Raw genomic sequence first — 111638 nt, 5'->3', positions numbered from 1 at the left:
AGTAAAGCATGCTGACACCCTCGATCGGCGTCTGCTGCACGCCGTCGACCGAAACGGGCTCGGGAAGTCCCGCCGCTTCCAGGATGGTGGGAGCAATGTCGATCACGTGGTGGAACTGGTCGCGAACCTCGCCCTTGCCCTTGATTCCGCCCGGCCAGTGCACGATCGTGCCATTGCGCGTGCCGCCCCAGTGCGAGGCAACCTGCTTCGTCCATTGATAGGGCGTGTTCATCGCGTGCGCCCAGCCAACGGCATAGTGGTTGTAGGATTCGGGCCCGCCCAGCTTGTCGAGCCGCTCCTTGAGGAATTCGGGCGTCTCGAGCGCGGCCATCCCGTTGAAGTTGATCATCTCGTTATAGGTGCCGTTGAGCGTCCCCTCCGCCGACGCGCCATTGTCGCCGATGATGTAGTAGATCAGCGTGTCGTCGAGGATGTTCATTTTCTCGAGGCTATCGATCAGCCGCCCGACATGGTGGTCGGCATATTCAAGGAAGCCCGCATAGACCTCCATCTGCCGGCGAAGCACGGGCTTCAGGTCCTCGGGCATGTCGTCCCACGCCGGAATCTGCGCGTGGCGCGGCGTCAGTTCGGCATCCGACGGAATCACGCCAAGCTTCTTCTGCCGGGCAAAGATTTCCTCGCGGGCCTTGTCCCAACCGGCGTCGAACTTGCCCTTATACTGGTCGGCCCATTCCTTGGGCACGTGGTGCGGGGCATGCGCCGCGCCGGGCGCGAAATAGACGAAGAAGGGCTTGTCGGAGGCAAGCGCCTTTTGCTGACCGATCCAGTCGATCGCCTTGTCGGTCATGTCCTCCATGAAGTGATAGCCCTCTTCGGGGGTTTTCTCGACCTCAATGGGGGTCGTTCCCTCGTAGAGCGAGGGATACCATTGGTGCGCCTCGCCGCCGATGAAGCCGTAGAAATATTCGAATCCCCCGCCACCTGTCGGCCATTGGTCGAAGGGGCCGACGGGACTTGTCTGCCAGACGGGCACTTCATGGCACTTGCCGAACTGGGCGGTCGAATAGCCGTTGAGCTTGAGTGTCTTCGCGAGCGGCGCCGCGCTATTGCGCAGCACCGAGCAATAGCCGGGCGCACCGGTGGCAATCTCGGTGATGCCGCCCATGCCGACCGAATGATGGTTGCGGCCTGTCAGCAGCGCCTGACGCGTGGGAGAGCATAAAGCAGTGGTGTGAAAGCGGCGATACTTCAGGCCCTTCCTGGCGAGCCGCTCGGCCGTGGGTGTCTCGCAAGGCCCTCCAAAGGCGCTCGATGCGCCGAACCCTACATCGTCGAGCAGGATGACCAGCACATTGGGCGCACCTTTTGGCGGACGAAGCTCTTCGATGGGCGGGTATTTCGTGTCGGGGTCCTTGGCGTCATAGGTGACGAGGCCCGTGCGGGGCCTGGCAGGAATCGGAAGGACGGTGCGCGGTGCGGACGTGTCGGCCATGACGCTCTCCTCGCTGGCGGCAAAAGACGCATGAACTGAACAGGCTGGATGTCTCGCTGCGACGATACGCTGCGTCAGCGGCGGCACGGATGCTGACGCAATTCTGCGCAACGCGCTATTGGGGCAAACCCCTAGACGCGGTATCGAAAAGGCCGGGGTCGGTAAGGGAGGCGCAAGCGGTCAGAACCGCAGCATTATCCGTCGTGCGAGAGCGGGCGACATGCTGTGCACCAGCTTGAGCATTTTGGTCTGCCCGATGCAGACTTCCTCCTGCCCACGCCCGATCGCGGTGACGATCGCGCGTGCGCAATCCTCCGCGCTCATCTTGTTGCCGCCGCGGCCCGCGGTCATCGCGGTGTCGACGAGCGGCGGCAGCGCCTCGATCACCGTTACGCTGCTGCCGCGCATCTGGTAACGCAGCGCCTGGGTGAAGCTGCGCAGCCCCGCCTTGGTCGCGCAATAAAAGGGCCCGTTGCCGCGCGGGGCGATCGCAAGCCCCGATGTCACGTTGACGATCGTGGCAGCAGGTCGCGCGCGCAGCCGGTCGAGCAGCAGCAGGATCAGGTGGACCGGCGCATGGAGGTTGAGGAAGAAGGTATGGTCGATCGAGTCGAGATCGACGTTCGCCCCGATCTCCGACACTTCGGACGCGCCGGCGTTGTTGACCAGTATGTCGAGGGGGCGGTTACCCAGCGCCTCCACGAGCGCCCTGCACCCTTCCGCCGACGACAGGTCGACCCGGATCGCTTCGAGCCCTTCCTCGCGCGCGGCGGCCAGTCGGGTCTCATTGCGCCCGCAGATGATCACGCTGGCGCCCTTTGCCTTGAGCAGCCGGGCGGTCCATAATCCGATACCGTCGGTGCCGCCCGTCACCAGCGCGGTCTTGTCAGCTATCTGCACTGTCGTCCCCCTCCGGCCATTGTTCGCGCGGTATTTGCGCCCTAATTGCAGCATATGTCCACGCCGTCCGCGCCCGATCGTTTCAACGAGGAAAAAGCCACCTATGCGCTGAAGGGCGCCGACCGGCCCGATCTCGAGGCAGGCGTGGCGGCCATCCGTAACGTGCTCAAGACGCTGCCGATCCGCCCCGGCGTCTATCGGATGCACGATGCGCGCGGCGACGTGCTCTATGTCGGCAAGGCGCGCTCGCTGAAGAACCGCGTGACCAACTATACGCAGGTCAATCGTCTGCCGAAGCGGTTGCAGCGGATGATAACGCAGACGCGGTCGATGACGATCGTGACCACCAACAACGAGGCCGAGGCGCTGCTGCTCGAGGCGCAGCTCATCAAGCGTTACCGGCCCGCATACAATGTGCTGCTGCGCGACGACAAGAGCTTCCCCTTCATCCTGCTCCGCCTCGATCACGCCTTTCCGCGTATCCAGAAGCATCGCGGCGCGCGCAAGTTCAAGGGCGAGTATTTTGGCCCCTTCGCGAGCGCAGGGGAGGTGGGGCGGACGCTCAACGCGTTGCAGAAACTGTTCCTGCTGCGATCATGCACGGACAGCTTCTTCAACAATCGCGACCGGCCCTGCCTGCTCTACCAGATCAAGCGCTGCTCGGCGCCGTGCGTGGGACGGATCGACGAGGCCGCCTATGCTGAGCTTGTCGGCGACGCCAAGGACTTCCTCACGGGCAAGTCGACGCGCGTCCAGGCCAAGCTTGGCAAAGCTATGGAGAAGGCGAGCGAGAATCTCGATTTCGAGATGGCGGCGGTCTATCGCGACCGGCTGAAGGCGCTGACCTTCATCCAGGGGAGCCAGGCGGTGAACGCCGAAGGCATTGGCGATGCGGACATTTTTGCGCTTGCGTGCAAGTCGGGGGTGATGTGCATCCAGGCTTTCTTCATTCGCGGCGGGCAGAATTGGGGGCATCGCAGCTTCTTCCCTGCGCATACCAATGATGTGCCCGAGGAGGAGGTGCTCGCGAGCTTCCTGATGCAGTTCTATGAGGAAGTGCCGCCACCCAAGACGATTCTCGTCGATCGCGCATTGTCCGAGGCCGATCTGCTCGCCGAAGCGCTCACCGGGCGCGCCGGGAGCAAGGTGACATTGTCGGTCCCGCAGCGCGGCGATCGCGTTCGTCTCGTCAAACAGGCAAGCCGCAATGCGCAGGAAGCGCTTGAACGGCATCAGGCCGAGAGCACGACACAGGCGAAGATCTTCCGCGAAATGGCCGAGCTGTTCGAGCTCGAAGGGCCGCCCGACCGGATCGAGATCTACGACAACAGCCATATCCAGGGCACCAACGCAGTGGGCGCGATGGTCGTGGCGGGGCCGGAGGGTTTCCGCAAGGGCGCCTATCGCAAGTTCAACATCAGGCGCGCCGAGACCGTGCCCGGCGACGATTTCGCGATGATGCGCGAGGTGATGGAACGCCGCTTCGGTCGCGCGCAGCGCGAGGATCCCGATCGTGAGGGCAAGGAATGGCCCGACCTGATGCTGATCGACGGCGGCAAGGGGCAAGTGAGCGCGGTGAAGGCGGTGCTCGACGAACTGGGGATCGAGGACGTGCCGTTTGTCGGCGTGTCCAAAGGTCCCGATCGCAATGCGGGCCGCGAGACTTTCCATTTTCCCGACGGGCGCGAATTCACCTTGCCCGTCAACGCGCCGGTGATGTTCCACCTCCAGCGGCTGCGCGACGAGGCGCACCGCTTCGCGATCGGCGCGCATCGGCAGAAACGCGCCAAGGCGATCGGGGTCAGCAGCCTCGACGAGGTCCCGGGCATCGGCCCTGCGCGAAAAAAGGCGTTGCTGATGCATTTCGGCACCGCGCGCGCGGTGAAGAACGCTGCGCTCGAGGATCTGCAACGGGCTCCCGGCGTGTCCCGGGCGATGGCGCAGAGCATTTACGACTATTTTCACGGCGGATAAGCGCGCTCCATCGTCACCCTGAACTTGTTTCAGGGTCCATGAACATTGAAGGACAAGATTCTGCACCGTCCGTGTTCATGGATGCTGAACCAAGTTCAGCATGACGGCATCTGTGGGCGGCAATTATCAAATCCTTCAATATGATCGCCTAGAGCCGCATCATGCAGACGCGCGTCCTCCTGACGGTTGATACCGAGCTTGCGTGGCGGCACCACGCCGCCGGCCTGCCGGTGGAAGACATTTATGCGCGCTCGATCGAACCCGCGGGGGTTGGGCTCGGCTATCAGCTTCAGCGGTTGCGTGAGCACGGCCTCAAGGCCTGTTTCTTCGTCGATCCGATGCCGGCGACGGTGTTCGGGCTCGATGTGGTCAAGCGCATCGTCGCGCCGATCCTCGAGGCGGGGCAGGAAATCCAGCTTCACCTGCATCCGAATTGGGCGGGGGCGGAGGTGGGCGATCGCGGCGCTGCGCACGCGAAGTTCGAGCTGATCGATTATGAGGAGGAAGCGCAGCGCGTGCTGATCGCCGAGGCCCGCGAGCTGCTGGTCAAGGCGGGCGCGCCCACGCCGATCGCCTTTCGCGCCGGGAGCTATTCGGCCAATGACACGACGCTGAAAACGCTCGCGGAGCTGGGCTTTCGCTATGACAGCAGTCATAACGGCTCGGAAAATCCGTGGCCCAGCGCCATCAGCCTGACGCGGCGGCAGATCGCGCCCGTCACATATCGCGGCGTGGTGGAATTGCCTGTTACGCTGATCGAGGATCGGGTCGGAAGGTTGCGCCATTGCCAGATCTGTGCGCTCTCGCTCGCCGAAGTGACAGCGGCGATCGATCACGCCATTGTCAGCGGGCATGCCATATTGACGCTGGTCAGCCACAGCTTCGAGCTCGCGACGCGCGACGGACTGCGCGAGAATCACCTGGTTCGTCGCCGCTTCGACCGGATCTGCGAAGTGCTCGCCGCACGCGCGGATCGCGCGCCCACCGCCTTCTTCACCGAACTCGACGGGCTGGACGTCCATGCGGACGCATTGCCGGCCCCGCCGAAGCTGCTCCGCACCGCGGCGCGGATGGGTGAGCAGCTCCTTTCCAACATCGTCTACGAACGTCGGCTGTGACGATCGCATCGCCGCTGCCGCTGCGCTTCACGATAGGGGCACGCACGCTGTTTGCGGTGCGTCGCCGACTGGTGCGCGTGGGCTACAATCTCGACGATGTGCTGCGCGCGGAAGCGCTGCGCCTTCCGCCGCTGGACGGCGACGGCTATCTGGTGACCTCGCTTCCTGAACGCCATCTTGCCGCCACCGCTGTCGCGCTGCCGGGATCGGCGATGATGGTGCGCCAGCGCTATAGCCGGCGTTATGCCGACCTTGCGGGAGGTTTTGACGCCTATTTCGCGGCGATGTCGTCCAACGCGCGCTCGGCGCTCAAGCGCAAGGCGAAAAAGCTCGACGGGGCGGCGACGATCGCGGTGCGCAGCTATCGGAGCGCCGACGAGATCGCGGTGTTCCACGCGCTTGCGCTGCCGCTGTCGCGCAAGACCTATCAGGACCGCCTGCTCGGCGCGGGTCTTCCCGCCGATCCGGCGGAGATGCTTCGCCTTGCTGCTGCCGACCGCGCGCGCGCATGGCTGCTCTTCGCGGACGGTGCGCCGATCGCCTATCTCTACACGCCGGCCGAAGGCGATACGCTGATCTACGCCTTTCTTGGCTATGATCCGGATTGGGCGGAATACTCGCCGGGCGTGGTGCTGCAGGTCGAGGCGATGAAGACGGTCTTCGCCGAAGCGCGCTTCCGTCGCTTCGATTTCACCGAGGGTGACGGCCAGCACAAGCGCCAGTTCGCGACGGGTGCGGTCGACTGCGTCGATGTTCTGCTGTTGCGGCCCGGCCTCGCCAATCGTGCGCTCGTAGCGGGACTCAAGGCATTCGATAACGCCGTGACGCTGGCGAAGCGCGTCGTTCCTTCGAATTTTGCGCGCAAGCTTAAACGTTAACCGTCATGCCAGCGAAGGCTGGCATCTCCCTTCTTTTCGAATCCGGTGTACAGCCAGTGAGATTCCAGCTTGCGCTGGAATGACGGGAGTGGGCATGCACATCGAGGCCGAGGCCACCATCTGTTCGGTACGCGCACATGGCGAGCATGGCGCGATCGTGCGCGCGATGACCGGGGAGCATGGGCTGCTCTCGGGCTATGTGCGTGGCGGGCACTCGCGGCGGCTGCGGCCGGTGCTGATTCCGGCAAACGTCGTGATGGCCGAGTTCCGTGCGCGCACCGAGGAGCAGCTCGCCGGGTTGACCGTCGAACTCGTCCACAGCCGCGCGCCGCTGATGGGCGAACCGCTTGCCGCCGCAGCGCTCGACTGGGCGACCGCGCTCACCGCGGCAACCTTGCCCGAGGCGCAGCCCTATCCGCATCTTCATGCTGCGCTCGATGGCGTGCTCGGCGCGATCGAGGCCGCGCCCGCGGCGCGCGGCTGGGCGGTGGCGCTGGTGCGCTACGAACTTTTGCTGCTCGCCGAGATGGGTTTCGGGCTCGATCTCGAACGCTGCGCGGTCACCGACGCGACCGATGAACTCATCTGGGTGAGCCCCAAAAGCGGACGCGCGGTGAGCGCGGTTGCAGGGCAGGACTATGCCGACAAGCTGCTCCGGTTCCCGCGCTTCCTGAGCGAGGGTGGCGAGGCCGACTGGGCGGATATCTTCGACGGGCTCAGGCTCACGGGGCATTTTCTGTCGCGCGATGTCCTGATCGATCGTCGCGCCGATGTGGCGGCTGCACGCGAGCGCCTCGTCGAAAGGCTGAAAAGGGCGGTTGCGTGAGGCGTGAGAGCCGGGCATGTGCACCCACGTCAACAACCCCCCGTTTGCCCTGAGTTTGTCGAAGGGCAGTCCTTCCTTCGTCGGCGTGGTTTTAGCCAAGGACAGGGCTTCGACAGGCTCAGCCCGAACGGTATTTACAGTTCGAGGGATGAAACCCAATGCTCGTTGCCTTGCTGCCCGGAGACGGAATCGGTCCTGAAATTATCGCGGCGACCATGCGCGTGCTCGAGGCGGCGGGCGTGTCGGGGCTCACATTCGAGCAGGCGCCCGTGGGCGGTGCCGCGTACAAGGCGAAGGGGCATCCGCTGCCGCCCGAAACGCTCGACCTCGCGAAGCGCGCCGATGCGATCCTGTTCGGCGCCGTGGGCGATCCCAATTGCGATGCGCTCGATCGCCATCTGCGCCCCGAACAGGCGATCCTCGGGCTGCGCAAGGAACTTGAACTCTTTGCCAATCTCCGCCCTGCCAAGCTGTTTCCCGAGCTTGCTGATGCCTCGGCGCTGCGCCCTGAAGTGGCGACCGCAATCGACCTCGTCATCGTCCGCGAGACCAATGGCGACGTCTATTTTGGCGAAAAGGGCCATCGCAAGACCGCCGATGGCCTGCGCGAGGGCTATGACGTGATGTCGTACAACGAGGCCGAGGTCGCACGCATCGCGCGCGTCGGCTTCGAGACCGCGCGCGCGCGTCGCGGCAAACTCTGTTCGGTCGACAAGGCGAATGTGCTCGAAACCTCGCAACTCTGGCGCGACGTCGTGATCGAGGTCTCGGCCGACTATCCCGATATCGAACTCAGCCACATGTATGTCGACAATGCCGCGATGCAGCTCGTGCGCAACCCCGGCCAGTTCGACGTTATCGTGACGGGCAATCTGTTCGGCGACATCCTGTCCGATCAGGCCTCGATGTGCGCGGGTTCGATCGGCATGCTGCCCTCGGCCACGCTCAACAGCGCCAACAAGGGCCTGTTCGAGCCGATCCACGGCAGCGCGCCCGACATCGCCGGGCAGGACAAGGCCAATCCGCTCGCAACGGTCCTGTCGGCGGCGATGATGCTGCGCTATTCGCTGGGCAAGCCCGACGATGCCGATCGCATCGAGGCGGCGGTGGCCAAAGCTCTGGCGAACGGCGCGCGCAGCGCCGATCTCGGCGGCGCGATGGGCACCGTAGCGATGGGCGACGCCGTGATCGCAGCCTTGTAGGAACCCAGATGCCCTATTCGCTTCAGGCGCTCGAAGACGCCGCCGCGCTCGTCCATGCGGTGATGCCGCCGACCCCGCAATATGCGTGGCCGCTGCTTGGCCAGCGCACCGGTTGCGATGTCTGGGTGAAGCACGAGAACCACACGCCCACCGGCGCCTTTAAGGCGCGCGGTGCGATCACCTTCATGGACTGGTTGCGGCGCACGCATCCCGAAGTGACAGGCATCATCACCGCCACGCGCGGCAATCACGGACAGGCACAGGCCTTCGCCGCCAGGCGCGCCGGCCTGACCGCGACGATCCTCGTGCCCCGCGGCAATTCGATCGAGAAGAATGCCGCGATGCGCGCATTCGGTGCCGAGCTGATCGAGCATGGCGAGGATTTCGACGAGGCGCGCGAGGAAGCGCAGCGTCGCGCCGCCGACGGCAAGCTGTTCATGGTGCCGCCCTTTCACGACGCGCTTGCGCTGGGCGTCGCGAGCTATGCGCTCGAACTCTTCCGCGCCGCGCCGCCGCTCGACACGGTCTATGTGCCGATCGGCTGTGGGTCGGGCATCTGCGGCACGATCGCGGCGCGCAACGCGCTGGGGCTCGACACCAAGGTCGTGGGCGTCGTTTCAACCGGGGCACAGGCAGCCAAGCTTTCCTTCGATGCGGGCGAACCGATCGAAACCAATGGCGCGCGCAGTTTCGCCGATGGCGTCGCGGTGCGCGTGCCCGTGCAGGCAGCGTTCGATATCTATTCAAAAGGCGCCGACCGGATCGTCGCCGTCTCGGACGACGCGATTGCGGAGGCGACGCGGGCCTATTGGCAGGACACGCACAACCTTGCCGAAGGTGCGGGTGCGATTGCGCTCGCCGCGCTCATTCAGGAGGCCGATCGAATGCGCGGGAAGTCCGTCGGCGTGATCCTGTCCGGCGGCAATATCGACATGCGGCACGTCGCCACCATCATGGGCGGCGGCACGCCATTGACCTGAAGCTATACGAAACCGAAAAGAACCCAGACATGAAGAAAAAAACCGGCCAGGATCGCTCGATCACCCAGAACTGGCGTCCCGCGACACAGGCGATCCGTGGCGGCACCGCGCGCTCCGAATATGGCGAGACCTCGGAAGCGATCTTCCTGACTTCGGGCTATGCCTATGACTGCGCTGGCGACGCCGCGGCGCGCTTCGCGGGCGAACAGCAGGGCATGACCTATAGCCGCCTGCAGAACCCCACGGTCGAGATGCTCGAGCAGCGGATTGCGTTGCTTGAAGGCGCGGAGGCGGCGCGCTGTCAGGCGTCGGGCATGGCAGCGATGACCGCGGCGTTGCTCTGCCAGCTTTCGCAAGGCGACCACGTCGTCGCGGGCCGCGCGGCGTTCGGATCGTGCCGCTGGCTTACCGACACGCTGATGCCGCGTTTCGGGATCACCACGACGATCATCGACGCGCGCGCCACCGATGCGTGGAAGGACGCGATCCGGCCCAACACCAAAGTCTTCTTCTTCGAGACACCTGCAAACCCAACGATGGATATCGTCGATCTGAAGGGTGTCTGCGGCATCGCGAAGGACGCGGGGATCACCAGCGTAGTCGACAACGCCTTCGCCACCCCCGCGCTTCAGCGTCCGATGGATTTCGGCGCCGATGTCGTCGCCTATTCGGCGACCAAGATGATGGACGGGCAGGGGCGTGTGCTGGCGGGCGCGGTGTGCGGCAGCGAGGATTTCATCAACAACACATTGCTGCCCTTCACGCGCAACACCGGGCCGACGCTGAGCGCATTCAACGCCTGGGTGGTGCTCAAGGGGCTGGAGACGCTTGATCTGCGTATCCGCCGTCAGAGCGAGAATGCGCTGAAGGTGGCGCGCTATCTTGAGCAACGCGTTCCGCGCGTCCTGCATCCGGGACTCGAGAGCCATCCCCAGCACAATCTCGCGATGTCCCAGATGGAGGCAGCCGGCCCGATCTTCTCGATCTATCTCGACGGCGGGCGCAAGCAGGCGCATGCTCTGCTCGACGCGCTGGAGCTCGTCGACATATCGAACAATATCGGAGACAGCCGCTCGCTGATGACGCACCCTGCTTCCACCACCCATGCCGGCCTCTCGGAAGAGGTGCGACTTGATATGGGCGTCACCGAGGGAATGCTGCGCCTGAATGTCGGCCTTGAAGATCCGCAGGATCTGCTCGAGGACTTCGATCAGGCGCTTCGTGCGGCGGGTCTCTAGGGCACTGCCATGAAAGGACTGTTTTCCTATGCCGAGACGACGCGCGCAATCAACGTGCGCGTCTCGGTCAGCTATCTGGCTGAACAGTCCGAACCCGATCGCGGCCGCTGGTTCTGGGCCTATCATATCCGCATCGAGAATGACGGGCCCATGGCGGTGCAGCTCATCAATCGCCATTGGGTGATCACCGACGGGCGCGGTGCGCGCCATTCGGTCGAGGGCGAAGGCGTGGTCGGCGAGCAGCCGATGATCGCGCCGGGTGAGTCCTACGATTATGTCTCGGGCTGTCCTCTCTCCACGCCCACGGGGCAGATGCAGGGCAGCTATCACATGGTCGGCGAGGATGGCTCGGCGTTCGACGTGAAGATCCCGCGCTTTTCACTTATCGCACCGGTGAACGCGCAATGAGTTCGCAGAGGGATCGTCATTCCCGCGAAAGCGGGAATCCATGAACTCGGCGTTGTCCGGAAAAACTGTGTTCCTGGATTCCCGCTTTCGCGGGAATGACGTTAAAGGGCTGGCATGAAGCGTACGCATCTTCCCCTGAACGGCCTGCGCGTGCTCGACGCCGCTGCCCGGCATCTGAGCTTTACGCGTGCGGCCGACGAGCTCGCGGTGACGCCCGCGGCTGTCGGTCAGCAGATTCGCGCGCTCGAGGACACGCTGGGTGTCGTGCTGTTCCGGCGCACTGCGAAGGGGCTGGAGCTGACCCCGGAGGGCGAGGCAGGGCTCGACGCGCTGCGCGCGGGCTTCCTTCAGTTCGAGGAATCGGTACGCGCGATGCAGGCGGGGCAATCGTCCAAGTCGCTGACAATCGCTGCGCCGCGCGACTTCACCGCCAAATGGCTGGCGAGGCGGCTGGCGGATTATGGCCGGACCGACGCGGAACTGCGCTTCGCGTTGATTTCCAGCGAAGGCGATCTGGATTTCACCGAAGCCAATCTCGATCTTGCCATCCGGCTTGCCGAAGGACCGGGCGAGAATGAGGGGGTCAAGCTTGCCGATGGCGCCTTCGTCACCATCGTCGCACCCGACGGCGCTGCGGACACACGTATTTCCTGGCCGGGCTGTCCTGCGGACGAAGACAGCGTCTCGCTCAGCGTCGCCGACGCGGGGCTCGCGATCGATGCCGCCGCCAGCGGTTTCGGCCGCACCTGTGTCCCGCACCTGCTCGCCGAATCCGACATTGCCGCGGGCCGGGTCAAAGTGCTGGAAGATACGCGCCCGTCACCGCTCGCCTATTGGCTGATCGCGCCGCTGCCGCAATGGCGGCAGAAAAAGGTCAAGGCGCTGGTCGAATCGCTGACGCGCTGATGCTGCCGACATTGCAGACCGAAAGGCTCGTCCTCAGGCCGCTGGTCGAGGACGACGCCGGGGCGATGTACCTGGCGTTCCGCGATGCGGAACTGATGCAGTGGTGGTCGAGCGGGCCGCATGTCGATGAAACGCAAACGCGCACCTATCTGAACGGAACGATATTGTGGTCGGATCGCAAGGTTTGGGCGATCACCGAAGATGGCGGCGAGGCGCTCGGCTATGTTGCGCTCGGCGCGCGGCGCGAGGGCGTGAAGGAACTCGGCTATCTGCTGCGTCGCAGTCATTGGGGACGTGGCTATGCGCGCGAAGCGGTCGCCGCGATCATCGACCATGGTTTCAACGCGATGAAGCTGCGTCGCATCTTCGCCGATGTAGATCCCGATAACCTGCCCTCGGTGGAGTTGCTCAAGCGGCTGGGCTTTCGCCAGGAGGGCCATTTGCGCGCCGAATGGGAAACGCATATCGGCGTTCGCGACAGCCTGATCTTCGGCCTGCTTGCGGAAGAATGGCGATGAGCGCGCAGGGTGATCGCAAGCTCCACGCGATCGTCGGCCGCGCGCGGCGGCTGGGCTTCGTGCTCGCCGTCGCCGGTGCCGCGCTTGCAATTGCGGGCAAGCGCATGCCCGATACGCCTGCGCTCAAATGGATCGCGCTGATCGTAATCGTGCTGGCGGTGACGCTGCTTCTCGCCGCGATCACGCACCGGATGGTGTTCCAGAAGCTCGATCTGCTCGCCGACGAGGCCGCTGAACCAAAACGTCATGCTGACGAAGGTCAGCATCCATAAACACGGTCGCGGCAAATCCTGCGCCGGCGGTGTTCATGGACCCTGAAACAAGTTCAGGGTGACGATCTGGGACTAACGCTCAGCGCAGCGTTTCGAGATAGTCGATGATCACCTTGCGCTTGGCGGGATCCTTCTGGCCCGGATAGACCATCTTTGTGCCCGGCACGACCTTGGCCGGCATTTCGAGATAGGCGTCGAGCTTGGCGCGATCCCAGTTGAACCCCGCTTCCTTCATCCCGGGCGAATAGGCGAAGCCGGCTGCATGCGTTCCCGCTTTCGTTCCCATTATGCCGAACAGATTGGGCCCCAATCTGTGGGGATCGCCTTTCTTGTCGGTGTGGCAAACGGTGCAGGGCTGGAACTCGGCGGGACGCGCACTCGCAATCACGGCGGCGGGTGTCGCCATGTCAGGCGCGGTCTCGTCAGCCTTCTCGGATTTGCCGCAGGCGGCGAGCAGCGCGAACGCGCCAAGGAGGACAATGCCCTTTGTCATGCGTCAATCACCTCCCCGTCCACGCGCGCCGCATTTTCCTGGATGAACTGGAAACGGTGCTCGGGGTTCTTGCCCATCAGCCGGTCGACCAGATCGCGTACCACCATGCGCTCTTCATATTCCTGCGGCAGCACGATGCGGATCATGCTGCGCGTCTTCGGGTCCATCGTCGTCTCGCGGAGCTGCCCGGGGTTCATCTCTCCCAGCCCCTTGAAGCGCCCGACCTCGACCTTCTTGCCCTTGAACTCGGTCTTTTCCAGCTCGGCGCGGTGCGCATCGTCGCGCGCATAGGCGCTCTTGCTGCCCGAAACGAGGCGGTAGAGCGGGGGCTGCGCCAGATAGAGGTGCCCGCGCCGCACGAGCTCGGGCATTTCCTGGAAGAAGAAGGTCATCAGCAAGGTCGCGATATGTGCGCCATCGACGTCGGCGTCGGTCATGATCACGACGCGTTCGTAGCGCAGATTATCCGGGATGCACTTGTCGCGCGTGCCGCAGCCGATTGCCTGGATCAGGTCGGCGATCTCCTGATTGGCGAGGATCTTGGCGCTGTTGGCCGAAGCGACGTTCAGGATCTTGCCGCGGATCGGCAGGATCGCCTGCGTCTTGCGGTCGCGCGCCTGCTTGGCGCTGCCGCCAGCGCTGTCGCCCTCGACGATGAAGATCTCGGTGCCCGCGGGATCGTCGGCCGAGCAATCGGTGAGTTTGCCGGGCAGGCGCAGCTTGCGGCCCGAAGTCGCGGTCTTGCGCTTGACTTCACGCTCGGCCTTGCGGCGCAGGCGCTCGTCCATCCGGTCGAGCACGAAACCGAGCAGCGCCTTGCCGCGGTCCATATGGTCGGCAAGGAAATGGTCGAAATGGTCCTTGACCGCATTCTCGACGAGGCGCGCGGCCTCGGGACTGGTCAGCCGATCCTTGGTCTGGCTCTGAAACTGCGGATCGCGGATGAAGACCGAGAGCATCAGCTCCGATCCGGTCATGATGTCCTCGGCCGCGATGTCCTTGGCCTTTTTCTGGCCGACGAGATCACCAAAGGCGCGGATTCCCTTGACCAGCGCGGTGCGAAGCCCCGCCTCGTGCGTGCCGCCATCGGGGGTCGGGATGGTATTGCAGTAATAGCTGTAGCTGCCCTCGGACCAGAGCGGCCAGCCGACCGCCCACTCGACCGAGCCCTGCCCGTCGGGAAATTCCTGGCGCCCGACGAAGAATTCTGACGTGGCACATTCGCGCGTGCCGACCTGTTCTTTCAGATGATCGGCAAGTCCGCCGGGGAACTGGAAGACGGCTTCCACGGGCGTGTCGTCCGAAATGAGTTCGGGCGCGCATCTCCAGCGTATCTCGACGCCCGCGAACAGATAGGCCTTTGAGCGCGCGAGCTTGTAGAGCCGCTGCGGCTTGAAGTGCATCTCGCCGAAGATCTCGGTGTCAGGAATGAAGCTGACCGTGGTGCCGCGCCGGTTCTGCGTCGGGCCGAGCCGCTCGAGCCCGGTCATCGCAGCGCCGCGCGAGAAGGTCTGGCGGAACACTTCCTTGTTGCGCGCGACCTCGACCATGGTCTCGGACGACAGCGCGTTGACCACGCTCACGCCCACGCCGTGCAGACCGCCCGAGGTGGCATAGGCTTTCCCTGCGAACTTTCCGCCCGAGTGCAGCGTGGTCATGATGACCTCGAGCGCGGACTTGGTCGGAAATTTAGGGTGCGGGTCGACGGGAATGCCGCGGCCATTGTCGGTGATCGTCAGCCGGTTGCCCGGCTCAAGCGTCACCTCGATCCGGCTGGCATGGCCCGCAACCGCCTCGTCCATCGCATTGTCGAGCACCTCGGCGGCAAGGTGATGGAAGGCGCGCTCGTCGGTGCCGCCGATATACATGCCCGGCCGGCGGCGCACGGGTTCGAGGCCTTCGAGAACCTCGATGGCAGAAGCGTCGTAAGTGCCGGAAGTCTGGGGTGCGGAAGCGAACAGGTCGTCGGACATGGCACAGCTATAGGGGCGGGGGAGTCGCGGTGGCAAGCGCCGTGATGCGGCGCTCCTCGCTCAGCCAACCGGAACGCGTGCGCCCCCTGTGATTTCAGATTTGACGCATGCAGGATAGAATGCTGACCATGATGCCGCTCGTCCTGAGGAGCCGTTGAGCCTGTCGAAACGGCGTCTCGAAGGACCTGTTTGATGCGGTCCTTCGAGACGGAACTTCGCCAAGCTCAGTTCCTCCTCAGGATGAGCGGTTATGGTTCAGGTTCGCGTCTCAGCGAACGCGCGGTCCGCCAAAGGGCATCGGCGGCGGCGGACGGCGATCGCGGCGCGGCAGTTGCGCCTGATAGGCATGGCCGCAATGCGCGACGCAATAGGGGAAGCCCGGGTTCACCGGGTCGCCACAGAAATGGAAATCGGGCTCGCCGGGATGGCCCAGCGGCCATTTGCAGATGCGGTCATTGAGATCGAGCAGCGTCGTCTTTCCTGCGATATCGGCGCTCGGCTTTGCGGGAACCAGACGGCGCGGCGGTGCGGGCGGGATTGGCGCCTGCTGGTCGCCCGGACCCTGGCGCAGGAAGCCGCCGGGGCCGATCGAGCGCAGCACGGGCTCCGAGGGATCGCGCGGCGCGAGCGGGGCGGTTCCCGCCGGGGCGGGGGCAGGTTTGGGCGCGGCCTGCGGTGCGGGCGCGGCGGGCTTGGGCGTGTGCTGCACCGGCGCGGGTGCGGGTTCGGCGCGCCTGGGCGGGGGCGCCGCCTTTTTGGGCGCGGGGGCCTTGCCCTCCTTATCCTTCACGGGGGAGGGGCGCGACTGCAGGCCAAGGCGATGCGCCTTGCCGATCACGGCGTTGCGGCTGACACCGCCGAGTTCATCGGCGATCTGGCTTGCGGTCATGCCTTTTTCCCACATCGTTTTGAGCTGATCGATGCGTTCGTCGGTCCAGGCCATTTATGCTCCCTTGACTTCAATCTCGTGACGCAAACTCATTGCTTGCGGCCCAAGCCGACAGCCGATAGGCGATCGGATGATGAACAGCCAGCCTGAATCAGCGATCCGCAGCGAACCGGGCGTGCCGGTGATCCGCAATGTCAACTGGGGCGGGCTTCGTGCCCTCTATATCAAGGAGGTCCGCCGTTTCTTCAAGGTGCAGCTCCAGACAATCTGGGCGCCGTCGATAACCACCCTGCTTTTCCTTGTGATTTTTACGGTGGCGCTGGGCGGCAGCGGCCGAACGGTGCTCGGCGTGCCCTTTGCGGACTTCATTGCGCCCGGCCTGATCGTCATGGGAATGATGCAGAACGCGTTCGCCAATTCGAGCTTTTCGCTGCTCGTCGGCAAGATCCAGGGCACGATCGTCGACTATCTGATGCCGCCACTCTCGACCGCGGAGCTGCTCGCCGCGCTCGCGGGCGGCGCGGTGACGCGCGCGATTCTTGTCGGTTGCGCGGTCTGGCTGGCGATGGCGCTGTGGCCGGGCGTTCACGTCACGCCCAAACACCCCTGGGCGATCATCTGGTTCGGGCTGATGGGATCGCTGTTCCTGAGCTTTCTCGGCGTGCTGACCTCGATCTGGGCGGAGAAGTTCGATCACGCCGCAGCGGTCTCCAATTTCGTCGTCGCGCCGCTCTCGCTGCTCTCGGGCACCTTCTATTCGGTCGACAAGCTCGCGCCGTTCTTCCAGACGATCAGCCACGCCAACCCGTTCTTCTACATCATCTCGGGCTTCCGCTACGGATTCCTGAGCGAGGCGGACTCGCCGATCCTGTTCGGCGCGCTGCTGTTGCTCGCGCTTAACGTGGCGCTCGGAAGCGTCTGTTACGTGCTGCTGCGCAAGGGCTGGAAGATCCGGAACTAAGGCCGGCTCAGAATGGCGTCTTGATCGTGAACAGGACGCGGTTGCTCTTCACGCCGCCGGGAAACTCAACGGACTCTACCGAAACCTTCCCCGTTACGTCGCCCAACAGTCCGGTCTCCGCAACGAGGGGTTTCTCGTCGAACCCCGACGGAAGCGATGGAAGCCGCTGTCCGTCCTTCGGGCTGCGTTGGGCGCACACGACGATCTTCGCCTCGTCTCGGGTGCCGCAATCATCGGGACGGCTGCTCAAGCGCGTATCGGTGTCCTGCTGCACCATGTCCCGGAGGTCGAAATCCTGCACAGTAACCGGCCCCACGGCCGTTGCCGGCGCCTGAACTAGCAACATATATGCCCACGACATGCAGCGCTCCATGGCTGGCCGTTCATTTCGATCGATCAACAATGAGGCTGTGTTAGGGCAGCATTTTCATCGGCTTGCCACAATGTCGGCAGGGGAAGGCATAAAAAAAGCGCCCGGACCGCTTGGGAGCCCGGGCGCGAGGAGAGCCTCTTCGCAAACTCAGGATTTGGTGCGCGCGGCCTTGTTGCAGTCGGCGAGCTGCGTTTCGTCGAGCACGGTGCTGCCGACGGTGATTGCTTCGACCGCGCCGATGCGCTTGGCAAGATCGCGGCAGGCGCGTTCGACCGCTACGCGGCGGTCATCGCCGGGGCCGCTGCACGCGCTGCCGGCGCAGGTCCAGAAATTCTGGCCCACGATCACCTTGTCGGGAAGTTGGGTGCCATGGTTGATCGTCGCCGTGCCGGGCGCCGAGGCTGCCATCGCCGCGGCTGGCGCGGCAAGCAGGATAAGCGATGCTACCAGTTTCATTGAAAACTCCAGTTCCTGGGGAAGAACGAGTTTCTATTTAAAACTGGAGACGTGGACGATACAGCGTTATACCGCCAATAATCATGTTCGATCGTCCAGAAAGGCCCCCGCATGGATCCGATTGATGACATCTTCTCCGCGATGCGCGTCCACCGCGCGATCCATGCGCGGATCGAGGCGACTTCGCCGTGGGGCGTCAATTTCGTGGCGGGCAAGGCCGCGCGCTTCGGCCTTGTCGTCGAAGGGCAGTGCTGGCTGGAGGTCGAGGGCAGGCCCGATCCGATCCCGCTCAGCGCGGGCGATTGCTACGTCATCCTGCGCGGCACGCGCTATTCACTCCGCGATCACCCGTCGTCAGACGTGTGGAACTGCTATCACGCGCTCAAGGACTATGACGAGAACCATGTCGTCCGCATGGGCGGCGGCGGGGCGGCGGCAACCGTCGTCACGGGCTGGTTCCTCTACGACGCGATCGGTGCGCGGCCGCTGGTCGAGCTGATGCCCCCGCTCATTCAGACGCGCATGGACGCGCAGCGTTCGCAGATCCTTCAGGCCACGCTGCAATTGCTCGCGCTCGAGACGCAGCAGGCTGGTCTGGGTTCGTCGATCATGATCAGCCGGCTGGCCGATATCCTGTTCATCCAGGCGATCCGCGCGCACGCCGTGAAAGCGGGAAGCGCCGCGGGAGGCTGGCTGGGCGCGCTGTGCGACCGTCGGCTCGGCCCCGTCTTCCGCGAAATTCATGCCGAACTCGCAAAGGACTGGACGGTCGATTCACTGGCCGCAGTGGCGGGCATGTCGCGCTCGGCGTTCGCCGCCTATTTCAAGGAGTCGGTGGGTACAGCGCCGCTCGAATATCTGACGCACTGGCGGATGTTCCGCGCGGGCAACCTGCTGCGCAAGGGCGAGCAGTCTACCGCCGAGATCGCCTATGCCGTCGGCTATGAATCGGAGTCCGCCTTTTCCAAGGCGTTCAAGCGCGTGACGGGGGTCGCGCCGGGCATGTGGCGGCGCACCGCGGGCGAGGTCGTGCAGGCAAGGCTGGTGATCGATCCGCGCGCCGATGGACGTCCGGCGGTGGCGGCTTGAAGTACCCCGGCGAAAGCCGGGGTCCAGAAGTCACGCGCAACGCGGTCTGTCACGCTGGACCCCGGCTTTCGCCGGGGCACAGGCAAGCGACGCCAGCAATTGACCCGAAAAGCCCCCTCCCTGTATAGGGCAATCCGTCAGGCGACCTTGGGGGTCGCCTTTTTGCGTTTCTAAACCCGCAGAAGAAGGAGTCCTTGCGATGACCATCACGCCCCTCATGCCCGTCTACCCGCGGTGTGGCGTGCGTCCGGTCCGAGGCGAGGGCTGCTATCTCTACGGCGAACGCGGCGAGCAATATCTGGACTTTGCAGCGGGCATCGCCGTGAACGCGCTTGGCCATGGCCACCCGCACCTGACCAAGGCGATCCAGCAGCAGGCGGCGACGCTGATGCATGTCTCCAACCTCTACGGCAGCCCGCAGGGCGAGGCGCTGGCGCAGCGCATCGTCGACAACAGCTTCGCCGATACCGTCTTCTTCACCAATTCGGGCGTCGAGGCGATCGAGTGCGCGATCAAGACCGCGCGCCGCTATCACTATGTGGGCGGCAACCCCAAGCGGCACAAGCTGATCACCTTCAAGAACGCCTTTCACGGCCGTTCGATCGGGGCGATCAGCGCCACCGACCAGCCCAAGATGCGCGACGGCTTCGAGCCGCTGTTGCCTGGCTTCGACTATGTGAAGTTCAACGACCTCGAGGGCGCGCTCGCCGCGATCGACGACGAGACCGCTGGCTTCCTGGTCGAGACGGTGCAGGGCGAGGGCGGGATGACCGCGGGCACGCCCGAGTTCATCCGGGGCCTGCGCAAGGCGTGCGACGAGCACGGCCTGCTCCTCATTCTCGACGAGATTCAGTGCGGATACGGCCGCACGGGTAAGATGTGGGCCTATGAGCATTATGGCATCACGCCCGACATCCTGACCGCGGCCAAGGGTATCGGCGGCGGCTTCCCGCTCGGCGCGTGCCTGGCGACCGAGGAAGCGGCCAAGGGCATGGTGATCGGCACCCACGGCTCGACCTATGGCGGCAATCCGCTGGGCATGGCGGCGGGACAGGCGATCCTCGACGTGATGCTCGAGCCGGGCTTCCTTGAGCATGTCGTCAAGATGGGCGATCGGCTGCGCCAGGCGTTCGAGCAGTTGATCCCCAACCATGATCATCTGTTCGAGGAGATTCGCGGCAAGGGGCTGATGCTCGGCATCAAGATGAAGGAGCCGGCGGTGTCGCGCGACTTCGTGGCGCATCTGCGCGACAATCATGGGTTGCTGACCGTTGCTGCGGGCGAGAATGTGTTCCGCGTGCTGCCGCCGCTGGTGATCGGGGAAGAGCATATTGCCGAGTGCATCGAGCGGCTGAGCGAGGGTGCGCGGACCTATGGCGCTTCGGTCGAATGACCCTGACGCTTCAAACTCCGCTCGCCCTGAGCTTGTCGAAGGGTTCTCTTTCTTCTTTCCGGGCCAAAGGAAAGGAAAGGGCTTCGACAGGCTCAGCCCAAACGGTTTGTGAAGGGCTGAGCCAATGACGCGCCATTTCCTCGACCTGACCGATGCGGGCGGCGATGCGATCGCCGCGATGCTGAACGATGCGCTCGAACGCAAGGCCGCGCGCAAGGGGCGTCCCAAGGGGGCGGTTGATGCCGACGCGCCGCTCGCGGGGCACACGCTGGCGATGATCTTCGAGAAAAACTCGACGCGCACGCGCGTCTCGTTCGACGTGGCGATCCGCCAGCTTGGCGGCACCTCGATCGTGATGGATGCGGGGAGCATGCAACTCGGGCGCGGCGAGACCGTAGCCGATACCGCGCGCGTGCTCTCGCGCTATGCCGATGCGATCATGATCCGCACCGACGATCATGCGAAGATCCGCGAAATGGCGGACTACGCCAGCGTGCCCGTCATCAACGGGCTGACCGACGCGTCGCATCCCTGCCAGATCATGGCCGATCTCCTGACGGTGATCGAACATGGCAAGGCGCTGCCGGGATCGAAATGGGCGTGGCTGGGTGATGGCAACAACGTCCTCCATTCGATCGTCGAGGCGGCAGGACTGATGCATTTCAACGTGAACATCGGCTGTCCCGAGGGCTATGACCCCAACGATCACTATGTCGAGGCAGCGCGCGCGCGCGGTGCGGACATTCGCATCACGCGCGATGCGGTGGAAGCGGTGAAGGACGCCGATGTCGTCGTCACCGACACCTGGATCTCGATGGGGCAGGCACACGCCGAGGCAAAGCTCGCAGCGATGATGCCCTATCAGGTCACGAGCGAGTTGATGGCGAATGCGAAGCGCGATGCGCTGTTCCTCCACTGCCTCCCCGCGCATCGCGGCGAGGAAGTGGTCGATGCGGTGATCGACGGGCCGCGCTCGGTGATCTGGGACGAGGCGGAGAACCGTCTCCACGCCCAGAAATCGGTGCTGCTCTGGGCGCTGGGGAAGTTGTGATGTGCACGAAGTACCCCGGCGAAAGCCGGGGTCCAGGAGTCGCGCGCACGATGTGTAACATTATGGACCCCGGCTTTCGCCGGGGTACGCTGAGGCCATGACTGAATTGGTGCAGGAACTCGACCGCCAGCTTGGTTTTACCATTCCCGGCCGCCATGCACGCGGGCGGCTGGTCCGGCTGGGGCCCGTGCTCGATCAGGTGCTCGCCGCGCACGGCTATCCGCCCGCGATCGAGAAGGTGCTGGCTGAAGCGCTGGCGCTGACCGCGCTGCTTGGTTCGACGCTCAAGGGCGAAGAGGGGCAGATGACGCTCCAGGCGCAGACCGAAAGCGGCGTCATCGATTTGCTCGTCTGCGATTATCGTGCGGGCGAGGTGCGCGGATACGTCAAGTTCGACGCCGGGCGGCTCGCCGAAGTGCCCGCGGACCCCACGCTCTTCGCGCTGTTCGGCAAGGGCTATCTGGCGATCACCTTCGATCAGGCGGTGTCGGGCGAACGCTATCAGGGGATCGTGCCGCTGGAGGGCGCTTCGCTCGCCGAGGCGGCCGAAAGCTATTTCTGTCAGTCCGAGCAGATCCCGAGCATCATCCGCCTTGCGACAGCGCAGGGCGGCGCGGAAGGCTGCCGCGCGGGGGGCATGTTGCTCCAGCATCTGCCCGAGGGTGAGGCGGGACGCGAACGCCTCCACACGCGGCTCGATCATCCCGAATGGGAGCATGTCCGCATGCTCGGCGAAACGATCAGCGCCGGGGAACTCACCGATCCCGCGCTGCCGCTCGAAACCATTGTGTGGCGGCTGTTCAACGAAGAGGACGAAGTGCGCCTGCTCGGCGGGCAGGCGCTGACCAGGGGCTGTCGCTGCGACGTCGCGCATATCGGCTCGGTGATCCGGAAATTCCCTGAGGACGAGCGCGTGGCGATGGCGGACGACGACGGCGTCATCCGCGTCGATTGCGCCTTTTGCGCCCGCAGCTTCCCGATTCCGCTCATCGAGGCCGGCGAATAATCGCTTGCCTGCGCCTTGCCGTTAATTAAGCCGACATTATCTAACCGTAACAACCACCCGCCGCGGCATTCTGGGGATCGCCGTCGCGACGGGCCGACTTCGGTCGGCATAGAGGAAAGTCGGAATGAAGCGCGCGTCCCTGTCCCGTTACTCCGTATTGGCCGTCGGTGCGTTGACCGCGGCCGCCGCGCCCGCTGCCTGGCAGCCCGCGCGCGCGCCGGGCCTGCCGGCACTGGCCGGGATCGAGAAGGGGATGTGGGAGTTGCGCGAGCGAGGATCGAGCGCGGCGCCGCGCCGGATCTGCATCGCCGACCCTTCCACGCTGATCCAGATCCGCCACGGCGCCAGTGCCTGTTCGCGCTTCGTGATCGACAGCAAGCCCGATCGCGCGACGGTCCATTATACTTGCCCGGGCGCGGGGCATGGCCGCACCACGATCCGGGTCGAGACCAGCCGGCTGATCCACATCGATTCGCAGGGGATCGCCGACAATTCCCCCTTCAACTTCACCTATGAAGGCCGCCGCGTGGGCAATTGCGGCTGAGGGAAGCCGTCGTTAACGCGTCGTTTACCATAGGTTGGTAATGTGGCCATCGTGTCGGGTTCGACACGCTTTCCTCCCTAGCAAGGCTGCAAAGCCTGAACTGGGCCGCTCCTCTTCAGGGTGCGGCCCATTTGTTTTAGAGCCTGGCCGGTTGAAGTGGAAGCGCTGCGCGCTTCCACTGAAAGCGTGAATCAGGCTCTAATCCTATGGTTGAGACCTTGATTCACGTTTCAGGCTGATTCAGCCTGAAACGATCAAGGTCCATGGGCCTTGCCAGCGTGGCGCACAAGGCGTAGCGCGCCGCGCATCATGGATAGCAATGCAATGAATGGTGGCGGCAGGCGCGCAGTGGTGCTGCTTTCGGGCGGGCTGGACTCGATGGTCTGCGCCGGGCTCGCGAAGGAAGCCGGCTTCAGCGTGCTCGCGCTTACCATCGATTATAACCAGCGCCACCGCGTCGAGCTCGACGCCGCGGCACGCATCGCCCGAGAGATAGGGGCTGAGCGCCATATCGTTCTGCCGCTCGACCTGCGCGGTTTCGGCGGATCCGCGCTGACCGACGACATCGACGTGCCCAAGACCGGTGTCGAGGAAGGCGCGATCCCGGTTACCTACGTCCCCGCGCGCAACACGATCTTCCTGTCGGTCGCGCTTGGCTGGGCCGAGGCAGCGGGCGCACGCGACATCTATGTCGGGGTCAATGCGCTCGACTATTCGGGCTATCCGGATTGTCGCCCCGAGTTCATCGAGGGTTTCGAGCGGCTCGCGGAGCTTGCCACCAAGGCCGGTGTCGAAGGACAACCTTTCAGGATCCACGCGCCATTACAGCATCTGGGCAAGGCCGAGATCGCCCGCGAGGCCGCCCGCTTGGGGCTGGACAGCGGCATGAGCTGGTCGTGCTACGATCCCACGCCGGAAGGAAGACCCTGCGGAGCGTGCGACAGTTGCCGGCTGCGTGCGCAGGGATTCGCCGACGCTGGACTGGTCGACACGGGCGCGCAATGACCTACGCCGTCAAGGAGATGTTCCTCACGCTCCAAGGTGAGGGGCAGCGCGCCGGACGCCGCGCCGTATTCCTGCGCTTTGCCGGCTGCAATCTCTGGACGGGCCGCGAGCAGGACCGCGAAAAGGCGATCTGCCAGTTTTGCGACACCGATTTCGTTGGCACCGAAGGCACTGGCGGGGGCAAGTTCGCCGATGGGGCGGCGCTGGCACGCGCCGTCGCGGCGCTCTGGGGCGAGAACCGCGATCTGGCCTATATCGTCTGCACGGGCGGCGAGCCGCTGCTCCAGCTCGATGCGCCGCTGATCGACGCGCTCCATGCCGAGGGTTTCGAGGTTGCGCTGGAGACCAACGGCACGATCGCCGCGCCCGAGGGGATCGACTGGATTTGCGTCAGTCCCAAGGCGGGCAGCGAGATCGTCCAGCGCTCGGGCGACGAACTGAAACTCGTCTGGCCGCAGCCGGGCAGCGATGTCGAGGCGATGGAGGGATGGGACTTCCGCCACTTCCTCATCCAGCCGATGGACGATGTGCGCGGCGAAGACAATGTCCGCGCGGCGATCGATTTCGCGATGGCGCGCCCCAAATGGCGACTGTCGCTGCAGACGCACAAGCTGCTGGGGTTAAGGTAGGCGCCACCCCCTCGTGTCATTCCCGCGAAAGCGGGAATCCAGAGGACACTAAAAACCACGCTGCGCTTGCCGGGCTCCGCTTGGATTCCCGCTTTCGCGGGAATGACAGGGAGGGCGGGTTAGCCTGCCCGGCAGCTCTTCTTGAGCGTGTTCTTCCTGTCCCAGCACGCATTGTCCAGCCGCGGCGGCTGTTCGCGATAGTCATACACCAGAAATCTCGGGAACTGCTGCTCGCCCGCTGCCTTCAGGCTGTTGCGGAATTCCATCATCCGCTCGGAGGCCAGCTCGCCGAGCCCGTTTTTGGGCGCGAACATCGCTGCGCTGCCGATGCGGCTGGCGGTCAGGCAAAAGCCGAGCTGGCCGTGTACCGTCGAGAAGCCGAGATAGGTTCGCGTGCCATATTGGTCGAGCGCGGTCAGCGCCGCCTTGGCGTTCTTGTGGTGGCGTTTGAAATAGCCGTGCAGCGTATCATACGCCTTGGCGAGCTCGGTCGAATGATCCGACAGGATATAGTTATACTGGTTGAGCGTCAGCAGCGTCGGCGCGAACTGACATTGCAGCGCTGCCACGTTGAGTCCCGCGCGCATGCCCCACACCATCGCTGCGCGCAGCTCTTCCGGCCGCGCTCCCGGCAGCGGCAACATCACGCCCGGCTCGGCTCCGGTTACGCGCGCGCCCGTAAAATTTGGTGATTTCAGGAAGATCTGCGCCGACGCGGGCGCCGCCATTGCCATACCGAATGCCGCCACGGCTACCGCCGCGGCCTTGATCCCCGCCATCATCTTTTCCCGCCTTGAAGTCTCAACCCCGAACATGGACACATGCCTAGGTTCTTTGGGAGTCCGGCTCAAGGGCGAAGTCTGTATTCGTCTGTTGCCGGGCACGCCCGGGCTGTTTTTCGACGCACAGGCCGGAACCAGTCATGAAAAAGGCCACCCGGATCACCGGACGGCCGCTTTGCGTCGATGTGGTGGGGGCTCACGCAGCCCCCACCCGGATTAGTTCGCGTTGGACGCGTTGGTCGCATTCGCCGAGGCATTGGTTGCGTCTGCCGCATTGGCAGCGTTCGCCGCATTGACGTCGGCGGCCATATTGGCATCGGCGCCCATCGCGGCGTCGGTGTTGGTCATCATGTCGCTGGTCGTGCCGTTCATCATCGAATCTTCGGCATTCATCTCAACGACATTGGCGGTGTCATTGGTTGCCGGCTCGGTCTTGCCGCACGCGGAAACCAGAAGCGCCGCCCCGGCGATCATCGAACCGGTCATCAGCTTGGCGAGGATGTCACGCATTTTCGAACTCCCTATTTGACCCTTGATCTGGTGGCCTGTGGCCTTCTGCCCAAATCGACCGGGAGCCTAAACAGAAAGTTGATATGCCTCAACCGCTTCTTTGCGGGCAGTCAACCGATGCGAGGAAGGCCGAAAAGCTCTGTTTCAGTGCGTCGTCGACCGCCTGCATTCCAGGGTTTCGGCCCAGCGCCGCCAGGCTCGTGACCGGGTATTCCGCAAGCCCGCAGGGCACGATGCCGCCAAAATGAGCCAAATCGGGATCGACGTTCAGGGAGAAGCCATGCAGCGTCACCCAGCGACGTACGCGCACGCCGATCGCGCCGATCTTGGCCTCGCGGCCATTGTCGTTGGTCCAGATGCCGATCCGCCCCGGTGCGCGCCAGGCCTCGACGCCCAGTTCGGCCAGCGCCGCGATCACCCAGCCCTCGACCGCGCTGACGAAGCAGCGCACGTCGCGTCCGTGGTTGGCGAGGTTGAGCTGGATATAGCCAACGCGCTGCCCCGGACCGTGATAGGTGTAACGACCACCACGCCCCGCCGGATAGACGGGAAAACGCGGATCGAGCAGCTCGGCGGGGTCAGCGCTCGTGCCCGCGGTGTAGAGCGGGGGATGTTCGAGCAGCCAGATCCGCTCGCCCGCTTCGCCCGCGAAGATCGCATTGGCGCGCGCCTCCATGTCGGCGAGGGCCTCGGGATAGGGGACGCGCCCGGCACTTTGCTGCCATTCGATAGCGGATGGATCGGTCATTTCCCGGCTAATTGGCGTCGACTCGGGCCACTGACAAGGGCGGATTGTGCAGCGCCGCGGCTTTGCGCATAAGCGGCCCCGTGCAACAGGAAGGAATCTGATGAAAAACCTCTCGATCTCGGCGGCGTGGAACGAAGCCGCGACCTTCGTGAAGCGCGAGGGGTCGCTGCTCTTTCCGGTTGCCTTTGCGCTGATCGCGCTGCCGAGCATCCTGTTTCAGGCGACCGCGCCCGTGCCCGTACCCGGGCAGCAGCCCGAACCCGGCCTCTGGCCGCTCTTCTTCCTGCCGATGCTGCTCGTAACGCTACTCGGCACGTTGACGCTCACGATCATGGCGCTGCACCCCGGCACCGTGGTCAAGGATGCGATCGCCGCCGCCGCGCGGCGCGTGCTGCCCGTTTTCGGTGGAGTCTTCGTGTTCGGGCTCGTCGTGGCGCTGATTGCTACCCCGATTGCGGTCGCATCGGCCGGCGAGAAGATCGGCGTTGGTGCCGGATTGACCGCGCTGCTGCTGCTCGCCACGCTGCCCGTGCTGCTCTTCGTCTGCGTGCGGCTAATGCTCGTCAATCCGGTGGGCGCGAATGAGGCCGTCGGGCCGATCGCAATGCTCAAGCGGAGCTGGGCGCTGACCGCGGGCCATTTCTGGAAGCTGCTGGGCTTCCTCATCGTCGTCGCGATCGTCGCGATCATCATCGCCGTTGCGGTCAATGCGATCGGGGGCATCTTCGTCCTGCTCGTTGCGGGGACGCCCGATCCGGGCAGCCTGCCCGCGGTGCTGCTGCTCGTGCTCAGCGGCCTGCTCAACGCGGTCGTATCGGTCTTTGTCAGTGCGGCGATAGCGCGGATTTACGCGCAACTGGCTTGAGGGTCCCGTTCGGGCGAAACATGTTTCGTCACCCTGAACTTGTTTCAGGGTCCATGAACACGGACGGTGCAAGACCTGACGACGCGGTGTTCAGGGATGCTGAAACAAGTTCAGCATGACGACTTCCGAACTCGCCACATAGTATTCGGTTTGTGCGGTGCTACGGCCCACATTAACCTTCGATCAGCGGCACATGCGGCGCGGCCTGGCGTGGCAGCCAGCCGTGGAGGCGCGGATCGTCGAAGGTTTCGACCGAGCGTGCGAAGGGCGTGAAGCCCTGACGCCGGTAGAAGCCAAGCGCGCCGGGAGAATCGAGCGTGCAGGTGTGGACCCAGAGCCGCTTGATGCCCTTTCGCCAGCCGAGCGCCATCGCCTGCGCCATCAGCCAGCGCCCATGGCCCTGACCTGACAGTTCAGGGACCAGGCCGAAAAAGCCCAGCTCGCACTGGCCCTCTTCACGGAAATCGAGTTCGAGGATGCCGACCTCGATCCCCTGTGCGTCGACCACCGCATAGATCTCGTCGCGCTCGTCATGGATGATCTCGATCAGGCGATCATCGTCCATGATCAGGCGCGAAAACCATAGCCAGGGTTCGCCGACGCGGCGGAACAGCACGCGATATTTCTCGGGCGATGGCGCCCTCCAGCGTTCGAGGCGCAGCGGGGAGGCGGGCAGGGGCCTGCGCGCGGGAGATTCCAGCATCTCGAGCGAGGTGACGATCGCCGCCACCTGCCCCTTGGGGACCGCGCTCAGCCCCATGTCGCCTCCGGAGGGAGGCTCATCAGAATCGCATCGATATTGCCGCCGGTCTTGAGCCCGAACAGCGTGCCGCGGTCATAGACCAGATTGAACTCGGCGTAGCGCCCGCGCCATTCGAGCTGGCGCGCCTTGTCTTCCACGGTCCAGGCCATGCCCATGCGCCGCCGCACGATCTCGGGGAAGATATCGAGGAACGCATCGCCCACATCGCGCGTGAACGCGAAATTGGCGTCGAAATCGCCTTCGAGGTGATCGTAGAAGATTCCGCCGACGCCGCGGTGCACCTTGCGGTGCGGGATATAGAAATAGTCGTCGGCCCATTGCTTGAAGCGCGGATAATGCTCGGGATCGTGCGCGTCGCACGCCGCCTTCAGCCGCGCGTGGAAATCGCGCGTGTCGTCTTCATAGGGGATGGGCGGGTTGAGGTCGGCGCCGCCGCCGAACCAGCGTTTGGTGGTCGTCAGGAAGCGCGTGTTCATGTGGACCGCAGGCACGTGCGGGTTCGCCATGTGCGCGACCAGGCTGATGCCTGTCGCGCAGAAGCCGGGATCCTCTGCTGCGCCATGGATCGTCTTGGCGAAGTCGCCCTCGAGGCTGCCGCCGACGGTCGAGACGTTGACGCCGACCTTTTCGAAAACGCGCCCCTTCATCACGCCGCGAACGCCGCCACCGCCATGTTCGCCGCTCGGATCGGTGCGATCCCACGCGATATAGTCGAACGACGCGTCGCTTCCCGCTTCGCGCTCGATGCTCTCGAACTCGGCGCAGATGCGCGTCCGCAGGGATTCGAACCAGTCGCGCGCGGCCTGTTGTTCGGAATCGAGCTCGATCATTCGGGTAAGCCTTTCGTTTGCCTGAGCGCCTCGGCGAGCGCGATGCCAGCCGACATGCCGACATTCAAGGAGCGGAAGCCCACGCGCAGCGGAATGCGAATGCGCAGATCGGCGCGTTCGTGGACATGCTCGGGCACGCCGGCGCCTTCGGACCCCAGCAGGATGATATCGTCGGGGCGGAAGCTTGTATCATAGAGCGAAACGCTGCCCCTGGTGGTCATCAGCGCAAGTCGCCCCGTCCGGCCAGATTCGAAGGCATCCCAGTCGGCATGGCGCGCAATTTCCGCCTCGGCGGCATAATCCATTCCCGCGCGCGCGAGTCGCTTGTCCGAAAAGGCGAAGCCGCATGGCTCGATGATGTCGACGGGCACGCCGAAACACGCCGAAAGGCGCAGGATCGCGCCCACGTTTCCGGCGATCTCGGGCTGGTAGAGCGCTATCCGCATGGCGCTCGCCTTAAGCAGCGCCGCGCGTCGTCACAAGCCGGTCAAATTGGCTGTTGGCTTTTTGATGATTCCTTGGCTATCAGGCGCGCGGAACCGCCGGGAGACCCGTATATGGGCACGAGGGTGGTCGTGCAGGGGTCTGGTTATTTGCTCAACAGCAAGGAGCTGCTGGCCTCGGCAATTCGATTCGAAGCGCAAGGGCAGGTGAATGGCTACGCTTGAAACAACCGGACCGGCCGAGGCCGCCCCCTCCGAGGAGGGCGTCAGGCGCCGGGACTTCATCAATATCGCGGCGGTGAGTTTCGCCGGCGTTGGCGCGGCCGCTGTGGCCCTGCCGCTCATCAACCAGATGAACCCGTCGGCTGACGTGCTGGCGCTGGCCTCAATCGAGGTCGACGTCTCGCAGATCCAGCCGGGTCAGGCGATCAAGACGATCTTCCGCAAACAGCCGCTGTTCGTGCGTCACTTGACCCCCCAGGAGATCAAGGAGGCTGACGCCGTGCCGCTCGACTCCTTGCGCGATCCGCAGACACTCGAAGAGCGGACCAAGGCGGGCAAGACCCAGTGGCTCATCACCATGGGCGTCTGCACCCACCTGGGTTGCGTGCCGCTTGGTGCGGCCGAGGGCGAGGTGAAGGGCGAGTTCGGCGGATATTTCTGCCCCTGTCACGGCTCGCACTACGACACCGCCGCGCGCATCCGCAAAGGCCCGGCCCCGACCAATCTCGAGGTGCCGGAGTATAATTTCACGTCAGACACCGTCGTTCAGGTCGGTTGAGGTAGAAAACCATGAGCTTTCCCTGGGCTGAGCAATATGCGCCGAAGCATCCCTTCATGCGCTATATGGACGAAAAGCTGCCTTTGCCGCGGCTCGTCTACAACGCGATCGGCGCCGGCTATCCGGTTCCGCGCAACCTGAATTATTTCTGGAACTTCGGCGTCCTCGCGGGCGCTGCATTGGCGATCCAGCTCATCACCGGCATCGTGCTTGCCATGCACTATGCCGCCAATGGCGCGGTTGCGTTCGACTCGGTCGAGCACATCATGCGCGACGTCAATTCGGGCTGGATGCTGCGCTATGCGCACGCCAACGGCGCATCGATGTTCTTCATCGTCGTCTATCTGCACATCTTCCGTGGCCTTTATTACGGATCCTACAAGGCCCCGCGCGAGATGGTGTGGCTGCTCGGCCTCGTCATCTTCCTGCTGATGATGGCCACTGCCTTCATGGGCTATGTCCTTCCCTGGGGTCAGATGAGCTTCTGGGGCGCGAAGGTGATCACCGGCCTGTTCGGCGCGATCCCGCTGGTCGGCGAGCCGATCCAGACCTGGCTGCTGGGTGGTTTTGCGCCGGATAACGCCGCGCTCAACCGCTTCTTTTCGCTCCACTATCTGCTGCCCTTCGTCATCCTGGGCGTGGTCATCCTCCACATCTGGGCGCTCCACATCCCGGGTTCGAGCAACCCGACGGGCGTCGACGTGAAGGGACCGCAGGACACCGTGCCGTTCCACCCGTACTATACGGCGAAGGACGGTTTCGGGCTGGGCGTGTTCCTGATCATCTTCGCGGCGCTGCTCTTCTTCGCGCCGAACCTGCTGGGTCACCCGGACAACTATATCCCGGCCAACCCGCTCTCGACGCCCGCGCATATCGTTCCCGAATGGTATTTCTGGCCGTTCTACGCGATCCTGCGCGCCTTCACGGTGGATTTCATCCTCCCCGCGAAGCTCTGGGGCGTGGTCGCGATGTTCGCGTCGATCCTGCTGCTGTTCTTCCTGCCCTGGCTCGACAAGTCGCCCGTGCGTTCGGGCAGCTACCGGCCGACCTTCAGGAAGTTCTTCTGGCTGCTCATGATCGACGTTGCGATCCTCGGCTATTGCGGCGGCGCGCCGGCTGAAGAGCCCTTCGTGATGATCTCGCAGATCGCCGCGGCGTACTATTTCGCGCACTTCCTGATCATCATCCCGATCATCTCGCGCATCGAGCGGCCGCTTCCGCTGCCGAATTCCATCACCGAAGCGGTGCTTTCGAAGTCCGGCAAGACGACGGGCGAAGCCGCCCTCGCGCCGGCCGAATAAGGGGTAACAAGAAAATGGTCCGTCCTATCGGATTTCTCGTCGGCCTCGGCTTCGTCGGGGTTCTGCTCTGGTCGCTCCTGTGGGGTGCGGTGGCTTATGTGAAAGAGCCGCCCGTCCCCACCGCGGAGCATGAGTTCCACGAACACCCCAAGAAGGTCGACTTCTCCTTCAACGGCCCGCTCGGCAAGTTCGACCGGGGGCAGCTCCAGCGCGGCTTCCAGGTCTACAAGGAAGTCTGCGCGGCGTGCCACTCGCTCCGCCTCGTCACCTTCCGTGACCTGCAGGGCATCGGCTACACCGAAGGCCAGACCAAGACGCTCGCCAGCGAATGGGCGGTCGAGACGCCGACGATCAATGAGGAAACGGGCGAGCCCGCGACCCGCAAGTCGATCCCGGCCGATCGCATTCCAGCGCCCTTCGCCAACGAGATCGCTGCGCGTGCGGGCAATGCCGGCGCGCTGCCGCCCGACCTGTCGCTCATCGCCAAGGCGCGGCATGACGGCTCGAACTATGTCTACTCGCTGCTGACGGGCTATCAGAACCAGCCTGCGGAACTGCTCAAGCAGTTCCCGGACTCCAAGACCGGCGCCGGCCTGCACTACAATCCGTACTTCGCGAACCTGAACCTCGCGATGGCGCCGCCGCTCACGAGCGAAGGCCAGGTGAGCTATTCGGACGGCACCAAGCCGACGGTCGACCAGATGTCGAAGGACGTCGCGGCGTTCCTCACCTGGACCGCGGAGCCCAAGCTGGAGAACCGCCACAGCACGGGTCTTGCAGTCCTGGCATTCCTGCTGATCTTCACGGTGCTGACCTACATGGCGTATCAGAATATCTGGCGCGACAAGAAGCACTGAGGAAAACGATGAGCGCCTTCAGCGGCAATGACGATCTGAAGGCGCTCATTCGGACCATCCCCGACTTTCCGAAGCCGGGGATCCAGTTCCGGGATATCACAAGCCTGCTCCTCGACGGGGCAGGCTTTTCCGTTTGTGTGGACCGGCTGACGGCGCTCGCGGCGCCGCTTCGGCCCGATCTGATCGCGGCGGTCGAGGCGCGCGGCTTCATCTTCGGCGCGGCGATAGCCAAGTCGCTCGGCGTCGGCGTCCTTCCCATCCGCAAGCCCGGCAAGCTGCCGGGGGCACGCGTCGGCGTCGACTATGCGCTCGAATACGGCACCGACCGGCTCGAGATGCACGCGCACGACCTCCAGCCCGCGACGCGCGTGCTGATCGTCGACGATCTGATCGCGACGGGCGGCACGGTGATGGCCACGGTCGAACTCATCCGCAATCACGGCGGCGTGGTCGCAGGCGCAGTGTTCGCGGTCGATCTGCCCGATCTCGGCGGTGCTGCGCGACTGCGCGACGCCGGCGTCGAGACGCTCAGCCTGATGGCCTTCGAGGGCGACTGAGAACTTGAGCTATCTGCATCGCCGTTCGGGCTGAGCTTGTCGAAGCCCTCTTCTTCTTTTCGCGCGCGGCTTCAGAAGGAAAGGGCCCTTCGGCCGTCCGCCTGCGGCGGCCGCTCAGGACAGGCTTCGACAAGCTCAGCCCGAACGGCGTAGGTGCCGAAGGTGAATTTTAGTGCTCGGTTCACATCTTGTTCAAGGCGCCTGGCCGACCATCTTCGCCATGACAGGGGATGTCTGGAGAGTTCCCATGTACGTGCCACGGATACGCACGATCCTGCTTGCACTCATCGCCTCGGCCGGGCTTGCCGGCTGCGCCTATGACGACGGCTATGGCTATGGCGGCGTCTCGGTCGGCTATGGCGCGGGCTATTACGACCCCTGGTATTATGACGACTACTACCCGCGCCGGTATGGCTGGTATGACGGCTTCTACTACCCCGGCACTGGCTATTATGTGTTCGACCGCAAGGGTCATCGCCATCGCTGGTCCGACGGGCATCGCCGTTATTGGGAAGGGCGCCGGCACGCATGGCGCGATAATGACCGCGGGCCGCGCGACGGCCGGCGCGGTCCTCGCCGCGATCTGCAGGCTCAGGACTTCGCGGACCCCGGCAGCCTTGTCGGCCGTCCCGGCTGGCAGGGCCAGGATCGGCGCGGCTTCCGCGGCGGTCGAAGCGATGCGAGGCGTGACCTTCGCGCCGACGACCTGGCCAATCCGGGCCGAAGCGCGAACCGCCAGCGCAGCGATGCAGCGCGTCCGCAGCAGCGTATGGAGCGCGGCGAGGGCCGGGGCGTGTCAGCGCGTGCGCGTTCGGGCGAGAGGAGCAGCACCGGCCGCGGCGGCAGCCCGCGCCAGCGGGATTGAGGGACGTGCGGTGTCAGCGCGGCATATGGTTGGGCAGCGAAGCCCGCTCCGGGGTGGTTAGCGGACGTTCAAGCCTTTCTTCTCCCCTCCCTGGAAGGGAGGGGTTGGGGGTGGGTGCCGCCGAGGCACTCGGCGGCCTTGTTGAGGATCGCCTCGACAACGCCCTCGAGGTTCTCAAGTACCTCGCCATTCCAGAAGCGCAGGACGACCCAACCATGCTGCTCCAGAAAGGCGGTCCGGTCGGCATCATAACCGGCCGCCTCGACATGCTGGCTGCCATCGAGCTCGATCGCCAGCTTCGCTGTCCGGCATGCGATATCAACGATATAAGGCCCAATCACCAACTGACGTGTAAATCGGGGGCGATAGCATGACAGGCGGTGCCACAGCAGCCGCTCCGCAAGCGTCTGGCCGTTGCGCAGCGCACGGGCATTGGCGGTCATATGGGCCGGGATACGATGCATCCAAGCAGAATAGCGAGGCGCGCTAAGCGCGCCTACCCACCCCCAGCCCCTCCCTTTCAGGGAGGGGAGCAGCCACGTTTGCAACTGATCGAAAACCGACACCCACCTTCAGGCTTCGCGGCCTAGTCGCCACCCTCGGGGCCGCGCGTCGCGATCAGCGCGGTGTTGACATAGCTCATCACCGGCTCGTCATTCTGGTTGAACGCTGTCAGGCGTGACTTGAACGAACCCATATGCGGTTTGCTGCGCGAGCGCTTCTTCTCGAGCAGCTCGGTTTCCACGCTCAGCACGTCGCCGGGATAGACGGGCTTCAGCCAGCGCAGTTCGTCGATGCCGATGCCGCCGAGGCCCGCCTGTTTGTGCTTTTCCAGGTTCTCGACAATCATCGCCATCACCATCGCGCAGGTGTGCCAGCCGCTCGCCGCGATCCGTCCGAAATAGGTTTTGGCCGCCGCCTCGTCGGAGAGGTGGAAGGGCTGCGGATCGAACTTCTCCGCAAACGCGATCACGTCGTCGCGCGTGACCTCATAGCGACCGAAGCGATTCTTCGCGCCGATTTCCAGATCCTCGAAATACTGCATTACTCTCTCCGGGACGGTTGATTCCCGGCCGACTGAACATGACGATTACGGAAACGTCAATTGCGTCGTGATACAAGCACCGCCTCGAACGCCGTCGCCGATCCGTCGCCAGGGCTGGGCGTTACCCCGATCAGGCGCGCGAGCAGCGGCTGGATATCGACATTGTCGAAGGTCGGCACCGATGCGCCCGTGCGGAAGGCCGGGCCATTCGCGACGAACAGCGCCGCCATGTCGGCGGCTTCATGGTCATAGCCGTGATTGCCGCCGACAAAACTGCCCGAAACCGCGCGCTCGGTGATCTGCCAGCCCGTTTCGGCAAGACAGAGATAGGCGGGCACACGCGCGTTGCGGCCATAATGGAAGCGCGCGGGAATCTCGGCCTTGCGCCAGCATTGCATGTGGGGATGGGGCGCAAGCAGTTTCGCTTCCAGCGCGGCTTCATGACCCGGCATCGCGGCCAGCGCGGCATAGGGGCCAGCCTCGACGACGCGATAGTCGCCCGCCGTCAAAAGCGTGTCCAGCGCGATGGTGCGTGTCGACGATGTCTCCGCCATGCCATGATCGGATACGAAGACGAGATTGGCGGGCTGGCCAAGCTCGGCAAGCGTGGTGACGAGGGCGCCGATGTGGCGGTCGACTTCGGCCACGGCTTCGAGCGTCCGTGGATCACTGGGGCCGTAGGTGTGACCCGCGGTGTCCACCGTGTCGAAATAGAGCGTAACCAGACGTGGGCGAATGTCCGCTGGCCTACGCAGCCAATCCGCCACCGCGTTGACGCGCTGGGTGTTGCTGATCTCCTGATTGAACTGCTGCCAGTCGGAAGGGCGCGTGCCGCCGCTGATCGTGTGCGGCCATTTGGGCGCGCGCTCCCCGCCGATCGCGACATTGGAGCCGGGCCAGAACATCGTCGCGGTACGCACGCCCGCCTTTTCGGCGTCGACCCAGATCGGCGTTGCCTCGTTCCACCAGAAAGGATCGTCGCTCGCCATGGTGAAGACCTCACCGGGGCGGCGGGGGTCTTCCATCTTGTTGGCGACGATGCCGTTGCCGTCGGGGCGCTTGCCGGTGACGAGCGTATAATGGTTGGGGAAGGTCTTGGAGGGGAAGGCGGGGCGCATCGCCCCGCGCACGCCCTCGGCCGCCAGCCGCGACAATACCGGCGTCATGCCGCGGTCGAGATAATCGGGGCGAAAGCCGTCGATTGAAATGAGAATCGTGACTGGCGCGCGCGCCTGCTGTTGCGCCTGCGCGATATTGGCGGGCGGTGTCTGCGCGCAGGCGGCGAGAGCGGTGAGTGCGAGGGCGGCGACGAAGCTGCGGAAAAGCGGCACGATTATCTCCATTGGGCCATCGGCCCATGGCGTCGCTTTGCTACGAATTGATGACGGGGTCTAGGCTGCACTCCCCTCCCTGGAAGGGAGGGGCTGGGGGTGGGTGGCGAGCGAAGCGAGCGTTCTTTGGAGGACAAACCCGCCGCTCACGCGGCGGCACCCACCCCTGACCCCTCCCTTCCAGGGAGGGGAAGAGCAACTACACGTTGAAGCGGAACAGCATCACGTCGCCGTCCTGGACGACATAGTCCTTGCCTTCCTGGCGCAGTTTGCCCGCGTCGCGCGCGCCAGCCTCGCCCTTGCAGGCGATATAGTCGGCGAACGCGGTCGTCTCGGCGCGGATGAAGCCGCGTTCGAAGTCGCTGTGGATCTCGCCCGCGGCCTGCGGCGCCTTCGAGCCCTTTTCGACGGTCCAGGCACGCGCCTCCTTGGGGCCGACTGTGAAGAAGGTGATCAGGTGGAGCAGCTCGTAGCCCGCGCGGATCACGCGCGTGAGGCCGGTTTCCGAAAGGCCAAGGTCGGACAGGAACTCGGCGCGGTCCGCAGGCTCCATCGTCGCGATCTCGGCCTCGATCGCGGCGGAGACGACCACCGCCTGCGCGCCTTCGGCCCTGGCCTTCTCGAACACCCTGGCGGAGAAAGCATTGCCGTTGGCGGCGCTTTCTTCTTCGACATTGCAGACATAGAGGATGGGCTTCGAGGTCAGGAGCTGCGCCTGATCGAAGACGCGGCGCTCTTCCTCGTCCTTGGGCTGGGTCAGCCGCGCAGGCTTTCCTTCGCGCAGCAGCTCGAGCGCCTGGCCGAGGACGCTGGCCGCGATCTTCGCTTCCTTGTCGCCCTGCTGGCCCTTCTTCACATAGTTGGGCACGCGCTTCTCGAGGCTTTCCAGATCGGCGAGCATCAGCTCGGTCTCGACGGTCTCGGCGTCGGCGATCGGATCGACCTTGTTGTCGACATGCTGGATGTCGTCATTCTCGAAACAGCGCAGCACATGGACGATAGCGTCCACCTCGCGGATATTGCCGAGGAACTGGTTGCCCAACCCTTCGCCCTTCGACGCGCCGCGCACCAGCCCGGCGATGTCGACAAAGCCAAGCTGCGTCTCGATGATCTTGGCCGAGTCCGCGATGCTCGCGAGTTGCTGGAGCCGGTCATCGGGCACCGCGACGTTCCCGACATTGGGCTCGATCGTGCAGAACGGATAGTTCGCCGCCTGCGCCGCCGCGGTCTGGGTCAGCGCGTTGAAAAGCGTCGACTTGCCGACATTTGGAAGACCGACGATGCCGCAGCGAAAACCCATTGATATTCCTCACTCATTGTCATTCCCGCGAAAGCGGGAATCCAGACGATTTTTGAGACCCGCCCGGGCACCTTATAAATTCCCGCTTTCGCGGGAATGACACGGGTGGGTCAATCGGTAGTTTGCAGTCTCAGCGCCACATCGCTCATGAAGCGGGGATCGTTACCGTTGGCCAGCCAGTCGGCCTCGGCTGCGATAGCGCCCAGCATGTCGGACAGCGGATCGATCTCGCTCTTGGCATAGTTGCCGAGCACGTGCCCCGTGACGCGGTCCTTGTGCCCCGGATGTCCTATCCCGATCCGCACGCGGCGGAAATTATTGCCGATATGCGCCTCGGTCGAGCGCAGGCCGTTATGCCCCGCTGTGCCGCCGCCGATCTTCACCTTCACCTTGAAAGGCGCGAGGTCGAGTTCGTCGTGAAACGCGGTCACTTGGCTTGGTTCGAGCTTGTAGAAGCGCATCGCCTCGCCGACGGCGCGGCCGCTTTCGTTCATGAAGGTGGCGGGCTTGAGCAGCAGGATCTTGTCGCCGCCGATGCGGCCTTCCTGCGTCCAGCCCTGGAAGCCCTTCTTTACGGGCGAAAAATCATGCACGGCGGCGATGGCGTCGACGGCCATGAAGCCGACATTGTGCCGGTGCATCGCGTAAAGCGCGCCCGGATTGCCGAGGCCGACCCAGATCTGCATGGTCAGATGCGCAGAATGGACCCCCACCGCGCTCGGGCTGAGCTTGTCGAAGCCCAGCCACACCCTTCGACAAGCTCAGGGTGAGCGCAGCGGGGAGAGTCCAGCCTTATTCCGCGTCGCTCTTCTGAGCGGAAGGAACCTCGTCAGCCGCGGTGGCTTCCTCGGCCTCTTCCGACTTCAGTGCCGACGGCGCGACGATGGTCGCGATCGTGAGATCGCTGTCCGCGCCAGCGGCTTCGCTGCCCTTGGGCAGCTTGATGTCGCCGAGGTGGATCGAGCTGCCGACGTCGAGGCCGGCGAGCGAGATCGCGATCTGGTCGGGGATCTCTGCGGCATCGCAGACGAGGCTGAGGTCGTGCGCGACGATGTTGAGCACGCCACCGCGCTTGATGCCGGGGGCCTGTTCCTCATCGACGAACACCACGGGCACCGAGACGGTGACCTGGGCGTGCTCGCTGATGCGCAGGAAATCGACGTGCAGCGGGCGATCGCTGACGGGATGGAACTGGACGTCCTTGGGGAGCGTGCGGACCTTCTTGCCGCCGAGCTCGATCATGACGACCGAATTCATGAAGTGGCCGGTCAGAAGCTGCTTCATCAGCCCCTTTTCCTCGATATGGATCGAGGTCGGTTCTTCGTTGTTCCCATAGATGACGGCAGGTACGCGGCCCTCGCGGCGGTGGGCACGGGAGGCTCCCTTGCCAGCCCGATCGCGCGCCTCGGCCGACAGCGTAAGCTGATCGCTCATGTGCATGTCTCCAAATTGCTAGGTTTCGTCTTTCCGCCACGCCTCCAGGGATGACCATGACGGAAGCGTGGCCCTATAGGGGCGGAAGGACGGCAAAGCAAGCACCGAGTACCCCGGCGAAGGCCGGGGTCCAGGAGCCGCGCGCATCGAACCCCTCACACTGGACCCCGGCCTTCGCCGGGGTGCTCGTATCACTGGACGCGCGTCACCTTCACGCCGTCCTTCGCAAGCATCTCCTGCACCGAATCCTTGCCCGCCAGATGCCCCGCACCCACCGCGACGAAGACAGTGCCCGGCGTGTCGAGCCGCTTCTTCACCCACTCGGTCCAGTTGGCGTTGCGCTGCCTGAGCAGCACCTCGCCGAGTTCGGGCGAAAAGCGCAGTTCTTCGTCAAAGGTGGTCGCGATCTTGCCGGTATCTCCGGTCGACCAGGCGGCCATCATCTTGGTGAATTCGACCTCCGCGTCGACGGTGCTGTCGATCACGCTGACAAGGAATTTGCGCTGCACGGCCTCGGGAAGCGTGTCGAAATAGCCGAGCTGCTGTTCGGTGGTCTCGAGCCCGCCGATCGGTTTTCCGGCGCCTTCGAAGCTCGCCGAAAGCTGGCGCTCCACGCCGTCGGCTGCGGTGATATTGGCCTGACGCAGCGTCAGCGCCGCTAGCGTCGTCGCGGCCGACCAGGTCTCCATCGCGTCGAGACGGTCCATCGGGATCTTCGATGTCTCGATCAGTTTGGTGAGCCCGGCGCGCTTGTCTTCGGGGACGCGTTCCAGCAGCGGCGGCAGCCCCGGCGAAAGCCCCAGCCGCTTCACGATCTCCGCGGTCTTCTTCGGATCCTTATCGAGCACCACCTCGAGAACGAGCTGGTCGGCCTTGCCCAGCGCCTTGTCGAATGTCTTGGTTCGCCATTTGTAATTGGGCGGCAGCATATGGATGGTGCCGAACAGATAGACGGTGGTGTCGGCGTCCGCGACCTTCCACAGCCCCGGCTTTACGGGCGCGTTGGCCTCGCCCGATGAGGCGCAGGCGGCGAGGAGGGCGGAGAAGGCGATCGAAAGGCGGCGTAGCATGGCAGCCCTTATTCCCGGTTGAAGATGAACGGGCAACAACGGATCAATAGGTCACCCGGACGCTCGCGACCTTGAGCGCGTCGAGCTTGTCCTGCACGCTGCCCTTGCCCGCCAGATGCCCCGCGCCGACCGCGACGAACACCGTGCCCGGCGTGTCGAGCCGCGCCTTGATCCACTCCGCCCAGCGCGCGTTGCGCTGGTCGAGCAGGATCGCGGCGAGTTCGGGGGTCTTTTCCATGCCCTCGTTCATCTGCTCCGCCAGCGCATCGGGATCGCCCTTTGCCCAGCTCGCGATCATCATTTCCAGCTTCGGCTGATATTCAGGCAGTTCGTCGATCACCGCGGCCAGATAGCGTAGCTGCAGCGGCTCAGGCATCGCGTCGAAATAGCCGAGCTGCTGCTCGGCGGTTTCGAGCCCCTCGATCCTCTTGCCGGCCTGTTTCGCCGCCGTGCTGAGTATCTTCTCCGCGCCGCTTTCAGATTTGTAGCCGAGCTTCTGCAACGGCAGCACCGAGAGAGTGACGGTGGCGAACCAGGGTTCGAACGGATCGAAAGCTTGCCCCGGAAGTCCCGCGTCGGTCATCGCCTTCTCGTAGCGGGCGCGCAGGCCCTCATCGAGCTTCGAGCTCAGCGTCTTGCCCGACGGGTCGATCGCCTTGCTCATCACGAGCTGCTGCATCGCTGCGGGTTCGGGTTCGATCATCTCGATGACGAGCTCGTCCGACGCATCGAATGCCGATTTCACGCCCTCGTCGAACCAGCTCAGGCCGGGTTTCAGCACATGGACGGTGCCGAACAGATAGATCGTCGTGTCCGCATCCTTCACCACCCAAAGCGCAGGATCTGCGTCCGTCTCCGGAGCCTGCGCGTGGAGCGGCGCAATTCCGGACAACAGGCAGGAGAGGGCGGCGGCGATCTTCTTCATGCGGTCTCGCTTTCAAACGACTGGATTTCTGTGCCTGCTTCGCGGGTAGAGCCTTTCCCCGCAAGGCGGAATCGCCTTGCGGGATAAGAAAGGCTCTCGATTCTATCTTGAGCACTTCCCGATCGAAAAACCGGTTCCCACTTTTTCGGGAAGTGCTCTTGGGCGGCAAAGGTCAAAGGGAGAATGGCGCGTCGCTTGACCGTTTCGCGCGCTTCCGCCAAAGGGCGCGCGGGTAATTTTTTGCATCTGCGAAGGCTCCAAATTGACCGATTCGAAGCCCGCCACGGCCAAGGGAATGAGTTTCCAGCGGCTGATTCTGACGCTCCATGACTATTGGAGCGATCAGGGCTGCGTGATCCTGCAACCCTATGACATGGAAATGGGTGCCGGGACCTTTCACCCCGCGACGACGCTGCGCGCGCTGGGCCCCGATCCGTGGAACGCCGCCTTCGTCCAGCCCAGCCGCCGCCCGACCGACGGCCGCTATGGCGAGAACCCCAACCGCCTCCAGCATTATTATCAGTATCAGGTGGTGCTGAAGCCGAGCCCGCCCAATCTGCAGGAGCTCTATCTGGGCTCGCTCGCGGCGATCGGCATCGATTTTACAAAGCACGATATCCGCTTCGTCGAGGACGACTGGGAAAGCCCGACCCTGGGCGCCTGGGGGCTTGGCTGGGAAGTCTGGTGCGACGGCATGGAGGTGACGCAGTTCACCTATTTCCAGCAGATGGGCGGCTTCGACTGCAAGCCCGTCGCGGGCGAACTCACCTACGGGCTCGAACGCCTCGCCATGTATATTCAGGGCGTCGACAGCGTGTACGACCTCGCGTTCAATGATCCCAAGGGCGACTTTCCTGCCGTCACCTATGGCAACATCTATCACGAGAACGAGGTGCAGATGAGCACCTGGAACTTCGAGGTCGCCGATACCGAGCGGCTGTTCGACGCGTTCAAAAAGGCGACCGCCGAGTGCGAACTCTGCCTCGAAAACAAGCTGCCGATCCCCGCCTATGAACAGGCGATCAAGGCGAGCCATGTCTTCAACCTGCTCCAGGCGCGCGGCGTGATCTCGGTCGCCGAGCGCCAGGCCTATATCGGCCGCGTCCGTGACCTCGCCAAAGGAAGCTGCGCGGCGTGGATGGAAAAGAACGGGTGGGCGGCATGATGAAGTTCTTGCCAAACCCACCGTGTCATTCCCGCGAAAGCGGGAATCCAGCGCGGACCACACGCCTCCTCAATGTCGCCAGCATCGTCTGGATTCCCGCTTTCGCGGGAATGACACTGGGGGAGATGAGCCATGACTGACTTCCTCCTCGAACTTCGTTCCGAAGAAATTCCCGCGCGGATGCAGGAAAAGGCGTCCGCTGACCTTGCGCGTCTTTTCGTCGAAGAGATCGCCAAATCGGGCCTCAAGGCCGGGAGCATCGAAACCTTTGCCACTCCCCGCCGCCTCGCGCTGATCGCGCGCGACCTGCCGCTTCAGACCGAAGCGGTGAGCGAGGAACGCAAGGGCCCGCGCGCTAACGCGCCCGAACAGGCGCTTAGCGGTTTCCTGCGCTCGACCGGCCTCACGCGCGAACAGCTTGTCGAACGCGACGGCGTGCTCTTCGCGGTGATCGAAAAGCCCGGCCGCGCGACCGCCGAGGTGATTGGCGAAGCAATCCCCGCGATCATCCGCGCCTTTCCCTGGCCCAAGTCGATGCGCTGGGGTGCGACTTCGTCCTCGACCGAGAGCCTGCGCTGGGTCCGCCCGCTGCAGGGCATCATCGCGCTCCTGGGCGACGATGTCGTGCCCTGTTCGATCGACGATATCCAGAGCGGTGCCGAAACCGTCGGCCACCGCTTCCATCATCCCGGCTGCATCACGATCGGTAATGCCGGCGACTATGCCGCCAAGCTGCGCGCCTGCCACGTCATCGTTGATCCCGCCGAACGGCGGAAGATGATCGCTGAGGGCGCCCACACCGCTGCGGCCGCCGCCGGGCTGACGCTGGTGGAAGACCCCGGCCTTGTCGCCGAGAATGCCGGGCTCACCGAATGGCCCGTGCCGCTGCTCGGCTCCTTCGACCCGGCGTTTCTTGAGGTCCCGCGCGAGGTGATCCAGCTCACCATGCGCACCAACCAGAAATATTTCTCGGTCAATGATGCTGCCGGCAATCTCGCGCCCAACTTCGTCTGCACCGCGAACATCACGGCGAGCGACGGCGGCGCGCAGATCGTGGACGGCAACCACAAGGTTCTCGCCGCGCGCCTCTCGGACGCCAAATTCTTCTGGGAGCATGACCTCAAGATCCCGCTCGAGGAACAGGCGAAGAAGCTCGACCAGATCGTCTTCCACGAAAAGCTCGGCACCGTCGCCGACAAGGTCGATCGCGTCGCCAAGCTCGCGCGCTGGCTGGTGGAAGAGGGGATCGTCGGGGGTTCAAATCCCACCAGCGCTACCACCCCCCATCGTCATCCCCGCGAAAGCGGGGATCCCGCTTGTTCTTCGGTATCGCAAGGCAGCGGGATTCCCGCTTTCGCGGGAATGACGCGGGAAGAATTGGCGCAGATGGCCGAACAGGCCGCGCGCCTCGCCAAGGCCGATCTCGTCACCGGCATGGTCGGCGAGTTCCCCGAGCTTCAGGGCGTGATGGGCGGCTATTACGCCCGCGCGCAGGGCTATCCTGACGCCGTCGCCGACGCGATCCGCGACCACTACAAGCCGGTCGGGCAGGGTGACGATGTGCCGACTGCGCCGGTGACGGTGGCGGTGTCGCTGGCGGATAAGTTGGATAGTCTCTTCGGCTTTTTCGTGATCAATGAAACGCCGTCTGGCTCAAGAGACCCTTTTGCGCTTCGCCGCGCAGCGTTAGCAGTCTCGAGACTAACGCTAAACAATAATCTTCGTTTCAAGTTGAACGCCGCACTCAGTAAACTTCACGCAATCTACGGTGAAATGATCGTCAGCGCGTCACAACATTATAGGCTGCCAGTAGAAGGCAATGCTGTTTTCCTGAGAGAGCTTAATCGGGTTGCGGAATATGCTCAGGCAAAAGGGCTTAATCTTGTTCTGAAGGAGTTGGGTGCACTTTCTCCGGAACCAAGGAAACCGTTTAGATTTATTGAGCTGGAACGGTCCTTGTTGGAGAACGCTGCCAATGTTCAACGAAGTGCGGTCGATTTCTTCGCCGACCGCCTCAAGGTCCAGCAGCGCGAAGCGGGCGTTCGTCACGACCTGATCGACGCGGTCTTCGCGCTGGGTGGCGAGGACGATCTCGTCCGCCTGCTCGCGCGGGTGAAGGCGTTGCAGGCCTTCGTCCAGACGGAGGATGGCGACCATCTTCTCACTGGCTATCGCCGCGCCGCCAATATCCTGAAGAAGGAAGGCTTCGAAGGGGCGGGGGAACAGGTTTCGCTGTCCTACACGCCCGAAAAGGAAGAGGCTGACCTGCTCACAGCGCTCGACGCGGCCGAGCCCAAGGCCGAAGCCGCGGTTGCCGCGGAGAACTTCGAAGGGGCGATGGCGGCGCTCGCGTCCTTGCGCGCACCCATCGACGCATTCTTTGACAAGGTGACCGTGAATGACAGTGATCCGGCAAAGCGCTCGGCTCGCCTCGCGACGCTGGCGCGCGTGCGCGACGCTGTGCATCGGGTCGCCGACTTCTCGCGGATCGAGGGCTGAGCCCCCGAATCAAACATGCGTTTTGTGAGAAGTTTGCGAAGTTAAGTGAAGCTAAGCCCTTGGGCGAAACAGGGACGGACGATTGATGACGAAATATGTGTATCGTTTCGGTGGTGGTGTTTCGGACGGCGGCAAGGGCGACAAGAACCTGCTCGGCGGCAAGGGCGCGAACCTCGACGGCATGGCCTCGATCGGCCTGCCGGTGCCTCCTGGCTTCACGATCACGACCGAGATGTGCACCCGCTATTATGACGATGGCGAGGTCTTTCCCGACAGCGTTCGCGCCGAAGTCGCAAACGGCATCGCGCATATCGAGGGCGTGACCGGCAAGAAATTCGGCGACGCGTCCGACCCCTTGCTTGTCTCTGTTCGGAGCGGCGCGCGCGTCTCAATGCCCGGCATGATGGACACCGTCCTCAACCTCGGTCTCAACGACGAGACAGTAAAGGGGCTGGCCGAGGTTTCGGGCGATCCGCGCTTCGCATGGGACAGCTATCGCCGCTTCATCCAGATGTACTCGGACGTCGTGCTCGAGCTCGACCATGGGTCGTTCGAGGAAGCGCTCGAAATCGCGAAGGAAGACAAGGGGTTCAACCTCGACACCGAAATGGGCGCTGAAGACTGGCAGGCGCTGGTCGCGACCTATAAGGGCCTTGTCGAGGAACAATGGGGCAAGCCCTTCCCGCAGGATGTGAACGACCAGCTCTGGGGCGCTACGGCTGCGGTATTCGGCTCATGGCAGGCCGAGCGCGCGAAGGTCTATCGCCGGCTCAACCACATTCCCGGCAACTGGGGCACCGCGGTCAATATCCAGGCGATGGTGTTCGGCAATATGGGCGACACCTCGGCGACGGGCGTGGCCTTCACCCGCGATCCCGCGACGGGCGAGCGCGCTTACTATGGCGAGTTCCTGATCAACGCGCAGGGTGAGGACGTTGTCGCGGGCATCCGCACGCCGCAGTACCTGACCAAACAGGCGCGCGAGCGCGCAGGGGCAAAGCCCGCCTCGATGGAAGAGGCGATGCCCGAGACCTTTGCCGAGCTCGCGCGCGTCTTCGATCTGCTCGAGACGCATTACCGCGACATGCAGGACATCGAGTTCACCGTCGAACGCGGCAAGCTCTGGATGCTCCAGACGCGCTCGGGCAAGCGCACCGCGAAGGCCGCGCTCAAGATCGCGGTCGACATGGCCAATGAAGGGCTGATCACCGAGGAGGAAGCCGTCGCGCGCGTCGATCCTGCCGCGCTCGATCAACTCCTCCACCCGACGCTCGATCCCAAGGCGCCGCGCGATGTGCTGGCGAAGGGGCTTCCCGCCTCGCCGGGCGCGGCCTCGGGCAAGGCGGTTTTCGACAGCGACACCGCGGAGAAATGGGCCGAGCTGGGCGAGGACGTGATCCTGATCCGCACCGAAACCAGCCCCGAGGACATTCACGGCATGCACGCCGCCAAGGGCATCCTCACCGCACGCGGCGGCATGACCAGCCACGCGGCGGTGGTCGCGCGCGGCATGGGCCGCCCCTGCGTCTCGGGCGTCGGTACGCTCTCGATTGATGCGAAGGCGAAACTGATGCGTGTCGGCCAGCGTGAGGTGAAGGAAGGCGACATCGTCACGATCGACGGCGCTAGCGGAGAGGTCATGTTCGGCGCGGTTGCGACCGTCCAGCCCGAGCTCGCGGGCGATTTCGGCGCGCTGATGGTCTGGGCGGACAAGGTGCGTCGCCTCAAGGTCCGCGCCAACGCCGAGACCCCGCTCGACTGCCGCGTCGCGCGCGATTTCGGCGCCGAGGGCGTCGGGCTTTGCCGCACCGAGCACATGTTCTTCGACGCGGCGCGGATCACCGCGGTGCGCCAGATGATCCTCGCCGACACCGAAAAAGGCCGTCGCGCCGCGCTCGAAAAGCTGCTCCCCGAGCAGCGCGCCGATTTCACCGAAATCTTCGAGGTGATGGCGGGTCTGCCTGTTACGATCCGCCTGCTCGATCCGCCGCTCCACGAGTTCCTGCCGCATGAGGAAGCCGAGTTCGCCGAAGTGGCGGCGGCGGCCGACGTCAGCGTGGACACGCTCAAGCGACGTGCCGCCGAGCTGCACGAATTCAACCCGATGCTCGGTCATCGTGGTTGCCGCCTCGGCGTCACCTATCCCGAGATATACGAGATGCAGGCGCGCGCGATCTTCGAGGCGGCGTGCGACGTCGCAGCGAAATCAGGCGAGGCGCCGATCCCCGAGGTCATGGTCCCGCTCGTCGCGACGAAGCGCGAGCTCGAACTGATGAAGGACGTCATCGACCAGGCCGCGCAGGCTGTCTTCGCCGAGAAGGGACGGACGATCGACTATCTCGTCGGCACGATGATCGAGCTGCCGCGCGCGGCCTTGAAGGCGGGCGAGATCGCCGAGGTCGGCCAGTTCTTCAGCTTCGGCACCAACGACCTCACGCAGACCACGCTCGGCGTCAGCCGCGACGACGCAGGCCGGTTCCTCACCACCTATGTCGACAAGGGCATCTTCCCGCGCGATCCGTTCGTCAGCCTCGATATCGAGGGCGTCGGCGAGCTGATCTGGCTGGCGGCCGAACGGGGCAGGGCGACGCGCCCCGACGTCAAGCTCGGCATCTGCGGCGAACATGGTGGTGATCCCGCCTCGATCGAATTCTGTGAAGCGACAGGCCTCGATTATGTTTCGGCCTCGCCCTATCGCGTGCCGATCGCCCGCCTCGCCGCCGCGCAGGCCGCGCTCAAGGCGCGGTGATCTACTACAACGCCGCTCGTCCTGAGTAGGGACCGAGCCTGGCGAGGGCCCGTATCGAAGGACCTGTGACCGACCCTTCGATACGGTGAACAAGCCCACCAAGCCCCCGGCTTGGCTGAGGATTGCCGGGGGCAATCCTCACTTGTTCACTTCGCCAAGCTCAACGGCTACTCAGGGCGAGCGGCGTTGTCCGTTCGTCAGATCCCGCCGTCGATGAAGCTGTCGGTGATCGAGCAGGCCGCGGGGCCAAGGATCACGATGAACAGCACGGGCAGAATGAACAGGATCAGCGGCACCGTCATGATCGCGGGCAGCCGCGCGGCCTTTTCCTCGGCGCGCATCATGCGTTCGTTGCGGAATTCGGCCGACAGCACGCGCAGCGCCGAGGCGAGTGGCGTGCCGTATTTCTCGGTCTGGATCATGGTGGTGACGACGCCGCGCACCGCATCGAGAGCGACGCGCTGCGCCAGGTTCTCGAAGGCCATGCGCCGTTCGGTCAGAAAGCCCAGCTCAATCGCGGTAAGCGCGAATTCGTCACCGAGTTCAGGATAGCCACGGCCCAGCTCGCGCGCGACGCGGTGGAAGGCGGCGTCAACGGTCAGGCCCGCCTCGGCGCAGATGACGAGCAGGTCAAGCGCGTCGGGAAGCCCCTTGCGGATTGCATCGCTGCGCTTGTTGATCTTGTTCTGCACGAAAAGATCGGGCGCCTTGTAGCTGCCGATCAGCGAACCCGCGGCGAGCCCGAGCTGCTTGAGCGGCCCCGAGTCGGCGAACCAGCCGAGCAGGTAGATGCCCACCACCATCGTCCCGCCGAAGACGATCGGCAGGATCAGGCGACTGAAGATGACGACGACCGCGACGTCCTTCGAGCGGATGCCCGCTTGCGCCAGCTTGATCTGTGCGGCCTTGACCTGGCCGTCCTGGAGGACCTTCAACGACTTGAGGAAGGAACGGATGCGGTCGGTCGTCTCGCTTTGGTGGACCAGCTTCGCGCGGCGCTTGGAGGTCGAGGCGACGATGCCCGCCTTCAACTGTTCGCGGCGCTCGTTGAGCGACTTGACGCGCTTGGCCATCGGATCGCGAACGGTCGTCGCCGCGTAGATCGCCACGAGGATCGCGAATGTGGCGACCGCGGCGAGCAGTGTGGCTGCCCAGATGACGTCGACCCCCATGATGGTCGGTGCGGCTGTTTCGGTCATGTCCCTGTCGCCTTCAGATTTCGAAGCTGACCATCTTGGCCATCATGAATGCCCCGATGCTCATCCAGATGAGGCCGCCGCCGCCCGCGATCATCAGTCGCTGATCGACGAAGAAGTTGCCCATATACTCAGGGTTCACGAAATAGATCAGGGTGAACACGATGAAGGGCAGCGAGCCGACGATATAGGCCGACGCCTTGGATTCGGACGACATCGCCTTGATCTTGAGCTTCATCTGCGCACGCTTGCGCAGCACATCGGCAAGGTTGGAAAGCGTTTCCGCGAGGTTGCCGCCCGTCTCGCGCTGGATGGCGAGCGTGATGCAGAAGAACTGGAATTCGGGCGTACCCAACCGGTCGGCGGAGTCCTGAAGCGCCTGATCCATGGTGCGGCCAATCTTGATCTTGTCGCTTACTATGCCGAACTCCTCGCCCACGGGGCCAGGGACCTCATTGGCGACGACACCCAGCGTTTCCGAGATAGGCAGGCCGGCGCGCAGACCGCGCACGAGCAACTCGATTGCATCGGGGAAACGTACGGTGAATTGATTCACACGGCGCTTGATCAGCGAACTGACGACTGCGTGCGGGATGGCAAGGCCAACTGCGACTCCGACCAGAAGCGCAAGCAGCAGCGGCCAGCCCATAGTCAGCCCGATCGCTGCCACCGCGATCGCAATCCCTCCCGAAACTGCACCATATTGCCCCAGCGACCAGTTCTTGCCCGTCCGTCCGATGCGCTGCTTGAGCAACGCGGGATTGGGCATGAACTGCGCCGCGAAACCGTCCATGCGAGACTCGCGGTTGGAGATGACGCGGCGCATCTGCGCCTCGATCGTCGCGCTGGCGTTTGCGGCGTGGCGATCCTTGACCGCTGAAAGGCGGCGCGATTGGATCTTGGCCAGCGAAGGTCCCGAAAAAGCGGCGAACAGCAGAACGAGCACGCCAGCGAGTCCGGCTGCAACGGTTAGAATGGGCATCATCGCAGTCATTCCCCCTGCCAATCCAAGCCGGGGGGCGTGCGCAGCCTTGACGGTTGCGCATCGCCCGCCATGGTCAGGCCTTTGCCGCCTTTTTGGGCATCAGCCCTTTCAGGTCGCCCAGTTTGCCGAGCAAGGACTTGCCCTTGGCGGCCTCGGCCTCGTCCCCGCCGTCTTCGACACAGCTCAGCAGGCGGTTCGAGAGATCGAGCAGGCTGGTGCTGAGTTTCGAGCCCTTGCCGGCTTCCGCAATGGGCTTGCCCAGCTTGGCGGCCTGCGCCGCGACCTTCTGGTCGAGCGGGATCACCAGATCGACCTTGCGTTCAATCGATGTCTCGAAGTCCTTGCGGCTAACCTCTGACGCACCGCTCGCCGGGACGCGGTTGGCAACCACCATCACGCGCGCCTGCGGAGCATTGCTCTTGAGCCACGACAGGATGCGGATCACGTCCCGAGCGGCGGCCAGTGTCAGCTCGGTCACCACCACGGCCGCATGCGCTTCGTGAAGCAGGTGCGGATGCTGGACGAGCATCGAGCGTGGCAGGTCGATCACGGTGCACTCGAACGCCGAGCGCATTTCCTCCTGAAGCTGGAAGAACGCCGATCCGTCGGTGAGCATGGCCTGATTGAGCGGTGCTTCGGCCGACAAAATCGAAAGCTTTTCGTTCGCCTTGACCATCGCGCGCTCGATAAAGAGCCCGTCGATACGGCTCGGATTCTCGATTGCGTCCGTCAGGCCGCGGCCGGGTTCCAGATCGAGAGCCAGCGCGCCGGTGCCGAAATGGACGTCGAGATCTAGCATTGCGGTCGACCGCCCCGATTTCTCGCCGAACAGCCAGGCGAGCGAGGTAGCGATCGTCGAGCTACCGACGCCGCCGCGTGCGCCGATGACCGCGGTCATCAGATGCGGCCGCTCGGCCGCCGGGTCGAGATGCTTGGGGGCGTTGAAAACCGCCTGCGCCTGCGCAAATGCGTCACGGAGCTGGTCCGGGCTGAACGGCTTCAGCAGATAATCCTGGATGCCGCTCGCGACCAGGTCGCGGTACAGCCGGACATCGTTCACCTGGCCCGCCGCGATCACGACGGTGCCCGGTTCGCACACCTCTGCAAGCGCGTTGATGTCATTGAGCGGATCGCCCGATTCTGACAGGTCGACGAACAGGATGCTTGGGCTGGCCGAAACCGAGAGCGACTGGACGGCATTGCGAAGCCCACCCTTATTGACCTTCTCGGGCGACCAGCCGAGCTCGACGGCCACCGCTCGGATGACCTCAACCGCCGCATCATCACATACATAGGCGTTGAAGGGTTCGCGCAGCGCCGCGCCGCGGCCGGGAGTCCATGGTGCGTTCATGTTACTGCGCTCCCTTCGACGATTCTTGTTTGACTTCAGTGACCCCGGTGAGCACGCGATCGCGGAAGGCCTTGACGGCCTTGGTTGCGGTGTGCGCGTCAGAGCCGCCCTGGCCATTGCGGCCATGGAGGAGATCTTCGGGGTCAGCGATCATCGCCGCGAGGTTCTTGGCCGACGCGCAGCCGAAGTTCGACATGGTCGATGCTTCGTATTCAGGCTGCGACGGACGGCTCCAATCGGGGCACTCGGGGACCGAGGCCGTCATGCGACTGACGACGACCCGGATGCTGCCCGGTGCTACCTGTCCCGAAGTGACCGGCGCGCCTTCCTCCAGCAGCATGCCGGAACGCGCCGCGACAGCAGCAACCGTTTCGCGCGCGCCGCTGCTGGCCAATCCCGAAGGATCGTCGATCGAAACGCGATCCCCATAACCCAGTTCGAGCGTATCGAACCAGGTTGAAAGGCGTTGTGTCTCGCCCGCAGCCAGACCCCGTTCGCCTCCCGTCTGCAGATCGACCGTGTAATCGGTACGCTGCACTACGGGTTGGTGAACGCTCTCCATTCCCGGATTGAAGGTTCCGCCACCACAGCCGCCCAGTGCAAGGGCGAGCGCGATACCGGCAGTTCCAGATAGTGTTTTCACGATCTTGCTCATCGGTCGACTCCCGATCAATCGAAGCTGAAACCCGGCGCAGCGCCGGCGTCGTTCTTGCCTGGCGCAACGGCAACTTGTTCCGGTGCCGGCGCAATGGGCGCCGGTCCACGACCCCCCGACGCCGGCAGTGCGGCGCTCGGATCATAGGGCGTCACGCCCGGTTGTACGGTCCGCGGCGCACCACTGCGGGGAACCGGACGACGCTCGCCCGATTGACCCTTGAAGGTCTGCCCCATAAGAAACGTCTCGGCATCGTTGGTGCCGCGATAACCGTCAGTCGGCAGTGCAATCTGGTTCGCCGAAACGGGCTTCACCAGATAGGGCGTTACCACGATCATCAGCTCGGATTCCGCGCGCTTGAACCGCTTGGAGCGAAACAGAGCGCCGAGCACCGGCAGATCGCCGAGGAACGGCGCCTTGTCGACCGAGTTGTTGTGATTGCTGCTGAGCAATCCGCCAATCATGAAGCTCTGGCCAGAACCAAGCTCGACCGTCGTTTCCGCGCGGCGGGTCGAGAAGCCGGGAATGGTAAAGCCGTTGAGCTTGACCGAACCCGCGTCGGTGAGTTGCGAGACCTCGGGACGCACGCGCATCGAGATGCGACCGTCCGCAAGCACAATCGGCGTGAAGGCAAGGCTGACGCCATATTGCTTGAACTCGATCGAGACTGAACCAAGCCCTTCGCTGACCGGGATCGGAATTTCGCCGCCAGCCAGAAAACTTGCCGTCTCGCCCGACAACGCAGTCAGGTTCGGGTTCGCGAGCGTGCTGACGAGACCGTCGGTTTCGGCAAGATCGAGCGCGGCCTGAATGTCCATGCCGAGAAAGCGATCGACAATGCCAATCATGCTCCCGACGCCCGTTCCCTTGACGGTGACGCCGCCGGTGTCCGGATCGATCGTAATCGCGTCGGCGCGGCCTTGCGAGAAAAAGAAGTTGCCATCGGTGGCCAAAAGATTGACGCCGATCGACTTGCTGAAATCGCGGCTCACCTCGACAATGCGCACCTGAAGATTTACCTGCAGCGGCGTCGCGGTGCGCAGGCGGCTGACCACCTGCGTGTTCGCGCCGACAAACGCCTGCGCAAGACGTTCGGCTTCGGCGATATCGTCGGGATTGGCCACCGTGCCGGTGAGCAGAACCAGTCCGTTCATCGGCGTCGCCTGAATCTCCGCATCGGGCAGAGCCAGCCCCAGCATCGAATCGACGGTGCCGAAGTTGTTCCCGACGCGGACATTCGCCGCATAGACCACCTTGCCGCCGCGCGACGTGGCGTAGACTGTCGTCTCGCCGGCGCCTTTGGCAAAGATATAGAGCTGTGTTGGCGAACGCACCTGGACGTCGGCGATCGCGTCATTGGCGACGAACAGATCCGACATCGGCGAGGAGAGGTTCACCAGCGTGCCCCGGCCCGTCGAAAGATTGACCGTGGTCGAAGGCTGCGAGGCCCCGCCCGGCGCCGCACCCAGCGAACCCGGCGCGATGGCGATTCCCATCGTCAGAGCCGCAGCGAGTGCGCATTCGAGAGAATGTTTCCTGGTCTTGGTCATGAAAGCCATGTCACTTACCCCCCACCGAAACTTCGGTGACATTGTTGCCGCGGGCAACGCGAACCACGGGCCCGGCGAAGGTTCCGCCGCCCGCAACACTCACTGACCCCCCCGCATTGCCGCTCTTCTGCATCGGCACGGAGCGGCGCTGGAAGCGCGAGACATCGGCGCCGGTGACGAAGGTGGTCGCGGAGTCGTTGGGACGCGACGCGACGGCGATGAGCATCTGCTTGTCGGCCTTCGGATCGCTGCCTTCGGGCACCTTGACCTCGCCGGCCGCAATGGCACGCTCCAGATCGGCCGCATTGTCGGCGATCGAGCGCAGCGACAGCGAGAGCTGGCCGATCGTCTGCGCGACCGCGATCTTCTCTGCGATACGCGGTGTCGTCTCGAGCGTTACCGTCGAGAAAGTCGTGACCTCGGTCTTGCCTTCCTCGTTGGTGGGCACGGTACGCTGGTCGGTTGCAAGAACGCGCAGGTTGCTGATGATCGTCTCCGATGCCTTGAGCTCGGGACCTTCGCCGCCGACGCTCTGCGTCAGCACCAGGTCGATCCGGTCTCCCGGGAAGACAAATCCGGCGACACCGCTCTGCGCCGAGACCGAGACGGTCACCGCGCGCATGCCCGGGCCGAGCGCCGCGGCGAGGAAGCCGCGATCGCCAGGCTTGACAAGTGCGCCCTGCGTGATCGGCTGACCGGCGGTGATGGCATAGCGCACCACCGTGCCCGCCATGTTCCCCATCTCGGCTTCACCCTCGATGTAGTAGGCGCTCTGGACGAGATCCTTGGGCCAGGGCTGGAAGCGAAAGCTGTCGGGCTCGATGATCGTGCCGACGGGCAGCGCGCGTGTCGCTACCAGCACCTTCGGACCGGTCGGTTCGGGCGCGACTGCCGCCGCCGCCTGTGGAGCGGATGCGCCGCTGAACATGTTCTTGGCCATGATGGCGGTCACCGCTGCGATTACGAGCGCGCCAACCAGCAATGCGATCTTTTTGACATCCATGACGACAATCGCCTCCTGAGCCGGGCCCCCCATCGGCCCGCCATGTTTGATCAAGCAAAATGGTTAAGATAAGGTTGGGTCATTACCCAAAGTCCGCCGGCAGCTATCGCGACGCCATAGGGAACCTCGATATTTGTCTGTGATTTGCGTATCTTATGGTGGACGAGCATGGCTGCGGTAAGCACCCCTCCGGCGATCGCCATGATGAACAACATGGTGAAAAGTTCGCCAAGCGGCAGCCACAGCGCGAGCGCGCCAAGCATTTTCACGTCGCCCCCGCCCATGGCCCCCAGCGCGAACATCATGGCGAATGCCGCAAAGACCGCGAGGCCGATGGCGAGCTGGATTGCCATATCGGGCCAGAGCGCATAGCCGTTCGCCCACCAGAACAGGGGAGCGAGCAGCGCGATGGCAGCGTTCAGCCAATTGTCGATCTGTCGACGTTTGACGTCGGTGAACGCCGCAAGCAGCATCAGGCCGCCAACCGCAACCACCAGAATGTGTGCGAAAAATCCCCCCGTCATAGGATGCAGGCTAGACGCTATGCCTTACGAAACCGTAACCAAGACGTATGGAAACCATTATCTTTAACCGTCGCGAGATCCCGGCCGGGGCGGTCAATCGCAGCGATGTCGCAGTGGACGGATGGCCGCTCAGGGTCTTCGAATGGCCCCCGGAATCGGGAATGCGCCGTGGCACGCTGTTGTTTCAAGGCGGTCGCGGGGACATTTTCGAGAAATATCTGGAAGCCTTCGATCACTGGCATCGCCGTGGCTGGCACATATCCAGCTTCGATTGGCGCGGACAGGGCGGGTCGGGGCGGTTTGCGGCCGATCCCAGGGTCGGCCATGTCGAGGACTTCGCGGTCTGGGTGGACGAACTGGCCGGGCGCTTCGCTGCGCTCAGGGACACGACGCCCGGACCGCATGTTGTTGTCGCCCACTCGATGGGCGGGCACCTTGTGTTGCGCGCGCTGATCGAGCGCCGCATCGCTCCCGATGCGGTCGTTCTGGTCGCGCCGATGCTGGGGCTACGGAGCCAGCCTTTCTCTCAGCGTGTCGCCGCCCGAATAGCACGCTTTATGACCAGGATCGGTCGGCCCGAGCGCGCCGCATGGAAGCACAATGAGCGCCCATCCTTGCCCGGCGCGTCGCGGCAGAAGTTTCTGACCCATAGCCTGGAGCGCTATGACGACGAGCTTTGGTGGAAAACGCAGAAACCTGAACTGGCGCTGGGGCCGCCAAGCTGGCAATGGCTCGCCGCCGCCTATCGCTCGACGCTCGACAGCTTCGCGCCGGGGCGGCTGGAGAGCGTCCACGTGCCGATCCTGTTGATTTGTGCCGATGCCGACCGGCTGGTCGATCCCGAGTCGACCCGCGTGGCGGCTCGACGTCTGCCTGATGCGCGCCTCCTCCGATTCGGTGTGGAATCGGCGCATGAAATCCTGCGCGAGGCCGATCCGGTAAGGCTGCATGCGCTCGCGGAGATCGACCGCTTCTTCGATGAAAGGGCTACGGCCGGGTGAAGCACTACGATGTGGCTATCATTGGCGCGGGCATGGCCGGCGCCAGCCTTGCCGCGGAGATCGCGCGGCATGCGAGCGTTGTCGTCCTCGAGGCGGAGGACCGGCCCGGCTATCACGCGACGGGGCGCTCGGCAGCTTTCTGGAGCGAAACCTATGGCGGCGTGGGGGTTCAGCCGCTGACCTCGGCCTCCGGGCCGATACTTGCCGAGGGTGGTTTTTTGTCCCCCTTGGGTTCGCTGCATATCGGGCGCGCCGCCGACAGGCCGACAATCGACGCGTTTCTCGCCGAGTTCGAGAATAGCAACATCACGCTCGCCGAGGTCGATCCGGCGGCGCAGGTGCCCGGGTTGCGCAGCGAGTGGACGCTGGGCGTCAGCGAGCCGAGCTGCAGCTATATTGATGTGGCCGGGCTGCACGCGGCCTGTTTGGGCGCCGCGCGTCGCGCCGGTGTTGAGGTGCTGTGCAAAGCGGCGCTGGTCAATGCGACGCGCGATGCCGCCGGCTGGCTGCTCGACACCGCGGCTGGCCCGGTGCGCGCCGGGATCGTCGTCAACGCTGCCGGCGCCTGGGCCGACCGCATCGCGAAAATGGCGGGTGTGCGACCGCTCGGCATCGCCGCCTATCGCCGTACCATGACGCAGATCCGCACCGAACCGCTTGCGCCCGAAGGGCTGCCGCTCGTCGCTGACATCGGTGGAAAATTCTACTTCAAGCCCGAACCCGGCGGGCGGTTGTGGCTCAGTCCGCATGACGAGAGTCCGACCGAACCGTGCGATGCCGCGGCGGAAGAGATCGACGTCGCGCTGGCCATCGAACGCTTCGAGGGTGTCGTTGACTGGCGCGTCGCCGCGGTCGAGCACAAATGGGCTGGCTTGAGGAGCTTTGCGCCCGATCGCCTGCCCGTCTACGGCTTCGACCCGCGCGAGCCCGGCTTCTTCTGGTGCGTCGGACAGGGCGGTTTCGGCATACAAACGGCGCCGGCGGGTGCAATGTTGGGAGCAGCGCTATTGCTTGGCCATACGCCCGATGCGGCCGTGCGGAGCATTGATGCCATGATCTACGCGCCCGGGCGTTTCGACGCGTGACCTTGCGTTACAGTCGTATGCTGGCGTGCAGCCCGATCTCTCGTTAGCTTCGCGATCGCCTGTCAACGCACGGAGGATCCGATGGCACACAAATTCGTGATCGAGAAGAACAAGGCTGGCGAGTTCGTTGCGAAGTTCAAGTATAACAGCGAGATCATCTGGTGGACCGAGGGTTATTCCAGCAAGGCCTCGGCGCAGAACGCCATCGATTCCATCCTGAAGAATGGCTCAGCAGCCGAACTCGAAGACAATAGCTGACGACACGTCGCGCCGCCTGCGGATCAGCGTCCGCGGGCGGCCTCCGCTGCCGCGCTGGCGAGCCGGTCGGCGCGCTCATTGTCCGGGTCGCCGGCATGACCCTTCACCCATTTCCACTCGATCCTGTGCGGGCGAACGGCTTCAAGCAGTTCCTGCCACAATTCGGCATTCTTGACGGGCTGCCGTGACGCTGTGCGCCAGCCATTCTTCAGCCAGCCATGGATCCATTTGGTGATGCCGTCCTTCACATAGACGCTGTCGGTCGACAACGTCACGCGACACGGGCGTTTCAGGGCCTGAAGCGCGCGGATCGCCGCCATCAGCTCCATGCGGTTGTTGGTGGTCAGGGGCTCTCCGCCCGAAAGCTCCTTCTCGCGCCCGCCCATGCGCAGCACGGCCCCCCAGCCGCCGGGACCGGGATTGCCCTTGCATGCGCCGTCGGTCGCAATCTCGACATGCGAAACCTCGCTCATGCGAACAGGTCGCCCCGATCGTAAAGCTGCAGACGGCGCCAATAGGCGAGCGGATCCTTGCGCGTCACCAGCGCGTCTGCCGGCGTGTTGAGCCAGTCCCATGCGCGCGATAGCAGGAAGCGGATGCATGCGCCCTTCGCAAGCTTGGTCAGCTCGGCCCGCTCGGCGGGGGTGAGGCCGAACGCCTGCTCATAGCCACGGATCAGGGCGTTCCCCACCTCCCGCTCAAAATGGCTGCCGGTTGTGTCGAAGGCCCAGGCGGTGTGCATGATCGCGAGATCGAACGCGCGAACGTCGGTGCAGGCGAAATAAAAGTCGATCAGCCCGGTCACCGAATCACCGCGCATCAGCACATTGTCCGGAAACAGGTCGGCGTGGATCACGCCATGCGGCAGAAGATCGCCGGCCCAGCCCGAACGAACCGCGTCAAGCTGGAAGCCGACATCGTCATACAGGCCCGGTGAGATTGCATCGAGATCCCGGCCGCAGCGCTCGAACAACGGCTGCCAGGTATCGATCCCCATGGAATTGGGACGTGTGGGCGTGAAATCTGCGAGCACAGCGTGCATCCGGCCCATCGCCTCGCCCGCCGCATGCGCCTGCGCCGGCGTGGGATGCGTTACCGAGACACCGGGCAGAAACTCGATCAGGCAGGCGGGGCGGCCTTCGAGGCTATGGATCGCGCGACCCTCGCGATCCGGCAGCGCACGTGGCACCGGCAGGCCGCGCGCGGCCAGATGGTCGAGCACCGCGAGAAAGAAAGGGAGGTCGTCCGCCGAGACGCGCTTTTCATACAGCGTCAGGATGAAGCGGCCGGTGGTCGTATCGACGAGATAGTTGCTGTTCTCCACGCCCTCGGCGATGCCTTTGGCGGAAACGAGCTCTCCTGCGTCGAATCGCGTCAGGAAAGCGGCGAGTGCCTCGGCAGAGACCTGTGTATAGACCGCCATCTGTATCGGTCAGGCGGCTTCGAGGTCGCGGGGGAGTTTGAACGCGATGTCCTCGACCGCGGTCGTCACCTCGCGCTCGGTGACATCATAGACTTCCGCGATGCGGTCCACGACCTCACGGACCAGCAATTCGGGGGCTGAGGCGCCCGCGGTGATGCCAAGAGAGGCGACGCCTTCGAGCCAGGCGAAATCGACATCGTCGGCACGTTGGATCAGTTGCGCCCGCGCACCGCTGCGCTCGGCGACCTCGACCAGGCGGAGCGAGTTCGAGGAATTGGGCGCGCCGATCACGAGCACTGCCTGGCAAGAGGCGGCGATCGCCTTGACCGCGGCCTGACGATTTGACGTGGCGTAGCAGATGTCCTCGCCACGCGGCGCCTGCATCGACGGGAAGCGCGCCTTAAGCGTCGTGACGATCTCGGCGGTGTCGTCGACCGAAAGCGTCGTCTGCGTCAGGAAGGCGAGCGCTTCGCTGTCGGCGGGTTCGATCGCGCGTGCGTCGGCGACCGTCTCGATCAGCGTCATCGAGCCTTCGGGCACCTGGCCGAACGTGCCGATCACCTCGGGGTGCCCCTTGTGGCCGACAAACAGGATGTGGCGCCCGGCCGCGACAAGGCGTTCGGCCTGTCTGTGCACCTTGGAAACCAGCGGGCAGGTCGCATCAAGATAGTTGAGACCCCGCTCGGCGGCCTTGGCCGGCACCACCTTGGGCACGCCATGCGCCGAAAAGACGACGGGCACATCGTCCGGCACGTCGTTGAGCTCCTCGACGAAGATCGCGCCTTTGGCTTTGAGCGTGTCGACAACGAACTTGTTGTGTACAATTTCGTGCCGGACATAGACGGGCGCGCCATATTTCTCGATCGCGAGTTCGACGATGCGGATCGCACGGTCGACGCCAGCGCAAAAGCCGCGTGGTGCTGCGATCAGCAGCTCGATGCAGGGGCGAGGCACGGCATTTTCGGTCATGTCGCGGACGCCTCTACGCCATTGTGTGCGCCCGCGAAAGTCGCTTCCTCTTGTCCACTTCGCTCTTGGCTGGCAAACGTGCGCTCCGTCATCGTTTCAAGGATCCGTCTGTGCCCAGTCTGAAGCCGCTATTTGTCTGCACTGCTCTGCTCGCGCTTTCGGCCTGCGCCGGACAGGAAAACCAGATCATGGAAGGCGGCATTGCCGCTGTTCGCTCGGCCTGCCCGGGCGTCGGCGTGCCTGCGCATACCGGTGATATCACGCTCTTCAATCCCACGACCAGCCGCGACGCCAGCGCAATCGACGTCGTCGCCGCGATCACCAATGTGCGCACAACTTGCGACGATACGGGTGCCGAGATCGTCGCCAATGCGACCTTCGATGTCGTTGCAACGCGCAGCAATGCCAGCGGCGCGCGTGAAGTCGTGCTGCCCTATTTCTCGACCGTCGTGCGCGGCGGTCGCGCTGTCGTCTCCAAGCGGGTAGGCCGCGTTGCGGTGCGTTTCGAGGATGGCCAGACGCGCGCGCAGACCAGCAGTTCGGCGAGCGCTTCGGTCAACCGGGCCGCAGCGACGCTGCCCGACGATATCGAGCAGCGCATTACGCGCCGGCGCAAGGCCGGCGATGCGGACGCGGCGATCGATCCGATGTCGATCCCCGAAGTCCGTGACGCCGTGGCGCGCGCCAGCTTCGAACTGCTCGTCGGCTTTCAGCTCACCAACGAGCAGCTCCAGTATAATGCCACGCGCTAAGCCGGGTACGATAAGCGCGATTGACTCGAATCGCTCGTCGGCCCAAGGCGATTAGGCGTCATCGGCGGGAAACCGCTGGGGATCGCGCGGGAGAGCGTCCTGTATCCGTGAGACGGAGACAGGGCCGCCGAAGGAGCAACCGCCCCGGAATCTCTCAGGTCAAAGGACCGCGCGAGCCCGTGACACTCTGGAAAGCGTTCTGGCGAAGGCCAGGACCACCGAAGGGGTAAGCCCGGTCCTTCGCAGGATCGCGCGAAAGCTCTCAGGTACCGTGACAGAGGGGGCAATGAAGAGGCGCCACGAATCCGTGGCCACGCTTCATTGACCCTGACCGACGTTACGGAGTGCAAGATGACCGAAGCCACCGAAGAGACGATCACCCCGCTGCCGCTCGATGGCTGGCATCGTGCGCAGGGTGCGCGGATGGTGTCCTTCGCGGGCTATGCGATGCCGATCCAGTACGAAGGCATCATGGCCGAGCATCTGTGGACGCGCGAAAATGCCGGGCTGTTCGATGTCAGCCATATGGGCCAGCTCAGCTTCACCGGCGAAGGCGCCGACAAGGCACTGGAAACGCTGCTTCCCGGCGAAATCCAGGCGCTGGGCGTGGATCGGATGCGCTATTCGTTGCTGCTGGACGAGACCGGGGGAATCCACGACGATCTCATGGTCACTCGTCGCGCCAACGACATCTACATGGTCGTCAACGGTGCCACGAAGTTCGACGATATCGGCTATATGCGCGAGCATCTGCCCGACGAGATCTCCATGAACCACATGGAAGATCAGGCGCTGCTGGCGCTGCAGGGCCCCAAGGCCGTCACCGCGCTGTCGCGGCTCGTGCCCGGCGTCGAGGCGCTCTATTTCATGCAGGCCGGCGCCTTCGAATGGGACGGGGCAACGCTCTGGGTCAGCCGTTCGGGCTATACCGGCGAGGACGGTTTCGAGATTTCGGTGCCCGCCGACAAGGTCGAGGCGCTGGCGCAGGCGCTGGTCGATCAGGACGAGGTCAAGCCGATCGGGCTTGGCGCGCGCGATTCGCTGCGGCTCGAGGCGGGGCTGCCGCTCTACGGCCATGACCTGAGCCTCGAGACCGACCCGGTTTCGGCCGACCTGACCTTCGCGATGCAGAAGCGGCGGCGCGAGGAGGGCGGCTTCATGGGCGCCGACGCGATCCTCAGGAAGCTTGCCGACGGTCCCGCGACCAAACGCGTCGGCCTGGCGATCGAGGGCCGTCTGCCCGCGCGCGAAGGCGCGGAAATTTACGCCGGCGATACGCTGATCGGCGCCGTCACCTCGGGCGGATTCGCGCCCAGCGTCGGTGAGCCGATCGCGATGGGCTATGTCGATGCCGCCTACAGCGCGCCCGGCACGCGCCTGCAGATCGAAGTCCGGGGCAAGCGGATCGACGCCGTCGTCGCGCCCATGCCCTTCGTCCCCCACCGCTATCATCGCAAAGGAGCTGCGAAATGAGCCGTTATTTCACCGAGGATCACGAATGGGTCGACGTCGAGGGTGAGGTCGCGACCGTCGGCATCACCGATTACGCGCAGGAGCAGCTTGGCGACATCGTGTTCGTCGAGGTTCCCGAAGAGGGCAAGGAAGTCTCCAAGGGCGATGACGCCGCGGTGGTCGAGTCGGTGAAGGCGGCGTCCGATGTCTACGCGCCCGTCTCGGGCACCGTGATCGAGGGCAATGCCGCGCTTGAGGGCGATCCCGCGCTGGTGAACAGCTCGCCCGAGGAAGACGGCTGGTTCTTCAAGCTGACGCTGTCGGATGCTTCCGAACTCGACGAACTGATGGACGAGGCGGCCTACAAGGCGTTCGTCGCCAAGCTGTAAGCCACACGCGCTGGAGGCCGGGCCATGGTCAACATGACGAGCAAATGGGACGCCGCGGACTATGCGAAGAATGCGGCGTTTGTGCCCGCACTTGGCATGCCCGCCGTCGAACTGCTCGATCCGCGGCCCGGTGAGCGCATCCTTGACCTCGGCTGCGGCGACGGCGCGCTGACCGAGGCACTGGTGCGCGCGGGCGCAGAGGTTGTCGGGGTCGATGCCTCGCCGGAAATGATCGCGGCCGCGAAAGCCCGCGGGATCGACGCGCATGTGAAGGACGGGCAGCAGCTCGATTTTGACGGCGTGTTCGATGCCGCGTTCAGCAATGCAGCGCTGCACTGGATGCTCGATCCGCCCGCCGTCGCTGCGGGCGTGTTCCGCGCGCTGAAGCCCGGCGCGCGTTTCGTCGGGGAGCAGGGCGGCCACGGCAATATCGCGCAACTTCGTGCGGGATTGCGTGCTGAACTCATGGATCGTGGCTATCCGGTGCCCGCCGAAGATCCACAATGGTATCCGACGCCCGAGGCGTTCACGCGCGTCTATAGCGCGGCCGGCTTCACCGATATCGAGGCATGGCTGATCCAGCGCCCGACCCCTTTGCCCGCAGGCGCTGCCGCCTGGTTCCGGACCTTCCGCGCGGGCTTCCTCGATGCCGCCGAGGTGCCCGAAGAGGCGCATGAAGAGGTCGCCGTCGCGGCCGAGGCGCGCGTCGCGCCTGCCTTGCGCCAACCCGACGGCAACTGGGTTGCCGATTATGTTCGATTGCGATTCACGATGAGAAAGCCCCTTTGATGCGCTATTTGCCCCTTACCCCGGAGGATCGCGGCGCGATGCTCGCCAGGATCGGCGCCAAGTCGATCGACGACCTCTTTGTCGATGTGCCCACAGCGGCGCAGCTTGAAGGCCCGATCGCGGGGCTGCCCAATCATGCGAGCGAACTGGCGGTCGACCGGCATCTGTCGGCGCTGGCGGCGAAGAATACCGCGGCGAGCCAGATCCCGTTCTTCCTGGGCTGCGGCGCGTACAAGCATCATGTGCCCGCCTCGGTCGACCATCTGATCCAGCGCGGCGAGTTCCTGACCTCGTACACGCCCTATCAGCCAGAGATCGCGCAGGGCACGCTGCAGATGCTCTTCGAGTTCCAGACGCAGGTGGCGCGCCTCTATGGCTGCGACGTGGCGAACGCCTCGATGTATGACGGCTCGACCGCGTGCTGGGAGGCGATCGTGATGGCGCGCCGCGTCACCAAGCGCGGCAAGGCGATCCTTTCGGGCGGGCTTCACCCGCATTATGTCTCGGTCGCGCAGACGATGGCGAAGTTCACGGGCGATATTCTTGACAGTGCCGTACCCGAACTGAACGCCGAAACCGATGCCGCGCGCCTGCTCGCCGCGATCGACAAGGATACGTCGTGCGTCGTCGTGCAATATCCCGACATTCTTGGCCGCATCACCGATCTCGCGCCGATCGCCGCCAAGGCGCACGAAAATGGTGCGCTGCTCGTTGCGGTCGTCACCGAGCCGGTCGCGCTCGGCGCGCTTAAGTCGCCCGGAGAGATGGGTGCGGATATCGTCGTTGGCGAGGGCCAGTCGATCGGCGTCGGCCTCCAGTTCGGGGGCCCCTATGTCGGCCTGTTCGCCTGCCAGGAGCGCTTCGTGCGGCAGATGCCCGGCCGACTCTGCGGCGAGACCGTGGACGCGGAAGGCAAACGCGGCTTCGTGCTGACGCTTTCGACGCGCGAGCAGCATATCCGCCGCGAAAAGGCGACGTCGAATATCTGCACCAATTCCGGGCTCTGTGCGTTGGCCTTTTCGATTCACATGACGCTGTTGGGGGAGAAAGGGCTGCGCGATCTGGCGACGCTCAATCACGCGCTCGCGGTCAAGGCGGCCGAGCGGCTGGCAAAGGTGCCGGGCGTGGAACTGGTCAATGACGGCTTCTTCAACGAATTCACGCTGAAGCTTTCGAAGGAAGCGCGCCCCGTGGTCCGCGCGCTCGACAGCAAGGTGCTGGCCGGCGTCTCGCTTGGCCGGCTCTATCCGGGCGTCAAGGCGCTCGAGAATGGTCTGGTCGTCGCGGTCACCGAGACCACCACGGCGGAGGACGTCGAAACCCTTGCATCCGCGCTCGAGGAGGTGCTGGCATGAGCATGAACCGCGAAGGCCGCCCGACGCGCCCCGAAACCACGACACAAGCCGCCAACGGCACCTTTACCGGCAACCGCGCGCTGATGCTGGAAGAAGCGCTGATCTTCGAGATCGGCGACACGCACACAACGGGCGTCGACCTTGAAAAGGCGCCCGCCGTCGCGAGCCGCCTCGGCGGGCTTGAGCGCAATCGTTCGATCGGGCTTGCGGGCCTTTCCGAGCCTGAAACGGTGCGCCACTACACACGCCTCAGCCGCCAGAACTATGCGATCGACCTCGGCCTCTTCCCGCTTGGGTCGTGCACGATGAAGCACAATCCGCGTCTCAACGAAAAGCTGGCGCGACTGCCGGGCTTTGCAGACATCCACCCGCTCCAGCCGATCGACACGGTGCAGGGCGGGCTCCAACTCATCCACGAGCTGGCGCACTGGCTGTGCACGCTCACCGGCATGCCCGCGGTGGCGATGAGCCCCAAGGCGGGCGCGCATGGCGAGCTTTGCGGCCTGCTCGCAATCCGCTCGGCATTGGAAGCCCGCGGCGACGCACGGCAGGTGATCCTCGTTCCCGAAAGCGCGCACGGCACCAACCCCGCGACTGCGGCTTTCTGCGGCTACAAGGTGGAGGATATCCCCGCGACCAAAGACGGCCGCGTCGATCTGGAAGCATTGAAGGCGCGGCTCGGACCCGATGTCGCGGCAGTGATGATCACCAACCCCAATACCTGTGGCCTGTTCGAGCGCGACATGAAGGCGATTTCCGACGCGGTGCACGCAGCGGGCGGCCTCGTCTATTGCGACGGCGCCAACTTCAACGCGATCGTCGGCCGCGTCCGTCCGGGCGATCTCGGCATCGACGCGATGCACATCAACCTGCACAAGACCTTTTCCACCCCGCATGGCGGCGGCGGACCGGGCGCGGGGCCGGTGGTGTTCTCCGAAGCGCTCGCGCCCTTCGCGCCGCTGCCCTTCGTCGAGAAGAATGGCGAGGGCTATCGCCTGATCGAGGAGGAAACCGCCGAGGAGCATCACGCGCAGAGCTTTGGCCGGATGACCGCCTTCAACGGCCAGATGGGCATGTTCACGCGCGCGCTGAGCTACATCCTCAGCCACGGCGCCGACGGTCTGCGTCAGGTCGCTGAGGACGCGGTGCTCAACGCAAACTATGTGCTTCGCAGCCTCGAGGACGTCCTGGACGCACCCTTCGGCCATAGCGGGCCGTGCATGCACGAGGCGCTGTTCTCGGACGAGGGCTTTGCAGATGGCTTCACCACGCTCGACGTGGCCAAGGGGCTGATCGACGAGGGCTATCATCCGATGACGATGTATTTCCCGCTGGTCGTTCACGGGTCGATGCTCGTCGAACCGACCGAAACCGAAAGCAAGGCAGCGCTTGATCAGTTCATCGGCGCGCTGCGCTCGGTGGCGGAACGTGCCAAGGCAGGTGACGAGGCGCTGAAGGGCGCACCGCACTTCGCGCCGCGCCGCCGCCTCGACGAAACGCTTGCTGCGCGCAAGCCCGTACTTGTCTGGAAGGACACAGAGGTCGCTCAGGCCGCGGAATGATCGCGCATACCCCCAACACCGCTCATCCTGAGCTTGTCGAAGGATTTTTCTGCTTCCTTTTCGAAGGGAAGGGAAGGGCAGGGCTTCGACGGGCTCAGCCCGAACGGGTGTTGGGTAGCGCGGGCAGGCCGGAAGCATGAACCAGATCCCGCCCTATCTGCCGCGCGATCTCGAAGGCGACACCAAGCGCCACGCGCCGGCGACGCTGCGCAACCGCGACTTCATCGTCGAAGTGTTGCGCGGGGTTTTGCCGGAACGTGGCGTGGTGCTGGAGGTGGCGAGCGGCACGGGCGAGCATGTCGCGCATTTCGCGCGGCTGTTTCCCAGCCTCGATTGGCAACCGAGCGACCCCGACGCTGACGGGCGGCGTTCGATTGCTGCATGGGTGGAGGAAAGCGGGCTCACCAATGTCCGCGCCGCTCGATCTGGATGCGTCAGCCGCCGACTGGCCGATCGACGTGGTCGACGCGATCCTGTGCATCAACATGGTTCATATCAGCCCTTGGGTCGCAACAGAGGGACTGATGAGCGGTGCGTCAAGGCGCCTGGCGCCGGGCGCACCGCTTTACCTTTATGGCCCCTATCTGAGGGGCGATGCGCCGACCGCGGAAAGCAATGAGGCGTTCGATCTGTCGCTCAAGGCCCGCAATCCCGATTGGGGACTGCGAAAGGTAGAGGACATGATCACGCTCGGCGCCGGGCACGGCCTGGCGTTCGAACGATTGGTCGAGATGCCTGCCAACAACCTGTCGCTGATTTTCCGCCGGATCAGTTGATCGCTTCTTCGCCTGCCTGACCCACCGATTCGATGTCGCGGCCGAGGCCCTTGACGGTTGCGCACGCGCTCAGCGTCGCGACGGACAGGGCAAGAATGGCGATGGCGACGGACTTCTTCATGCAGCGTACCTCAGGACGGATTGTTCTTCCGCCCGCATAGCTTATTCGCACCCGTCGTCGAGCATGAAATGCGCCTTTTGCGGCATGAAGCATTGGTCGCGCGATCGTTATCCTTGGTCGAAAATTCCACGGTTCCGCGTGGCGCGCGCTTAGTCAGGCTCATTGGGCGCCACGCGCCGCCAATCATGAGACTGACCAGATGAAGACCAGAATCACTGCGCCCCTGTTGCTCACCGGGCTGGCGCTGTCCGCCGCTATGTCGACGGCGCATTCCGCCGAGGCCGAAGGTCGCCCCTATCGGCAGGCCGACGCCGAGGCGCTGCTCGCCGCCGATCGCGCCTTTGCCGAAGTTGCGCGTGCAAAAGACGCATCGGCCGCGCTCGCGGACTTATTCGCCGCCAATGTCATCTTTACGACGGAGGACGGCAAGCTCTTCCGCGGCAAGGAAGCGGCCATTGCCGCAATCGCCGCCGATCTCGTGGGTGCGAAAATCCACTGGCAGCCCGTTCGCGGTGGAATATCCGCCGATGGCCAACACGGCTTTTCCTATGGCTTCATGGCGGCGATCGGCCCGGACGGTGCGACAAAGCCGCTTAAATATCTCGCCTACTGGATCCGGCACCCCGAAGGATGGCGTGTTGCAGGCTTCAAATACGCGCGCCGCCCGCAGGGGAACACGCCGACGGCCACGATGAAGCCGCTCCTGCCGAAGCACGCCGCGACCTTCGATCCCGAGGGCGAAAACCGTCATGCCGAAAGCCTGGCCGCGGCGGAGAAAGGCTTTTCGGATGAAGCGCAGATAATTGGTCTGTCGGCGGCGTTCGCCAGGCATGGCGGCCCTGAATCGATGAACATGGGGCGCACGGCGAGCTTCACCATCGGCTCGCAGAATATCGGTCGCGAACTCTTCGGCGCGCCGCAAGCGGGTAGTCCGATCGAATGGTCGTCGGACGGCGTGCTCGTCGCGTCGAGCGGCGATCTCGGCGTGAGTTGGGGTGCAATTCGCGTGAAGAACGCGACGCCGCCACAATCATTCGCGTTTTTCACGATCTGGCGCCGCGACAGCGCGGATGACCCCTGGAGGTATATCGCCGAATAAAGCGACGCTTGCATTTCGGCGTTGCCGGCCGGAAAGCGGCACGATGAAATCCGCTCCCGATATCGCCGCACTCGAAAATCTCGATACCCGTCTGCGCTGGCTCTCCGCCTGGACGATCCACAACGCCAATCATCTTCGCGAGAGCCGCGATGGCCTAAAGGTCGGCGGACATCAGGCGAGCTGCGCCTCGATCACCGCGATCATGGCGGCGCTGTATTTCCACGCGCTCGGCCCCAACGACAAGGTTGCGGTCAAGCCGCATGCTGGCCCGGTGCTGCACGCGATCCACTATCTGCTCGGCAACCAGTCGCGCGAACAGCTTCAGGCGTTTCGGGCACTCGGCGGTGCCCAGAGCTATCCTAGCCGGACCAAGGACAGGATACCGGTCGATTTCTCGACGGGCTCAGTCGGGCTCGGTGTCGCTATCACCGCCTTTGCCAGTCTGGTGCAGGACTATCTGATCGCGCATGGAGGCATGGCCGAGGCGGATGCGGGGCGGATGATCGCGCTGATGGGCGATGCCGAGCTCGACGAGGGCAATATCTATGAATGCCTGATCGAAGCGTACAAGCATCAGGTCCGCAATTGCTGGTGGATCGTCGACTATAATCGCCAGTCGCTCGACGCGACCACCGCGGACCGGATGTTCCGCCGCTTCGACGACATCTTCGAAACGTGCGGCTGGCGCGTGATGACCTTGAAGCACGGGCGGCTGCAGCGCGCGGCGTTCAAGGAGCCGGGGGGCGAGGCGCTCAGGAACTGGATCGACACCACGCCCAATGCCGAGTTTGCGGCACTTACCTATCAGGGCGGGGCGGCGTGGCGCGAGCGGCTGCTCAAGGACATTCCCGAGGCAGCAGAACTGATCGGCAAGCGCGACGATGAAGCGCTTGCGCGGCTGATGACCAATCTGGGCGGGCATTGCATTGAATCACTGGTCGAAGCTTTCGACGCCTGCCAGGACGATGTGCCCACGATCTTTATCGCCTATACCGTAAAGGGTTACGGCCTGCCCTTCGCAGGCCATAAGGACAATCACTCGGGATTGATGAACCCCGCCCAGATCGAAGGCTTGCGCGACCAGCTCGGTATCGCGGCAGGGGCCGAGTGGGAGCCTTGGGCGGGGCTTGGCGACAACGCCGCAAGTTCTGCGCGCGCGCTGGCAGAGGCGTCGCCGCTCGCTCGCGACAAGCGCGCCAGCGCGCCGGCAATCGACGTGCCGCCAATCCTTGCCCCTGTGGGCGTCGAACAATCGACGCAGGCGGCGTTCGGCAAGATCCTGCTTGATCTGGCCAAGGGCGGCTCCGAATTTGCGCGGCGCATCGTCACCACATCGCCCGACGTCACCGTCTCGACCAATCTCGGCGCGTGGGTGAACCAGCGCGGGCTGTTCCGCCGTCAGGACATGGAGGACGTGTTCCAGAAGGCACGTATCCCCTCGGCGCAGAAATGGGGCGGGAGCGCTGCTGGCCAGCATATCGAGCTGGGCATCGCCGAGAATAACCTGTTCCTGATGCTCGCGGCGCTGGGGCTTGCGGGCGACGTGTTCGGCGAGCGGCTGATCCCTGTCGGCACGGTCTATGATCCCTTCATCGCGCGTGGGCTCGATGCGCTGAACTATGCCTGTTACCAGGATGCGCGCTTCATGCTGGTGGCGACGCCGTCGGGCGTGACGCTGGGTCCCGAGGGCGGGGCGCATCAGTCGATCAACCCGCCGCTGATCGCTATGGGACAGCCGGGGCTCCGCCATTACGAACCCGCATTCGTCGACGAACTGGCGGTGCTGATCGAGGAGGGCTTTCGCCTGATGCAGGCGCCCCACGGTGAAAGTGTCTATCTGCGCCTCACCACGCGAAGCATGACGCAGGTCGAACGCACCGACAATGGCTGGAAGGCCGACGCGATCCGCGGCGGCTATTGGTTGCGCAGGCCGGGTGCGGGCGCCGAAGCCGCGATCGTCTATTGCGGCGCGGTGGCGCCCGAGGCGCTGGCGGCGTGGGAGGCGATGGCCGAAGAGATGCCCGGCCTTGGGCTGCTCGCGATCACCTCGCCCGATCTGCTTCACCGTGAATGGTCAGGGGCCGAAGCGGCGCGTTGGCAGGGCGGTGCGCGCACCCCGTCGCATATCGAGACGCTGTTGTCGGCGCTTCCAGCCGAAGCCGGGCTGGTCACGATGCTCGACGGTTCGCCTGCTGCACTGTCCTGGCTTGGCGGCGTGCGCGGCCAGCGCGTCGTGCCGCTGGGCACTGACCGCTTCGGCCAGACGGGCGATCTGCCCGACCTTTACCGCGCTTACCGGCTCGATGCCGAGGCGGTGACCGAGGCGATGGCAGCGCTGCTGGCCTGAACCACGACACCCCGGCGCAGATTATGCGCCGGGGTGCTGCCAGTGCTCGGTGATCAGGCGAACAGGAAGTCCGAGCCGGAAAAGTTCGCCGCGCTCAGATTGCCGAGCGGATCCGCGATCTCGATGGTGAGCGACAGCCCCGCCGAGGTGACGCCGTGAAGGACGACGCCGCCATCTGCCGCATTTGTCGCGAATACCGTACCATCGGCGCCACCCGCCGCGTAACGGGTTATGCCGAGCTTCTCGAGCACAACCTTGTCGACGCCGTCCTGGAAATCCTCGATTCTGTCGACGCTGCCGTCCAGTGCGCCGGCACCCTTGAACACGAACCAGTCGGTTTCGGTGCCGCCCCACAGGCGATCGGCGCCAGCCTCTCCGATCAGCTTGTCGAAGCCGCTGCCGCCATTGATCTGATCCTTGCCATCGCCACCGTAGAACAGGTCGTCATGGTCGCCGCCGAACAGTCGGTCGTCGCCAGCCTCTCCGCTGATCGTGTCGTTGCCGGTGCCTCCGTCGACATAATCATTGCCGCCACCTGCCTCGATCTTGTCCTTGCCGGCGCCGCCGTACATCTGGTCAACGCCGATCTCGGCATCGAGAACGTCGTCGCCATCGCCGCCATCGAGCAGGTTGTTGCCGTCGCCGCCGTCAACAAGATCGTTGCCGATGCCGCCATAGACCCGGTCATCGCCCGACTGGCCCTTCAGCTTGTCATTGCCGCCTTCGCCATAGATCGTGTCGTGGCCGGCGCCGCCGCTGACCGCCATGGTGGTCATCTTGCCGGTGCCGGGATTGATCTCGTTGAGAAAGCCGTCGTCGCCGTCACCCGCATAGATGATGTCGTCGCCATCGCCGCCGTCGAGATAGTCGCGTCCCGCGCCGCCCTTGAGCGTATCGTTGCCGATGTCGCCCAGCATCATGTCGTGCCCGTCGCCACCATCGAGCGTGTCGTTGCCATCCTTGCCCTCGAAGATGTCGTTGCCGAGCCCGCCGATCATGCGGTCGTGCCCCGGCCCGCCGTCGAAGCTGTCATTGCCGTCGCCGCCATCCAGCAGATCGTCGCCGCCGCCACCCTTCAGGAAATCGTTGCCGCCCTCGCCATAAATCGAGTCCATGCCGTCGCCGCCCTCGATATAGTCATTGCCAAGTCCGGCGTAGATAAAGTCGTCTCCGGCGTTTCCGAAAATGCTGTCAATCAGAGAAGTTCCCCTGAGTGTGTCGCCATTAATGGTTCCACGAATAGTAGCCATTGTTAACCTCTTGAAATTATAGAGTATAAGCGGCGTCTATGGGCGCAGTTATTCTGCTGCCCATGTGGCGTACCCGGACGGGCATTTGCTGACGGCGGCAGAAATACATGGATGCACTGCGGCTCACAGGGCCGTGCGGCAAGCAGGACGGAATTTGCGTCCGGCGGCGCGGGCTGACGCCGGGTTCAGTCGGCGGCCGCTGTCGCCAGGTCGGTATTGTGCCGGCTGAGTCTGTGTTCGCGCCAGACGATATAGAGTCCGCTGACAACGATGATCGGGGCGCCTATCCAGGTCGCCGTGGTCGGCAGCGCGCTGAAGAGCAGCCAGCCATAGAGCGTCGCCCAGATCAGGCTTGAATAATCCATCGGCACCACGAGCGAGACGGGGCCCCAGCGCAGCGCGCCGCTCAACGCCATCTGGCCAAAACCACCAGCAATGCCGATGCCGGCGAGCAGCAGCCACTCCGCCAGATCGTGCGGCTGCGCGAAGAAAAAATAGACGATGCCGGCCGGGGGGACGGACAGGAACGAGAACCAGAAGACCGTGGTGGGCGCCGCCTCGGTGCGACCTATCTGGCGCAGCAATATGCTGACCACTGCGATCATTAAGGCGGAGGAGAGGCCGACGATCGCGCCAATAAGCGGAATATGGCTGCTGCCCGGCTGAACGACGATCAGCACGCCGATAAACCCGACCAGCACCGCGCCCCAGCGGTGGATCCCCGCTTTCTCGCCGAGGAAGGCCACCGAGAGAATGGTCGCGAAGATAGGCACGGTGAAGCCGAGCGTCGTCTGTTCGGCGAGCGGCAGCAGGATGATCGAACCGAATGTCCCGATCATCCCGATGAGCCCCGCAACGGTGCGCCAGGCATGGGCGCCGATACGGGCGGTGCGCAGCGAACCCAGCCCCGGGCCCGCCATCACCCAGAGGATCACCACGGGGAGGGCGAAGAACTGGCGGAAGAATATGGCTTCCACCAGGTTTACGCCGCGCGTCGACGCCAGCTTGATCAGCGCGCTCATGCTGGCGAGGAAGAAGACCGCGGTGAGCCGCAGGCCGAGAGCGTACAGAGGGCGATGGGGATGCGCTGCGGTTTCGGCCATGCGGAGGCTTTAGTCCGACATCGGCTCAATTCAACCTTTCGCGTCATTCCAGCGAAAGCTGGAATCTCATTGCCTTGGCTATGGATAAAGCGGAAGGGAGATCCCAGCTTTCGCCGGGATGACGTCAAGAGTGTTGAATCTCTGCGCACTTCTCCCCTAAGCGGCGCAATCAACTTTAGAGCGAGAATCTTCCGTGGCCGTCAAACACGCGCTTAACGTCACCCGCGAACAGGATTTCGCCGCCTGGTATCAGGCCGTCATCGCCGAGGGCGATCTCGCCGAGGAATCGGGGGTGCGCGGCTGCATGGTCATCCGTCCCTGGGGCTATGGCATCTGGGAACGGATCCAGAAGCTGCTCGACGCCCAGATCAAGGCAACGGGGCATGAGAACTGCTATTTCCCGATCTTCATTCCGCTCGGCTATTTTGCGAAGGAGGCCGAGCATGTCGATGGTTTCGCAAAGGAAATGGCGGTCGTCACGCACCACCGGCTGGTCGCCGACGGCAAGGGCGGGCTGATCCCCGATCCCGAGGCGAAGCTGGAAGAGCCGCTGGTCGTGCGTCCGACCTCGGAAACGGTGATCGGCACCGCCTTTGCACGCTGGGTGCAGAGCTGGCGCGACCTGCCGGTGCTCATCAACCAGTGGGCGAATGTCGTGCGCTGGGAAATGCGCACGCGCATGTTCCTGCGCACCAGCGAATTCCTCTGGCAGGAAGGGCATACCGCACACGCGAGCGAGGCCGAGGCGCGCGAGGAAACGCTGAAGATGCTCGAAGTCTATCGCGCTTTCGCCGAGGATTGCGTGGCGATGCCCGTAGTCGCGGGCGAGAAGCCTGAGCATGAGCGCTTCCCGGGCGCTGTCGCGACCTATTCGATCGAGGCGATGATGCAGGATGGCAAGGCGCTCCAGGCGGGCACCAGCCACTTCCTCGGCACCAATTTCTCGGCCGCGCAGAACATCAGGTTCCAGAACAAGGAAGGCGAGCTCGAACTTGCCCAGACGACGAGCTGGGGCATGTCGACGCGGATGATCGGCGGGCTGATCATGACGCATGGCGACGATGACGGGCTGCGCGTGCCGCCGCGCGTGGCGCCGCACCAGATCGTCATCGTGCCGATGCTGCGCGACAATGACGAGGACGAGGCGGTGCTCGATTACTGCAAGGCGCTGGTCCGCGATCTCAACGCGCTTTCGGCGTTCGGCGAACCGGTCCGCGCGCTGCTCGATGCGCGCGCGCAAAAGGCTTCGAACAAGCGCTGGGCCTGGGTCAAGAAGGGCGCGCCGCTGATCGTTGAGGTCGGCCCGCGCGATGTCGCGGGCGGCAATGTCTCGGTGCTGCGCCGCGACCGTCTCTATGACCAGGGCGGCAAGCTGGCCTCGGAGATTCGGCCGCAGGGCGAATTCGTCGGTGCGGCGGCGGCGGCGCTCGAGGATATCCAGTCCTCGCTCTTCGCCGAGGCCAAGGCACGCACCGATGGCAACATCACGCGCGACGTAGCCGATTTCGCGGGACTCAAGGCATTCTACGACAAGGCGGGCAAGTTCGCCGGCTGGGTCGAGGTGCAATGGTCCAAGCCCACGGGCGATGCGCTCGAGGACATCGTCGAGAAGCTCAAGACATTGAAGCTGACGATGCGCAATGTCCCCAACGACGCGCGCCCCGTCGACGGGCCGTGCTTCTTCACGGGCGCCCCTGCGGTTGAGCGGATCCTGATCGGGCGCGCTTACTGAGCCAGTCGCCGACGCGCCGTTCCAGCGATGGATCGGCGCCCATGTCCGCTTCGGAAGCGACATCGACGAGCAGCACCGACAAACCGCTGAGCGCGGCCTCGCGCGCGATCGCGGTGCCGTTGATGCCGCCGCCGACGATGAGGAGATCGTGGACCATTTGCCCGTCTTATCCGTTGGACGCCCGTCGACGAAAGCCTATGTGAGTGCGATGGCGAAACAAACACAGGCAGGGCTCCCGACCCGCCAGCAAATCCTGGATTTTATCACCGGCTCCGACCAGCCCGCGGGCAAGCGTGAGATCGCCAAGGCGTTCGGGCTGAAGGGCAACGAAAAGATCGCGCTCAAGGCGTTGCTGAAGGACATGGCCGATGAAGGGCTCATAGACAGCGCCCCCGGCCGCGCCTTTCACAGGATGGGCGGAATCCCCAAGGTGACGGTGCTGCGCGTTACTGATGTCGACGAGGACGGGCAGGCCTGGGCGGTGCCTGAACGCTGGGAGGCCGAAGGGCCGGAGCCGCGCCTGCGCCTCAAGGAAAAGAGCCGGAAGGGCGCGCTGGGCGTCGGCGACCGCGTGCTCGCGCGGACCGAGGAGGCGGGCAAGGGCTGGATCGCGCATCCGCTGAAGCAGCTCGCGCGCGGGTCCGAGCTCATGATGGGCGTGATCCACGACGAAGGCGGCAAGTTCTGGCTCAAGGGGCTCGACAAGAAGGAACGGCGCGACCTCGCGATCTCCGACCTTGGCGGCGCGGAAGCGGGCGACCTCGTGCTCGCCGAGAAGACCGGGCGGCCGCCGCGCATCACCGCGCGCGTGACGCAGAAGCTCGGCGATCCCTTCGAACCGCGCAGCTTCTCGCTGATCGCGATCCACAAGCTCGGCATCCCGCACGTCTTTCCGGACGAGGTGCTGGAAGAGGCGAAGACCGTCGCAAAACTCGATCTCGGCAAGGATCGCGAGGACCTGCGCCATCTACCGATCGTTGCGATCGATCCTGCCGATGCGCGCGACCATGACGATGCGGTCTGGGCCACGCCCGATGACGATGCGGGCAATCCGGGCGGCTGGAAGGCGATCGTCGCGATTGCCGATGTGAGCTTCTATGTGCGTCCGGGCTCGGCGCTCGATCGCGAGGCGAAGAAGCGTGGCAACAGCGTGTATTTCCCCGATCGCGTCGTGCCGATGCTGCCCGAGATACTTTCGGCCGATGTCTGCTCGTTGAAAGCCGGGCAGGACCGCGCGGCGATGGTATGCCATCTGACGATCTCGAAGGACGGCCAGATCAAGGGCTGGCGCTTCACGCGCGCGGTGGTGCGGCTGTCGGCGAACATCGCCTATGAGAACGCGCAGGCCGCGATCGACGCGACGGGCGAGGAACGCGTCGACGTCGCGTCCTCACCCTGCGCGCTCGCTCCCGCCGACCTTGCAGGGCATGGTGTCGATCCGGCGCTGGTCGAGAATGCGCTCAAGCCGCTCTGGGCGTGCTGGCGCGCGCTCTACAAGGCGCGCGAGAAGCGTGAACCGCTCGATCTCGACCTGCCCGAACGCCAGATATCGCTCGACGAAAAGGGGCGCATCCTCTCGGTCGCGCCGCGCGAACGGCTCGATGCGCACAAGCTGATCGAGGATTACATGATTGCGGCGAATGTCGCGGCGGCGAAGGCGCTCGAGGCGAAGAAGGCGCCCGTCATGTACCGCGTCCATGAGCCGCCGGCGCGCGAAAAGCTGGTTGCGCTCAAGGAGTATCTGAAGACCTTCGGGCTTGAATTCGCGCTGGGGCAGGTGATCCGTCCGGAGACTTTCAATCACGTAATCGCGCGCGTGGGCGAGGCCGATCACAAGCCGCAGGTGATGGAACAGATTCTGCGCACCCAGACCCAGGCCTATTATGCGCCCGTCAATCAGGGACATTTCGGGTTGTCGCTCGGATCCTATGGGCATTTCACCTCGCCGATCCGCCGCTATGCGGACCTTGTCGTCCACCGCTCGCTGACAAGTGCCTATAAGCTGGGCGAGGGCGGACTTACCGCCGATGAGGCCGCGACAATGCCGCGCATCGGCGAGGCGATCAGCCAGCTCGAGCGCCGCGCCATGGAGGCCGAGCGCGACACGATGGACCGCTACGTCGCCGCCTATCTGAGCGAAAAGGTGGGCGAAGTGCTCGACGTGCGCATCACCGGCGTCCAGAATTTCGGCTTCTTCGCGACGGTCGAGGGGCTGGGCGGCGACGGGCTGGTGCCCGTGCGCGACCTTGGTGGCGAATATTTTCGCTATGACGAGACGACGCACAGCCTGACGGGCGAAGACAGCGAGACGGTCTATGCGACCGGACAGCGGCTTCAGCTCAGGCTGGCCGAGGCCAATCCGGTGAACGGCGCGCTGCGCTTCGAGCTGCCCGAGGGGCGCGGCGCGGCGCCATCACCAAGGGGAAGCCGCGATAAACGCGGGCGGCCGATCGTGCGGCGAGGCCGGCCAGCCAATATCCGGCACCAGGGGAAACGGCGCTAGGGTCGATTTCACCAAGCTTCAATCGTCATCCCCGCGAAAGCGGGGATCCCGCTGCCTGTATGCCGGCTTTAAGGAGAAGCGGGATTCCCGCTTTCGCGGGAATGACGGGAAGGTGTTTCAATCTCGCATGCAGTCTACGCGATCCGCTCGGGCACTTCGGCGGCATCGCGCAGCACGCTTTCGCGGTCGGCTACGGCTTCCCAGGGAAAGACGAACCAGTCCTTGGTGACGGTGCGATCGATCCGGCGCGCGCAATAGTCGACGCGCTCGGTCGAGACGATGTTGTCGATCAGCACCGCGTAGTGGATGTTGTCGGCGACGCCGCCAGCCTCCCGGATCGCACCCCGGACATGGGCGATCGTGCGGCCGCTGTCATTGATGTCATCGACCACGAGCAGTTTCGTCCCATCTCTTGTCTGGCTCGCCAGTTCGGCAAGCAGCCGGTTGCCGAAGCCATCAATGCCGGTTGAGTGGTCGATCGAAAGCAGCGGGATGCCGCAGGCGTGCGACAAATAGGTTGCGGGCACGAGCCCCCCGCGACCTATTCCGATGATGAAGCCGGGCTGCCATTCACTACCGGCAAGCGCAGCGGCGAGCGTGTGGATGTCTGCCACGAACGCATCATATTTGACGGGCGTGAGGACGGGCTCGGTCATGGCGAGCGATGATAGCGCCAAGCCGGTCGGCCGCAATCGCAAGGTCATTGAATTGCGATCGCCCGGGCTCTATCTCCGCTGCCGAATAACAAGCGAAGGAAAGTTCGATGCGGATCAAGAGACTGACAGTCATTCCTGCCAGCCAGATTCGATCGGATTCCACGCATGTCTTCGCTTGTTACCTTCCGCAATGTGAGCTTTTCGACCGCTGACGGTCGGCCACTTTTCACTGACATAACGACCGGCTTCGGGCGCGAGCGTGCGGGGCTGATCGGCCGCAACGGCGTGGGCAAGTCGACGCTGCTGCGCCTTGCTGCGGGCGAATTCGCGCCGGGTTCGGGCGAGGTCGTCCGTACAGGCGTCGTTGGCACATTGCGTCAGATTGTGCAGGTTGCATCGCACGAAAACGTCGCGGACCTGTTCGGCGTGCGCGCGGTGCTTGACGCAACTGCCCGCGCGGAAGGGGGAACAGGCTCTGCAGAGGATCTGGCGCAAGCAGACTGGACGATCGAACCACGTATCGACGAAGCGCTTGAGCAGGTCGGGCTCGCGGGCGTGACCGTGGACCGGCCGCTCGCCACCCTAAGCGGCGGCCAGCGCACGCGCGCCGCGCTTGCTGCGCTGATCTTCGCCGAGCCCGACCTGATCCTGCTCGATGAACCGACCAACAATCTCGATGCCGAGGGCCGGACGGCGGTGGCGCGCGTGCTGCGCGACTGGCGCGGCGGCGCGATCGTCGTCAGCCACGATCGCGCGCTGCTGCGCGAAATGGATCGGATCGTCGAGTTGACGACGCTCGGGCTCAAATCCTATGGCGGGAACTGGGATCATTTTGCCGCGCAGAAGGCGGAGGAACTGGCGGCGGCCGAGCGTCAGCTCGAAAACGCGCAGAAAGAGACGAAGCGCGTCGACCGCGAGGTGCAGCTCGCGCGCGAACGCAAGGCACGGCGCGATGCCGCGGGCCGGCGGAACGCTGCCAAGGGCGGCATGCCGAAGATCCTGCTGGGTGCGCGTGAGGATCGCGCCGAGCGGAGCGGGGGCAGCGCCAACCGCCTCGCTGACCGGCTGCGCGGCGATGCAGCCGAGGCTCTGGACGACGCACGCGCGGGCGTGGAGCAATTGCGTGCGCTGCGCTTCGAGATCGCGCCGAGCGGCTTGCCCGCGGGACGCACTGTGCTCGCCTTCGATCATGTAACCGGCGGCCCCGCGCCCAATCATGCGGTTCTGCACGATCTGAGCTTCACGATTGTCGGGCCCGAGCGTGTGGCGCTGACAGGCCCCAACGGCTCCGGAAAATCGACGCTGCTGCGGCTGGCGAGCGGCGAACTTGCGCCCTTTTCCGGACAGGTTCGGCGCGGCCGCGTGACGCTGCTCGACCAGCAGGTCGCGCTGCTCGACCCTGCGCAGACGATCCTCGACAATTACCGGCGGCTCAATCCCGGCGAGAGCGAGAATGGCTGCCGCGCGGCGCTCGCGCGCTTCCTGTTTCGCGCCGATGCGGCGCTGCGTCGGGTCGGTGAACTCAGCGGCGGTGAGATGCTGCGGGCGGGGCTTGCCTGTGTGCTCGGGGGAAGCGCGCCGCCCGAACTGCTGATGCTCGACGAGCCGACCAACCATCTCGACATCGCCTCGACCGAAGCGGTGGAGGCGGCGCTCAACGCGTTCGACGGCGCGCTGCTGGTGGTCAGTCACGACAGCGATTTCCTCGACGCGGTCAGCATCACGCGCCGGATAGAGCTGAAGGGCTAGGCGGCGACGGTCTCCGCGAGCGCGTTGTGGACGTCCATCGCGATCGCATAGGAACGTTTGCGCGCCTCATGGTCGAACATCTGGCACGCGATGATTAGCTCGTCCGCCTTCGTACGTTCGATAAAGGCCTCGACCTTGTTGCGTACGGTGTCGAACGATCCAACCGCCGATGCTTGCAGGACATGATCGAGCATTGCGACTGCCGGCGGGGGCAGCGTGGCGCGGTAGCCGGGCACGGACGGCGGGAGCTGCCGCGGATTACCCGTGCGAAGCGCGACGAACGCCTGCTGCATCGAGCTGGCGAGCAGTTCGGCCTCTTCATCGGTATCGGCGGCGAAGATATTGAAGCCCGCCATCACATAGGGCTGGGCGAGCTGCGCGGAGGGCTGGAAGTTGCGACGGTACAGCGCGATCGCCTCGTCCAGATCACCCGGCGCGAAATGCGCGGCAAAGGCATAGGGCAGGCCGAGGATGGCCGCGAGTTGCGCGCCGAACAGGCTCGATCCAAGAATGTAGAGCGGGACCTTCTCGCCCGCACCGGGGACCGCGCGGATGCCAAGCTGCGGATCGCCAGCGAAATAGGCCTGAAGCTCGACCACGTCGCGCGGAAACTGGTTGGGATCGGTGTCGAGATTGCGGCGGAGCGCCCGAGCGACGTTCATGTCCGAACCCGGCGCGCGGCCAAGTCCAAGATCGATCCGGCCGGGGTGGAGCGCATTCAGCGTGCCGAACTGCTCGGCGATCACCAGCGGCGAATGGTTGGGTAGCATGATCCCGCCCGCGCCCACGCGGATCGTCGAGGTGCCGCCGGCAACATGCGCAAGCGCGACCGCGGTCGCCGCGCTCGCGATGCCATCCATCCCGTGATGCTCGGCCATCCAGAAGCGCGTGTAGCCCAGCGCCTCGGCATGGCGCGCGAGATCGAGCGAGTTGGCGAGCGCCTGGCCCGCATTGCTGCCCTCGACGATCGAGGAGAGGTCGAGAATGGAGAAGGCTGTCATGCGCCTGAATATGGGGCGGCATTTGGGGAGGGCAATGATTGGGTATCTGTTGCGGCCGAGAGCAAAACTTGCGGCCTTGCCCTAAACCGAAATTTTGTCGTCATCCCGGACTTGATCCGGGATCCATGAACACGATTCTGAACGTTGTTCTTTCAGGTCCGCGTTCATGGATGCTGAAACAAGTTCAGCATGACGGATCATGCGGGCGCCCCGCGAAGCCGCGTTACCCCCGCGCCTTCACCTCCGCCCGATAGCGGTGGAGCAGCGGTTCGGTATAGCCATTGGGCTGCGAATCGCCCTCGAACACAAGCGCGTGTGCGGCCTGGAAGGCCAGGCTCTGGTCCTCGCGGCCCGACATCGGCCGGTAGAGCGGATCGCCTTCATTCTGGCCATCGACCTTCTCGGCCATGCGGCGTAGCGCCGCTTCGGCCTGGTCGGTGGTCGCGACGCCGTGGAGCAGCCAGTTGGCCATGTGCTGCGACGATATGCGCAGCGTCGCACGATCCTCCATCAGCCCGATATCGTTGATGTCGGGAACCTTCGAGCAGCCGACGCCCTGATCGACCCAGCGCACGACATAGCCGAGAATGCCTTGCGCATTATTGTCGAGCTCGCGCGTGATCTCTTCCTCGGTCCAGTTGCGGCCCAAGGCGAGCGGGATGGTGAGCAGTCTGTCCAGGCCGGGGATTGCGTCACTCTTCAACGTCTCCTGCACCGCAAAGACGTCGACCTGGTGATAATGGATCGCATGAAGCGTCGCCGCGGTGGGCGAGGGCACCCAGGCGGTGTTGGCGCCCGCCCTGGGGTGGCCGATCTTCTGCTCCATCATGTCTCCCATGCGATCGGGCGCGGCCCACATGCCCTTGCCGATCTGCGCGCGGCCCGACAGGCCATGGCGAAGGCCGATGCGAACATTACGGTCCTCATAGGCCTGGATCCAGACGCTCGCTTTCATCTCCGCCTTGGGGATCATCGGCCCTGCCTGCATCGACGTGTGCATCTCGTCGCCGGTGCGGTCGAGGAAGCCCGTATTGATGAAGCAGATGCGGTCCTTTACCGCATGGATGCACGCGGCGAGATTGGCCGAGGTGCGGCGCTCCTCGTCCATCACGCCGACCTTCAGCGTGTGGCGCGTAAGCCCAAGCAGATCCTCGACGGCGTCGAACAGGCGGTTGGTGAAAGCAGCCTCGTCAGGGCCGTGCATCTTCGGCTTCACGATATAGACCGAGCCCGCCTTGCTGTTGCGCGGGCCCCCGGTGGCTTTCAGGTCATGCAGCGCGATCAGGCTGGTGACGATGCCGTCAAGGATACCCTCGGGAGCTTCGCTGCCATCGGCAAGGACAACCGCGGGCGTCGTCATGAGATGGCCGACATTGCGCACGAAGAGCAGGCTGCGGCCGGGCAGCGTGACGGTCGCGCCGTCGGGCGCCGTGTAGCTCCGGTCGGCGTTGAGCTGCCGCGTCATAATTGCGCCGTTCTTCTCGAACGTATCCTCAAGATCGCCCTTCATCAGGCCTAGCCAGTTGGCATAGGCCGCGACCTTGTCCCCGGCATCGACGGCGGCGATCGAATCTTCGAGATCGCAGATCGTCGTCAGCGCGGATTCGAGAATGACGTCGGCGATCCCCGCCGGGTCGTCCCTGCCGATCGGATGATCGCGGTCGAAGACGACTTCGATGTGGAGCCCGTTGTGGCGGAACAGGCGGCCGCGTTCGGACTTGCCGACATATTGGCCGGGATCGCGGATCGCGATGCCTTGCTCAACGTTCGAAAGATCCGCCCAGCGCCCTTCGGCAAGCGGCACCGCCTCGTCGAGAAACGCCTTGGCGTGTGCGATCACCTGTGCGCCGCGCGCCGCGTCATAGCCCTTGCCCGCAGGCGTTCCGGGAATCGCGTCGGTGCCGTAGAACGCATCATAAAGGCTGCCCCAGCGCGCGTTGGCGGCGTTGAGCAGGAAGCGAGCATTGAGAATGGGGACGACGAGCTGCGGCCCGGCGAGCGTCGCGACCTCGGGATCAACATTGGTCGTGCCAATGGTGAAGGGCGCTGGTTCGGGCGCCAGATAGCCAATCTCTTCCAGAAAGCCGCGATAGGCGTCGCCGTCGATCGGCTGGCCGACGCGCTCGGCGTGCCATGCGTCGATCTTCTCCTGCAGCATGTCGCGGTGCGCCAGCAATGCGCGATTCTCGGGAGCGAAGTTCGCGAAGATGGCGGCGGCGCCGGCCCAGAAGGCGTCCGCGTTGACGCCGGTGCCGGGCAGCGCGCGGCTCTCGATGAAGTCCGCAAGCGCCTCAGCGACCTTCAGCCCAGCGCGATCGACCATCGTCATCCTGATTCTCCAGTCTGAATGTTTACCGAGTACCCCGGCGAAAGCCGGGGTCCAAGAGTGGCCGTCCGCGGTGCTCGCGACTCCTGGACCAGTATCGGGTTGAACATGCCCCGCATGTTCAACCCGATACTCTTTCGCCGGGTACAAGCGTCTAGCATCCTGCTCATTTGATCGGTAGACGATCAAAATACAAAGCTGTTTCAACTCTGGTGAAAAGATGGATCAGGATTACGCGCTGTTCGTCCGCGTCGTCGAAAGCGGCAGCATCTCCGCGGCGGCGCGTGCGCTCAGGCTTTCACCGGCAATGGTCTCCAAACGGCTGGCGCGGCTCGAGGCGCGGTTGGGCACGCGGCTGGCCCACCGCACGACGCGGCGGCTGGTGACGACCGAGGCGGGACAGCGCTTCTACGACGACCTCGTTCGCATCCTGGCCGCAGCGAGCGAGGCCGAGGCGCGCGTCGCGGGGCATGGCGTGCCTGCGGGCCGCCTGCGAGTGACCGCACCGACATCGTTCGGGCGCATGCACATCGCGCCGCACATCAAGCCCTTCCTCGACCAGCATCCGAGGATCGCGCTCGAGCTCGATCTGAGCGACGGATTCACCGATCTGGTCGGCGGCCGATTCGACATGGCGATACGGATCAGCGGCGCGGGGGAGGGCAATCTGGTCGCGCATCGGTTGGCCGCCAATCGGCGGATCCTGTGCACGGCGCCCGATTATCTGGCCGAAGCAGGCGCGCCCGCGACGCTGGCGGATCTTGCGCGCCACCGCTTGCTTGCCGCCGAGAACCAGTTGCCCTGGCGTATCGAGGGCCCCGATGGACTGAGCGTGATCGACGGCGAAAGCATCGTGCGCACCAATTCGAGCGAGGTGGTGCGCGAACTGGCGATCAGCGGACTTGGCATCGCGCTGCGCTCGACATGGGATATCGCGGGGGAATTGCGCAGCGGACGGTTGCAGCGCGTCCTGCGCGACCATGAAGGCGCGAGCGACGTCAGCATCCAGGCTGTCTATCCGCGCGCCGCGCTCACGCCCGCGCCGGTGCGGCTGTTCACCGAATGGCTGGGCAGGATCTTTGCACCCGTCGCTCCGTGGGACGGCGATGCGTAATCTCCACGAATCCGCCGACCGCTGCGCCCGGCAGTCAGCCCAAGCCCCTCGGTGATCGGGACGGCACTTGGGTTGCGGCAGGATACGCCAGCGCGTAAATCGCCAATATTTGGGATATTGCACCGGTTTGAAGGGTGGTTTTCGGCGATTGCCCGCCCATAATCGCCGAAACCAACGCTTTTCTCGTTCTGGCATGAATGCTGCGTAGGGTCTCGTGATCGTCGCGGATCGGATGACGCGACCGCCCTATGGAGTAAGAGTGATGCAAGTCTCCCGCCCTTCCGCTGCCAAAGAGGACAATCTGTTCGGCGTGTGTGCCGCGCTCGGCGAAGACTTTGGGTTTAACCCGCTGCTTCTGCGCATAGTGCTGGGCGCGAGCCTGCTCTGGAATCCCGTGGCGGTGCTGGGTGGCTATGCGGCTGTCGGTCTGGTCGTGGCAGTTTCACGCTGGCTGTACCCCGGACCGCGCCGTGGTGCGGATCTTGTGGAAAATGAGGTCGTGCAAAATGCGCCGGCTGCCGGCCAGTCCATGAATCATCTGCCGGATCACCAGGCGGACGATAAGGCGGTGGAAATGGCATTTGCGGCATAGGGCCGTATCGTTCGCACCCGTGCCGGCTTTCGCGTTTACGGCGAGCCTCGCTGAAGCCACGCGTTGATGGAAAATGCACGGGGACGAATTGCCTCGCCTTGGCGAAGGTGTAAGGCGTTGGCATGACCGCGCAGATCGACCCCTTCCATGCTATCGCCATCAGCCGCCTTGCCCATCGGCTCGCCGTCGAGGGCCGATCGGTGATCCACATGGAGTTCGGACAGCCTTCTACGGGCGCACCAGCCGCGGCGATCGCGGCCGCGCACCATGTGCTCGACACCGACGGCATGGGCTATTGGGAAAGTCCCGGGCTCAAGGCGCGGATCGCGCAGCATTATCGCGATGCCTATGAGGTTGAGATCGACCCCGAGCAGTTGATCCTGACCTGTGGCGCATCGCCGGCCCTGGTACTTGCGCTGTCGTGCCTGTTCGCTCCCGGCGCGCGGGTCGCGCTCGCGCGGCCGGGCTATGTCGCCTATCGCAACACATTGAAGGCGCTGCACATGCAGCCGGTCGAGCTGCATTGCGGCGAGGCCGAGCGCTTCCAGGTCACAGCGCGCGCGATCGAGGCGCTCGAGCCTGCGCCCGACGGGCTCATTCTGGCAAGCCCTGCCAATCCGACGGGCACGATCATCGACGCCGACGAGATGCGTGCCATCGCGGCGGTGTGCCAGCGGCGCGGCATCAGGATCATTTCGGACGAGATCTATCACGGGCTCAGCTATATCGGGCCCGCGCGCTCGGCGCTTCAGGACACGCCCGATGCGCTCGTCATCAACAGTTTCTCCAAATATTTCAGCATGGCGGGCTGGCGGCTCGGCTGGCTGGTGGTGCCGACCGATCTGATCGACGCGGCGCGCGCGCGGATGGGCAATATGTTGCTGACGCCACCCTCGCTCGCGCAGCATGCCGGGCTGGTGGCCTTTGACTGCCGCGAGGAACTGGAAGCGCATGTCGCGACCTATGCGCGCAACCGCGACCTGTTGCTCGCGGCGCTCCCCGCAATGGGTCTGCGCCGGATCGCACCGCCCGATGGTGCCTTCTACATCTATGCCGATATCGGCCATCTGACCGACGATAGCCTGGAATTCTGCACACGGTTGCTTCAGGAAACCGGCGTCGCCACCGCGCCCGGCATCGACTTCGATCCGATTGACGGACACCGTTTCATGCGCTTCAGCTTCGCGGTCTCGACCGACCGCGTCGAGGATGCAATCGCGCGGATGGAGCCTTGGTTCGCGCGGCAGCCGCGACTGGCTGTGCCCGCCTGATCGCCTCGGCCGACCCTTAGAACACCGGCTGGTTCGCGGGATCGTCGGGATCGGCGATCGGCGTGTGGATGCCGCACTCGACCTTGTCCCAGCCGCGCCAGCGGCCCGCGCGCGGATCCTCGCCGGGCTTGACCTTGCTCGTGCAGGGCTGGCAGCCGATCGAGGGATAGCCTTCTTCCTCCAACGGGTGGCGGGGCAGGTCGTGCGCCTCGAAATAGGCCTCGAGATCTTCCTTGGTCCAGTCGGCCAGCGGGTTGATCTTTAGGCGATCGCCGTCGATCTCGAAGCGCGGAAGACCCTTGCGCGTCGACGACTGGAAACCCTTGCGGCCCGAAATCGACACGTCGAAATTCGCCAGCTCGCGCTCGAGCGGAATGACCTTGCGGATCTCGCAGCAGCCATCGGGGTCGTAGGACCAGCGCAGTTCCTTGTCGTCCTTCCTCGCGAGCGTCTCGGGATCGGGGCGATAGGTGATGACGTTGGTCAGCCCGAGCAGTTCGGTCAGCGTATCGCGATAGTCGAGCGTCTCGGGAAACATCTTGAGCGTGTCGCCGAACAGCACCGGCACCGTCGGATCGGCGCTGGCGATCAGGTGAAGCAGCACGGCGCTTTCGGTCCCGAAGGACGAGACCACCGCCATGCGACCGAGGCTGTTTTCCTCGAACAGCGTGCGCAGCATCTCGACCGTATCGGTGCCCCGGAAACGGTTGTTGAGCGCGATCGCGTCCGCCTCGGTGAAGCGCGGACGGGCATCGATAAAGTCGATTTTACGCAAGGGCTGATTCATGTCTGCGTTTCCATACGGGCACCGCGGCGTCGGCCGCGCCCTGATAGAACTGGTCGTAGCGTTCGAGCGTGGCCTTCAGCACCTCGGGATCGACCGGGTGTTCGGGCGCGAAACTGTCGAATCCGCAGCGTCGCATCAGCGGGATCTGGTCGACGAGCACATCGCCCTGCGCGCGCAGTTCGCCCTTGTATCCGGCTTCGCGCAGGATCCGCGCGGCGGAATAGCCGCGGCCGTCCCTGAACGCGGGAAAGCTGACCTCGATCAGCGCGAGCCGGTCAAGAAAGGGAAAGAGGGCGCGGACATCTTCGTCGGGTTCGATGCGCACCGCGGTCGCATTCGACTGATCGAGAAAGGCGTCGAGCGTGACCGCCGGCTCCTCGTGCAGCGTGCGATCGTGAAGGGAGACGGGATTACTCACTGAAAACCCTCCGTCGCCCCAGCGCAGGCTGGGGCCCAAGCGATATTGGGAAACGGCATGATGCGTGTCGGCATCGTCTGGGCCCCAGCCTGCGCTGGGGCGACGGTGAAGTTGTCACCCATAGATCGCCTCCTTGAAGGGTTCGATGCCGACGCGGCGATAGGTGTCGACGAAGCGTTCGCCATCTTCACGAAGCGCCTTGTAAGTGTCGGTGACCTTCTCGATCGCGTCGACCACGCCGTCCTCGTCGAAGCCGGGGCCTGTGATCTTGCCGAGGCTGACATCCTCCGCACCCGATCCGCCGAGCAGCAACTGGTAGTTTTCGGTGCCCTTACGGTCGACGCCAAGGATGCCGATATGGCCGGCATGGTGGTGGCCGCAGGCGTTGATGCAGCCCGAGATCTTGAGCTTGAGCTCACCCAGGTCGCGCTGCCGGTCGAGATCGGCGAAGCGTTCGGCGATCTTCTGCGCAACCGGGATCGAACGCGCATTGGCGAGGCTGCAATAATCGAGCCCGGGGCAGGCGATGATGTCGCTGATCAGGTCGAGATTGGGCGTTGCGAGCCCCGCGGCGTCAAGCGCCTGCCAGATCGCGTAGAGATCGGCCTTCTTCACATTGGGCAGCACGATGTTCTGCGCATGCGTCACGCGCAGCTCGTCGAAGCTGTATTTCTCGGCAAGGTCGGCCATCAGGTCGATCTGGTCGGCCGAGGCGTCGCCCGGAATGCCGCCGATCGGCTTCAGGCTGATGTTGACGATCGTATAGCCCGGCTGCTTGTGCGCGACGGTCTGCGCCTGCACCCAGATGCGAAAATCGGGGTCTGAGAGGTCGATCTCGTCGGGCGCACCGGCTTCATATGCGGGCGCGGCGAAGAAGGCACTGATGCGCTCGAGCTCGGCGACCGGCGGGTCGATGCCCAGCGTCTTCACATGCGCGAACTCTTCCTCGACCTGACGGCGATACTCGTCGGCGCCGATCTCGTGGACGAGGATCTTGATCCGCGCCTTGTAGATATTGTCGCGCCGGCCATAGCGGTTGTAAACGCGCAGGCAGGCCTCGAGATAGCTGAGCAGGTCCTCGGCGCCCACGAAGTCCTTGATCTCGGGCGCGATCATCGGGGTGCGGCCCATGCCGCCGCCGACAAAGACCTTGGCGCCAAGCTTGCCGTCTTTTTCCAGCAACTCGATGCCGATGTCGTGGAGGCGCATCGCGGCGCGGTCCTCGGGGGACGCAATCACCGCGATCTTGAACTTGCGCGGCAGATAGCTGAACTCGGGATGGAAGGTTGACCACTGGCGCATCAGTTCAGCCCAGGGGCGAGGATCGGTCACCTCGTCCGCCGCGGCGCCCGCATATTGATCCGAGCTGATGTTGCGGATGCAGTTGCCGCTGGTCTGGATGGCGTGCATCTCGACCTTGGCGAGTTCCGCCAGGATATCGGGCGCGTCCTCGAGCTTGATCCAGTTATACTGGATGTTCTGGCGCGTCGTGAAATGGCCGTAACCGCGGTCGTATTTGCGCGCGATGTGCGCCAACAGATGCATCTGGCGGCTGCTCAGCGTGCCATAGGGCACCGCAACGCGCAGCATATACGCGTGAAGCTGGAGGTAGAGCCCGTTCATCAGCCGCAGCGGCTTGAACTGGTCCTCAGTGATCGCGCCCGAAAGGCGGCGCTTCACCTGATCGCGGAATTCCTCGACGCGGGCATCGACAATCGACTGGTCGTACTGGTCATATTGGTACATTTTTCAGTCCAAACCTAAATCGTCATTCCCGCGAAAGCGGGAATCCATGAACACCACCTCCCCAGAAAACGGCACGGTCTCCGTGTTCCTGGATTTCCGCTTTCGCGGGAATGACAAGAAAGAGGGTTCGAAGCGCATCAGATCACCCAGTTGCCGGCATCGGGGTCGGCGGGTTTCAGTGTCAGGTCTGCGCGCACGGTGGGGCCGAGCGCACGGATGCGATCCTTGATATGCGCGGGGCGCGGGCCCTGCGGGGTGGCGGTGGCCTCGATCACATAGGGCGCGTTGACGCGGCGCGCGGCTTCCTCCTGACGCGCGATCATCTCGCCCTGCTCGTCAACATCGGCGGCTTCCTCGACATGGCGCGACCAGTCGCTGCCCGTCCACCACACCACATCGCCCGTCGGCAGGTCATTACCTGTCAGTATCTTCATTTGCGTCCATTCCCGTTCGCACTACCGTTCCCGTTCGGGCTGAGCTTGTCGAAGCCCATTCCTTCTGCTTCGGCGCCTGAAGGCAAGGAAAGGGCTTCGACAAGCTCAGCCCCGACGGCGTTGGGGCCGGTTGCAAAGGCGTCGAAAAGCCGATCCTCGGCATGGGCACGCAGCACGACCTCGCCGACCACGATCAGCGCGGGGCTCTTCACCCGCTCGCGCGCGATCATGTCGCCAAGGTCGGTCAAAATGGTCCGCAGCGCGCGCGCATCGCGGCGGGTGCCCTTTTCGAGCACCGCCACGGGCATGTCGGGCGCAACGCCGTCGGCGATCAGCTTCTCGGCGATCTGCGCCGCGGTCGCGACGCCCATATAGATGACGAGCGTGCGGCCCTTGCCCGCAAGCCCCGACCAGTCCTGTTCGGTCAACCCCTTGCACTGGCCCGCGACGAAGCTGACCGCGCTCGATGCATCGCGGTGGGTCAACGGCAGCAGCGCCTCGGCCGCGCAGCCCACTGCGGCGGAAATACCGGGAATGACCTCGACAGGTACGCCCGCCATACGGCACGCGTCGACTTCCTCGCCGCCGCGCCCGAAGATGAAGGGATCGCCGCCCTTCAGGCGCACCACGGTCTCGCCCTTCAGCGCCTCATCGACGATCAGCGCATTGATGCCTTCCTGCGGCAGCGTGTGCCGCGCGCGGCTCTTGGCCACCGAAATCCGCCGCGCGCTTGCGGGCGCGAGGTCGAGGACGCGATCATCGACCAGCCCGTCATGCACGATCACCGTCGCGCGCGCGAGCGCACGCACGGCCCTGACCGTCAGAAGATCGGGATCACCCGGCCCCGCGCCGACCAGCAGCACCGTTCCGGGGGCAATGTCACGCCTCTTGTCCATGGACAGCAGATGGATCGTGACCCCGCCAAACGCAAAGCAGGCTTTTTTTGGGGGTGGTTAGCTGAGCTTGTGTGTCTCTTGCGAAGCAAAGTCACTGACCAAAGGGCGGACGCCGTAAACAAGCATCGGCTACACTGTAAAATGCTTGCGTCAGCCATCCCGGAGCAGTGGCCATGACCCCCGCAGGCGCCAAGTAGCGAAGCTGCGATCCGCCCGTATTGTGGAGCGTCGACAGATTGCGAACGGCCTCGCAAAATTGCTCGGGAAGGTCAGCGATAGGTTCATTGACCAGTCCCTGCGCGAGCGCGCTGGCGTATGATCGCTCGGCAGCCTCTAGCACAAGATGGGTCAATGCCGGATCGGGGCATTCTTGCCATAGCTTCCAGATGTTATGCCTGTAACGCGAGGCGACCGCTTCAACTGTCGAGCCACAATGGACATGGGCAAACTTCAGCAGCAGTTCAATGCCGACGGCGAGCGTGTTCAGGATGGGGCGATTATTCTTTCGTGGGTATCGCCTAAATTCGTCCGTCTCGATGACGAGATTGGCCATCGCGAGGTACTGGACGGAGTTCATTAACAGGCGTCCGGCATCGGTATCTTCAAACGCCGTGCTGGCATATTTTCCTTGTGCAGACACTCGTCCTCCCGTGCTCGACTACCCGTCCCTGAGCCCAATCCCGATCGCCGCGCGGGCCTGATCCATTTCCGAGGACACCACCGGATAGGCGCAATAATCCGCCGCATACCAGGCGCTCGGGCGGTGGTTGCCCGACAGGCCGAGCCCGCCAAAGGGCGCGTTGGAGGGGGCGCCGTTGGTAGGGCGGTTCCAGTTGACCACGCCCGCGCGGATTTCCGCCCAGAAGCGATCGTAGAGCGCGGGGTTGCCGCCGATCAGCGAGGCGGAGAGGCCGAAGCGCGTATTGTTGGCCTCGGCCATCGCTGCCTCGAAATCGGGAACGCGGATCACCTGAAGCAGCGGGCCGAACATCTCCTCGTCGCCACGGTCCGCGACATTGGTCACGTCGATGATGCCGGGGGTGAGGAAGGGGCGGCCCTCGACCGGGCGATCCATGCGCCGGATCGGTACGCCGCCCTTCATCATTATTGCCAGATAGGTTTCCTGCAGCGCGTCGGCGGCATCATTGTCGATCACCGGGCCCATGAAGGGCTGGGGCTCGTCGTCGGGCGCGCCGATGATCAGCCGGTCGGTCAGCCTGCCGATCTTTTCGAGGATCGCGTCGTGCTTGCCGTCCTCGACAATCAGCCGCCGTGCCGCGGTGCAACGCTGGCCCGCGGTCAGGAAGGCGCTCTGCACGATCGTCGTGGCCGCGGCGTCGAGATCGGTCGGGTTCCACAATATGATCGGGTTGTTGCCGCCCATTTCGAGCGCAAGGATCTTGCCGGGCTTCTCCACGAACTGGCGGTTGAGCTGCAATCCCGCGCGCGCCGATCCCGTGAAGAGCAGCCCGTCGATCCCGTCATGCGCCGCCAGCGCCTGGCCCTCGGTTGTATCGCCGATCAGCAGGCGGACGACGCCCTCGGGAATGCCCGCCTCGTGATAGCACTGGACGAGCAGCGCACCCGTCGCGGGCGTCTTTTCTGATGGCTTGAACACCACTGCATTGCCTGCGATCAGCGCGGGCACGATGTGACCGTTGGGCAGGTGCGCGGGAAAATTGAACGGCCCGAGCACGCCCAGCACGCCGTGCGGCTTGTGACGCACCGCGTTGCGCGCGCCCATCGCGCCCTCCAGCCGGCGCTGCCCGGTGCGTTCGCTGTACGCCGAAACCGAGATGTCGACCTTGGCCATCACCGCCTCGACCTCGGTGCGCGCCTCCCAGAGCGGCTTGCCCGTCTCGCGCGCGATCAGCCCGGCGAAAACCTCGGCATTGCCGCGCACCACATTGACGAAGCGGCGCAGCGTCTCGATGCGGACGGTGAGCGGGCGCGCGGCCCATTCGGCCGACGCCTCGCGCGCTATTGCGATCTCTGCGCCCGCGTCGCCGACAGGACCGCGCCACACTTCCGCACCCGTAGCCGGTTCAAAGGAGACGATTTCGGGCGCGGTCATTGGAGCCACGCTCTCAAGCATCCGCATCGGCGCGTCAAGCCGTGGCTCTCACCTAAACCCCTCCCTTCCAAGGGAGGGAGTGCCGGGTTGGATTGCCCCAGGCAATCCAAGATCGTGCCGGGGGCACGATCGACCCGGCGCTGGGTGGGTGTCGCCGTCAGGCGATCAAAACACGGACTTTGGAGGGCTCGCTGCGCTCGCTACCCACCCCCATCTCCTCCCTTGGAAGGGAGGGGAGCTAGAGGTCGATCATCCCGCCATCGCCTCGCCCATGCGGCGAATTGCCGCGACCTTGGCCTCGAGCGCCGACCAGTCATCGGCCTCTGCGATCCGCCCCCAGATCGCCTCGACCTCGTCGATATGCATCGAGCAGGGCGCGGCATCCGACCAATAGGGATGATCGAGCGCGCGCGCGGGCTTATAGGCGGCGACCGCCTCGCGAAAATCCTCGAAGGCGGGACCGGCATAATACATGTCGGCGGGTGTCGCGCGGCGCTTGGCTCCGCCCGCCCAGTCGAAGAAGAAGCGGTCGATCTCGACGGTCTGTTCCATCAGCGCCTTCTCGATCGCGCCGACCAGCGGCTTGTCATGTTCGGCGCCGCGCGGCTTCACGCCCAACCGCCAGAGAAAGCGCTCGATCAGTGCGTCCTCATAACCTTGCGCAAAGGGCTCGATCGCGGGGACGAGGTCCTCGGCTTCCGCGACCAGCCGCAGCGCCACCGCGAGCTGAACCACATTCCAGTGGATCGCCTCGGCCTGCCGCCCAAAGGCATAGAGCCCCGAATGATCGAAATAGGCGGCGGTGAAGGCGGGATCGTAAAAGGGCGTGAAGCGCCACGGACCATAGTCGAAGCTCTCGCCCGTCACGTTGATATTGTCGCTGTTGAGAACGCCGTGGACGAAGCCCGCCGCGAGATAGGAAGGCGCAAGCGGCGCGGTGCGGCGCACGACATGCGCGAGCAGCCGCGCGGGCGCGTCCTCGCCTGTTTCTTCGCCGAAATAATGCCTGAGGACATAGGCGATCAGCCGGAGCATCCCCGCTTCGTCGCGCAGATAGGCCAGCCGCTGGAAGCTGCCGATGCGGATATGGCCGTGGCTCAGCCGCACGAGCACCGAGGAGCGCGTGGGTGAGGGCTCGTCGCCGCGCTCCAACGCCTCGCCCGTCTCGATCAGTGAGAATGTCCGGGAGGTTTCGACACCAAGCGCTTCGAGCATTTCCGTCGCCAGAATCTCGCGAACGCCGCCCTTCAGGGTCAGCCGTCCGTCGCCAAAGCGGCTCCACGGCGTCTGCCCCGATCCCTTGGTCCCCAGATCCATGAGCCGGTCGGCGCGCCCACGCATCTGCGCAAAAAGAAAACCGCGCCCGTCGCCGATCTCGGGGTTATAAACGCGGAACTGATGGCCGTGATAGCGCAGCGCCAGCGGCGGAGAGAGGTTGTCGGGCAGCGGCTCGAAGCGTCCGAAATGTGCGATCCATGCCGCGTCATCGAGCTGCGCCAGGCCCACTTCTTCGGCGGCGCGGTCGTTGCGAAAGCGCAGGCGGGTTTCGGGGAAGCGCGCCGGCTCGACTTTGTCGTAAAAGGAATCGCCCAGTTCGAGGATCGGCGTTTCGGGGCGGTATTTGTCTGCTTGCGGGCGCGTCGTCATGCGGCGATATGGAGGGGGAAAGGGGAAGGGCGCAACCTATGGCTTCATTCGAGGACGGATATTGGTGGTCGAATGACGGCTTGCGCCTGCATTATCGCGACTATCCGGGCCCCGAGAGCCGTCCGCCGATCCTGTGCATCCCGGGCCTGACGCGCAACGCGCGCGATTTCGAGGGCATCGCCGAACGGCTCGCGGGTCAATATCGCGTGATCTGCGTCGACCTGCGCGGACGCGGTGACAGCGCCTATGCCAAGGATCCGATGACCTATGTGCCGCTCACCTATGCGCAGGATATCGAGCGGCTGATCGACGAGCTCAGGATCGCGCGGCTCATCGCTTTCGGCACCTCTCTCGGTGGCATCGTCTCGATGCTGCTCGCTTCGACCGGGCCGCAGCGCTTCGCGGGCGTTCTGCTCAACGATGTCGGGCCGGTGATCGAGCGCAAAGGGCTTGACCGGATCCGCGGTTATGTCGGCCGGGCGGGCGCATGGCCGACCTGGGTGCACGCCGCGCGTGCGCTCGCAGAGACCAATGAAGATGTCTATCCGGGCTATGAACTGCAGGACTGGCTTCGCATGGCAAAGCGGCTCTACCGGCTCAACGCGCAGGGGCGCATCGTGCCCGATTATGATAGCAAGATCGCCGAGCCCTTCCGTCTGCCCGGCGGCGAGACCGGCGTCGATCTCTGGCCCGCGCTCGATGCAATGCACGCCGTCCCGGTCCAGATCATCCGCGGCGAGCTTTCGGACGTGCTCGGCACCGAGACTGTGGCGCAGATGAAGAAGCGGCTTGACGATGCCCGCGTCACCACCGTGCCGGGGGTAGGGCATACGCCGACGCTGGAGGAGCCTCAGGCGGCGCGCGCCATCGACAAGTTCCTCGCGGCGATCTCAAGCGAAGTGGCTGCGTGACCATGCCCGTACTCAACCTTTGCGTCGCCCCAGCGCAGGCTGGGGCCCAGACGATGCGTGGTGAACCCGCAGCCGTCAACGCGCGTCTCGTTCATCGCTTGGGCCCCAGCCTGCGCTGGGGCGACAATGCGAAGCGTGGTGCAGGAACATCTGGCGCGTGACGCCCCATATCCTGCATCTCCATTCCAGCTTCGATCTCGGCGGCAAGGAAGCGCGCGCCGTCCGGCTGATGAACGCGTTCGGCGATCGCGCGCGGCACACCGTCGTGAGCGGCGTCCCCGGCGCGACCGGTGCGCGTGCCGCCATAGGGCGACAGGTGCGCGTGAGCTTCCCCGACGATGCGCCATCGCTCACGGGCAAGCCCTCGGTCGCGCGCTATCAGGCACTCGCGCGCTATATGCGGCGTTTCGATCTCGTGCTGACCTATAATTGGGGGGCGATGGATGCGGTGATGGCGCGGCGGCTGTTTCCCGCAGGGTTGCCGCCGCTGATCCATCATGAGGACGGCTTCAACGCCGACGAGGCGAAGCGGCTCAAGACCGAGCGCAACATCTTTCGCAGGATCGCGCTGCCCGCGGCGCACGCGCTGGTGGTCCCCTCGCAAAAACTGGAGGCGATCGCGCGCGATACGTGGAAGCAACCCGATTACCGCGTCCACCGCATCGCCAACGGCATCAATACGGCGCTCTACGCGGGGCAACCCGACCCGAAGACACTTCCGGGCTTCGTGCGCACGAAGGACGAGGTGGTCGTCGGCTCGGTCGCGGGATTGCGGCTGGTCAAGAACCTGCCGCGCCTCGTCCGCGCGGTGGCCGATGCGGGCAAGACGCTGCGGCTGGTGATCGTGGGTGAAGGCCTCGAGCGCTCGGCGATCGAAGCCGAGGCGGTGCGGCTGGGCGTGACACTGAGCTTGCCCGGATTCCGGCACGAACCGCACCGTTATATCGGCCTGTTCGACCTCTATGCAATTTCCTCGGACTCTGAGCAATTTCCTATTTCGCTGGTGGAGGCGATGGCAGCGGGCCTGGCGGTTGCCGCGACCGATGTCGGAGATATCGCCGCGATGGTCGCCGGAGATAACCGGCGCTTCGTCGTGCCACGCAGCGACGAGCGCGCGCTGGCGCATGCAATTGCCGAGCTCGCGGGTGACCCGACGCTGCGCGCGCAACTTGGTGCTGCCAATCGTGCCAAAGCTGTGGCAGAATATGATGAGAAGGTGATGATCGCACGCTACGGGGGGCTGTATGGCGGTGCGATCGGGCGATCCGGGGCGCTGACGGGCTAGACCATTTTGTCCGCGCATTTCGCGCGTGGCCTGCTATAGGCGCCGGGATTTTGAGGGAGTGATAGAATTGTTCAAGGGTCTCAAGCCCATCCTTTATGCGGGCCGTGAGGTATGGCCGCTGATCGAGGGTGGCAAGGGCGTGGCTGCAAGCAACCATATGAGCTCCGGCGCATGGGCGGCGGCGGGTGGCATCGGCACCGTGTCTGCGGTGAATGCCGACAGCTACGATCCGACGGGCAAGATCATTCCCCAGATCTACCGTGCCAAGACGCGGCGCGAGCGCCATGAAGAGCTGATCGAATATGCGATCGCGGGCGCGGTCGACCAGGTCAAGCGCGCCTTCGAGATCGCGGGCGGCAAGGGCGCGATCAACATCAACGTGCTCTGGGAAATGGGCGGCGCGCAGCGCGTCCTCCACGGTGTGCTCGACCGTACGCGCGGCATGGTCGCGGGCGTCACCTGCGGCGCGGGCATGCCCTACAAGCTGTCCGAGATCGCGGCGTCGTACGAGGTCAACTATCTCCCGATCGTCAGCTCGGGCCGCGCCTTCCGCGCGCTGTGGAAGCGCGCCTATTCCAAGGCCGCCGAATGGCTGGCAGGCGTCGTTTATGAGGATCCCTGGCTCGCGGGCGGTCACAACGGCCTGTCCAACGCAGAGGACCCGCTCCAGCCCGAGGATCCCTATCCGCGCGTCAAGGCGCTGCGCGAGACGATGCGCGAGGGCGGCATTTCGGACGACGTGCCGATCATCATGGCGGGCGGCGTCTGGTATCTGCGCGACTGGAACCACTGGATCGACAATCCCGAGCTGGGCAGCATCGCCTTCCAGTTCGGCACACGCCCGCTGCTGACCCGGGAAAGCCCGATCCCCGAGGGCTGGAAGGCACGGCTGATGACGCTCAACGAAGGCGACATCCTGCTTCACCGCTTCTCGCCCACGGGCTTTTATTCGTCCGCGGTGCGCAATCCTTTCCTGCGCAACCTCGAGGCGCGTTCAGAACGCCAGATCGCGTTTTCAGGCGATCATGCGGGCGATCACCAGTTCCAGCTCGACGTGGGCGTCAAGGGCAAGAGCTTCTGGGTAACGAAGAACGACCTGCTGCGCGCGCGCGAATGGTATGGCCAGGGCTTTACCGAGGCGCTCAAGACCCCCGACAACACGCTGGTCTTCGTGACGCCTGAGGAAAAGGTCGTCATCCGCAAGGATCAGGCCGATTGCATGGGCTGCCTCAGCCATTGCGGTTTTTCGAGCTGGATGGACAGCGAGACCAACTCGACCGGCCGCCTCGCCGATCCGCGCAGCTTCTGCATTCAGAAGACCTTGCAGGACGTCGTCCATGGCGGGCCGCTCGACGAGAACCTCATCTTCGCCGGCCACAACGCCTTCAATTTCAAGAAGGACCCGTTCTATTCGAACGGCTTCGTGCCGACGGTGAAGCAGCTCGTCGACCGCATCCTAACGGGGAATTGAGCTTCCAGTTCCTCCCCGAGCTCGCTCGGGGAGGGGGATCGCGCGCAGCGCGGTGGAGAGGTGTACGATCCATCTGTTTGGCTGAATCGGTATTGCGTCTCCGCTCATCCTGAGGAGCCGTTGAGCTTGTCGAAACGGCGTCTCGAAGGACGTTCCGAGCCAAGGTCCTTCGAGACGGGTCTTCGCCGTCGCTCAGCCCCTCCTCAGGATGAGCGGTCTTGGAGCTCGGTTTCGGTTAGCGCTGCCCTAAACCCACCCCTCCAGCACCTGGTCGGGCGGGCGGTGGCCATCCGCCCACATGCGGATATTGGCGATGACCTTGTTGCCCGTTTCCTCGCGCGCCTCGATCGTCGCCGATGCCATATGCGGCAGCAGCACGACATTGTTCAGCGCACGCAGCCGCGCGTCGATCGCCGGCTCGTGCGCGAAGACATCCAGCCCCGCGCCCGCAATCGTGCCGGCTTCGAGCGCATCGACCAGCGCCCGCTCTTCGACGAGTTCGCCGCGCGCGATGTTGATGAGATAGGCGTCGGGGCGCATCACGGCGATCCGCCGCCGGTCCAGAAGGTGATGCGTCTCGTCATTGTGCGGGCAGTTGAGCGAGATGAAATCGGCCTGGCCCAGCATCGCGTCGAGATCGGGGCAGAAGGTCGCATCGACCGCGCGTTCGACCACATCGGGCAGCCGGTGGCGATTGTGATAGCGGATCGAGAGGCCGAAGCCGCGCGCCCTCAGCGCGATCGCCTGGCCGATCCGGCCCATGCCGACAATGCCCAGCGTCTTGCCATGAATGCGGTGGCCGAGCATCGCGGTCGGGCGCCAGCCCGTCCATTCGCCCGAGCGCATCCGGCGCTCTCCCTCCACGAGGCGGCGCGGGATCGAAAGCAGCAGCGCCATCGCCATGTCGGCGGCATCCTGCGTCAGCACCCCGGGGGTGTTGGTGACGATGATGCCTTTCGCGCGCGCGGCCTTGAGGTCGATATGGTCGACGCCATTGCCGAAATTGGCGATCAGCTTGAGCCGCGGTCCCGCGGCGTCGATCAGCGCTGCGTCGATCTGGTCGGCAAGCGTGGGCACGAGCACATCGCAATTGGCCACGGCCTCGGTGAGCGTCGCGCGATCCATCGCGGCATCCTCGGGCGACAGCATCGTGTCGAACAACTCGGCCATCCGCGCTTCGATGACAGCGGGCAGCCGGTGGGTGACCACCACCCTGGGATTGTGCGGACGATCATCCTCGGTCATGGGCAATGCGCTAGGCTGTGGGGGGCGGCGGCGTCAAGCCGTTGCCGCGCCTTGAAGCGGCGTGGCGCATTTGCGACAAGGGGCCGTGATGATTGTGATCGGGGGGAATGTGCGCGTGCGGAAATCGCTGGCTGCCGTGATGGCGGCGGTGCTGTTGCTGGCTTCGGGGGCGGGCGAGGCGCTCGCGCAGAAGAAGCCGCCCTATTGGGCGTCGATTTCCGCGGGCAAGGCGCGGACGCGAACCGGCCCCGGCCGCCAGTTCCCCGCTATGTGGCTTTATCAGCGCCCCCAGCTTCCCGTGAAGGTGATCGAGACCTTCCCCAACTGGCGCAAGGTCCAGGATCCCGACGGCGCAACGGGCTGGATGCAAGCCAATTTGCTAAGCGATGCGCGCACGGCGATCGTCCGCGGCGAGATTCGTCCGATGCGCGCCGAGCCCGATGTGAGCGCTTCGGTTAGCTGGCGTGCCGAACCCGGCGTGGTCGGCACGATCACCGACTGCGCCGACGGGTGGTGCCGCTTCGAGGTCGCTGGCAAGGCGGGCTATATCGAGACCAGCCATATCTGGGGCGCCGAGGAGCTGGGCGGCGAATAATCCGCGCAAGCGGAAACGCATGCCGGCCTTTCGACCGACATGCGTCCCCCCTCCGGACCGTTACTGTCGGGGGTCTGGTCCGCAGGGCAGAGCGTTGACCGGGCGAGGGATCAACGCCTGTCGTTGCGGTCGCCCTCGGTCTTCCTCGACGCCTTGGGCGCCTTTTCGGCCGCCTCTTCCTGCTGCTTTGCTTCGGACTTCACCTCACCTTTCGACATAGCGGAAACGAGCGCGTCGCCCGATGCGGTGAAGTTTCCGGACGGAAGCATCGCGGTGCGATCGCCGATCTGGACGAGCACCGACTGGACGGTTCCGCCTGCAGTGGTGCGAACGGTCTCGACCGTGCCGATCGCGCGTCCGCGCGCATCCTCGATCACCATGCCGGGCTCGACCGCAAAGCTGCCCGCCGCATTGGCCGCGGCCGAGCCCGAGGCGACGAGCTGTCCGAGACTGCCCTGCGCCATGCCCTGACCGCTGCCCGCGGCGCTGCCGCCGGCGTTCACCGCCGAATTCGCCGCGCCCGAAGCTGCGCCTTCCGCAGTGCCGCGCGCGGAGCCGGCAACACCCTTCGCCGTGCCGACCGTCTGACCTGCGGTGCTGCCGACGAAATCGGTGCCCACGGCCTGCGCTTCCACGCCGCCATCGGCCGAACCCTGGCCGTTGCCTGAGGCGCTGCCCGAAAGCGTGCGGCCGAGCACATCGCCCGAAGCCGAGCCCGAGCCTTCCGCACGGCCGCTGCCGCGGGTCTTTGCCGAGGCCTTGCCCGACCGGCGATCGATATTGCGCTCCACCGATGCGTCACCGCTGGTGCGGCCCGCGCCCGTGGCGCTGCCCGTCACACTGCCGACCGTGCCGCCAAGCTGGGCGCCCAAACCGCCGACGCCACCGAGACCGCCACCGCCGCCAAGCAATTGCGCCGAAGCGGGAGCGGCGAGAACAAGCGCAAGCGTCGCGCTGGTCACAAAGGTTTTCATCGTTCGTCTCCTGGTAAAACCGGGAGCGCTTGCACGCGCTCTCAAGGGGCTAACGAGGGGGCTTGCCGGTTTAATCCCGGCGCACTCGCTTTTTTCGCCGCCGGTTTTTTCCCGCTCATCCTGAGGAGCCGTTGAGCGAAGCCGAAACGGCGTCTCGAAGGATCCTTCGAGCCGGGACTTCGCCGAGCTCAGTCCCTCCTCAGGACGAGCGGGAGACGGGCTGTATCATCAAAGCCTTCAGCGATTGGCGCAATCGCCGCAGATCAGGCCGTATCCATAGGTCTTGTCAGGACCCTTCCTGCCAAGATCGCGCGCCTCTTGGGTGAGCCGCTGGAGCGCGAGCGGGCGCATTGCTGGGTTGATCGTCGGGTAATGCGCGAACAGCCGTCCGGCGACGAACGGCGCTGCATAGGAGGTGCCGCGCACCTTCGCGCTGCCATTGGTCGATGCAGCGCGCATGTCCGCACCCGGCGCGGCATAGTCCAGATGCAGGCTGCGCCCCGCCTCGACGAGCGCGCGGTTTTTGGCATCCACTCCGGTCACCGCGATCACCCCGGCATAGGACGCGGGGTAGGCGGGCGGGGCGGCAGGGCCGTCATTGCCCACGGCTGCCACGATCACGAGCCCCTTGTTCTGCGCCGCCCCCACCGCGCGTGCGAGCAGCGGATTGGCGGGGCCGACAAGGCTCATCGTCACGACGCTCGTGCCGCGGCCGACCATCCAGCCGAGCGCGCGCGCGATTGCGGTCGCGCTGCCGCCTGCAGGGTCGGCCCCGTAGATATCGGCGACGAGCAGCGGCTTACCCGGCGCCGCGCCGCGGATCGCGCCATTGCCCGCCATCAACGAAGCTACGGCAGTTCCATGCGCGCTCGGCGTCGGTGCTCCCTTTGCGAATCCGCGCTGTTCGATCGCACCGGTGAGCGTGGCATGTCGCGCGACGCCGCCGTCGATCAGGCCCATCGCCGGGCCGCCCACGTTCCCCGATTGCGCCAGCGCTGCACCGGCCGTTCCTCCTGGCGCACCGCTGGCGAAGTAGAGATGGTCCGCGCTGACCTCAGCGTCGGGGAGCAGCCTGCGCAGACGTTTAATCGCGCCCGGCAGGCTCTGACCCTCGGGCGTGCGGAGGCGGGCGTAACCAAGGTCGAGGCCTTCGATCGTTTCCCGGCCCAGCAGCGCAAAGCCCGCCTGCTCGGCGCGCGCGATGGCGGCCGCGTCGGCGCCTGTCACGATCACCACCCCGCGCACCGCGGGGTTCTTCGCCTCGTCGAATTCGAGCGCGTCGCGATTGTCGCGTACCAGCGCCTCGAGCCGGTCGAGCCGCTCGGCCACCAGTTGCCGCGCCGCCTCGACGGGGCGGAGCGATGCGCCGGGCTCGACCGGCAGCGCATCGGTGACGCGGTCGATCACGCCGCCGGGCGCGGGCAGTTCGGGTAGCGCGACCTGCGCCGCCACCGCGACAGGCAGTGCCGCGAGAGCCAGTGCAAGGATGGTCGGTGAAATCCGTGTCATTGCGGCACGCTATCGCTTTCGTTCGCCGATTGAAATTTTTCGCGATTTTTTCATCATGGCAGGGATGAAACGACCCATGGCGTCCGTTTCATCCACATGGACGGCAAAAAGGCAATGTTGTGAGGGCATTCGAACGCGACCTGCTGGCGCTGCTGCCGCGGCTGCGGCGCTTTGCGCTGTCGTTGTCGCGCAGCACTGCCGATGGCGACGATCTGTGCCAGGCCGCGCTCGAACGCGCGCTCAATGCCCGGGGTCAATGGCAGGAAGGGACGAGGCTGGATAGCTGGATGTACCGGATCATGCGCAACCTGTGGATAGACGAAACCCGCGCCCGAGCGCGGCGCGACAGGACCTTCGCTCCCGAGGAAGAAGGCCTGAATGTCGGCGATGCGGGCGACCGGCAGATCGAGGCGGCGGTGAAACTGGGCGATGTCGGGCGTGCGATGGACCGACTGCCCCCCGAGCAGCGAGAGGCGATCGCGCTCGTCCTCGTCGAGGGGCTCGCCTATAAAGAGGCCGCCGAAATCCTCGACATTCCGATGGGTACGCTCACCTCGCGACTGGTGCGCGGGCGCGCGGCGCTGATGGCCGAGCTTGGAGAAGCGGCATGACGATCGATCCCGAAACGCTGATGGCCTATGCCGATGGCGAGCTCGACGAGGTGGCGGCAAAACGCGTCGAGCGCGCGATCGCGGAGGATCCGGCACTGGCCCGGCAGGTGGAGGCGCACCGTGCGCTCAGGGCGCGAATCGCGGGTCATTTTGCGCCGATTGCAGGCGAGCCGGTACCCGAGCGTCTCAGGACGATGATCGGGAACAATGCCGCGTCTATCGACGAGGCGAGGGCTCGGCGCTCGCGCTGGACGCTGCCGCGCGGCAATATTGCTGCGATGGCGGCGACACTTGTGGTCGGGCTGCTCGTGGGGCAGGCGATCGACCTCAATCCCGCGCCCGTGGCCGACCGGAGCGGTACGCTCGTCGCACAGGCAGGGCTTGAACGCGCGCTCGACACGCAACTCGCCTCCGAACAGCCTTCCGGTGCGGCAACGCGCATCGGGCTCACTTTTCGGGACAAGGCTGGGGCGGTGTGCCGAACCTTCGAGGCGCAGGCACTTGCCGGGATCGCGTGCCGCGTCGACGGCGCGTGGCAGGTGCGGCAGATGATGGGGGCCGAGGCGCAGTCCACTGACTATCGCCAGGCTGGCAGCGCCGAGATGCTGGCCGCCGCGGAAGCGATGATGGCCGACGGCCCTCTCGACGCCGATGCCGAACGCGCGGCAAGGGACGGGGGGTGGCGCTGACCTCGCAACCCGGCCGTCCACAAACAGAACGTCGCCCCAACGAAAGGGCCGCTAGCGCAACCGCCGTCGCCTTGCGGTCACCGGTGCGTGTTCATTGCACGGGCCCGGGCTTTCCAATAGGCTCTGGCGAAAGGAAAGGGGGCGTATGATATCGCTGTTCGCTGCACTGGCCGCTCAGGCGAGCGCGCCCGCCGCCGCACCGCCTCCCATCATCGACATGCACATGCACGCCTGGACATTGCAGGCGTTTGGCGGAAATCCTCCACCCGGCTGCATCGGTGCGCGCGGCATCGACATGCACGGCGTGGATCCGGCAAAACCTTTCGATTTCATGGCGCAGGCGACGTGCAAGGTCATGGTCGATGCGCCCAGCAGCGATGAGGCCCTGCTCAACGATACGCTCAGAGAAATGCGCCGCTTCAATATCGTTTCCGGGGTGTTGGCGGGCGACAGGGATGTCGTTGCGAAATGGATGGCCGCGGCGCCCGACCGGTTCATTCCTGCCGCGAATTTCTTCGTGGACGATGGTCTTCCGCCCGCTGGCAGGGTCGCTGATCTGGAGCAGCGCGTGAAGTCGGGGGAGGCAAAGCTCTTCGCGGAAATCACGGCGCAATATCGCGGCTTGCCGCCGGATCATCCGGCGCTGGAACCCTTCTACGCAATGGCGGAACGGCTCGACATCCCTGTGGGCATCCATATGGGCTATGGCGCACCGGGCGGGCCGTACTGGCTCTATCCGAAATATCGGGCGTCGCTCGGCAATCCGCTACTGCTCGAAGACCTGCTGGCGCGCCACCCCAAGCTCAGGGTCTATGTCATGCACGCGGGCATGCCGATGACCGACGAGATGATCGCGCTGCTCTATTCGCACCCGCAGGTCTATGTCGACATTTCGGCAGACAATATCGCCGTGCCGCGCCCCGAATTCTATGTGCATCTGCGCCGGCTGGTCGAGGCCGGCTATGGCAAGCGGATCCTGTTCGGCAGCGATCAGATGGTCTGGCCACAGACGATCGCGGTCGCCATCGACAGCATCACCGATGCGCCATTCCTTTCCGAAGACCAGAAGCGCGATATTCTCTACAACAACGCCGCCCGCTTCCTCCGGCTGAGCAAGGAACAGATCGACCGCCATCACGGGCGGTAGGCTCTATTCAAATGGCTGAGACCTTGATTCACGGTTCAGGCCGGTCCAGCCTGAACCGATCAAGGTCTAATATCGGGGCGCCCGCCTGTTTGAGCCGATCGCATCGCGACGTTGAAAACGCGGGATCGCATGCTATTGAAAGGGACATGCGGGCCGGGCCCCTCTGGCGATTGCGGATGCAATCGTGATGTCGGACCGCATCGAGCTCGCTCGATGCTGGTCATGGTTTTGACGTTGAGGCCTGGCATTTCGCGCGCTCGTTCCGTTGGACCAGAACGAGGGCGGCCCCATGCTGCGACAGATTCATCAGTGCTTCCCCGGACGGGTGATTGACTGCGGCTCTGCGACGCAATGGGCGCATGACGGCCTTCATGTGACCGGTTCTGCCCCGAGAAAAATAGCTGTCTGCGGACAGTCGCTTGAGGATTTTCGATGAGTGAAATGAAATTTCGCAACATCAGTGCGATCACGATGTGCCTCGCCGTGTTCGTCATGGCGGCCACGCCGGCGGATGCACGCCGTGGCGGCAGCTTCGGCAGCCGCGGATCGCGCACAGCCGTCGCGCCGCCCGCAACGGCGACGGCGCCCAACCAGGTCGCGCCGGTCCAGCGGACGATGACGAATAAGCCTGCCCCGGCGACGGCTGCGGCCCCGAACGCCCGTGCGGCTGCGGGCGCGCCCGCCAGGTCCGGCGGAATGATGAAGGGGCTGATTGGCGGCCTGATCGCTGGTGGCCTGATCGGCATGTTGCTAGGCAACGGCTTTGGTGCATTGAATGGCAGCGGCATCCTCATGGCGCTGCTGCAGGCCGCGCTGATCGGCGGACTGATCTGGTTCGCGCTGCGCATGTTCCGTCGCCGGCCTGCCATGGCAGCCGCGGGCGCTCCCAACATGACGGCCTTTGCCGCCGCGCCTGAAACGGCGCACGCGCGCGCCGCGACGCCGGCGCAGCCGCAATTTTATACCGCATCCAGTTCGCGCGACATTGCCATCACCATGGATGACAAGATGGCTTTCGAACGCCTGCTGGGTGACGTGCAGGATGCTTTCAGCCGTGAAGATTATGCCGGGTTGCGTGCGTGCACCACGCCTGAAGTCATGTCCTATCTGGCCGAGGAGCTTGGTCAGAACGCGACGCAGGGGCAGCGCAACGAGGTGTCGGGTACCGAACTGCTCAATGCCGAGGTCGCCGAGGCGTGGAGCGAATCCGGGGCCGACTACGCGACCATCGCGATGGAGTATCAGAGCATCGATGTGATGCGCGATCGCAACTCCGGCGCGCTGATCGCGGGCGATCCCGCGGTGCCCTCGCGCACAACCGAGCTGTGGACCTTCGTGAAGGATGCCTCGCATCCCTGGCGCCTGTCGGCAATCCAGCAGGCCTAGGAGCCTGATCGGTTGAGATTGAAGCACTGAGTGCTTCAATCGAAAGCGTGAATCAGGCTCTATTCAAAGCGTTGAAGCCCTGATCGGCTTGCGGTGGAAGCGCTCTGCGCTTTCACCGCAAGCCTGAAAAGATCCGGGGCAGGGCGCCTCGCCGCCGCCCCGGATTGACGTTGGTTCAGTCGATCAGTTCGAGCGCGACCGCGGTCGCTTCGCCGCCGCCGATGCAGAGCGAGGCGAGGCCCTTTTTGTGGCCACGGTTCTGCAGCGCTGCGATCAGCGTGGCCATGATCCGCGCGCCCGAAGCGCCGATCGGGTGGCCGAGCGCGGTCGCGCCGCCGTTAACGTTGACCTTCTCGTGCGGGATGCCGAGATCGCGCATCGCGATCATCGAAACGCAAGCAAACGCCTCGTTGACCTCGAACAGCTCGACGTCGTCGACGCTCCAGCCGGCCTTGTCGAGCGCCTTGGTGATCGCGCCAACGGGCGCGGTCGTGAACTTCGCCGGCTCATGCGCGTGCGCCGCGGTCGAGACGATGCGCGCGACGGGCTTGAGACCCAGTCTGTCGGCGACGCTCTGGCGGGTCATCACCAGCGCGGCCGCGCCGTCGGAGATTGACGAGGCGTTGGCGGCGGTGATCGTGCCGTCCTTGGCGAAGGCGGGCTTGAGGTTGGGGATCTTGCTTGCGTCGCCCTTCAGCGGCTGCTCGTCCTGCGAGACCGTTTCGACGCCCTTGCGGCCCGTGATCTCGACCGCGACGATCTCACGATCGAACGCGCCCGACTTCTGCGCGTCCTGCGCGCGGGTCAGCGAGGCAATGGCGTAATCGTCCTGCGCCTGACGCGTGAACTGATATTCGCCGGCGGTTTCCTCGGCGAAGGTCCCCATTGCGCGGCCGGGTTCATAAGCGTCCTCGAGCCCGTCGAGGAACATATGATCCATCACGCGGTCATGGCCGAGGCGCGCGCCGCCGCGATGCTTCTGGAGCAGATAGGGGGCGTTGGTCATGCTCTCCATGCCGCCCGCGACGAGCAGATCGACCGAACCCGCGGCGAGCGCGTCTGCGGCCATGATCGCGGCCTGCATGCCTGATCCGCACATCTTGTTGACCGTTGTCGCCTCGACCGACTTGGGAAGGCCCGCCTTGAGCGCGGCCTGACGCGCGGGCGCCTGGCCGAGACCGGCGGGGAGCACGCAGCCCATATAGATGCGCTCGACCTTGTCGCCGCCGACGCCTGCACGTTCAACCGCTGCTTTCACCGCGGCGGCGCCCAGCTCGGTCGCGCTCGCGCCCGCAAGGCTGCCCTGGAAGCTCCCCATCGGGGTGCGGGCGTAGGAGACGATGACGACGGGATCGGTGGTCATGATGATGGTCCTCGTTACGGTGTTCTAGTCATTTCGCCTATCGCCGCTCATCCTGAGGAGCCGTTGAGCGAAGTCGAAACGGCATCTCGAAGGATCCTTCGAGATGGGCCTTCGCCTTCGCTCAGTCCCTCCTCAGGATGAGCGGAGTGGTCCAGTGCATGGCGATCTAGGACGCGTCTTGCCGCAGCGCAACATGACGGCGTTGTCCGTCCGTCCGGAAAGTTTGCGCCGACGTCCTGATCGCGCGGACAAGCGCGGAATCATCGCCATAGTGATCTTTCCAGTGCGGCGCGAAAAGCAGGCCGATTTCGCGCGTCATATCGAACCCGGCCAGCCTGGGCATCGCAACTCCGGGGGTTTCGAGCGACTCGGGCGCGACAGTTATGCCGAGCCCCGCGCGGACCATCGCCATCACCTTGTCGTCATTGGGCGAGCGCAGGCTGAATGGCGGGCGCACGCCACGCTCCGTGAAATAGCGGCTGGTATCCGCCAGCACTTCGCAAGAGCGCCGCGCGATCATCGTCTCGCCCGCCACTTCCTCCGCGGCGATGCTTTCGCGCCTGGCCAGCGCGTGGCGGACGGGGAGGGCGAGGCGATAGCCCTCTTCGAACAGGCTCGTGCGCTGAAAGCGCGTCTCGCCCGCGCGCAGCAGCGTCAGCGCAAGATCGATCTGGCCGCCGCCCAGCCCCGCGGTCAGTTCGCGCTCGCCGCCCTCGATAACCTCTACGGGTTCGACGCCGTCATAGCCGGCAATTGCGGCTGCGAGCAGCGCGGTCGGCACCGTCGCGAGCACGCCCAGCCGGATCGGGCGCACCGGCGCGGACACCCCCGTGACGCTTTGTTCCGCAAGCAGGAATTCGCGCTCGATCGCGCGCGCATGGGGGAGCAATCGGTTGCCTGCCTCGGTCAGTTGCACGCGCCGGTTGGAGCGTGCGAACAGCGCCGCGCCCAAACGCTTCTCCAACTCGGAGATGCCCGCCGACAGCGTCGGCTGCGAGACGTTGATCCGGCTGGCGGCGCGCGTGAAGTTGCCGGTTTCGACCACGGCGAGGAATTGGCGGAGATGCGTGCGGCTTATCATAGGAATATCCTATGATGGTTTTATGTAACTTTCAATTTTTCCGATGATGCATGCGGCGCTATGAGATCGGCAAAGGCTGCGATAGCGTGCCTCCAGGAGAGATTTGCCATGGTCGCCACCCCCGAATTCGATTTCGCGCTCGGCGAGAATGCCGACATGATCCGCGAGACCACGCGCCGCTTTGCCGAGGAGCGCATCATGCCGCTCGCCGCAAAGATCGACGCCGATGACTGGTTCCCGGTCGAACTCTGGCCCGAAATGGGCGCTCTCGGTCTCCACGGTATCACCGTCGAGGAAGAGTTTGGCGGCCTCGGTCTGGGCTATCTCGAGCACGTCATCGCGGTCGAGGAGGTCAGCCGCGCCTCGGCCTCGATCGGGCTCAGCTACGGCGCGCATTCCAATCTCTGCGTCAACCAGATCCGTCGCTGGGCGAGCCCTGAGCAGAAGGCGAAATATCTCCCCAAGCTGATCTCGGGCGAGCATGTCGGCTCGCTCGCCATGTCCGAAGCGGGCGCGGGCTCCGACGTCGTCGGCATGAAGCTGCGCGCCGAGGCCAAGGGTGACGGCTATGTCCTCAACGGCACCAAATTCTGGATCACCAATGCGGCCTATGCCGACACGCTCGTCGTCTATGCCAAGACGACACCCGATGCGTCGTCCAAGGGCATCACCGCCTTCCTGATCGAAAAGGACATGCCCGGCTTCTCGATCGGGCAGAAAATCGACAAGATGGGCATGCGCGGCAGCCCCACCGCCGAGCTCGTCTTCGACGATTGCTTCGTGCCCGCGGAGAACATCATGGGCCCGCTCAACGGCGGCGTCGGCGTGCTGATGTCGGGCCTCGATTATGAGCGCGCGGTGCTCTCGGGCGTCCAGCTCGGCATCATGCAGGCGTGCCTCGACGTCGTCATCCCCTATGTCCGCGAGCGCAAGCAGTTCGGCAAGGCGATCGGCAGCTTCCAGCTCATGCAGGCCAAGGTTGCCGATATGTATGTCGCGCTCAATTCGTCGCGCGCCTATGTCTATGCGGTCGCCAGGGCCTGCGACGCGGGCAAGACCTCGCGCTTCGACGCCGCGGGCGCGATCCTGCTGGCATCCGAGAACGCCGTGAAGGCCGGGCTCGAGGCGATCCAGGCGCTGGGCGGCGCGGGCTACACCAAGGACTGGCCTGTCGAGCGCTTCCTACGCGACGCCAAGCTGCTCGACATTGGCGCCGGCACCAACGAGGTCCGCCGGATGCTGATCGGCCGCGAACTGATCGGCGCGTGAGCACAAGCCCGCCAGCACTGATCGGGCTCGATCATATCGTGCTGTGCGTGGCCGACGTCGCCGCCACGCGCGCCTTCTACGAGCGCGTGCTCGGCATGGAATCGCGCGAGGAGCGGCCGGGCAAATACTCGCTCCATTTCGGTCCGCACAAGATCAGCCTGCAGGGCGCGCGCACGGCCCCCGCGATCGCGCGCGACACTGTGCCCGGCAGCGGCAATTTCTGCCTGCTGACCGAAACGCCCGTCGCGGAAGTCGTCGCGCACCTCGATGCGCTGGGCATAGCGATCGTCGACGGCCCCGGCGAGCGGGCCGGCGCGACTGGCCCGATCTGGTCGGTCTATTTCCGCGATCCCGACGGCAATCTCGTCGAAGTCAGCAACCGGATCGGGGCGCCATGAACGGACCCACCATCGTCATGCTGAACTTGATTCAGCATCCATTGTCGCTTGCGCATCCTGTCCTGACGCGACCGTGTTCATGGATCCCGGATCAAGTCCGGGATGACGGAGGGTACGCATGAACGGCCCCGTCGAATGGTTCGCCGCGATCGCAGGCATGATCGCCGCGCTGATGATCGCGTGGGATCATAGCCGTCGGATCACCGGCTGGGGCTTCGTCCTTTTCGTCTTCGCCTCGATCGCGTGGATCATATCGGGCATCGTCAACGGCACGCCGCCGCTCGCGGTGCAGAACATGGTCCTGCTCGCGATCAATCTGTTCGGCGTCTATCGCTACCTTATACGCAAGAAAGAGGCTCAATGAGCGCCCCCGTACTCGACACCAAGGTTTCTCTCGAAAGCGAGGCGTTCCGCGCCAATGTCGCGCACAACAAGGCGCTTGTCGACAAGCTCTATGAGGATGTCGCCAAAGCCGCGCTCGGCGGCAGCGAGGCTGCGCGCCACAAACACACTGCGCGGGGAAAACTCCTTCCCCGCGACCGTGTCGAGCGGCTGCTCGATCCCGGCTCGCCGCTGCTCGAGATTGGCCAATTGGCCGCGTGCGACATGTATCATGGCGAGGTTCCGGGCGCGGGCATGATCGCCGCGATCGGCCGCGTCTCGGGCCGTCAGTGCATGATCGTCGCCAATGACGCGACGGTGAAGGGCGGCACTTATTATCCGATGACGGTCAAGAAGCATCTCCGCGCGCAGGAGATTGCCGAGGCCAACAATCTGCCATGCATTTACCTTGTCGATAGCGGCGGCGCCAACCTGCCGCATCAGGCCGAGGTCTTCCCCGATCGCGAGCATTTCGGCCGCATCTTCTTCAATCAGGCGAATATGTCGGCGAAGGGCATCCCCCAGATCGCCTGCGTCATGGGAAGCTGCACCGCGGGCGGCGCGTACGTTCCCGCCATGTCCGACGAGAGCGTGATCGTCCGCAATCAGGGCACAATCTTCCTCGCCGGCCCGCCGCTGGTGAAGGCCGCGACGGGCGAGGAAATCTCGGCCGAGGATCTGGGCGGCGGCGATCTCCACGGCCGCAAGTCGGGCGTGGTCGATCATGTCGCCGAGAATGACGAGCATGCGCTGACGATCGTCCGCGATATCGTCTCTACTTTGAACCATCCGCACGATCCCGGCGTCAAACGCGTCGATCCGCGCCCGCCCAAATATGATCCGTCAGAGCTCTACGGTGTCATCCCGCAGGATGTCCGCGCGCCCTATGACGTGCGCGAGGTCATCGCGCGCATCGTCGACGGCAGCGAATTCCACGAGTTCAAGGCGCTCTACGGCACCACGCTCGTCTGCGGCTTCGCGCATATCTGGGGCATGCCCGTCGCGATCCTCGCCAATAACGGCGTGCTGTTCAGCGAAAGCGCGGTCAAGGGCGCGCATTTCATCGAACTCGCCTGCCAGCGCCGCATCCCGCTGTTGTTCCTCCAGAACATCTCGGGCTTCATGGTCGGCGGCAAATATGAGGCGGAAGGGATCGCCAAGCACGGCGCCAAGCTCGTCACCGCGGTCGCCACCGCCACCGTGCCCAAGATCACCGTCCTCATCGGTGGCAGCTTCGGCGCGGGCAATTACGGCATGTGCGGCCGCGCCTACTCCCCGCGTTTCCTCTTCTCCTGGCCCAACAGCCGCATCTCGGTGATGGGCGGCGAACAGGCTGCGAGCGTGCTGGCGACGGTCCACCGCGACGCCGAGAAATGGAGCGCCGAAGAAGCCGAAGCCTTCAAGGCCCCGATCCGCCAGCGCTACGAGGACGAAGGCAACCCTTGGCACGCCACCGCGCGCCTGTGGGACGACGGCATCATCGATCCCGCGCAGACAAGAGACGTCCTCGGCCTAGCCTTCGCCGCGACGCTTGAAGCGCCGATTGCCGAACGCCCCGCGTTCGGTGTGTTCCGGATGTGATGGTGCGAGTGGTGTCCTTTCAATTCCTCCCCGGTACGGGGAGGGGGACCACGCGAAGCGTGGTGGAGGGGCTGCGCTGATGTTGAACGGTCCCGGCGCCACCATTGCCAAGGCGCGAGAGTTTCGGAGAGCTTTGTCGCTGCCGGAAGGCCTGCTCTGGCGCGAGCTTCGTCAGCAACCAGGCGGCTTCAAGTTCAGGCGTCAGCACCCGGCCGGACCGTTCGTTCTCGATTTCATCTGCCTATCGGCAAAGGTTGCGATCGAGATCGACGGCGCTGCGCATGACGTTGGAGCCAAGCCCGCATCGGATGAGGCGCGGGACGCATGGTTAGACAATCAAGGATTTAAGACGCTGCGCATTCCCGCTCGGGATGTCCTTGCTGATTTAGGAGCAGTTGTGGCTTTCATTATCGATCGTTGCGCTTCAGCGCAGCCCCTCCACCGTC

The 111638-nt window shown here is 64.7% G+C and carries 110 protein-coding genes, 1 pseudogene and 2 riboswitches (2 of these 113 cut by a window edge); of the genes and pseudogenes, 59 read left to right on the top strand and 52 right to left on the bottom strand.

The window, feature by feature from the left end; all coding sequences use genetic code 11:
* Nucleotides 1–1453, bottom strand: the 5' portion of a protein-coding gene (locus tag D3876_RS16085; RefSeq protein ID WP_119764232.1) for an arylsulfatase. 920 nt of this gene lie to the left of the window's left edge; the window shows 1453 of its 2373 coding nt (coding positions 1–1453); the start codon lies at nt 1451–1453; its stop codon lies beyond the left edge, outside the window.
* 180 nt (nt 1454–1633) lie between these two features.
* Nucleotides 1634–2353: an SDR family oxidoreductase gene (locus D3876_RS16080; protein ID WP_119764230.1), complete on the bottom strand. Its 720-nt coding sequence runs from the start codon at nt 2351–2353 to the stop codon at nt 1634–1636.
* 54 nt (nt 2354–2407) lie between these two features.
* Here D3876_RS16080 and uvrC point away from each other — a divergent pair, with 54 nt between their 5' ends.
* The 11 genes from uvrC (at nt 2408) to D3876_RS16025 (ending at nt 12673) form a co-directional block, all read left to right on the top strand.
* The gene (uvrC, locus tag D3876_RS16075) at nt 2408–4327 is read left to right on the top strand and encodes an excinuclease ABC subunit UvrC (RefSeq protein ID WP_119764226.1); all 1920 of its coding nucleotides are present in this window, start codon (nt 2408–2410) and stop codon (nt 4325–4327) included.
* Between the two features lie 161 nt (nt 4328–4488).
* Nucleotides 4489–5445 (top strand): polysaccharide deacetylase family protein, encoded by a 957-nt coding sequence (locus D3876_RS16070; RefSeq protein WP_119764224.1) that lies wholly within the window; start codon nt 4489–4491, stop codon nt 5443–5445.
* A complete protein-coding gene (locus D3876_RS16065) occupies nt 5442–6323 on the top strand; it encodes a GNAT family N-acetyltransferase (protein ID WP_119764222.1) in 882 nt (293 codons plus the stop codon). Before D3876_RS16070 ends, D3876_RS16065 begins: the two co-directional genes overlap by 4 nt.
* Nucleotides 6324–6417: 94 nt before the next feature.
* On the top strand, nt 6418–7149 hold the full coding sequence (gene recO, locus D3876_RS16060) for a DNA repair protein RecO (protein WP_119764219.1): 732 nt from the start codon (nt 6418–6420) through the stop codon (nt 7147–7149).
* A 158-nt stretch (nt 7150–7307) separates the two neighbouring features.
* Nucleotides 7308–8351: a 3-isopropylmalate dehydrogenase gene (gene leuB / locus D3876_RS16055; RefSeq protein ID WP_119764217.1), complete on the top strand. Its 1044-nt coding sequence runs from the start codon at nt 7308–7310 to the stop codon at nt 8349–8351.
* Nucleotides 8352–8359: 8 nt separating this feature from the next.
* The gene (locus D3876_RS16050; protein WP_119764215.1) at nt 8360–9331 is read left to right on the top strand and encodes a threonine dehydratase; all 972 of its coding nucleotides are present in this window, start codon (nt 8360–8362) and stop codon (nt 9329–9331) included.
* A gap of 29 nt (nt 9332–9360) precedes the next feature.
* Entirely contained in the window at nt 9361–10569 is a 1209-nt protein-coding gene (locus D3876_RS16045; protein ID WP_119764213.1) for a trans-sulfuration enzyme family protein, read from the top strand.
* Between the two features lie 9 nt (nt 10570–10578).
* A complete protein-coding gene (gene apaG, locus D3876_RS16040; protein WP_119764211.1) occupies nt 10579–10977 on the top strand; it encodes a Co2+/Mg2+ efflux protein ApaG in 399 nt (132 codons plus the stop codon).
* Nucleotides 10978–11091: 114 nt separating this feature from the next.
* Entirely contained in the window at nt 11092–11883 is a 792-nt protein-coding gene (locus tag D3876_RS16035; protein WP_119764209.1) for a LysR family transcriptional regulator, read from the top strand.
* Nucleotides 11883–12401 (top strand): GNAT family N-acetyltransferase, encoded by a 519-nt coding sequence (locus D3876_RS16030; protein WP_119764207.1) that lies wholly within the window; start codon nt 11883–11885, stop codon nt 12399–12401. Before D3876_RS16035 ends, D3876_RS16030 begins: the two co-directional genes overlap by 1 nt.
* Nucleotides 12398–12673, top strand: coding sequence for a hypothetical protein (locus tag D3876_RS16025; protein WP_147417673.1), 276 nt, complete (start codon nt 12398–12400; stop codon nt 12671–12673). Before D3876_RS16030 ends, D3876_RS16025 begins: the two co-directional genes overlap by 4 nt.
* A gap of 79 nt (nt 12674–12752) precedes the next feature.
* Here D3876_RS16025 and D3876_RS16020 read toward each other — a convergent pair whose 3' ends face one another.
* The 3 genes from D3876_RS16020 to D3876_RS16010 form a co-directional block, all read right to left on the bottom strand.
* Nucleotides 12753–13166 (bottom strand): c-type cytochrome, encoded by a 414-nt coding sequence (locus tag D3876_RS16020; RefSeq protein ID WP_119764203.1) that lies wholly within the window; start codon nt 13164–13166, stop codon nt 12753–12755.
* Complete coding sequence (gene parE, locus D3876_RS16015; RefSeq protein WP_119764201.1) at nt 13163–15139, bottom strand: DNA topoisomerase IV subunit B; 1977 nt, start codon at nt 15137–15139, stop codon at nt 13163–13165. Before parE ends, D3876_RS16020 begins: the two co-directional genes overlap by 4 nt.
* A 268-nt stretch (nt 15140–15407) precedes the next feature.
* Entirely contained in the window at nt 15408–16082 is a 675-nt protein-coding gene (locus D3876_RS16010) for a GcrA family cell cycle regulator (RefSeq protein ID WP_119764199.1), read from the bottom strand.
* A gap of 79 nt (nt 16083–16161) precedes the next feature.
* On the opposite strand from D3876_RS16010, the gene D3876_RS16005 reads away from it, so the two are divergent.
* Nucleotides 16162–16989: an ABC transporter permease gene (locus D3876_RS16005; RefSeq protein WP_119765551.1), complete on the top strand. Its 828-nt coding sequence runs from the start codon at nt 16162–16164 to the stop codon at nt 16987–16989.
* 7 nt (nt 16990–16996) lie between these two features.
* Here the strand turns inward: D3876_RS16005 and D3876_RS16000 are convergent, their stop codons facing one another.
* Entirely contained in the window at nt 16997–17350 is a 354-nt protein-coding gene (locus D3876_RS16000; RefSeq protein ID WP_147417672.1) for a hypothetical protein, read from the bottom strand.
* A gap of 159 nt (nt 17351–17509) precedes the next feature.
* Nucleotides 17510–17818, bottom strand: a complete 309-nt coding sequence (locus D3876_RS15995; RefSeq protein ID WP_119764195.1) for a DUF8200 family protein — start codon at nt 17816–17818, stop codon at nt 17510–17512.
* 111 nt (nt 17819–17929) lie between these two features.
* Here D3876_RS15995 and D3876_RS15990 point away from each other — a divergent pair, with 111 nt between their 5' ends.
* The 7 genes from D3876_RS15990 to queE all read left to right on the top strand — a co-directional run bounded on the left by D3876_RS15990 (nt 17930) and on the right by queE (nt 24535).
* The gene (locus D3876_RS15990; protein ID WP_119764193.1) at nt 17930–18907 is read left to right on the top strand and encodes an AraC family transcriptional regulator; all 978 of its coding nucleotides are present in this window, start codon (nt 17930–17932) and stop codon (nt 18905–18907) included.
* 199 nt (nt 18908–19106) lie between these two features.
* Nucleotides 19107–20300 carry an aspartate aminotransferase family protein gene (locus D3876_RS15985; protein ID WP_119764191.1) on the top strand — a complete coding sequence of 398 codons (1194 nt, stop codon included), beginning with the start codon at nt 19107–19109 and terminating at the stop codon, nt 20298–20300.
* A 124-nt stretch (nt 20301–20424) separates the two neighbouring features.
* A complete protein-coding gene (gene argF, locus D3876_RS15980) occupies nt 20425–21351 on the top strand; it encodes an ornithine carbamoyltransferase (RefSeq protein ID WP_119764189.1) in 927 nt (308 codons plus the stop codon).
* Nucleotides 21352–21448: 97 nt separating this feature from the next.
* Entirely contained in the window at nt 21449–22357 is a 909-nt protein-coding gene (gene hslO, locus D3876_RS15975; RefSeq protein ID WP_119764187.1) for an Hsp33 family molecular chaperone HslO, read from the top strand.
* 124 nt (nt 22358–22481) lie between these two features.
* Entirely contained in the window at nt 22482–22901 is a 420-nt protein-coding gene (locus D3876_RS15970) for a DUF3617 domain-containing protein (RefSeq protein WP_119764185.1), read from the top strand.
* Nucleotides 22902–23210: 309 nt separating this feature from the next.
* The gene (gene queC, locus D3876_RS15965) at nt 23211–23906 is read left to right on the top strand and encodes a 7-cyano-7-deazaguanine synthase QueC (RefSeq protein ID WP_119764183.1); all 696 of its coding nucleotides are present in this window, start codon (nt 23211–23213) and stop codon (nt 23904–23906) included.
* A complete protein-coding gene (gene queE / locus D3876_RS15960) occupies nt 23903–24535 on the top strand; it encodes a 7-carboxy-7-deazaguanine synthase (RefSeq protein ID WP_119764181.1) in 633 nt (210 codons plus the stop codon). The genes queC and queE overlap by 4 nt, the downstream gene beginning before the upstream one ends.
* A 119-nt stretch (nt 24536–24654) precedes the next feature.
* Here the strand turns inward: queE and D3876_RS15955 are convergent, their stop codons facing one another.
* The 3 genes from D3876_RS15955 to lipB form a co-directional block, all read right to left on the bottom strand.
* The gene (locus D3876_RS15955; protein WP_119764179.1) at nt 24655–25317 is read right to left on the bottom strand and encodes a hypothetical protein; all 663 of its coding nucleotides are present in this window, start codon (nt 25315–25317) and stop codon (nt 24655–24657) included.
* 216 nt (nt 25318–25533) lie between these two features.
* On the bottom strand, nt 25534–25827 hold the full coding sequence (locus D3876_RS15950) for a hypothetical protein (RefSeq protein ID WP_119764177.1): 294 nt from the start codon (nt 25825–25827) through the stop codon (nt 25534–25536).
* 88 nt (nt 25828–25915) lie between these two features.
* On the bottom strand, nt 25916–26575 hold the full coding sequence (gene lipB / locus D3876_RS15945) for a lipoyl(octanoyl) transferase LipB (protein ID WP_119764175.1): 660 nt from the start codon (nt 26573–26575) through the stop codon (nt 25916–25918).
* Nucleotides 26576–26675: 100 nt separating this feature from the next.
* On the opposite strand from lipB, the gene D3876_RS15940 reads away from it, so the two are divergent.
* Nucleotides 26676–27440, top strand: a complete 765-nt coding sequence (locus tag D3876_RS15940; protein ID WP_119764173.1) for a DUF7847 domain-containing protein — start codon at nt 26676–26678, stop codon at nt 27438–27440.
* A gap of 172 nt (nt 27441–27612) precedes the next feature.
* Here the strand turns inward: D3876_RS15940 and D3876_RS15935 are convergent, their stop codons facing one another.
* Genes D3876_RS15935 through D3876_RS15925 form a run of 3 tightly spaced genes read right to left on the bottom strand, consistent with a single transcriptional unit; the run spans nt 27613 to nt 29479 of the window.
* The gene (locus D3876_RS15935) at nt 27613–28200 is read right to left on the bottom strand and encodes a GNAT family N-acetyltransferase (protein WP_119764171.1); all 588 of its coding nucleotides are present in this window, start codon (nt 28198–28200) and stop codon (nt 27613–27615) included.
* Complete coding sequence (gene hemF, locus D3876_RS15930) at nt 28191–29033, bottom strand: oxygen-dependent coproporphyrinogen oxidase (RefSeq protein ID WP_119764169.1); 843 nt, start codon at nt 29031–29033, stop codon at nt 28191–28193. Before hemF ends, D3876_RS15935 begins: the two co-directional genes overlap by 10 nt.
* Nucleotides 29030–29479 (bottom strand): tRNA (cytidine(34)-2'-O)-methyltransferase, encoded by a 450-nt coding sequence (locus tag D3876_RS15925; protein ID WP_119764167.1) that lies wholly within the window; start codon nt 29477–29479, stop codon nt 29030–29032. The genes hemF and D3876_RS15925 overlap by 4 nt, the downstream gene beginning before the upstream one ends.
* Before the next feature lie 208 nt (nt 29480–29687).
* Here D3876_RS15925 and petA point away from each other — a divergent pair, with 208 nt between their 5' ends.
* From petA to D3876_RS15900, 5 genes are all read left to right on the top strand, one after another.
* On the top strand, nt 29688–30257 hold the full coding sequence (petA, locus tag D3876_RS15920; protein ID WP_119764165.1) for a ubiquinol-cytochrome c reductase iron-sulfur subunit: 570 nt from the start codon (nt 29688–29690) through the stop codon (nt 30255–30257).
* A gap of 11 nt (nt 30258–30268) precedes the next feature.
* Nucleotides 30269–31558, top strand: a complete 1290-nt coding sequence (locus D3876_RS15915; protein WP_119764163.1) for a cytochrome b — start codon at nt 30269–30271, stop codon at nt 31556–31558.
* Between the two features lie 14 nt (nt 31559–31572).
* Complete coding sequence (locus tag D3876_RS15910; RefSeq protein ID WP_119764161.1) at nt 31573–32415, top strand: cytochrome c1; 843 nt, start codon at nt 31573–31575, stop codon at nt 32413–32415.
* Nucleotides 32416–32423: 8 nt separating this feature from the next.
* Nucleotides 32424–32972 carry an adenine phosphoribosyltransferase gene (locus tag D3876_RS15905; RefSeq protein ID WP_119764159.1) on the top strand — a complete coding sequence of 183 codons (549 nt, stop codon included), beginning with the start codon at nt 32424–32426 and terminating at the stop codon, nt 32970–32972.
* Nucleotides 32973–33219: 247 nt separating this feature from the next.
* Nucleotides 33220–33837 carry a hypothetical protein gene (locus D3876_RS15900; protein WP_119764157.1) on the top strand — a complete coding sequence of 206 codons (618 nt, stop codon included), beginning with the start codon at nt 33220–33222 and terminating at the stop codon, nt 33835–33837.
* Between the two features lie 68 nt (nt 33838–33905).
* On the opposite strand, the gene D3876_RS15895 is transcribed toward D3876_RS15900, so the two are convergent.
* The 8 genes from D3876_RS15895 to D3876_RS15860 all read right to left on the bottom strand — a co-directional run bounded on the left by D3876_RS15895 (nt 33906) and on the right by D3876_RS15860 (nt 40942).
* A complete protein-coding gene (locus D3876_RS15895; protein WP_119764155.1) occupies nt 33906–34301 on the bottom strand; it encodes an endonuclease domain-containing protein in 396 nt (131 codons plus the stop codon).
* 122 nt (nt 34302–34423) lie between these two features.
* Complete coding sequence (locus D3876_RS15890; protein ID WP_119764153.1) at nt 34424–34882, bottom strand: MaoC family dehydratase; 459 nt, start codon at nt 34880–34882, stop codon at nt 34424–34426.
* Between the two features lie 56 nt (nt 34883–34938).
* Nucleotides 34939–36213 carry an alkaline phosphatase family protein gene (locus D3876_RS15885; RefSeq protein WP_420801969.1) on the bottom strand — a complete coding sequence of 425 codons (1275 nt, stop codon included), beginning with the start codon at nt 36211–36213 and terminating at the stop codon, nt 34939–34941.
* Between the two features lie 199 nt (nt 36214–36412).
* Complete coding sequence (gene ychF / locus D3876_RS15880; protein WP_119764149.1) at nt 36413–37513, bottom strand: redox-regulated ATPase YchF; 1101 nt, start codon at nt 37511–37513, stop codon at nt 36413–36415.
* A gap of 110 nt (nt 37514–37623) precedes the next feature.
* Nucleotides 37624–38199 carry an aminoacyl-tRNA hydrolase gene (pth, locus tag D3876_RS15875; protein ID WP_119765549.1) on the bottom strand — a complete coding sequence of 192 codons (576 nt, stop codon included), beginning with the start codon at nt 38197–38199 and terminating at the stop codon, nt 37624–37626.
* Nucleotides 38200–38305: 106 nt separating this feature from the next.
* Complete coding sequence (locus D3876_RS15870; RefSeq protein WP_119764147.1) at nt 38306–38947, bottom strand: 50S ribosomal protein L25/general stress protein Ctc; 642 nt, start codon at nt 38945–38947, stop codon at nt 38306–38308.
* Between the two features lie 191 nt (nt 38948–39138).
* Complete coding sequence (locus tag D3876_RS15865) at nt 39139–40017, bottom strand: TraB/GumN family protein (RefSeq protein WP_119764145.1); 879 nt, start codon at nt 40015–40017, stop codon at nt 39139–39141.
* 43 nt (nt 40018–40060) lie between these two features.
* Nucleotides 40061–40942: a TraB/GumN family protein gene (locus tag D3876_RS15860; RefSeq protein ID WP_119764143.1), complete on the bottom strand. Its 882-nt coding sequence runs from the start codon at nt 40940–40942 to the stop codon at nt 40061–40063.
* A gap of 295 nt (nt 40943–41237) precedes the next feature.
* Here D3876_RS15860 and D3876_RS15855 point away from each other — a divergent pair, with 295 nt between their 5' ends.
* From D3876_RS15855 to ppdK, 3 genes are all read left to right on the top strand, one after another.
* On the top strand, nt 41238–42107 hold the full coding sequence (locus D3876_RS15855; RefSeq protein ID WP_182912087.1) for a glycine--tRNA ligase subunit alpha: 870 nt from the start codon (nt 41238–41240) through the stop codon (nt 42105–42107).
* 132 nt (nt 42108–42239) lie between these two features.
* Nucleotides 42240–44606: a glycine--tRNA ligase subunit beta gene (gene glyS / locus D3876_RS15850; protein WP_119764141.1), complete on the top strand. Its 2367-nt coding sequence runs from the start codon at nt 42240–42242 to the stop codon at nt 44604–44606.
* Between the two features lie 85 nt (nt 44607–44691).
* Entirely contained in the window at nt 44692–47355 is a 2664-nt protein-coding gene (gene ppdK / locus D3876_RS15845) for a pyruvate, phosphate dikinase (protein WP_119764139.1), read from the top strand.
* A 197-nt stretch (nt 47356–47552) separates the two neighbouring features.
* Here the strand turns inward: ppdK and D3876_RS15840 are convergent, their stop codons facing one another.
* The 7 genes from D3876_RS15840 to D3876_RS15810 all read right to left on the bottom strand — a co-directional run bounded on the left by D3876_RS15840 (nt 47553) and on the right by D3876_RS15810 (nt 54619).
* Entirely contained in the window at nt 47553–48554 is a 1002-nt protein-coding gene (locus D3876_RS15840; RefSeq protein WP_182912037.1) for a type II secretion system F family protein, read from the bottom strand.
* Nucleotides 48555–48567: 13 nt separating this feature from the next.
* On the bottom strand, nt 48568–49536 hold the full coding sequence (locus tag D3876_RS15835; protein ID WP_420801968.1) for a type II secretion system F family protein: 969 nt from the start codon (nt 49534–49536) through the stop codon (nt 48568–48570).
* Between the two features lie 73 nt (nt 49537–49609).
* Nucleotides 49610–50887 carry a nucleotide-binding protein gene (locus tag D3876_RS15830; RefSeq protein ID WP_119764135.1) on the bottom strand — a complete coding sequence of 426 codons (1278 nt, stop codon included), beginning with the start codon at nt 50885–50887 and terminating at the stop codon, nt 49610–49612.
* A 1-nt stretch (nt 50888) separates the two neighbouring features.
* Nucleotides 50889–51542, bottom strand: coding sequence for a CpaD family pilus assembly protein (locus D3876_RS15825; protein WP_119764134.1), 654 nt, complete (start codon nt 51540–51542; stop codon nt 50889–50891).
* 14 nt (nt 51543–51556) lie between these two features.
* Nucleotides 51557–53101 (bottom strand): type II and III secretion system protein family protein, encoded by a 1545-nt coding sequence (locus D3876_RS15820; RefSeq protein WP_119764132.1) that lies wholly within the window; start codon nt 53099–53101, stop codon nt 51557–51559.
* A gap of 1 nt (nt 53102) precedes the next feature.
* Nucleotides 53103–54095, bottom strand: coding sequence for a Flp pilus assembly protein CpaB (cpaB, locus tag D3876_RS15815; protein WP_119765543.1), 993 nt, complete (start codon nt 54093–54095; stop codon nt 53103–53105).
* A 50-nt stretch (nt 54096–54145) separates the two neighbouring features.
* A complete protein-coding gene (locus tag D3876_RS15810; RefSeq protein ID WP_119764130.1) occupies nt 54146–54619 on the bottom strand; it encodes an A24 family peptidase in 474 nt (157 codons plus the stop codon).
* Between the two features lie 161 nt (nt 54620–54780).
* Here D3876_RS15810 and D3876_RS15805 point away from each other — a divergent pair, with 161 nt between their 5' ends.
* The 3 genes from D3876_RS15805 (at nt 54781) to D3876_RS15795 (ending at nt 56963) form a co-directional block, all read left to right on the top strand.
* Nucleotides 54781–55620: an alpha/beta fold hydrolase gene (locus tag D3876_RS15805; protein WP_238475414.1), complete on the top strand. Its 840-nt coding sequence runs from the start codon at nt 54781–54783 to the stop codon at nt 55618–55620.
* Nucleotides 55617–56705 (top strand): NAD(P)/FAD-dependent oxidoreductase, encoded by a 1089-nt coding sequence (locus tag D3876_RS15800; protein ID WP_119764126.1) that lies wholly within the window; start codon nt 55617–55619, stop codon nt 56703–56705. The genes D3876_RS15805 and D3876_RS15800 overlap by 4 nt, the downstream gene beginning before the upstream one ends.
* An 81-nt stretch (nt 56706–56786) precedes the next feature.
* Nucleotides 56787–56963: a YegP family protein gene (locus D3876_RS15795; RefSeq protein WP_119764124.1), complete on the top strand. Its 177-nt coding sequence runs from the start codon at nt 56787–56789 to the stop codon at nt 56961–56963.
* A gap of 23 nt (nt 56964–56986) precedes the next feature.
* On the opposite strand, the gene rnhA is transcribed toward D3876_RS15795, so the two are convergent.
* The 3 genes from rnhA to ispH are packed head-to-tail and all read right to left on the bottom strand — an operon-like array spanning nt 56987 to nt 59355.
* Nucleotides 56987–57436 carry a ribonuclease HI gene (gene rnhA / locus D3876_RS15790; protein WP_119764122.1) on the bottom strand — a complete coding sequence of 150 codons (450 nt, stop codon included), beginning with the start codon at nt 57434–57436 and terminating at the stop codon, nt 56987–56989.
* Nucleotides 57433–58386 (bottom strand): homoserine kinase, encoded by a 954-nt coding sequence (gene thrB, locus D3876_RS15785; RefSeq protein ID WP_119764120.1) that lies wholly within the window; start codon nt 58384–58386, stop codon nt 57433–57435. The genes rnhA and thrB overlap by 4 nt, the downstream gene beginning before the upstream one ends.
* Before the next feature lie 9 nt (nt 58387–58395).
* Nucleotides 58396–59355: a 4-hydroxy-3-methylbut-2-enyl diphosphate reductase gene (ispH, locus tag D3876_RS15780; RefSeq protein WP_119764118.1), complete on the bottom strand. Its 960-nt coding sequence runs from the start codon at nt 59353–59355 to the stop codon at nt 58396–58398.
* Nucleotides 59356–59465: 110 nt separating this feature from the next.
* On the opposite strand from ispH, the gene D3876_RS15775 reads away from it, so the two are divergent.
* The 6 genes from D3876_RS15775 (at nt 59466) to gcvPB (ending at nt 65654) form a co-directional block, all read left to right on the top strand.
* The gene (locus D3876_RS15775) at nt 59466–60107 is read left to right on the top strand and encodes a hypothetical protein (protein ID WP_182912036.1); all 642 of its coding nucleotides are present in this window, start codon (nt 59466–59468) and stop codon (nt 60105–60107) included.
* Nucleotides 60108–60184: 77 nt separating this feature from the next.
* Nucleotides 60185–60287, top strand: a riboswitch (glycine riboswitch).
* Nucleotides 60288–60395, top strand: a riboswitch (glycine riboswitch). It begins immediately after the preceding riboswitch.
* A gap of 63 nt (nt 60396–60458) precedes the next feature.
* The gene (gene gcvT / locus D3876_RS15770; protein WP_119765539.1) at nt 60459–61580 is read left to right on the top strand and encodes a glycine cleavage system aminomethyltransferase GcvT; all 1122 of its coding nucleotides are present in this window, start codon (nt 60459–60461) and stop codon (nt 61578–61580) included.
* The gene (gene gcvH / locus D3876_RS15765; protein WP_119764116.1) at nt 61577–61948 is read left to right on the top strand and encodes a glycine cleavage system protein GcvH; all 372 of its coding nucleotides are present in this window, start codon (nt 61577–61579) and stop codon (nt 61946–61948) included. Before gcvT ends, gcvH begins: the two co-directional genes overlap by 4 nt.
* Before the next feature lie 24 nt (nt 61949–61972).
* Entirely contained in the window at nt 61973–62737 is a 765-nt protein-coding gene (locus D3876_RS15760; RefSeq protein ID WP_119764114.1) for a class I SAM-dependent methyltransferase, read from the top strand.
* Nucleotides 62737–64092 (top strand): aminomethyl-transferring glycine dehydrogenase subunit GcvPA, encoded by a 1356-nt coding sequence (gene gcvPA, locus D3876_RS15755; protein ID WP_119764112.1) that lies wholly within the window; start codon nt 62737–62739, stop codon nt 64090–64092. Before D3876_RS15760 ends, gcvPA begins: the two co-directional genes overlap by 1 nt.
* The gene (gcvPB, locus tag D3876_RS15750) at nt 64089–65654 is read left to right on the top strand and encodes an aminomethyl-transferring glycine dehydrogenase subunit GcvPB (RefSeq protein ID WP_119764110.1); all 1566 of its coding nucleotides are present in this window, start codon (nt 64089–64091) and stop codon (nt 65652–65654) included. The genes gcvPA and gcvPB overlap by 4 nt, the downstream gene beginning before the upstream one ends.
* A gap of 94 nt (nt 65655–65748) precedes the next feature.
* Here the strand turns inward: gcvPB and D3876_RS20925 are convergent, their stop codons facing one another.
* Entirely contained in the window at nt 65749–65961 is a 213-nt protein-coding gene (locus tag D3876_RS20925) for a hypothetical protein (RefSeq protein ID WP_238475475.1), read from the bottom strand.
* Between D3876_RS20925 and D3876_RS15745 the strand changes: the two are divergent.
* Nucleotides 65887–66430 (top strand): annotated as a pseudogene (locus D3876_RS15745) (DUF938 domain-containing protein). The gene D3876_RS20925 and the pseudogene D3876_RS15745 sit on opposite strands and share 75 nt — an antisense overlap.
* On the opposite strand, the gene D3876_RS15740 reads toward D3876_RS15745, so the two are convergent.
* Nucleotides 66423–66551, bottom strand: a complete 129-nt coding sequence (locus D3876_RS15740; protein ID WP_119764108.1) for an entericidin A/B family lipoprotein — start codon at nt 66549–66551, stop codon at nt 66423–66425. The pseudogene D3876_RS15745 and the gene D3876_RS15740 overlap by 8 nt on opposite strands.
* 199 nt (nt 66552–66750) lie before the next feature.
* Here D3876_RS15740 and D3876_RS15735 point away from each other — a divergent pair, with 199 nt between their 5' ends.
* Nucleotides 66751–67650 carry a DUF4440 domain-containing protein gene (locus D3876_RS15735; protein ID WP_119764106.1) on the top strand — a complete coding sequence of 300 codons (900 nt, stop codon included), beginning with the start codon at nt 66751–66753 and terminating at the stop codon, nt 67648–67650.
* 43 nt (nt 67651–67693) lie between these two features.
* Complete coding sequence (locus tag D3876_RS15730) at nt 67694–69997, top strand: transketolase (protein ID WP_119764104.1); 2304 nt, start codon at nt 67694–67696, stop codon at nt 69995–69997.
* A gap of 53 nt (nt 69998–70050) precedes the next feature.
* On the opposite strand, the gene D3876_RS15725 is transcribed toward D3876_RS15730, so the two are convergent.
* Nucleotides 70051–71247, bottom strand: coding sequence for a calcium-binding protein (locus D3876_RS15725; RefSeq protein WP_119764102.1), 1197 nt, complete (start codon nt 71245–71247; stop codon nt 70051–70053).
* 185 nt (nt 71248–71432) lie between these two features.
* Nucleotides 71433–72350: a DMT family transporter gene (locus tag D3876_RS15720; RefSeq protein WP_119764100.1), complete on the bottom strand. Its 918-nt coding sequence runs from the start codon at nt 72348–72350 to the stop codon at nt 71433–71435.
* A gap of 193 nt (nt 72351–72543) precedes the next feature.
* On the opposite strand from D3876_RS15720, the gene D3876_RS15715 reads away from it, so the two are divergent.
* Nucleotides 72544–74082, top strand: a complete 1539-nt coding sequence (locus D3876_RS15715) for an aminoacyl--tRNA ligase-related protein (RefSeq protein ID WP_119764098.1) — start codon at nt 72544–72546, stop codon at nt 74080–74082.
* On the opposite strand, the gene D3876_RS21070 is transcribed toward D3876_RS15715, so the two are convergent.
* The gene (locus tag D3876_RS21070; protein WP_182912096.1) at nt 74033–74239 is read right to left on the bottom strand and encodes an FAD-dependent oxidoreductase; all 207 of its coding nucleotides are present in this window, start codon (nt 74237–74239) and stop codon (nt 74033–74035) included. The genes D3876_RS15715 and D3876_RS21070 overlap by 50 nt on opposite strands.
* 51 nt (nt 74240–74290) lie before the next feature.
* Between D3876_RS21070 and rnr the strand changes: the two genes are divergently transcribed.
* Nucleotides 74291–76585 carry a ribonuclease R gene (gene rnr, locus D3876_RS15705; RefSeq protein ID WP_119764096.1) on the top strand — a complete coding sequence of 765 codons (2295 nt, stop codon included), beginning with the start codon at nt 74291–74293 and terminating at the stop codon, nt 76583–76585.
* A 134-nt stretch (nt 76586–76719) separates the two neighbouring features.
* Here rnr and D3876_RS15700 read toward each other — a convergent pair whose 3' ends face one another.
* Nucleotides 76720–77241, bottom strand: a complete 522-nt coding sequence (locus D3876_RS15700) for a phosphoribosyltransferase (RefSeq protein WP_119765537.1) — start codon at nt 77239–77241, stop codon at nt 76720–76722.
* 165 nt (nt 77242–77406) lie between these two features.
* On the opposite strand from D3876_RS15700, the gene D3876_RS15695 reads away from it, so the two are divergent.
* Complete coding sequence (locus tag D3876_RS15695; RefSeq protein WP_119764094.1) at nt 77407–78990, top strand: ABC-F family ATP-binding cassette domain-containing protein; 1584 nt, start codon at nt 77407–77409, stop codon at nt 78988–78990.
* Here the strand turns inward: D3876_RS15695 and D3876_RS15690 are convergent.
* Both D3876_RS15690 and D3876_RS15685 read right to left on the bottom strand, forming a co-directional pair.
* Complete coding sequence (locus tag D3876_RS15690) at nt 78987–79991, bottom strand: LLM class flavin-dependent oxidoreductase (RefSeq protein WP_119764092.1); 1005 nt, start codon at nt 79989–79991, stop codon at nt 78987–78989. The two genes, D3876_RS15695 and D3876_RS15690, sit on opposite strands and share 4 nt — an antisense overlap.
* Before the next feature lie 223 nt (nt 79992–80214).
* Nucleotides 80215–82320 carry a malate synthase G gene (locus tag D3876_RS15685; protein ID WP_119764090.1) on the bottom strand — a complete coding sequence of 702 codons (2106 nt, stop codon included), beginning with the start codon at nt 82318–82320 and terminating at the stop codon, nt 80215–80217.
* 217 nt (nt 82321–82537) lie between these two features.
* Between D3876_RS15685 and D3876_RS15680 the strand changes: the two genes are divergently transcribed.
* The 3 genes from D3876_RS15680 to D3876_RS15670 all read left to right on the top strand — a co-directional run bounded on the left by D3876_RS15680 (nt 82538) and on the right by D3876_RS15670 (nt 85294).
* Complete coding sequence (locus D3876_RS15680; protein ID WP_119764088.1) at nt 82538–83431, top strand: LysR family transcriptional regulator; 894 nt, start codon at nt 82538–82540, stop codon at nt 83429–83431.
* Between the two features lie 262 nt (nt 83432–83693).
* The gene (locus D3876_RS15675) at nt 83694–84023 is read left to right on the top strand and encodes a PspC domain-containing protein (RefSeq protein WP_182912035.1); all 330 of its coding nucleotides are present in this window, start codon (nt 83694–83696) and stop codon (nt 84021–84023) included.
* Between the two features lie 122 nt (nt 84024–84145).
* Nucleotides 84146–85294, top strand: coding sequence for an aminotransferase class I/II-fold pyridoxal phosphate-dependent enzyme (locus D3876_RS15670; protein WP_119764084.1), 1149 nt, complete (start codon nt 84146–84148; stop codon nt 85292–85294).
* Nucleotides 85295–85310: 16 nt separating this feature from the next.
* On the opposite strand, the gene D3876_RS15665 is transcribed toward D3876_RS15670, so the two are convergent.
* The 8 genes from D3876_RS15665 to D3876_RS15630 all read right to left on the bottom strand — a co-directional run bounded on the left by D3876_RS15665 (nt 85311) and on the right by D3876_RS15630 (nt 93296).
* Nucleotides 85311–86081, bottom strand: a complete 771-nt coding sequence (locus tag D3876_RS15665) for a phosphoadenylyl-sulfate reductase (protein ID WP_119764082.1) — start codon at nt 86079–86081, stop codon at nt 85311–85313.
* Nucleotides 86062–86499 (bottom strand): DUF934 domain-containing protein, encoded by a 438-nt coding sequence (locus tag D3876_RS15660; RefSeq protein ID WP_119764080.1) that lies wholly within the window; start codon nt 86497–86499, stop codon nt 86062–86064. Before D3876_RS15660 ends, D3876_RS15665 begins: the two co-directional genes overlap by 20 nt.
* A 114-nt stretch (nt 86500–86613) precedes the next feature.
* Complete coding sequence (locus tag D3876_RS15655) at nt 86614–88245, bottom strand: nitrite/sulfite reductase (protein ID WP_119764078.1); 1632 nt, start codon at nt 88243–88245, stop codon at nt 86614–86616.
* A gap of 137 nt (nt 88246–88382) precedes the next feature.
* Nucleotides 88383–88679: a DUF2849 domain-containing protein gene (locus D3876_RS15650; protein ID WP_119764076.1), complete on the bottom strand. Its 297-nt coding sequence runs from the start codon at nt 88677–88679 to the stop codon at nt 88383–88385.
* Nucleotides 88676–89575 carry a uroporphyrinogen-III C-methyltransferase gene (gene cobA, locus D3876_RS15645; protein WP_119764074.1) on the bottom strand — a complete coding sequence of 300 codons (900 nt, stop codon included), beginning with the start codon at nt 89573–89575 and terminating at the stop codon, nt 88676–88678. Before cobA ends, D3876_RS15650 begins: the two co-directional genes overlap by 4 nt.
* A 91-nt stretch (nt 89576–89666) precedes the next feature.
* Complete coding sequence (locus tag D3876_RS15640) at nt 89667–90215, bottom strand: hypothetical protein (protein WP_147417671.1); 549 nt, start codon at nt 90213–90215, stop codon at nt 89667–89669.
* A gap of 18 nt (nt 90216–90233) precedes the next feature.
* Nucleotides 90234–91649, bottom strand: coding sequence for a succinylglutamate-semialdehyde dehydrogenase (astD, locus tag D3876_RS15635; RefSeq protein WP_119764070.1), 1416 nt, complete (start codon nt 91647–91649; stop codon nt 90234–90236).
* A gap of 249 nt (nt 91650–91898) precedes the next feature.
* A complete protein-coding gene (locus tag D3876_RS15630; RefSeq protein WP_119764068.1) occupies nt 91899–93296 on the bottom strand; it encodes a protein adenylyltransferase SelO family protein in 1398 nt (465 codons plus the stop codon).
* A 38-nt stretch (nt 93297–93334) separates the two neighbouring features.
* Between D3876_RS15630 and D3876_RS15625 the strand changes: the two genes are divergently transcribed.
* From D3876_RS15625 to D3876_RS15615, 3 genes are all read left to right on the top strand, one after another.
* Nucleotides 93335–94207 carry an alpha/beta fold hydrolase gene (locus D3876_RS15625; RefSeq protein ID WP_119764066.1) on the top strand — a complete coding sequence of 291 codons (873 nt, stop codon included), beginning with the start codon at nt 93335–93337 and terminating at the stop codon, nt 94205–94207.
* Between the two features lie 157 nt (nt 94208–94364).
* Nucleotides 94365–95492 carry a glycosyltransferase family 4 protein gene (locus tag D3876_RS15620; RefSeq protein ID WP_119764064.1) on the top strand — a complete coding sequence of 376 codons (1128 nt, stop codon included), beginning with the start codon at nt 94365–94367 and terminating at the stop codon, nt 95490–95492.
* 67 nt (nt 95493–95559) lie between these two features.
* Nucleotides 95560–96963, top strand: coding sequence for an NAD(P)H-dependent flavin oxidoreductase (locus D3876_RS15615; protein WP_119764062.1), 1404 nt, complete (start codon nt 95560–95562; stop codon nt 96961–96963).
* 246 nt (nt 96964–97209) lie between these two features.
* Here the strand turns inward: D3876_RS15615 and D3876_RS15610 are convergent, their stop codons facing one another.
* Complete coding sequence (locus D3876_RS15610; protein ID WP_119764060.1) at nt 97210–98208, bottom strand: 2-hydroxyacid dehydrogenase; 999 nt, start codon at nt 98206–98208, stop codon at nt 97210–97212.
* An 88-nt stretch (nt 98209–98296) separates the two neighbouring features.
* Here D3876_RS15610 and D3876_RS15605 point away from each other — a divergent pair, with 88 nt between their 5' ends.
* Nucleotides 98297–98803 (top strand): SH3 domain-containing protein, encoded by a 507-nt coding sequence (locus D3876_RS15605; RefSeq protein WP_119764058.1) that lies wholly within the window; start codon nt 98297–98299, stop codon nt 98801–98803.
* Nucleotides 98804–98913: 110 nt separating this feature from the next.
* On the opposite strand, the gene D3876_RS15600 is transcribed toward D3876_RS15605, so the two are convergent.
* Both D3876_RS15600 and D3876_RS15595 read right to left on the bottom strand, forming a co-directional pair.
* Nucleotides 98914–99777 carry a hypothetical protein gene (locus D3876_RS15600; protein WP_119764056.1) on the bottom strand — a complete coding sequence of 288 codons (864 nt, stop codon included), beginning with the start codon at nt 99775–99777 and terminating at the stop codon, nt 98914–98916.
* A 237-nt stretch (nt 99778–100014) separates the two neighbouring features.
* Nucleotides 100015–101286 (bottom strand): S8 family serine peptidase, encoded by a 1272-nt coding sequence (locus D3876_RS15595; protein WP_119764054.1) that lies wholly within the window; start codon nt 101284–101286, stop codon nt 100015–100017.
* 119 nt (nt 101287–101405) lie between these two features.
* Here D3876_RS15595 and D3876_RS15590 point away from each other — a divergent pair, with 119 nt between their 5' ends.
* The 4 genes from D3876_RS15590 (at nt 101406) to D3876_RS15575 (ending at nt 105119) form a co-directional block, all read left to right on the top strand.
* Nucleotides 101406–101897 (top strand): RNA polymerase sigma factor, encoded by a 492-nt coding sequence (locus D3876_RS15590; protein ID WP_119764052.1) that lies wholly within the window; start codon nt 101406–101408, stop codon nt 101895–101897.
* Nucleotides 101894–102586 (top strand): anti-sigma factor family protein, encoded by a 693-nt coding sequence (locus tag D3876_RS15585; RefSeq protein ID WP_119764050.1) that lies wholly within the window; start codon nt 101894–101896, stop codon nt 102584–102586. Before D3876_RS15590 ends, D3876_RS15585 begins: the two co-directional genes overlap by 4 nt.
* Before the next feature lie 145 nt (nt 102587–102731).
* Nucleotides 102732–103733, top strand: coding sequence for an amidohydrolase family protein (locus tag D3876_RS15580; RefSeq protein WP_119764048.1), 1002 nt, complete (start codon nt 102732–102734; stop codon nt 103731–103733).
* A 432-nt stretch (nt 103734–104165) separates the two neighbouring features.
* A complete protein-coding gene (locus D3876_RS15575; protein ID WP_119764046.1) occupies nt 104166–105119 on the top strand; it encodes a Tim44 domain-containing protein in 954 nt (317 codons plus the stop codon).
* A gap of 175 nt (nt 105120–105294) precedes the next feature.
* Here the strand turns inward: D3876_RS15575 and D3876_RS15570 are convergent, their stop codons facing one another.
* Together D3876_RS15570 and D3876_RS15565 are read right to left on the bottom strand one after the other, a co-directional pair.
* Entirely contained in the window at nt 105295–106482 is a 1188-nt protein-coding gene (locus D3876_RS15570) for an acetyl-CoA C-acyltransferase (RefSeq protein WP_119764044.1), read from the bottom strand.
* 166 nt (nt 106483–106648) lie between these two features.
* The gene (locus tag D3876_RS15565) at nt 106649–107563 is read right to left on the bottom strand and encodes a LysR family transcriptional regulator (protein WP_119764042.1); all 915 of its coding nucleotides are present in this window, start codon (nt 107561–107563) and stop codon (nt 106649–106651) included.
* Nucleotides 107564–107671: 108 nt separating this feature from the next.
* Between D3876_RS15565 and D3876_RS15560 the strand changes: the two genes are divergently transcribed.
* The 5 genes from D3876_RS15560 to D3876_RS15540 all read left to right on the top strand — a co-directional run.
* Entirely contained in the window at nt 107672–108832 is a 1161-nt protein-coding gene (locus tag D3876_RS15560; RefSeq protein WP_119764040.1) for an isovaleryl-CoA dehydrogenase, read from the top strand.
* The gene (locus D3876_RS15555) at nt 108829–109230 is read left to right on the top strand and encodes a VOC family protein (RefSeq protein ID WP_238475413.1); all 402 of its coding nucleotides are present in this window, start codon (nt 108829–108831) and stop codon (nt 109228–109230) included. Before D3876_RS15560 ends, D3876_RS15555 begins: the two co-directional genes overlap by 4 nt.
* Before the next feature lie 118 nt (nt 109231–109348).
* A complete protein-coding gene (locus D3876_RS15550) occupies nt 109349–109594 on the top strand; it encodes a hypothetical protein (protein ID WP_119764038.1) in 246 nt (81 codons plus the stop codon).
* Nucleotides 109591–111192 (top strand): carboxyl transferase domain-containing protein, encoded by a 1602-nt coding sequence (locus D3876_RS15545; protein ID WP_119764036.1) that lies wholly within the window; start codon nt 109591–109593, stop codon nt 111190–111192. The genes D3876_RS15550 and D3876_RS15545 overlap by 4 nt, the downstream gene beginning before the upstream one ends.
* 79 nt (nt 111193–111271) lie before the next feature.
* A protein-coding gene (locus tag D3876_RS15540) for an endonuclease domain-containing protein (protein ID WP_119764034.1) crosses the window boundary here: on the top strand, nt 111272–111638 show its 5' portion. It continues 44 nt past the right edge of the window; the window shows 367 of its 411 coding nt (coding positions 1–367); it begins with the start codon at nt 111272–111274; its stop codon lies beyond the right edge, outside the window.

It is taken from the genome of Sphingomonas cavernae (genome assembly GCF_003590775.1).
GTDB classification, from domain to species: Bacteria; Pseudomonadota; Alphaproteobacteria; order Sphingomonadales; family Sphingomonadaceae; genus Sphingobium_A; species Sphingobium_A cavernae.
This window is presented reverse-complemented; position numbering and strand designations above follow the sequence as displayed.

Excerpts from the sequence above, each read along its gene's own strand:
- uvrC (WP_119764226.1), top strand. The coding sequence starts at position 2,408 with ATGTCCACGCCGTCCGCGCCCGATCGTTTCAACGAGGAAAAAGCCACC.
- D3876_RS16070 (WP_119764224.1), top strand. The coding sequence starts at position 4,489 with ATGCAGACGCGCGTCCTCCTGACGGTTGATACCGAGCTTGCGTGGCGG.
- recO (WP_119764219.1), top strand. The coding sequence starts at position 6,418 with ATGCACATCGAGGCCGAGGCCACCATCTGTTCGGTACGCGCACATGGC.
- leuB (WP_119764217.1), top strand. The coding sequence starts at position 7,308 with ATGCTCGTTGCCTTGCTGCCCGGAGACGGAATCGGTCCTGAAATTATC.
- D3876_RS16050 (WP_119764215.1), top strand. The coding sequence starts at position 8,360 with ATGCCCTATTCGCTTCAGGCGCTCGAAGACGCCGCCGCGCTCGTCCAT.
- D3876_RS16045 (WP_119764213.1), top strand. The coding sequence starts at position 9,361 with ATGAAGAAAAAAACCGGCCAGGATCGCTCGATCACCCAGAACTGGCGT.
- apaG (WP_119764211.1), top strand. The coding sequence starts at position 10,579 with ATGAAAGGACTGTTTTCCTATGCCGAGACGACGCGCGCAATCAACGTG.
- D3876_RS16035 (WP_119764209.1), top strand. The coding sequence starts at position 11,092 with ATGAAGCGTACGCATCTTCCCCTGAACGGCCTGCGCGTGCTCGACGCC.
- D3876_RS16030 (WP_119764207.1), top strand. The coding sequence starts at position 11,883 with ATGCTGCCGACATTGCAGACCGAAAGGCTCGTCCTCAGGCCGCTGGTC.
- D3876_RS16025 (WP_147417673.1), top strand. The coding sequence starts at position 12,398 with ATGAGCGCGCAGGGTGATCGCAAGCTCCACGCGATCGTCGGCCGCGCG.
- D3876_RS16020 (WP_119764203.1), bottom strand. The coding sequence starts at position 13,166 with ATGACAAAGGGCATTGTCCTCCTTGGCGCGTTCGCGCTGCTCGCCGCC.
- parE (WP_119764201.1), bottom strand. The coding sequence starts at position 15,139 with ATGTCCGACGACCTGTTCGCTTCCGCACCCCAGACTTCCGGCACTTAC.
- D3876_RS16010 (WP_119764199.1), bottom strand. The coding sequence starts at position 16,082 with ATGGCCTGGACCGACGAACGCATCGATCAGCTCAAAACGATGTGGGAA.
- D3876_RS16005 (WP_119765551.1), top strand. The coding sequence starts at position 16,162 with ATGAACAGCCAGCCTGAATCAGCGATCCGCAGCGAACCGGGCGTGCCG.
- D3876_RS16000 (WP_147417672.1), bottom strand. The coding sequence starts at position 17,350 with ATGTCGTGGGCATATATGTTGCTAGTTCAGGCGCCGGCAACGGCCGTG.
- D3876_RS15995 (WP_119764195.1), bottom strand. The coding sequence starts at position 17,818 with ATGAAACTGGTAGCATCGCTTATCCTGCTTGCCGCGCCAGCCGCGGCG.
- D3876_RS15990 (WP_119764193.1), top strand. The coding sequence starts at position 17,930 with ATGGATCCGATTGATGACATCTTCTCCGCGATGCGCGTCCACCGCGCG.
- D3876_RS15985 (WP_119764191.1), top strand. The coding sequence starts at position 19,107 with ATGACCATCACGCCCCTCATGCCCGTCTACCCGCGGTGTGGCGTGCGT.
- argF (WP_119764189.1), top strand. The coding sequence starts at position 20,425 with ATGACGCGCCATTTCCTCGACCTGACCGATGCGGGCGGCGATGCGATC.
- hslO (WP_119764187.1), top strand. The coding sequence starts at position 21,449 with ATGACTGAATTGGTGCAGGAACTCGACCGCCAGCTTGGTTTTACCATT.
- D3876_RS15970 (WP_119764185.1), top strand. The coding sequence starts at position 22,482 with ATGAAGCGCGCGTCCCTGTCCCGTTACTCCGTATTGGCCGTCGGTGCG.
- queC (WP_119764183.1), top strand. The coding sequence starts at position 23,211 with ATGGATAGCAATGCAATGAATGGTGGCGGCAGGCGCGCAGTGGTGCTG.
- queE (WP_119764181.1), top strand. The coding sequence starts at position 23,903 with ATGACCTACGCCGTCAAGGAGATGTTCCTCACGCTCCAAGGTGAGGGG.
- D3876_RS15955 (WP_119764179.1), bottom strand. The coding sequence starts at position 25,317 with ATGATGGCGGGGATCAAGGCCGCGGCGGTAGCCGTGGCGGCATTCGGT.
- D3876_RS15950 (WP_119764177.1), bottom strand. The coding sequence starts at position 25,827 with ATGCGTGACATCCTCGCCAAGCTGATGACCGGTTCGATGATCGCCGGG.
- lipB (WP_119764175.1), bottom strand. The coding sequence starts at position 26,575 with ATGACCGATCCATCCGCTATCGAATGGCAGCAAAGTGCCGGGCGCGTC.
- D3876_RS15940 (WP_119764173.1), top strand. The coding sequence starts at position 26,676 with ATGAAAAACCTCTCGATCTCGGCGGCGTGGAACGAAGCCGCGACCTTC.
- D3876_RS15935 (WP_119764171.1), bottom strand. The coding sequence starts at position 28,200 with ATGGGGCTGAGCGCGGTCCCCAAGGGGCAGGTGGCGGCGATCGTCACC.
- hemF (WP_119764169.1), bottom strand. The coding sequence starts at position 29,033 with ATGATCGAGCTCGATTCCGAACAACAGGCCGCGCGCGACTGGTTCGAA.
- D3876_RS15925 (WP_119764167.1), bottom strand. The coding sequence starts at position 29,479 with ATGCGGATAGCGCTCTACCAGCCCGAGATCGCCGGAAACGTGGGCGCG.
- petA (WP_119764165.1), top strand. The coding sequence starts at position 29,688 with ATGGCTACGCTTGAAACAACCGGACCGGCCGAGGCCGCCCCCTCCGAG.
- D3876_RS15915 (WP_119764163.1), top strand. The coding sequence starts at position 30,269 with ATGAGCTTTCCCTGGGCTGAGCAATATGCGCCGAAGCATCCCTTCATG.
- D3876_RS15910 (WP_119764161.1), top strand. The coding sequence starts at position 31,573 with ATGGTCCGTCCTATCGGATTTCTCGTCGGCCTCGGCTTCGTCGGGGTT.
- D3876_RS15905 (WP_119764159.1), top strand. The coding sequence starts at position 32,424 with ATGAGCGCCTTCAGCGGCAATGACGATCTGAAGGCGCTCATTCGGACC.
- D3876_RS15900 (WP_119764157.1), top strand. The coding sequence starts at position 33,220 with ATGTACGTGCCACGGATACGCACGATCCTGCTTGCACTCATCGCCTCG.
- D3876_RS15895 (WP_119764155.1), bottom strand. The coding sequence starts at position 34,301 with ATGCATCGTATCCCGGCCCATATGACCGCCAATGCCCGTGCGCTGCGC.
- D3876_RS15890 (WP_119764153.1), bottom strand. The coding sequence starts at position 34,882 with ATGCAGTATTTCGAGGATCTGGAAATCGGCGCGAAGAATCGCTTCGGT.
- ychF (WP_119764149.1), bottom strand. The coding sequence starts at position 37,513 with ATGGGTTTTCGCTGCGGCATCGTCGGTCTTCCAAATGTCGGCAAGTCG.
- pth (WP_119765549.1), bottom strand. The coding sequence starts at position 38,199 with ATGCAGATCTGGGTCGGCCTCGGCAATCCGGGCGCGCTTTACGCGATG.
- D3876_RS15870 (WP_119764147.1), bottom strand. The coding sequence starts at position 38,947 with ATGAGCGATCAGCTTACGCTGTCGGCCGAGGCGCGCGATCGGGCTGGC.
- D3876_RS15865 (WP_119764145.1), bottom strand. The coding sequence starts at position 40,017 with ATGCTACGCCGCCTTTCGATCGCCTTCTCCGCCCTCCTCGCCGCCTGC.
- D3876_RS15860 (WP_119764143.1), bottom strand. The coding sequence starts at position 40,942 with ATGAAGAAGATCGCCGCCGCCCTCTCCTGCCTGTTGTCCGGAATTGCG.
- D3876_RS15855 (WP_182912087.1), top strand. The coding sequence starts at position 41,238 with ATGAGTTTCCAGCGGCTGATTCTGACGCTCCATGACTATTGGAGCGAT.
- glyS (WP_119764141.1), top strand. The coding sequence starts at position 42,240 with ATGACTGACTTCCTCCTCGAACTTCGTTCCGAAGAAATTCCCGCGCGG.
- ppdK (WP_119764139.1), top strand. The coding sequence starts at position 44,692 with ATGACGAAATATGTGTATCGTTTCGGTGGTGGTGTTTCGGACGGCGGC.
- D3876_RS15840 (WP_182912037.1), bottom strand. The coding sequence starts at position 48,554 with ATGACCGAAACAGCCGCACCGACCATCATGGGGGTCGACGTCATCTGG.
- D3876_RS15835 (WP_420801968.1), bottom strand. The coding sequence starts at position 49,536 with ATGATGCCCATTCTAACCGTTGCAGCCGGACTCGCTGGCGTGCTCGTT.
- D3876_RS15830 (WP_119764135.1), bottom strand. The coding sequence starts at position 50,887 with ATGAACGCACCATGGACTCCCGGCCGCGGCGCGGCGCTGCGCGAACCC.
- D3876_RS15825 (WP_119764134.1), bottom strand. The coding sequence starts at position 51,542 with ATGAGCAAGATCGTGAAAACACTATCTGGAACTGCCGGTATCGCGCTC.
- D3876_RS15820 (WP_119764132.1), bottom strand. The coding sequence starts at position 53,101 with ATGGCTTTCATGACCAAGACCAGGAAACATTCTCTCGAATGCGCACTC.
- cpaB (WP_119765543.1), bottom strand. The coding sequence starts at position 54,095 with ATGGATGTCAAAAAGATCGCATTGCTGGTTGGCGCGCTCGTAATCGCA.
- D3876_RS15810 (WP_119764130.1), bottom strand. The coding sequence starts at position 54,619 with ATGACGGGGGGATTTTTCGCACACATTCTGGTGGTTGCGGTTGGCGGC.
- D3876_RS15805 (WP_238475414.1), top strand. The coding sequence starts at position 54,781 with ATGCGCCGTGGCACGCTGTTGTTTCAAGGCGGTCGCGGGGACATTTTC.
- D3876_RS15795 (WP_119764124.1), top strand. The coding sequence starts at position 56,787 with ATGGCACACAAATTCGTGATCGAGAAGAACAAGGCTGGCGAGTTCGTT.
- rnhA (WP_119764122.1), bottom strand. The coding sequence starts at position 57,436 with ATGAGCGAGGTTTCGCATGTCGAGATTGCGACCGACGGCGCATGCAAG.
- thrB (WP_119764120.1), bottom strand. The coding sequence starts at position 58,386 with ATGGCGGTCTATACACAGGTCTCTGCCGAGGCACTCGCCGCTTTCCTG.
- ispH (WP_119764118.1), bottom strand. The coding sequence starts at position 59,355 with ATGACCGAAAATGCCGTGCCTCGCCCCTGCATCGAGCTGCTGATCGCA.
- gcvT (WP_119765539.1), top strand. The coding sequence starts at position 60,459 with ATGACCGAAGCCACCGAAGAGACGATCACCCCGCTGCCGCTCGATGGC.
- gcvH (WP_119764116.1), top strand. The coding sequence starts at position 61,577 with ATGAGCCGTTATTTCACCGAGGATCACGAATGGGTCGACGTCGAGGGT.
- D3876_RS15760 (WP_119764114.1), top strand. The coding sequence starts at position 61,973 with ATGGTCAACATGACGAGCAAATGGGACGCCGCGGACTATGCGAAGAAT.
- gcvPA (WP_119764112.1), top strand. The coding sequence starts at position 62,737 with ATGCGCTATTTGCCCCTTACCCCGGAGGATCGCGGCGCGATGCTCGCC.
- gcvPB (WP_119764110.1), top strand. The coding sequence starts at position 64,089 with ATGAGCATGAACCGCGAAGGCCGCCCGACGCGCCCCGAAACCACGACA.
- D3876_RS20925 (WP_238475475.1), bottom strand. The coding sequence starts at position 65,961 with ATGCGCGACATGCTCGCCCGTGCCGCTCGCCACCTCCAGCACCACGCC.
- D3876_RS15740 (WP_119764108.1), bottom strand. The coding sequence starts at position 66,551 with ATGAAGAAGTCCGTCGCCATCGCCATTCTTGCCCTGTCCGTCGCGACG.
- D3876_RS15735 (WP_119764106.1), top strand. The coding sequence starts at position 66,751 with ATGAAGACCAGAATCACTGCGCCCCTGTTGCTCACCGGGCTGGCGCTG.
- D3876_RS15730 (WP_119764104.1), top strand. The coding sequence starts at position 67,694 with ATGAAATCCGCTCCCGATATCGCCGCACTCGAAAATCTCGATACCCGT.
- D3876_RS15725 (WP_119764102.1), bottom strand. The coding sequence starts at position 71,247 with ATGGCTACTATTCGTGGAACCATTAATGGCGACACACTCAGGGGAACT.
- D3876_RS15720 (WP_119764100.1), bottom strand. The coding sequence starts at position 72,350 with ATGGCCGAAACCGCAGCGCATCCCCATCGCCCTCTGTACGCTCTCGGC.
- D3876_RS21070 (WP_182912096.1), bottom strand. The coding sequence starts at position 74,239 with ATGGTCCACGATCTCCTCATCGTCGGCGGCGGCATCAACGGCACCGCG.
- rnr (WP_119764096.1), top strand. The coding sequence starts at position 74,291 with ATGGCGAAACAAACACAGGCAGGGCTCCCGACCCGCCAGCAAATCCTG.
- D3876_RS15700 (WP_119765537.1), bottom strand. The coding sequence starts at position 77,241 with ATGACCGAGCCCGTCCTCACGCCCGTCAAATATGATGCGTTCGTGGCA.
- D3876_RS15695 (WP_119764094.1), top strand. The coding sequence starts at position 77,407 with ATGTCTTCGCTTGTTACCTTCCGCAATGTGAGCTTTTCGACCGCTGAC.
- D3876_RS15690 (WP_119764092.1), bottom strand. The coding sequence starts at position 79,991 with ATGACAGCCTTCTCCATTCTCGACCTCTCCTCGATCGTCGAGGGCAGC.
- D3876_RS15685 (WP_119764090.1), bottom strand. The coding sequence starts at position 82,320 with ATGACGATGGTCGATCGCGCTGGGCTGAAGGTCGCTGAGGCGCTTGCG.
- D3876_RS15680 (WP_119764088.1), top strand. The coding sequence starts at position 82,538 with ATGGATCAGGATTACGCGCTGTTCGTCCGCGTCGTCGAAAGCGGCAGC.
- D3876_RS15675 (WP_182912035.1), top strand. The coding sequence starts at position 83,694 with ATGCAAGTCTCCCGCCCTTCCGCTGCCAAAGAGGACAATCTGTTCGGC.
- D3876_RS15670 (WP_119764084.1), top strand. The coding sequence starts at position 84,146 with ATGACCGCGCAGATCGACCCCTTCCATGCTATCGCCATCAGCCGCCTT.
- D3876_RS15665 (WP_119764082.1), bottom strand. The coding sequence starts at position 86,081 with ATGAATCAGCCCTTGCGTAAAATCGACTTTATCGATGCCCGTCCGCGC.
- D3876_RS15655 (WP_119764078.1), bottom strand. The coding sequence starts at position 88,245 with ATGTACCAATATGACCAGTACGACCAGTCGATTGTCGATGCCCGCGTC.
- D3876_RS15650 (WP_119764076.1), bottom strand. The coding sequence starts at position 88,679 with ATGAAGATACTGACAGGTAATGACCTGCCGACGGGCGATGTGGTGTGG.
- cobA (WP_119764074.1), bottom strand. The coding sequence starts at position 89,575 with ATGGACAAGAGGCGTGACATTGCCCCCGGAACGGTGCTGCTGGTCGGC.
- astD (WP_119764070.1), bottom strand. The coding sequence starts at position 91,649 with ATGACCGCGCCCGAAATCGTCTCCTTTGAACCGGCTACGGGTGCGGAA.
- D3876_RS15630 (WP_119764068.1), bottom strand. The coding sequence starts at position 93,296 with ATGACGACGCGCCCGCAAGCAGACAAATACCGCCCCGAAACGCCGATC.
- D3876_RS15625 (WP_119764066.1), top strand. The coding sequence starts at position 93,335 with ATGGCTTCATTCGAGGACGGATATTGGTGGTCGAATGACGGCTTGCGC.
- D3876_RS15610 (WP_119764060.1), bottom strand. The coding sequence starts at position 98,208 with ATGACCGAGGATGATCGTCCGCACAATCCCAGGGTGGTGGTCACCCAC.
- D3876_RS15605 (WP_119764058.1), top strand. The coding sequence starts at position 98,297 with ATGATTGTGATCGGGGGGAATGTGCGCGTGCGGAAATCGCTGGCTGCC.
- D3876_RS15600 (WP_119764056.1), bottom strand. The coding sequence starts at position 99,777 with ATGAAAACCTTTGTGACCAGCGCGACGCTTGCGCTTGTTCTCGCCGCT.
- D3876_RS15595 (WP_119764054.1), bottom strand. The coding sequence starts at position 101,286 with ATGACACGGATTTCACCGACCATCCTTGCACTGGCTCTCGCGGCACTG.
- D3876_RS15585 (WP_119764050.1), top strand. The coding sequence starts at position 101,894 with ATGACGATCGATCCCGAAACGCTGATGGCCTATGCCGATGGCGAGCTC.
- D3876_RS15580 (WP_119764048.1), top strand. The coding sequence starts at position 102,732 with ATGATATCGCTGTTCGCTGCACTGGCCGCTCAGGCGAGCGCGCCCGCC.
- D3876_RS15575 (WP_119764046.1), top strand. The coding sequence starts at position 104,166 with ATGAGTGAAATGAAATTTCGCAACATCAGTGCGATCACGATGTGCCTC.
- D3876_RS15570 (WP_119764044.1), bottom strand. The coding sequence starts at position 106,482 with ATGACCACCGATCCCGTCGTCATCGTCTCCTACGCCCGCACCCCGATG.
- D3876_RS15565 (WP_119764042.1), bottom strand. The coding sequence starts at position 107,563 with ATGATAAGCCGCACGCATCTCCGCCAATTCCTCGCCGTGGTCGAAACC.
- D3876_RS15560 (WP_119764040.1), top strand. The coding sequence starts at position 107,672 with ATGGTCGCCACCCCCGAATTCGATTTCGCGCTCGGCGAGAATGCCGAC.
- D3876_RS15550 (WP_119764038.1), top strand. The coding sequence starts at position 109,349 with ATGAACGGCCCCGTCGAATGGTTCGCCGCGATCGCAGGCATGATCGCC.
- D3876_RS15545 (WP_119764036.1), top strand. The coding sequence starts at position 109,591 with ATGAGCGCCCCCGTACTCGACACCAAGGTTTCTCTCGAAAGCGAGGCG.